The 115,343-nt window shown below is 31.8% G+C and carries 104 protein-coding genes and 1 pseudogene (2 of these 105 running past the window's edge); 10 read left to right on the top strand and 95 right to left on the bottom strand.

Annotated features, from left to right (window positions below):
• The 4 genes in view from C1I91_RS08505 to C1I91_RS08490 are tightly spaced (at most 13 nt apart) and all read right to left on the bottom strand, a layout consistent with a single transcriptional unit that may run on beyond the window.
• Positions 1 to 73, bottom strand: the start of a protein-coding gene (locus C1I91_RS08505; RefSeq protein ID WP_128212497.1) for a flagellar basal body-associated FliL family protein. Its footprint begins 416 nt before the window's first position; the window shows 73 of its 489 coding nt (coding positions 1–73); the start codon lies at positions 71 to 73; its stop codon lies beyond the left edge, outside the window.
• Positions 73 to 777: an OmpA family protein gene (locus C1I91_RS08500; protein ID WP_128212496.1), complete on the bottom strand. Its 705-nt coding sequence runs from the start codon at positions 775 to 777 to the stop codon at positions 73 to 75. Before C1I91_RS08500 ends, C1I91_RS08505 begins: the two co-directional genes overlap by 1 nt.
• A complete protein-coding gene (locus tag C1I91_RS08495; RefSeq protein ID WP_128212495.1) occupies positions 753 to 1,580 on the bottom strand; it encodes a motility protein A in 828 nt (275 codons plus the stop codon). Before C1I91_RS08495 ends, C1I91_RS08500 begins: the two co-directional genes overlap by 25 nt.
• 13 nt (positions 1,581 to 1,593) lie before the next feature.
• Positions 1,594 to 1,782 (bottom strand): flagellar FlbD family protein, encoded by a 189-nt coding sequence (locus C1I91_RS08490; protein WP_128212494.1) that lies wholly within the window; start codon positions 1,780 to 1,782, stop codon positions 1,594 to 1,596.
• A gap of 122 nt (positions 1,783 to 1,904) precedes the next feature.
• On the opposite strand from C1I91_RS08490, the pseudogene C1I91_RS29720 reads away from it, so the two are divergent.
• Positions 1,905 to 3,530: pseudogene (locus C1I91_RS29720) on the top strand (IS1182 family transposase).
• Positions 3,531 to 3,718: 188 nt separating this feature from the next.
• On the opposite strand, the gene C1I91_RS29715 reads toward C1I91_RS29720, so the two are convergent.
• From C1I91_RS29715 to C1I91_RS28090, 15 genes are all read right to left on the bottom strand, one after another.
• Complete coding sequence (locus tag C1I91_RS29715) at positions 3,719 to 6,430, bottom strand: flagellar hook-basal body complex protein (protein WP_128212493.1); 2,712 nt, start codon at positions 6,428 to 6,430, stop codon at positions 3,719 to 3,721.
• 91 nt (positions 6,431 to 6,521) lie between these two features.
• Positions 6,522 to 6,911: a TIGR02530 family flagellar biosynthesis protein gene (locus C1I91_RS08475; protein ID WP_128212492.1), complete on the bottom strand. Its 390-nt coding sequence runs from the start codon at positions 6,909 to 6,911 to the stop codon at positions 6,522 to 6,524.
• A 10-nt stretch (positions 6,912 to 6,921) separates the two neighbouring features.
• Positions 6,922 to 7,608 carry a flagellar hook assembly protein FlgD gene (locus tag C1I91_RS08470; RefSeq protein ID WP_128212491.1) on the bottom strand — a complete coding sequence of 229 codons (687 nt, stop codon included), beginning with the start codon at positions 7,606 to 7,608 and terminating at the stop codon, positions 6,922 to 6,924.
• 11 nt (positions 7,609 to 7,619) lie between these two features.
• Positions 7,620 to 9,299: a flagellar hook-length control protein FliK gene (locus tag C1I91_RS08465; RefSeq protein ID WP_238476027.1), complete on the bottom strand. Its 1,680-nt coding sequence runs from the start codon at positions 9,297 to 9,299 to the stop codon at positions 7,620 to 7,622.
• 11 nt (positions 9,300 to 9,310) lie between these two features.
• Positions 9,311 to 9,751, bottom strand: a complete 441-nt coding sequence (gene fliJ / locus C1I91_RS08460; protein WP_128212489.1) for a flagellar export protein FliJ — start codon at positions 9,749 to 9,751, stop codon at positions 9,311 to 9,313.
• A gap of 6 nt (positions 9,752 to 9,757) precedes the next feature.
• The gene (fliI, locus tag C1I91_RS08455) at positions 9,758 to 11,068 is read right to left on the bottom strand and encodes a flagellar protein export ATPase FliI (RefSeq protein WP_128212488.1); all 1,311 of its coding nucleotides are present in this window, start codon (positions 11,066 to 11,068) and stop codon (positions 9,758 to 9,760) included.
• 13 nt (positions 11,069 to 11,081) lie between these two features.
• Positions 11,082 to 11,831, bottom strand: a complete 750-nt coding sequence (locus C1I91_RS08450; RefSeq protein ID WP_128212487.1) for a FliH/SctL family protein — start codon at positions 11,829 to 11,831, stop codon at positions 11,082 to 11,084.
• Positions 11,815 to 12,831 carry a flagellar motor switch protein FliG gene (gene fliG, locus C1I91_RS08445; RefSeq protein WP_128212486.1) on the bottom strand — a complete coding sequence of 339 codons (1,017 nt, stop codon included), beginning with the start codon at positions 12,829 to 12,831 and terminating at the stop codon, positions 11,815 to 11,817. The genes C1I91_RS08450 and fliG overlap by 17 nt, the downstream gene beginning before the upstream one ends.
• Positions 12,832 to 12,833: 2 nt before the next feature.
• Positions 12,834 to 14,411 (bottom strand): flagellar basal-body MS-ring/collar protein FliF, encoded by a 1,578-nt coding sequence (gene fliF, locus C1I91_RS08440; protein WP_128212485.1) that lies wholly within the window; start codon positions 14,409 to 14,411, stop codon positions 12,834 to 12,836.
• Between the two features lie 18 nt (positions 14,412 to 14,429).
• Positions 14,430 to 14,735 carry a flagellar hook-basal body complex protein FliE gene (gene fliE, locus C1I91_RS08435; protein ID WP_128212484.1) on the bottom strand — a complete coding sequence of 102 codons (306 nt, stop codon included), beginning with the start codon at positions 14,733 to 14,735 and terminating at the stop codon, positions 14,430 to 14,432.
• Between the two features lie 12 nt (positions 14,736 to 14,747).
• The gene (gene flgC / locus C1I91_RS08430; protein ID WP_128212483.1) at positions 14,748 to 15,155 is read right to left on the bottom strand and encodes a flagellar basal body rod protein FlgC; all 408 of its coding nucleotides are present in this window, start codon (positions 15,153 to 15,155) and stop codon (positions 14,748 to 14,750) included.
• 6 nt (positions 15,156 to 15,161) lie between these two features.
• Positions 15,162 to 15,560 carry a flagellar basal body rod protein FlgB gene (gene flgB, locus C1I91_RS08425; RefSeq protein ID WP_128212482.1) on the bottom strand — a complete coding sequence of 133 codons (399 nt, stop codon included), beginning with the start codon at positions 15,558 to 15,560 and terminating at the stop codon, positions 15,162 to 15,164.
• A gap of 432 nt (positions 15,561 to 15,992) precedes the next feature.
• A complete protein-coding gene (locus tag C1I91_RS08420) occupies positions 15,993 to 16,853 on the bottom strand; it encodes a flagellin N-terminal helical domain-containing protein (protein WP_128212481.1) in 861 nt (286 codons plus the stop codon).
• Between the two features lie 57 nt (positions 16,854 to 16,910).
• Positions 16,911 to 17,543, bottom strand: coding sequence for an acetyltransferase (locus tag C1I91_RS08415; RefSeq protein WP_128212480.1), 633 nt, complete (start codon positions 17,541 to 17,543; stop codon positions 16,911 to 16,913).
• Positions 17,544 to 17,711: 168 nt separating this feature from the next.
• Positions 17,712 to 17,858 (bottom strand): hypothetical protein, encoded by a 147-nt coding sequence (locus tag C1I91_RS28090; protein ID WP_164880486.1) that lies wholly within the window; start codon positions 17,856 to 17,858, stop codon positions 17,712 to 17,714.
• A 201-nt stretch (positions 17,859 to 18,059) separates the two neighbouring features.
• Here C1I91_RS28090 and C1I91_RS08410 point away from each other — a divergent pair, with 201 nt between their 5' ends.
• Positions 18,060 to 19,283, top strand: a complete 1,224-nt coding sequence (locus C1I91_RS08410) for a glycosyltransferase (RefSeq protein WP_128212479.1) — start codon at positions 18,060 to 18,062, stop codon at positions 19,281 to 19,283.
• 91 nt (positions 19,284 to 19,374) lie between these two features.
• On the opposite strand, the gene C1I91_RS08405 is transcribed toward C1I91_RS08410, so the two are convergent.
• The 15 genes from C1I91_RS08405 to C1I91_RS08335 all read right to left on the bottom strand — a co-directional run bounded on the left by C1I91_RS08405 (position 19,375) and on the right by C1I91_RS08335 (position 34,990).
• The gene (locus tag C1I91_RS08405; protein WP_128212478.1) at positions 19,375 to 20,040 is read right to left on the bottom strand and encodes a PIG-L deacetylase family protein; all 666 of its coding nucleotides are present in this window, start codon (positions 20,038 to 20,040) and stop codon (positions 19,375 to 19,377) included.
• Between the two features lie 28 nt (positions 20,041 to 20,068).
• Entirely contained in the window at positions 20,069 to 21,220 is a 1,152-nt protein-coding gene (gene neuC / locus C1I91_RS08400; RefSeq protein ID WP_128212477.1) for a UDP-N-acetylglucosamine 2-epimerase, read from the bottom strand.
• A gap of 22 nt (positions 21,221 to 21,242) precedes the next feature.
• Complete coding sequence (locus C1I91_RS08395) at positions 21,243 to 22,166, bottom strand: ATP-grasp domain-containing protein (RefSeq protein WP_128212476.1); 924 nt, start codon at positions 22,164 to 22,166, stop codon at positions 21,243 to 21,245.
• Positions 22,167 to 22,307: 141 nt separating this feature from the next.
• Positions 22,308 to 22,877, bottom strand: coding sequence for a D-glycero-alpha-D-manno-heptose-1,7-bisphosphate 7-phosphatase (locus C1I91_RS08390; protein WP_164880485.1), 570 nt, complete (start codon positions 22,875 to 22,877; stop codon positions 22,308 to 22,310).
• Between the two features lie 5 nt (positions 22,878 to 22,882).
• Entirely contained in the window at positions 22,883 to 23,908 is a 1,026-nt protein-coding gene (gene neuB, locus C1I91_RS08385) for an N-acetylneuraminate synthase (RefSeq protein ID WP_128212474.1), read from the bottom strand.
• Positions 23,892 to 24,617: an acylneuraminate cytidylyltransferase family protein gene (locus C1I91_RS08380; protein ID WP_128212473.1), complete on the bottom strand. Its 726-nt coding sequence runs from the start codon at positions 24,615 to 24,617 to the stop codon at positions 23,892 to 23,894. The genes neuB and C1I91_RS08380 overlap by 17 nt, the downstream gene beginning before the upstream one ends.
• 48 nt (positions 24,618 to 24,665) lie before the next feature.
• Positions 24,666 to 25,718, bottom strand: coding sequence for a nucleotidyltransferase family protein (locus C1I91_RS08375; protein ID WP_128212472.1), 1,053 nt, complete (start codon positions 25,716 to 25,718; stop codon positions 24,666 to 24,668).
• Between the two features lie 16 nt (positions 25,719 to 25,734).
• On the bottom strand, positions 25,735 to 26,901 hold the full coding sequence (locus C1I91_RS08370) for a LegC family aminotransferase (protein ID WP_128212471.1): 1,167 nt from the start codon (positions 26,899 to 26,901) through the stop codon (positions 25,735 to 25,737).
• 37 nt (positions 26,902 to 26,938) lie between these two features.
• On the bottom strand, positions 26,939 to 27,922 hold the full coding sequence (locus C1I91_RS08365; protein WP_128212470.1) for an NAD-dependent 4,6-dehydratase LegB: 984 nt from the start codon (positions 27,920 to 27,922) through the stop codon (positions 26,939 to 26,941).
• 67 nt (positions 27,923 to 27,989) lie between these two features.
• The gene (locus C1I91_RS08360; RefSeq protein WP_128212469.1) at positions 27,990 to 28,361 is read right to left on the bottom strand and encodes a DUF8042 domain-containing protein; all 372 of its coding nucleotides are present in this window, start codon (positions 28,359 to 28,361) and stop codon (positions 27,990 to 27,992) included.
• Entirely contained in the window at positions 28,354 to 30,063 is a 1,710-nt protein-coding gene (locus C1I91_RS08355; RefSeq protein WP_128212468.1) for a motility associated factor glycosyltransferase family protein, read from the bottom strand. Before C1I91_RS08355 ends, C1I91_RS08360 begins: the two co-directional genes overlap by 8 nt.
• A gap of 690 nt (positions 30,064 to 30,753) precedes the next feature.
• Complete coding sequence (hag, locus tag C1I91_RS08350; RefSeq protein ID WP_128212467.1) at positions 30,754 to 31,569, bottom strand: flagellin Hag; 816 nt, start codon at positions 31,567 to 31,569, stop codon at positions 30,754 to 30,756.
• 358 nt (positions 31,570 to 31,927) lie between these two features.
• A complete protein-coding gene (locus tag C1I91_RS08345; protein WP_128212466.1) occupies positions 31,928 to 32,743 on the bottom strand; it encodes a flagellin N-terminal helical domain-containing protein in 816 nt (271 codons plus the stop codon).
• Positions 32,744 to 33,090: 347 nt separating this feature from the next.
• Complete coding sequence (locus C1I91_RS08340; protein ID WP_128212465.1) at positions 33,091 to 33,906, bottom strand: flagellin N-terminal helical domain-containing protein; 816 nt, start codon at positions 33,904 to 33,906, stop codon at positions 33,091 to 33,093.
• 268 nt (positions 33,907 to 34,174) lie between these two features.
• A complete protein-coding gene (locus tag C1I91_RS08335) occupies positions 34,175 to 34,990 on the bottom strand; it encodes a flagellin N-terminal helical domain-containing protein (protein WP_128212464.1) in 816 nt (271 codons plus the stop codon).
• Positions 34,991 to 35,586: 596 nt separating this feature from the next.
• On the opposite strand from C1I91_RS08335, the gene C1I91_RS08330 reads away from it, so the two are divergent.
• On the top strand, positions 35,587 to 36,900 hold the full coding sequence (locus tag C1I91_RS08330; protein WP_128212463.1) for an IS4 family transposase: 1,314 nt from the start codon (positions 35,587 to 35,589) through the stop codon (positions 36,898 to 36,900).
• Positions 36,901 to 37,084: 184 nt separating this feature from the next.
• Here C1I91_RS08330 and C1I91_RS08325 read toward each other — a convergent pair whose 3' ends face one another.
• From C1I91_RS08325 to C1I91_RS08175, 34 genes are all read right to left on the bottom strand, one after another.
• Positions 37,085 to 37,900: a flagellin N-terminal helical domain-containing protein gene (locus tag C1I91_RS08325; RefSeq protein WP_128212462.1), complete on the bottom strand. Its 816-nt coding sequence runs from the start codon at positions 37,898 to 37,900 to the stop codon at positions 37,085 to 37,087.
• A 104-nt stretch (positions 37,901 to 38,004) separates the two neighbouring features.
• Positions 38,005 to 38,820, bottom strand: a complete 816-nt coding sequence (locus tag C1I91_RS08320) for a flagellin N-terminal helical domain-containing protein (protein ID WP_128212461.1) — start codon at positions 38,818 to 38,820, stop codon at positions 38,005 to 38,007.
• Between the two features lie 551 nt (positions 38,821 to 39,371).
• Positions 39,372 to 39,869 (bottom strand): hypothetical protein, encoded by a 498-nt coding sequence (locus C1I91_RS28540; protein WP_205694292.1) that lies wholly within the window; start codon positions 39,867 to 39,869, stop codon positions 39,372 to 39,374.
• Positions 39,870 to 39,985: 116 nt separating this feature from the next.
• Positions 39,986 to 40,165, bottom strand: a complete 180-nt coding sequence (locus C1I91_RS28535) for a hypothetical protein (protein WP_205694291.1) — start codon at positions 40,163 to 40,165, stop codon at positions 39,986 to 39,988.
• A gap of 90 nt (positions 40,166 to 40,255) precedes the next feature.
• Positions 40,256 to 40,492 (bottom strand): hypothetical protein, encoded by a 237-nt coding sequence (locus C1I91_RS28530; RefSeq protein ID WP_205694290.1) that lies wholly within the window; start codon positions 40,490 to 40,492, stop codon positions 40,256 to 40,258.
• Between the two features lie 9 nt (positions 40,493 to 40,501).
• Positions 40,502 to 40,750: a hypothetical protein gene (locus C1I91_RS28525; protein ID WP_205694289.1), complete on the bottom strand. Its 249-nt coding sequence runs from the start codon at positions 40,748 to 40,750 to the stop codon at positions 40,502 to 40,504.
• Positions 40,751 to 41,123: 373 nt separating this feature from the next.
• Positions 41,124 to 41,939: a flagellin N-terminal helical domain-containing protein gene (locus C1I91_RS08310; RefSeq protein WP_128212460.1), complete on the bottom strand. Its 816-nt coding sequence runs from the start codon at positions 41,937 to 41,939 to the stop codon at positions 41,124 to 41,126.
• Positions 41,940 to 42,058: 119 nt separating this feature from the next.
• A complete protein-coding gene (gene fliD / locus C1I91_RS08305) occupies positions 42,059 to 43,945 on the bottom strand; it encodes a flagellar filament capping protein FliD (RefSeq protein WP_128212459.1) in 1,887 nt (628 codons plus the stop codon).
• 14 nt (positions 43,946 to 43,959) lie between these two features.
• Complete coding sequence (gene fliT / locus C1I91_RS08300; RefSeq protein WP_128212458.1) at positions 43,960 to 44,298, bottom strand: flagellar protein FliT; 339 nt, start codon at positions 44,296 to 44,298, stop codon at positions 43,960 to 43,962.
• 1 nt (position 44,299) lies between these two features.
• Positions 44,300 to 44,683 (bottom strand): flagellar export chaperone FliS, encoded by a 384-nt coding sequence (fliS, locus tag C1I91_RS08295; RefSeq protein ID WP_128212457.1) that lies wholly within the window; start codon positions 44,681 to 44,683, stop codon positions 44,300 to 44,302.
• A gap of 9 nt (positions 44,684 to 44,692) precedes the next feature.
• The gene (locus C1I91_RS08290) at positions 44,693 to 44,998 is read right to left on the bottom strand and encodes a hypothetical protein (protein ID WP_128212456.1); all 306 of its coding nucleotides are present in this window, start codon (positions 44,996 to 44,998) and stop codon (positions 44,693 to 44,695) included.
• Positions 44,999 to 45,034: 36 nt separating this feature from the next.
• Positions 45,035 to 45,388 carry a flagellar protein FlaG gene (locus tag C1I91_RS08285; protein WP_128212455.1) on the bottom strand — a complete coding sequence of 118 codons (354 nt, stop codon included), beginning with the start codon at positions 45,386 to 45,388 and terminating at the stop codon, positions 45,035 to 45,037.
• Between the two features lie 13 nt (positions 45,389 to 45,401).
• Positions 45,402 to 45,617: a carbon storage regulator CsrA gene (csrA, locus tag C1I91_RS08280; protein ID WP_128212454.1), complete on the bottom strand. Its 216-nt coding sequence runs from the start codon at positions 45,615 to 45,617 to the stop codon at positions 45,402 to 45,404.
• A gap of 1 nt (position 45,618) precedes the next feature.
• Complete coding sequence (gene fliW / locus C1I91_RS08275) at positions 45,619 to 46,047, bottom strand: flagellar assembly protein FliW (protein WP_128212453.1); 429 nt, start codon at positions 46,045 to 46,047, stop codon at positions 45,619 to 45,621.
• Between the two features lie 19 nt (positions 46,048 to 46,066).
• Positions 46,067 to 47,062: a flagellar hook-associated protein FlgL gene (flgL, locus tag C1I91_RS08270; RefSeq protein ID WP_128212452.1), complete on the bottom strand. Its 996-nt coding sequence runs from the start codon at positions 47,060 to 47,062 to the stop codon at positions 46,067 to 46,069.
• 15 nt (positions 47,063 to 47,077) lie between these two features.
• A complete protein-coding gene (gene flgK, locus C1I91_RS08265) occupies positions 47,078 to 48,898 on the bottom strand; it encodes a flagellar hook-associated protein FlgK (protein WP_128212451.1) in 1,821 nt (606 codons plus the stop codon).
• Positions 48,899 to 48,912: 14 nt separating this feature from the next.
• Positions 48,913 to 49,323: a flagellar protein FlgN gene (locus C1I91_RS08260; RefSeq protein WP_128212450.1), complete on the bottom strand. Its 411-nt coding sequence runs from the start codon at positions 49,321 to 49,323 to the stop codon at positions 48,913 to 48,915.
• A gap of 1 nt (position 49,324) precedes the next feature.
• On the bottom strand, positions 49,325 to 49,603 hold the full coding sequence (flgM, locus tag C1I91_RS08255; RefSeq protein WP_128212449.1) for a flagellar biosynthesis anti-sigma factor FlgM: 279 nt from the start codon (positions 49,601 to 49,603) through the stop codon (positions 49,325 to 49,327).
• Between the two features lie 503 nt (positions 49,604 to 50,106).
• The gene (gene fliY / locus C1I91_RS08250) at positions 50,107 to 51,273 is read right to left on the bottom strand and encodes a flagellar motor switch phosphatase FliY (RefSeq protein WP_128212448.1); all 1,167 of its coding nucleotides are present in this window, start codon (positions 51,271 to 51,273) and stop codon (positions 50,107 to 50,109) included.
• On the bottom strand, positions 51,266 to 52,261 hold the full coding sequence (fliM, locus tag C1I91_RS08245; RefSeq protein ID WP_128212447.1) for a flagellar motor switch protein FliM: 996 nt from the start codon (positions 52,259 to 52,261) through the stop codon (positions 51,266 to 51,268). Before fliM ends, fliY begins: the two co-directional genes overlap by 8 nt.
• Before the next feature lie 21 nt (positions 52,262 to 52,282).
• Positions 52,283 to 52,684: a chemotaxis protein CheW gene (locus C1I91_RS08240; RefSeq protein ID WP_128212446.1), complete on the bottom strand. Its 402-nt coding sequence runs from the start codon at positions 52,682 to 52,684 to the stop codon at positions 52,283 to 52,285.
• A 16-nt stretch (positions 52,685 to 52,700) separates the two neighbouring features.
• Complete coding sequence (locus C1I91_RS08235) at positions 52,701 to 53,060, bottom strand: response regulator (protein WP_128212445.1); 360 nt, start codon at positions 53,058 to 53,060, stop codon at positions 52,701 to 52,703.
• Positions 53,061 to 53,075: 15 nt separating this feature from the next.
• Complete coding sequence (locus C1I91_RS08230) at positions 53,076 to 53,678, bottom strand: chemotaxis protein CheC (RefSeq protein ID WP_128212444.1); 603 nt, start codon at positions 53,676 to 53,678, stop codon at positions 53,076 to 53,078.
• 20 nt (positions 53,679 to 53,698) lie between these two features.
• The gene (locus C1I91_RS08225) at positions 53,699 to 55,741 is read right to left on the bottom strand and encodes a chemotaxis protein CheA (RefSeq protein WP_128212443.1); all 2,043 of its coding nucleotides are present in this window, start codon (positions 55,739 to 55,741) and stop codon (positions 53,699 to 53,701) included.
• Positions 55,742 to 56,277: 536 nt separating this feature from the next.
• Positions 56,278 to 57,042: a CheR family methyltransferase gene (locus C1I91_RS08220; protein ID WP_128212442.1), complete on the bottom strand. Its 765-nt coding sequence runs from the start codon at positions 57,040 to 57,042 to the stop codon at positions 56,278 to 56,280.
• Positions 57,043 to 57,052: 10 nt separating this feature from the next.
• On the bottom strand, positions 57,053 to 58,093 hold the full coding sequence (locus tag C1I91_RS08215; protein WP_128212441.1) for a protein-glutamate methylesterase/protein-glutamine glutaminase: 1,041 nt from the start codon (positions 58,091 to 58,093) through the stop codon (positions 57,053 to 57,055).
• A gap of 13 nt (positions 58,094 to 58,106) precedes the next feature.
• Complete coding sequence (locus tag C1I91_RS08210) at positions 58,107 to 58,595, bottom strand: chemotaxis protein CheD (protein WP_128212440.1); 489 nt, start codon at positions 58,593 to 58,595, stop codon at positions 58,107 to 58,109.
• Positions 58,596 to 58,604: 9 nt separating this feature from the next.
• A complete protein-coding gene (locus C1I91_RS08205; RefSeq protein ID WP_128212439.1) occupies positions 58,605 to 59,054 on the bottom strand; it encodes a chemotaxis protein CheW in 450 nt (149 codons plus the stop codon).
• A gap of 11 nt (positions 59,055 to 59,065) precedes the next feature.
• On the bottom strand, positions 59,066 to 60,970 hold the full coding sequence (locus C1I91_RS08200) for a flagellar assembly protein A (RefSeq protein ID WP_128212438.1): 1,905 nt from the start codon (positions 60,968 to 60,970) through the stop codon (positions 59,066 to 59,068).
• A 100-nt stretch (positions 60,971 to 61,070) separates the two neighbouring features.
• A complete protein-coding gene (locus C1I91_RS08195; protein WP_128212437.1) occupies positions 61,071 to 61,895 on the bottom strand; it encodes an aminotransferase class IV in 825 nt (274 codons plus the stop codon).
• Positions 61,896 to 62,417: 522 nt separating this feature from the next.
• Positions 62,418 to 62,804, bottom strand: coding sequence for a DUF1292 domain-containing protein (locus C1I91_RS08190; RefSeq protein ID WP_128212436.1), 387 nt, complete (start codon positions 62,802 to 62,804; stop codon positions 62,418 to 62,420).
• A gap of 368 nt (positions 62,805 to 63,172) precedes the next feature.
• On the bottom strand, positions 63,173 to 66,694 hold the full coding sequence (gene nifJ, locus C1I91_RS08185; RefSeq protein ID WP_128215942.1) for a pyruvate:ferredoxin (flavodoxin) oxidoreductase: 3,522 nt from the start codon (positions 66,692 to 66,694) through the stop codon (positions 63,173 to 63,175).
• 126 nt (positions 66,695 to 66,820) lie between these two features.
• Positions 66,821 to 67,246: a flavodoxin gene (locus C1I91_RS08180; protein WP_128212435.1), complete on the bottom strand. Its 426-nt coding sequence runs from the start codon at positions 67,244 to 67,246 to the stop codon at positions 66,821 to 66,823.
• A 364-nt stretch (positions 67,247 to 67,610) separates the two neighbouring features.
• Positions 67,611 to 68,696, bottom strand: coding sequence for an undecaprenyldiphospho-muramoylpentapeptide beta-N-acetylglucosaminyltransferase (locus tag C1I91_RS08175; RefSeq protein WP_164880484.1), 1,086 nt, complete (start codon positions 68,694 to 68,696; stop codon positions 67,611 to 67,613).
• A gap of 378 nt (positions 68,697 to 69,074) precedes the next feature.
• On the opposite strand from C1I91_RS08175, the gene C1I91_RS08170 reads away from it, so the two are divergent.
• The gene (locus C1I91_RS08170; protein ID WP_128212434.1) at positions 69,075 to 69,257 is read left to right on the top strand and encodes an alpha/beta-type small acid-soluble spore protein; all 183 of its coding nucleotides are present in this window, start codon (positions 69,075 to 69,077) and stop codon (positions 69,255 to 69,257) included.
• A gap of 493 nt (positions 69,258 to 69,750) precedes the next feature.
• Here the strand turns inward: C1I91_RS08170 and C1I91_RS29710 are convergent, their stop codons facing one another.
• From C1I91_RS29710 to C1I91_RS08130, 9 genes are all read right to left on the bottom strand, one after another.
• Entirely contained in the window at positions 69,751 to 70,224 is a 474-nt protein-coding gene (locus C1I91_RS29710) for a group II intron maturase-specific domain-containing protein (RefSeq protein WP_420808453.1), read from the bottom strand.
• Positions 70,221 to 71,162, bottom strand: coding sequence for a group II intron reverse transcriptase/maturase (gene ltrA, locus C1I91_RS08165; RefSeq protein WP_420808452.1), 942 nt, complete (start codon positions 71,160 to 71,162; stop codon positions 70,221 to 70,223). Before ltrA ends, C1I91_RS29710 begins: the two co-directional genes overlap by 4 nt.
• 471 nt (positions 71,163 to 71,633) lie before the next feature.
• Positions 71,634 to 73,409, bottom strand: a complete 1,776-nt coding sequence (gene recJ, locus C1I91_RS08160) for a single-stranded-DNA-specific exonuclease RecJ (RefSeq protein WP_128212433.1) — start codon at positions 73,407 to 73,409, stop codon at positions 71,634 to 71,636.
• An 11-nt stretch (positions 73,410 to 73,420) separates the two neighbouring features.
• Entirely contained in the window at positions 73,421 to 74,632 is a 1,212-nt protein-coding gene (locus C1I91_RS08155; RefSeq protein WP_128212432.1) for a M16 family metallopeptidase, read from the bottom strand.
• A gap of 124 nt (positions 74,633 to 74,756) precedes the next feature.
• The gene (locus C1I91_RS08150) at positions 74,757 to 75,323 is read right to left on the bottom strand and encodes a DJ-1 family glyoxalase III (RefSeq protein WP_128212431.1); all 567 of its coding nucleotides are present in this window, start codon (positions 75,321 to 75,323) and stop codon (positions 74,757 to 74,759) included.
• A gap of 10 nt (positions 75,324 to 75,333) precedes the next feature.
• Positions 75,334 to 78,264, bottom strand: a complete 2,931-nt coding sequence (locus C1I91_RS08145; RefSeq protein WP_128212430.1) for a DNA topoisomerase IV subunit A — start codon at positions 78,262 to 78,264, stop codon at positions 75,334 to 75,336.
• 17 nt (positions 78,265 to 78,281) lie between these two features.
• Positions 78,282 to 80,234 carry a DNA gyrase/topoisomerase IV subunit B gene (locus tag C1I91_RS08140; RefSeq protein WP_128212429.1) on the bottom strand — a complete coding sequence of 651 codons (1,953 nt, stop codon included), beginning with the start codon at positions 80,232 to 80,234 and terminating at the stop codon, positions 78,282 to 78,284.
• Positions 80,235 to 80,634: 400 nt separating this feature from the next.
• The gene (locus C1I91_RS08135; protein ID WP_128212428.1) at positions 80,635 to 82,014 is read right to left on the bottom strand and encodes a glycosyltransferase family 2 protein; all 1,380 of its coding nucleotides are present in this window, start codon (positions 82,012 to 82,014) and stop codon (positions 80,635 to 80,637) included.
• 255 nt (positions 82,015 to 82,269) lie between these two features.
• Positions 82,270 to 82,536, bottom strand: coding sequence for a DUF1294 domain-containing protein (locus C1I91_RS08130; RefSeq protein ID WP_238475944.1), 267 nt, complete (start codon positions 82,534 to 82,536; stop codon positions 82,270 to 82,272).
• A gap of 115 nt (positions 82,537 to 82,651) precedes the next feature.
• Here C1I91_RS08130 and C1I91_RS08125 point away from each other — a divergent pair, with 115 nt between their 5' ends.
• Together C1I91_RS08125 and C1I91_RS08120 are read left to right on the top strand one after the other, a co-directional pair.
• Complete coding sequence (locus tag C1I91_RS08125; RefSeq protein WP_128212426.1) at positions 82,652 to 83,944, top strand: hypothetical protein; 1,293 nt, start codon at positions 82,652 to 82,654, stop codon at positions 83,942 to 83,944.
• Between the two features lie 170 nt (positions 83,945 to 84,114).
• Positions 84,115 to 85,767 (top strand): hypothetical protein, encoded by a 1,653-nt coding sequence (locus C1I91_RS08120; RefSeq protein WP_128212425.1) that lies wholly within the window; start codon positions 84,115 to 84,117, stop codon positions 85,765 to 85,767.
• A gap of 276 nt (positions 85,768 to 86,043) precedes the next feature.
• On the opposite strand, the gene C1I91_RS08115 is transcribed toward C1I91_RS08120, so the two are convergent.
• Both C1I91_RS08115 and C1I91_RS08110 read right to left on the bottom strand, forming a co-directional pair.
• Positions 86,044 to 87,177: an aminotransferase class V-fold PLP-dependent enzyme gene (locus C1I91_RS08115; protein WP_128212424.1), complete on the bottom strand. Its 1,134-nt coding sequence runs from the start codon at positions 87,175 to 87,177 to the stop codon at positions 86,044 to 86,046.
• A 21-nt stretch (positions 87,178 to 87,198) separates the two neighbouring features.
• Positions 87,199 to 87,474: a putative Se/S carrier protein gene (locus C1I91_RS08110; RefSeq protein WP_128212423.1), complete on the bottom strand. Its 276-nt coding sequence runs from the start codon at positions 87,472 to 87,474 to the stop codon at positions 87,199 to 87,201.
• Between the two features lie 332 nt (positions 87,475 to 87,806).
• On the opposite strand from C1I91_RS08110, the gene C1I91_RS08105 reads away from it, so the two are divergent.
• A complete protein-coding gene (locus C1I91_RS08105; RefSeq protein ID WP_128212422.1) occupies positions 87,807 to 88,403 on the top strand; it encodes a hypothetical protein in 597 nt (198 codons plus the stop codon).
• Positions 88,404 to 88,831: 428 nt separating this feature from the next.
• Here the strand turns inward: C1I91_RS08105 and C1I91_RS08100 are convergent, their stop codons facing one another.
• Positions 88,832 to 89,683, bottom strand: a complete 852-nt coding sequence (locus C1I91_RS08100; protein ID WP_128212421.1) for a hypothetical protein — start codon at positions 89,681 to 89,683, stop codon at positions 88,832 to 88,834.
• Between the two features lie 532 nt (positions 89,684 to 90,215).
• The gene (gene msrA, locus C1I91_RS08095) at positions 90,216 to 90,689 is read right to left on the bottom strand and encodes a peptide-methionine (S)-S-oxide reductase MsrA (protein ID WP_128212420.1); all 474 of its coding nucleotides are present in this window, start codon (positions 90,687 to 90,689) and stop codon (positions 90,216 to 90,218) included.
• 446 nt (positions 90,690 to 91,135) lie between these two features.
• Here msrA and C1I91_RS08090 point away from each other — a divergent pair, with 446 nt between their 5' ends.
• Positions 91,136 to 91,990: a C1 family peptidase gene (locus C1I91_RS08090; protein WP_128212419.1), complete on the top strand. Its 855-nt coding sequence runs from the start codon at positions 91,136 to 91,138 to the stop codon at positions 91,988 to 91,990.
• A 97-nt stretch (positions 91,991 to 92,087) separates the two neighbouring features.
• Complete coding sequence (ytaF, locus tag C1I91_RS08085) at positions 92,088 to 92,711, top strand: sporulation membrane protein YtaF (RefSeq protein ID WP_128212418.1); 624 nt, start codon at positions 92,088 to 92,090, stop codon at positions 92,709 to 92,711.
• A 148-nt stretch (positions 92,712 to 92,859) separates the two neighbouring features.
• Here the strand turns inward: ytaF and C1I91_RS08080 are convergent, their stop codons facing one another.
• From C1I91_RS08080 to C1I91_RS08065, 4 genes are all read right to left on the bottom strand, one after another.
• A complete protein-coding gene (locus tag C1I91_RS08080; protein ID WP_128212417.1) occupies positions 92,860 to 93,822 on the bottom strand; it encodes a serine hydrolase in 963 nt (320 codons plus the stop codon).
• A 139-nt stretch (positions 93,823 to 93,961) separates the two neighbouring features.
• Positions 93,962 to 94,345, bottom strand: coding sequence for a YbgA family protein (locus C1I91_RS08075; protein WP_128212416.1), 384 nt, complete (start codon positions 94,343 to 94,345; stop codon positions 93,962 to 93,964).
• A 188-nt stretch (positions 94,346 to 94,533) separates the two neighbouring features.
• A complete protein-coding gene (locus C1I91_RS08070; RefSeq protein WP_128212415.1) occupies positions 94,534 to 96,213 on the bottom strand; it encodes a putative bifunctional diguanylate cyclase/phosphodiesterase in 1,680 nt (559 codons plus the stop codon).
• 333 nt (positions 96,214 to 96,546) lie between these two features.
• Entirely contained in the window at positions 96,547 to 99,180 is a 2,634-nt protein-coding gene (locus C1I91_RS08065) for an EAL domain-containing protein (RefSeq protein ID WP_164880483.1), read from the bottom strand.
• A 505-nt stretch (positions 99,181 to 99,685) separates the two neighbouring features.
• Between C1I91_RS08065 and C1I91_RS08060 the strand changes: the two genes are divergently transcribed.
• Positions 99,686 to 100,654, top strand: coding sequence for a polysaccharide deacetylase family protein (locus C1I91_RS08060; RefSeq protein ID WP_128212413.1), 969 nt, complete (start codon positions 99,686 to 99,688; stop codon positions 100,652 to 100,654).
• 73 nt (positions 100,655 to 100,727) lie between these two features.
• Here the strand turns inward: C1I91_RS08060 and C1I91_RS08055 are convergent, their stop codons facing one another.
• The 10 genes from C1I91_RS08055 to C1I91_RS08010 form a co-directional block, all read right to left on the bottom strand.
• On the bottom strand, positions 100,728 to 101,093 hold the full coding sequence (locus C1I91_RS08055; RefSeq protein ID WP_128212412.1) for a P-II family nitrogen regulator: 366 nt from the start codon (positions 101,091 to 101,093) through the stop codon (positions 100,728 to 100,730).
• 20 nt (positions 101,094 to 101,113) lie between these two features.
• Positions 101,114 to 102,346 (bottom strand): ammonium transporter, encoded by a 1,233-nt coding sequence (locus tag C1I91_RS08050; protein ID WP_128212411.1) that lies wholly within the window; start codon positions 102,344 to 102,346, stop codon positions 101,114 to 101,116.
• A 488-nt stretch (positions 102,347 to 102,834) separates the two neighbouring features.
• Positions 102,835 to 106,566, bottom strand: a complete 3,732-nt coding sequence (locus tag C1I91_RS08045; RefSeq protein ID WP_128212410.1) for an FMN-binding protein — start codon at positions 106,564 to 106,566, stop codon at positions 102,835 to 102,837.
• A 146-nt stretch (positions 106,567 to 106,712) separates the two neighbouring features.
• On the bottom strand, positions 106,713 to 107,678 hold the full coding sequence (locus C1I91_RS08040; protein ID WP_128212409.1) for an FAD:protein FMN transferase: 966 nt from the start codon (positions 107,676 to 107,678) through the stop codon (positions 106,713 to 106,715).
• Between the two features lie 445 nt (positions 107,679 to 108,123).
• Positions 108,124 to 110,370 carry a DNA helicase RecQ gene (gene recQ, locus C1I91_RS08035; protein WP_128215940.1) on the bottom strand — a complete coding sequence of 749 codons (2,247 nt, stop codon included), beginning with the start codon at positions 110,368 to 110,370 and terminating at the stop codon, positions 108,124 to 108,126.
• A 603-nt stretch (positions 110,371 to 110,973) separates the two neighbouring features.
• Positions 110,974 to 112,341 carry a hypothetical protein gene (locus C1I91_RS08030; RefSeq protein ID WP_128212408.1) on the bottom strand — a complete coding sequence of 456 codons (1,368 nt, stop codon included), beginning with the start codon at positions 112,339 to 112,341 and terminating at the stop codon, positions 110,974 to 110,976.
• A gap of 2 nt (positions 112,342 to 112,343) precedes the next feature.
• Positions 112,344 to 112,907 (bottom strand): sigma-70 family RNA polymerase sigma factor, encoded by a 564-nt coding sequence (locus C1I91_RS08025; protein ID WP_128212407.1) that lies wholly within the window; start codon positions 112,905 to 112,907, stop codon positions 112,344 to 112,346.
• Between the two features lie 166 nt (positions 112,908 to 113,073).
• Positions 113,074 to 114,219, bottom strand: a complete 1,146-nt coding sequence (locus C1I91_RS08020; RefSeq protein ID WP_128212406.1) for an RNA-guided endonuclease InsQ/TnpB family protein — start codon at positions 114,217 to 114,219, stop codon at positions 113,074 to 113,076.
• Positions 114,197 to 114,820, bottom strand: a complete 624-nt coding sequence (locus tag C1I91_RS08015) for an IS607 family transposase (RefSeq protein WP_128212405.1) — start codon at positions 114,818 to 114,820, stop codon at positions 114,197 to 114,199. The genes C1I91_RS08020 and C1I91_RS08015 overlap by 23 nt, the downstream gene beginning before the upstream one ends.
• Before the next feature lie 431 nt (positions 114,821 to 115,251).
• On the bottom strand, positions 115,252 to 115,343 hold the 3' end of the coding sequence (locus tag C1I91_RS08010) for an ABC transporter permease (protein WP_238475943.1). It continues 700 nt past the right edge of the window; 92 of the gene's 792 nt are visible here — the last part of the coding sequence; its start codon lies beyond the right edge, outside the window; its stop codon occupies positions 115,252 to 115,254.

Raw genomic sequence — 115,343 nt, 5'->3', positions numbered from 1 at the left:
TAACAATATTACTTTTCCCCCCAGGATTTTCTGACTTTTCTTTTTTTGCTTTTTTCTCTTTTTTCTCAGCCATTACTTCTTCTCCCTTTCCGTTGCCACTATCAAAATATTTATTCTTCTATTTTTAGCTCTATTTTCTGGTATGGAGTTATCTACTAAAGGTTTAGCATCACCGTAACCAGAAGCAGTTAATCTAGCAGCATTAATATTTCCTTGGTCAATAAAGAATTTAACAACATTTACTGCTCTAGAAGCAGAAAGATCCCAATTGCTTTGAAACCTATATGTATTTATGGGAGCATTATCAGTATGCCCCTCAACAACTATATTATTTGGAACTGACTTCAATAGCTTAGTTAACTTTTCCATAAGACCTTTACTTTCTGGAATAAGATCAGCTTTCCCAGTTTCAAAAAGAGTGCTATCTCTCAATTGAAGTAAAACTCCATTATCAGCTTTTAAAACCTCTACCGAAGCGCCCAACTTGTTTTCTTCTATAAAGTTACTTGAGCTTTCATACAAAGCATTAATGTTTACATTTGCAGATAAGCTTTCCTTAGTGTTTTCTGCAGTGGAAGTACTTTGATTATTAGCTGCAGTGCTTTTACCACTCAAAACTCCTTGAGAAGCTATTTGTATTTTTCCCTGATCCATAGTAGAGAATGTATATAGAATAACAAAGAATATTAGTAAAGCAGTTATAGTGCTAGAAAAAGTAGTAAACCACTGATTTTCTCTTACTTCTACCTTATTTAAATTTCTTCTCTTCCTAGCCATTGGTTAAAAGCTCCTTCTGAATTTAAATTTCCCTTTGAATACTCTAATTTTTCCTCCGGTGAAAGGTAGTTTATTAACTTTTGTTCTATTATTCTAGGATTAACTCCAGACTGGATAGCTAATATCCCCTCTAATATCATCTCTTTAGCGGAAATTTCTTTTTCATTTTTAACATTTAAGTTTGCTGCTATTGGATTAAGTATTGCATATGCTAATACCGCACCATAAAAGGTTGCCATAAGAGCCTTTGCCATTCCAGAAGCTAAAGTACTAGTATCACTTAAACTTCCTAGCATTTTTACAAGTCCAAGTAGCGTACCAATCATACCAAAGGCAGGTGCATAACCACCCCAAGTTTTAAATATATTAGCAGCTTTTATATGTCTTTCAGAAACCTCATCGATTTCTAAATCCATTATCTCTTTTATTGTTTCCGGTTCAATACCATCTATAACCATCCTAAGCCCATTTTTAAGAAATTCATCTTCCATAGTGCTTAACTCTTTTTCTAAAGATAATAGACCTTCTCTTCTAGCTTTTTTTGATATACTAGTAAAATGCTTTAAAAGTTTTATCTTTGAATATGACATTTCTCTAGTTGATGCCATAAATATTTTTCCTATTTTCTTTATTTCATCTATGGAATAGTTTATAAGTAGTGCACAGAAAGATCCGCCTATGGTTATCATTAGTGAAGGTAGATCAAAAAACATTTTAATTCCTGCACTGCTACTCATGCCCCAAATCAACATTATCAAGCCAAGAAACAGCCCTATTAAAGTAAGCGAATCTAACTTTTTCATGCCTTACCTCCTATTATTTTAGGGTAATTATCTTATTTTTATATCTTATAACTTTATCTACTACCTCTTCTACAGTTTCTAACACTATATACTTCTTTCCATTGGTAAGAGTTATTATAGTTTCTGGAACTTCTTCAATTTTTTCTATATGTTCAGCATTTAATACGAACTCTTTGTTGTTCATGCCAGTAACATTAATCATCAAAGCCTCCTATTTATTTGTATGGGGCTGTCGCACTAATTAATTAGTGCACAGCTCCGTTTTTTGCATAAAAAATAAATCCAGCATTCACAAGAGTGCTGGATTTATTGTAAAATTAATATATGACCAAACATATTAATTTACATAAAGATTATACTTTAAATAAAGGAAGTTATCAATTAAAACTTCCATTTAATATTGATTATATGGTCTCAGTTAATGATTCGGTGCGTTTGCTAAGTCAATTTGTAGAGGAGATGGATTTAACAGATTTATATTCGACTTATTCCCGAATTAGGGAAAATCAAGCTACGCCACGACAGATGCTGAAGATTGTACTCTATTCTTACATGAACCATATCTATTCTTCACGGGATATGGAAAAATATTGCCGACGTGATATTAACTTCATGTATCTTCTTGAAAATTCACCAATACCTGATCATTCAACATTTGCTAGATTTAGAAGCTTACACTTTGCGCCATGTGCAGAAAGAATCTTAGCTGAAATGACAGAATGTCTTCGTGCTACAGGAGAAATATCTGGAGATGCTATATTCATTGATGGTACTAAAATTGAGGCTTGTGCTAATAAATATACTTTTGTTTGGAAAAGGCAGTTACAAAGAATTTAGAAAAGCTTCTTGTTAAATTGGCTGATTTAGTAGCTAACTGTGAGGAACTATACGGAATTAAGATAATATACAATGACAAAGTGAAGATGAAACATATAAAAAGTTGCGAAAAAAGCTTTACGCTCTGAAATATGAGAGAAATATTGAATTTGTGCATGGATCAGGGAAAAGAAAAATGCCATTACAGCGATCTATTGAAACTCTTGAAGAGTATCTTGACAAGTTAAAAGAATACACGCAAAAGTTGCACATTTGCGGTAACCGTAATAGTTATTCAAAAACAGATAATGATTCAACATTTATGAGAATGAAAGAAGACGCTATGGGAAATGGTCAGTTAAAAGCTGGATACAATGTCCAACACGGTGTTGATTCGGAATATATTGTATGGCTCACCGTATGCGATCAGCCAACGGATACCCCTACACTTATTCCATTTCTTAAGAGCATGGAAGAATCTCTAAGTTTTAAATATCTAAAAATAGTTGCTGACGCTGGCTATGAAAGCGAAGAGAACTATTTATTTATTGAAGAAAATGGACAACTCTCTTTCATTAAACCAGCAAACTATGAGATATCTAAAACAAGGAAATACCAAAGGGATATTAGTAGAATTGATAATATGGACTATGATGAAATTGGAGATTACTATATCTGCAAGAATAATAAAAAGTTAATATTTAGTAAGACTATAAAAGAAAGAGTAAAACCGGATACATAAGCGAAAAAACAGTATATACTTGCGAAGATTGCAGTTCTTGTTCTTACAAAAGCAAATGTATAAAAGGAAATAACAGCAAGACACCTTTGGAAGAAAGAGCTAAAAATCTTGAAACCTCAAAGTTGTTTAATAAGCTTAGAAAAAAAGATTTAGAAAGAGTTGTAAGTGAAGAAGGCTGCCAACTTAGAATGAACCGAAGTATTCAAGCTGAAGGTTCTTTTGCAGAGATAAAACAAGATATGGGCTTCCGAAGATATCTCTCGAAGGGCAAACAGAATGTTTGGGCCGAAAGTATTCTTTTAGCAATGGCACATAATGTAAACAAACTACATAATAAAATCCAATCAGAGAGAACTGGAAAACACCTATTTTCATTAAAAAACAGTGCATAAATTTAAACTTTTAAAAACTAATTGTTTAAAAATAGCCTTAATAGAAAAGGCTTATTAAAGTGCGCAATTTTTTAGAATTTCAGAAAAAACATTCTAAAATATAGTTGTAATTCTTACAAATTTTTAGAAAATTAGGGCTGAGCATCAGCGGTTTTTAACCGCTAATGCGACAGCCCCATATATTTTTACTATCTCTTTAGGTTTATTATATCTTGAAGTATTTCATCACCAGTGTTGATCATCTTACTGCTTGCTTGGAAAGCTCTAGTTGCAGTAATCATATCTGTGAACTGTTCTGCAAGGTCAACGTTTGACATTTCAAGCATACCTTGAAGTGCATCTCCAAATCCCTTACTGTTATCATCATCTCTAGTGTTTGATCCACTCTTTATAGTAGCTTCACCAGAGTTTACTGATTGAGAATAAAGATTTCCCCCTTGCTTTGTAAGACCAGAAGCATTCTTAAATGCCGCCATAGCTACCTGACCAAGAGCTGCCACCTTACCATCTTCAAGTACTCCGTTTATAACTCCATTTTTATCTATTGTGTAGCTCTTTATTCTAAGTTCTGTATCTGTTCCAGGAATCTTAACCTTTTCTGGTATTCTTAAAGTCTTTAACGCTCCATCATAAGCTCTAACAGTTTTAGTTCCATCAACGTATGTAACATCTCCATTTGGATCTAAACTTTCAACTGGTGTACCTCCATCAGTAACATCTGAAGCTGACTGAGTTTGAGTTAAAGGTCTTATTGTTCCACTTACAACTAAAGTTTGATCTATTTGCGCATTTTCTAAAGCATTTTGAATCTCTCTGTTTATTCTATCAACAGTAACTCCTGGAGTTACGAAATCTCCATTAACGATTATCTTCTTATTTGTTGTATCCACAGATACAGATGGCTTTGTTCCTTGTGTTATAGTACCTATCTGAACTGAATAATTATTTAACGCTGCACCAGGACCTGCTGCAAGACTTAATCCTAATATATCTCCCTTAATTTGTGGTGCCTGTTTTTCAGATCCCCCAGATATATCATTTGATACTAAGCTTGTATAAGTCTTTCCTGTTCCACTTGCTACGGTTATTGCATAAGTTGAATCATAATTAGCAGCTGTAACTGTTGGGTCTGCTACATTTCCAGTTTGTATCGCAGGAGATGCTGCTATAACTGCAGTTCTTAGAGCTGTTTGTAATTGAGCGGAGCTCACTGCATTTGGTGTTAAAAAGTCTCCTGATACCCTTATTATCTTATTAGCAGTGTCTACATTTGCACTTACAGAACTAGCTGATACGTCTGCAATTTGGAAGGTATATCCATTGTATGTTGATCCAACTGGGAAAGAAACTCTTAGATTAGCAAGAGTCACATCTGTTGGCTTGCTGTCATCGCTACCATTGGCAATCTTACCTACAGCTGTAGAATCAGTTAAGATTGTACCTGTAATATTAGTTATTTGAGGAGCTGTGATATTGTTTTTATTTAACTCAGTATTAAATAATCCTTTAATGCTGCCAATGTTAGTAGCTGCAGTTGCCGCTGTAGTAAAATCACCATTTATAGTAATAACCATATTTGATTTATCTACAGTTACTGAAGGAGTTTTTCCAGCTGTAGTATCACCATACTTTATAGAATATCCATTTAACTTTCCACCATCAGAGAAGGTAAATCCTAATCCACCTATATCTGTCTTTGGATTACCTGCTCCATCAACAATATTTGGTACTGCCTTGTATGCTCCTAATTTATCAGTTGAAACATTACTTTGAGATAAAGTAGAAAGTGACCCTGTTATCTTGTCAACAGTTTGAGTAATCTTATTAGCTTGAAGCTGTTGATTTATAATATCTTTTAAATCATCTGTACTTACATTACCATTTACCATATCTGCATCTATTATTATCTTATTGGGACTTGTAGTGACATGAGCTCCAAGAGGAGTACCAGCACCTATCTTACCAAATTGAATCACAAATCCTTCTAGTTGCTTACCATTGCCAAATTGGAAGGTTAGTCCTCCGGTAGATACATTACCTGGTGCTGCATCATCAAGTCCTCCATTAGTTTTTTCAGAAGTAAGCTTTGGAATCAAGTCAACTTTTCCAGCTACTGACACAGTTTGAGCTATTCCTGCAGATGATAGAGCTTTATTTACCGCTGTCTCAACCTGTGCTGGAGTCAATGCTCCTGAAGTTGCGAAGTCTCCGCTTACAACTATTTGCTTATTATCCTTATCAACATTTGCTGAAGTTACCGTTTGTGGCCCAATTTCTCCTGCAACTACCTTATATCCATTCAATGCAGAACCTGGACCAAATTTAATGTCTAAACCATCTAAATTAACCTTATTTGGTGCAACTCCACTAGGTGATACTGAAGTATCATCATTAGTCAAAGCATACCCCATAACTCTATATCCATCTGCTGTTATTAGGTTTCCTTGCTCATCTAAGCTGAAAGCACCATCTCTTGTATACATAATCTGTGCACCAGAGCTTGTTAAAGATTGAGCTGTTATGTTATGTGCTCCTGATCTTTGGTTAACTTCTAATTGATTGTCACCAAATACTGCTGCACCTTTACTTACCATGAAGAAGCCATCGCCATCTATAGCCATATCTAAAGCTCTTCCTGTTGGTTGTAAATTACCTTGCTTCATTACTGAGTCTATACTTGCAAGCTTAACTCCTAAACCAACCTGAGCAGAGTTTATACCACCTTGATTTGCGTTTGGTGCCATTGAGTCCTTAACGCTTTGGCTAAGCATGTCCTGAAATCTTGCTGTTGAAGATTTAAAGCCTGTTGTTCCAACGTTGGCTATATTATTACCTATAACATCAAGCTTAGTTTGGTTAGCTTTCATTCCACTGATTCCTGAGTACATTGATCTTAACATATATATTGACCTCCCAAAATTTTTATAATTAATACCTTGCTTCTTTCCTTCCACAAGGTGAGGCCCCCTATTTTTAGGTCCAGCCTCTTGTTTATAAGATAACTACGCTATCTACATTAGTGAATACATTTTCCTTTGCTCTATCCTTCTCCACCGCAGTTATGATTGTCTTATTCTCTACACTGGCAATCAAAGCCACATCCTTGTATACCATAACCGTATTTTTTGCACCCTTATCCCTGGCTAAATCAAATCCTCTTTGAATTTCCATGTAATCTGCTTTAGAGAAATTTATACTTCTTAATCTTTCTGACGCATGATTGGATATTTTATATCCATAACTCTCAGAGTTTATCTTTTCATCAAGTATATCCTTAAAACTCTTCTTACTAGCATCAGTGACTACTCTTTTATTTTCTGAAGGTGCAGTTAGGTTGCCAACTAAATACGGCTTACCATTTACTATTCTGTAACTACTCACACCTACCACCCTATTCTACAGCATTTACTTTTGTTAGCTTATCATAAGTGAAGGTCTTTAGCGTATCTTGTCCATCAACCTTAACTGATAAGTTTATTACTCCATTTTCCTTTGATACACCTTTTACTATTCCCTTATATGCATTACCACTAGCATCTTTATCTGAGAACTCTGCCTGTTTACCAATTAGTGATGCTGCTGATAAGAAGGACATATTACCGTTGATATTTGTTATTGGAGCTATTGTACTGTCAGGTACATCTAAAACCGTATCTATATTACTCATCGGAAAATCTTTATATTCATTCTGTCCGTTAACACTTACTGCAACACTTATCGTAGTTTCACCATTCTTTGTAGCCACAGCTTTAATTACTCCAGTATAAGGCGTCCCTGAACTATCAGTATCCTTCATAGTTACACCCTTACCTACAAGTGAATTAGATGCGAATGAACTCATAGTAGTGTTAAGGTTGGCCATCTGTTCCATTGAAGTGAACTGAGCCATCTGCGATATGTACTGTGTACTATCCTTAGCATTGTCAGGATCTTGGTTAGAAAGTTCTGCTGATAAAATCTTTAAGAACGAGTTCTTATCCATGTCCTTACCTGGCTGTATTATTTTTGTACCTCTAGTGGTTGCCCTTGAACCATCATAACTTGTTACAACATTACTTGAGTTTATATCTGTTGCCATCATCACACCTCCTAAACTAAATGATTAAGATTATTATCTAGAATAGCTTGTCTAGAATTTTCAGCTATATTAATATCATCATCCTCTATTTTTCTACTATTGTCATTAGTGTTCTTCTGCCTATTTTCCTTTTGTTCACTGCCAAATCCAAAGTTCGACATTTGTGAATTTTGATTTCTATTATGATTGTTGTAGTTATCATTTCTTAGCTCTATAGATACTTCTGGTATCTTTATGTTACTAGCTTCTAAGCTTTTCCTTAAATCCTTAAGATTATCATTTAAGATACTATAGGCTTCTTTTGTATTGGCTGTAATTGTAGCCTTCATGTTAGAAGTATCTAAAGTAAGCTTAATAGTTATCTCGCCTAAAGTTCCTGGGTTAGTCTTCAAGGTCAATTCCTTAACATCTAACTTTTCCATATACTTTATAGACTTAACTATGTCACTAACCATAGTATTTCTACCTATAACAGGCTGCTCCTTTGGTGCTGCTACAGCTTGAGTGGTATTTTTAAGCTGATCCATCATCATGGAAAATTTACTCTGAACATTGCTGTCCTTATCTCCAATGATAGATTTAAGCACCTTATCACCATCGTTAGAAGAAGAATTCAAGTTTTTCGTTGAGCTATCTGTTAATGTGCTATTTTCAGAAGCTTTAAATTTATTAACTACAGATAATAAACTAGTAGAGTTAGAATTTTTAGCTTCTTTCCCTTTATTTAAGTCAGCTTCACTTTCTTTATTCTTGTTTTTTAAATCAACAAGTTCTAGAATTATCTGCTTAACATCAGACTTTGATGAATCTACTGCCTCAGACTTATTGTCAGATGCTGCTTCAATCATATTCTGTATGCTATCTTTAAGCTTATCTCCTAAACTTAATTCTTCATTTCCATCAACCTTATTTAACAGTGCCATTATTTCTTTCAGCATATTCTTTGATTCTGACTTTTCACCTAAAGACTGCTCAGCGCTTTGTTCCTTGAGGTCTAGCAAACTTTTAACAGCTAACTCCATAAGATTTGAATTCTGGAGCTTACCATTGGCTGTATTTACTGTTAAATTGTCTTGTGAAGCATTGTCTTTGCTACCTGTAGTCTCATTATTGGTTTGAGTATTATTACCAATTAATAGCATAGTCAAAATAGCAATAAGCTTGTCTGTGTCATCCGCTGAAGCCTTTTTGTCATCTTCATTATTTCCTTGGAAATCATCTTTTATACCAACTTCGTCTTTAGACAGATTAGATCCCCCTGATATATTAGCACTATTGTTATCTTCTGAAATTTCTTCAATAACTTTTTCTACAGAGTTAATGACTTGATCTATGCTTTCAGGTATCTCATCTGGAAATACTTTAGCAACTTGATCTTTTAAGCTTTCCTTATTCTTATCAAGATTCTGCTTGATCTGTTTTAACTTAGACATAGTGTCTCTTATATCGTCATCATTTGATTTATCCTTTATATCATCCTTTTTAGGAAGTGATTTCGATAAAACAGCTGAAAAGCTTGAACCACTACTATTGTTAGTTTTTGCTTTATTATTGCTATAATCTTGATTATATGAATTATTATTACTAACTGGTGTGACATCATAGCCACTATTAAGGCTGCTATTAATACTATTGATGGTATTGATAGCACTTTCTATGCTAGTATTTATACTGCTTAAGTTCATACTCATATTCACTTTATTCACCTCCTTTCAGTGTTTCTAAGGTGAGCGTATAAAGCAAATTCATCGTTAGCTATCTGCTCTTGTCTGTCTTGTTCTTTGATGAAAGCCTCATATCTCTTTTCCTTAAGTATCTCTACAGTTTTCTTATCAATCTGCTTTTGCTTAAGGTCTTCTCTTCTGTAATTTAACTCTCTATCTTTATTTTCGAGCTCTTTTTCCTTACTCTTTATCCCTGCACTTAAGGCATTTAAGTAGTTTCTCTTTATTTTTTGATAAGCTCCTGATTCACCACTTTTTATGCTTCTATACTGTTCAAAGCTTTCATTCATCTCATTAATCTTTTGCTCAATCATTGTCTTTTCTTTTTGGGTCTTTTGAAATAATATTTTGCTTTCTTCTTCTTTTTCAACTCTTATATCTAAAACCTTTTGAAGACTAAATTTAAATCCATTTGGCATAATATCCTATCCTTTAAACATTGAAATAAGTTTATTTTTACTTTCTTCATAGGTAGACTTCTCATCTATTCCTTGTTTTAAAAAGCTTATTATAAAATCATGATAATCTATTGCCATATCTATTTTTCTATTGCTGCCTTTTGCATAAGCACCAATATTTATTAAATCTTCAGATTCCTTATATGTAGCAAGAAGATCTCTTGCAAAAGAACTTACTTCTTTATGTACATCTTCTGCTATGGACGGCATAAGTCTTGATACTGAGTTCAATATGTCTATAGCTGGATAATGATTCTTATGAGCTAAGGCTCTAGATAAAACTATATGACCATCTAGTATACCTCTAACCGCATCCGCTATAGGTTCATTAAAATCATCACCGTCAACCAGAACTGTATAAAAAGCCGTTATAGAACCTTTTTCAGAGGTACCTGCCCTTTCCATCAATCTTGGTAGCATTGCGAAAACTGATGGGGTATAACCTTTAGTTGCAGGCGGTTCTCCAATAGCTAGTCCAACCTCTCTTTGAGCCATTGCAAATCTTGTAACCGAGTCCATCATAAGAATAACTTTTTTCCCTTTATCTCTGAAATACTCTGCTATTGCCGTAGCTGTAAGAGCTCCTTTTATTCTAACAAGTGCAGGTTGATCTGAAGTAGCACATACTACTACTGATCTTTTCATTCCCTCAGGTCCAAGGTCTTTTTCTATGAAGTCAAGAACTTCTCTTCCTCTTTCCCCTATAAGTGAGATGACATTGACATCAGCTTCGGCTTCTCTTGCAATCATACCTAGAGTTGTACTTTTACCAACTCCACTACCTGCAAAAATACCTATTCTTTGTCCATCTCCACAGGTTAGAAATCCATCTATTGCTCTTACACCTGTAGGAAGCACTTCCTTAATTCTTCTTCTTCTCATAGGGTCTGGTGGTGCATTGTCAAGTGGATAGTACTGACCTCCACTTATCTCCTTACCATCAAAGGGTATCCCTAGTCCATCTAACATCTTACCAAGTAGCTCATCACTACATTTTACACTTAGCGGTCTTCCCTCAGGTACTACCTTGCAGCCTAGAGAAATACCTATAAGTTCACCAAGTGGCATTAGTATAACACTATCGTCTTTAAAGCCAACCACTTCACATTTTATAGGTTTATTTTTTTCATTATATATAGTGCAAAGTTCTCCTACGAAAGCTCTTATGCCTTCAACTTCTATGGTAAGACCTATTACCTTTTTTACTCTTCCTTCATAGTGGTTGAAGTTTATTTCATCTATGTTATTTAGTATACCTTCAAAATCAATTGAAATCATAGCAAACCTCCTATTATGAAAGAGCCTCTAACAGCTTATTCATAGATATATCAATTCCCACTACCACTAAGCCGTTTTCTTTTTCAACAATAGCATTTCCTGGTTCTAGCGAAGAGTCTTCTATGACAAAGATCTCACCCTTTATAACAAATTTATTCTTCCATAACTCTAGCTGTGTCTTAATTGCTTCAACATGAATAACATTACATTTTATTATAAAAGTCTGGGTCCCTTTTGATTCTGCTATTACATTCTCAACTATAGAATTAAGTCCATTATCTGAACCAAGTCTTTCTCTTAGGATTTTTTCTGTCATCTCTACAGATAGCCTTATTATTTCTTCTTTCTTTGCTTCTAAATATTGTTCATATTCTTGCTTAGCCTGAAAAAGTATATTATTTGCATTGCTTATTATAGAATCAGCTTCATTTCTAGCTAATTCTATATTTTTATCATAAGCTTCTCTGTAACCATCTTCATATCCATTTTCAGTACCTTGCTTATAGCCTCTTTCATAAGCTTCTCTTTCGATATCCTGAGCTTGGACATAAGCAGCCTCTAGCATCTTTTCTTTTTGTCTTTGAGCGTTTCTTATAATGTTATCACCAATATTTTTATAACTCTCAACCATTCTAGCTGCTTCTTCAGGATCATTGTTTAACATATCCTCAATTAAGTCTCTTTGCTCATAGTCTGTGTTAATTTTTTTACTAGTTCCACTTGTTACACTATTACTCTTAATTACACTATAGGACGATTGCATCTTCTCCACCTCTTGCTAAGATGATTTCTCCAGCTTCATCTAATCTTCTGATGATAGCAACAATCTTCTGTTGTGCCTTTTCAACATCATTAAGTCTAACTGGCCCTAAGAATTCCATATCTTCCTTTAATGCAGCAGCTGCTCTCTTAGATTGGTTCTTAAATATAGAATTTGCAACTTCTTCTGAACAACCCTTAAGAGCAAGAGCCAATTCCTTAGCATCTGTTTCTCTAAGAATTCTCTGAATAGATATATCGTCAAGAGTAATGATATCTTCAAATACGAACATGCTACTCTTAATCTTTTCAGCAAGATCTGCATCTTCTCTTTCTAAGCTTTCAGTTATATTCTTTTCAGTAGTTCTATCAACTTGATTTAAGATATCAACTAAAGTATCTACACCACCTAATGAAGTTACTTCTGTCCTTACAATAGAAGATAGCTTGCTTTCTAGGACTTTTTCTATTTCTTTTATAACCATTGGAGATGTGTTGTTCATAGTTGCAATTCTGAACGCAACGTCACTTTGTAGTTCTTCTGGAAGTTCTGCTATAACTTGAGCTGACTTATCCGCTTGAAGATAACACAAAATCAATGCAATTGTTTGCGGATGCTCGTTTGAAATAACATTAAGCAATTGATGTGCATCAGCTTTTCTAGCTATAGAGAATGGTCTGTACTGCTGAGTTACCTCTGTAACTTTCTCTAGTATCTCAGCAGCTCTTTGCTGACCAAGTGCCTTTGCTAAAAGCACTCTAGCATAGTCCATACCACCTTCTACAATATAGTCTCTAGCTTTATTCATCTCAAGGAATTCATCAAGTATTTCTTCTCTCTGTTCTGAACTAACTGAAGTAATGTTAGCTATCTCATAAGTTATCTTTTGTATCTCACTCTCTGGTAGTTTCTTTATTATTCCTGCAGAAGCTTCAGGACCAAGAGTGATAAAAAGTATAGCTGCTTTTTGTATTCCAGTTAATTTTGTACCTTCTCTTGGCATTATTATCCCCTCTCATTCTCTGCTAACCAGGATTTAATTATCTCTGCTACTTGCTCTGGTTTATCCGTAGCATATTTCTTTATCTCATTTTCCATATGTGTCTTTTCATTTTTAACTTCAAAGTTTATAGGATCAAATCTTTCTATATCCTTTGGCTCAAGACTATCATTTACTATTACATCTAAGATATGTTCTCTTTCTTCTTCAGTATCTTTCTTTCTAAACTTTCTTATTATAAGTACTAGAGCTATAATAGCTACAATAGCTGCAATTCCTGCTACCCCTAAAGTCTTATATAGTGCCATCTTTTTCTCATTAGCAGCATCAGCATTCATCTGATCTATCTGCTTTTGAATTTCTGCTTTTTCTGTTGGATCAAAGCTCATGCCAAGAACACTTATTGCGTCGCCTCTATCTTGATTAAACCCAATAGCACTTGAAACTATATTCTTTATAGCATCTTGTGTTGCAGCATCCATCTTTCCATCTACTATAACTGATGCAGTTATTCTCTTAACTTCCCCTGGTGCACTTATAGACTTTTCTTCTGTACTTCCTACAGAATACTCAGTATTTTGTGATTCGTTAGTACTTAGATTTTGCGCTCCAGTAGTGGCAGCTATACTATTTGTAGCATTGTTATCAACTGGACTTTGGGATGTTGTCCCATTATCAGTCGTACTGCCATTTTGCTTTGAAGTCTGCTGCTTATTTATAACCTTATTAGGATCATAGGTTATTGTAGTCTTTTGCTTTGAATCTAAATCTAATGTTGCACTTACCTTAGCCTTAACCTTATCTTTTCCTATTACAGGCTCTAATAACTCAACTATGTTTTTCTCAAGGTTCTTCTCATACTCTGCTTGAAGACCTTGTCTCTTTTCAACGCTAGATGAATCAGCTTCTTGACCATTTTCATCAAATAACCCCTTTGATAAAAGATTCATCTTGTCATCAACCACTTCGATATTTTCTTTTGGAACATTGTCAACAGCTCCCGAAACTAGAGAAACTATCGACTTAACCTGGTCATTTGATATCTTTGTACCAGACTTAAGCTTTAGATAAACTGAAGCTTTTCCAGGTGTTTTATCCTTTACAAAAACCGAATCTGTAGCTGGTGTTATATGTACTCTTGCAGCCTCTACTGAACCAAAGCTCTTTATAGTCTTTTCAAGTTCTCCTTGCTGCATTCTTAATTTTTTTAACTTAAACTCCTCGTCAGTCATACCAAAGGAGCTACCAGTGTCCATTAGCTCGTATCCTTTACTTCCATCATTTAGCTGTGGCGCAAGTTCCAGTCTCAATTCATCAATTTGATCTTTCGGCACAAGAATACTGTTTCCCGATATTTTCATATCTACTTTATCTGCTTTTAACTTGTCAGTTACTGTTTTTGAGTCTTCAGCAGCTAAATTGTTGAAAAGTATTCCGTACTTATTGTTACTGGATATAAATGTATATGCTATAATTGCGATCACCACAGCTAAAAGAGAAATACCTAAAGCTATCTTTTTACCCTTACTCATAGCTTTAATTTTATCCCAAAACCCTCTTAGGCTCTCTAATAGCTTATTCATTAGTAGCACTCCTATCTATTACAACTGCATTCTATTTATTTCTTGGTAAGCATCTAGAAGTTTATTTCTAACTTGTACAGCTAATTCTAAACTCATTTTTGCTTCTTCTGTGGATAACATAACTTGATGTATATCTACATTATCACCTTTTACTAATTTGTCTGTTAGATCATTAGCTTCTATCTGTTTGTCATTGACCTCATTAAGCTTTTGTTTTAATGTATCTAAAAAGCTTACTCCACCATTACCAGTGTTGTCTTCTTTCTTTTGAGTTATATCTTTTTCAAAGATCTTGGTATCTGGTATAAAACTATTTATTCTCATAAATTATTCTCCTTATTTACCTATTTCTAATGCTTTCATAAACATCGTCTTTCCTGCGTTTAAAGTATCTACATTTGCTTCATAAGATCTTGATGCTGATATCATATCAGCCATTTCATTTAAAATATTTACATTTGGCATAGTTACATATCCGTCTTTATCAGCTTCTGGATTAGTAGGGTCATACTCTTTTCTTAATGGAGACTTATCTTCTTCAATCCCCACAGCCTTTACCCCGTTCATTCCTAATGCACCATTTAGATTTTCTTGAAACACTGCAACCTTTCTTACGTAAGGTTTACCGTTTTCTCCTCTTGTGGTATTTGCATTAGCTATATTAGAAGATATAGTATCTAATCTTAATCTTTCTGCTGACAATCCACTTGCGCTTATTCTTAATGCACCAAATAAACTTCCCATCAGTTATTACCTCCCACCACCAGTGATAACGTATCTTGTCATACTAATTTTATTATTAGCTTGAGTTATCAATGCATTGTACAGCATTGTATTCGCAGCTTGGTTTACTTTTTCTGATTCTAAATCTACATTGTTACCATCTGCTCTCATACTTGATGAAGTATCCTTACCAAGTTTAACTTGTCCAAAACTTCCTTCATCAACATTTGTATAACCTGTGTTTTCAATATCATTAGATGCGTCTTTAAGCGTATCTTCAAAAGAAACTGTATCTCTCTTATATCCCTTTGTATTTATGTTTGCTATGTTATTAGCGATAACCTTAGATCTAAGAGAAGATACATCTAAACCTCTTTTGACAAGGTTATAGGTATAGTTGTCAGAATCCAATCTACTAATTGCCACTATAATCCACCACCATTCGAATATTATTTAGTTTATTATATACATCGTTCTTGTTGAGTTTATTTTAATTCCTATTTTTTTACAAAAAAAATGTAATTTAATTCATTATTTTGTAATAAACTAAACTTTTTTGTAAAAATAAAACTTATGATTAAAATTATATATCAAGTTGTCGTTTTTTTAAAGATAGTTTTTTAATTAAATGTAAAAAATAATTAAATTTCTGCTTTCTAATTTTTACAGCGTACATCTCGTGAGAAGTTTTCTGAATATTCATATTTGTTCGAATTGTTTTTTGTCATGAATTGATTATATATAAAATATCGAATTTTGTCATTATATTTTTTTATATTTTTATTGAGTAATTTTGATTTTCTTACCAAAGTTTAATTTAATTAAATAAAAAAGTAGATACTACAATGTTCGTAGTATCTACTTCACCCTTGATAATATATTTAATACGTCTTGAGGGAACTTGTTTGTTTGAGCCATAAGCGCTGTCGCTGACTGTACTAGTATGCCATTCTTTGAAAGTTCCATCATTTCATTAGCCATATCAGTATCTCTTAGACTGCTGTCTGCTCTTTGTAAAACTTCACTGCTACTGCTTAAATTTTCTGAAGCTACTTCAAATCTATTTTGTAGTGCTCCATATTTACTTCTTATGCTATTTACTTGAGCAATTGAATCATCAATGACTTTGAGGTTAGTTGCAGATTTCGAAGCATCTGTAACATCAATTCCGCTTAGTGCATTACCTTTATCATCTTTTAACATATCAGTGCCTATGTTATACATTGGTATATCAATAGTATCTCCTACATTTGCTCCAGACATCATAGGTTGCATATAGGGTTGATCGTTATTAGTAACATACTGACTCTTCAAAAGTTTTAACCCATTAAACTCAGTATCACTACCTACAGAATCTATATGCTGTTTTAGCTGTTCTATTTCTTTCTGAACTATTTCCTTATCATGATCACTTAAAGTATCATTATTAGCTTGAACAGCGAGTTCCTTCATTCTTTGGAGAGCTTCATTGACTGATCCAAGTGCACCGTCTACAGTCTGCATCATGGACACCCCGTCCTGGACATTCTTTTGTGCAGCGTCAGATCCTCTTAACTGAAGTCTTATAAGCTCACTTTGCCCTATAGCATTTGGATTTTCTTTTGATGAATTTATTTTTACTCCGGAAGAAAGTCTTTCAATTGAATTACTTTGTCCTGCCAAATTCTTTTTATAGTTTCTAAACAAATCTAAAGAAGCTAAATTATGATATAATCTCATCCTCATCACTCCGTACTTATTTTTATGTTTTCTTTATCGTAACTTTATCAAATAACTTTAATTTTTTTTCTTAGCAGGAACTCCGAAAGCCAAAATATTATCAGAAAAATCATTAACTACTACTGATCCTGCACCAATTATGACATTATTACCTATAGTTACACCTTGTATTATTGTACTCCCTATCCCAATATGAGTATTATAACTAATTTTAACTCCACCACCTACTTTCACTCCAGGTGAAACATGAACATTATCACTAACTATACAATCATGCTCAATAATAGCCCCAGTATTTATAATGCAGTTTTCCCCTATTTGTGAATCTGGATTTATTATAACTCCAGCCATTACGCAAGTTCCTTCACCAATAGATACATTACTTGATATATAAGAATTTTTATGTATTAGTTTTGGAATTTTAAAACCTATTTTCTTTAGTTTATTATAAACCTTATTCCTTATATCAATGTTACCAAGAGCTCCAATACATACGAAAGCATTGCTTATCCCTTTATCATATAACTCTTCCAATATATTATCATTGCCTAGTACAGGTACACTTAGCACATCCTTTAAATTTTGATTATTATCAACAATACCTATAACGTTATATTCTTTTCTACTTTCTATTATATCAATAATAACTTTACAATGTCCTCCTCCACCTACAAGAACTATGTCTTTCAATATTATTCCCCCCACCTATAAGAAATTTTTTAGTCAAACCAAACATCAGCTTAAGTTTATATCAATTTTACAACTTAATTATTTAACACTTTAGACGCATTACTCTAATTTATAGATAAATCAGTTCAAAATAAAACGTATAGTTGGTGATGTTATTACGATTATCGGTTAACAGAAGTATCTCCTAGTTTTATTAGATAGAACTGGGATATCTATAGAATCTGTATTTATAAGTTCTTCAACAAAATCCGAGCGTAGCCTTCTTTGACATTTTTCAGATTTAAGTCTCATATCTTTAATGATAGTTCTTTCCACTATAAAATGTCCATAAAAACTTTCTACATCTACTACTGCCTAACACTTGAAGTAAAATTATTGAATTTATTACATTTTCAATGTATACTACTACTGTTGCTCAGCTTTAGATACTTTTACGAATTGACATACTTCAGATTTTATTAACATCTATAGCTGCTTTATAAAACATTAATAGAATAGAAGAGGTGAGCTAGAATTATGAAAATATTACATATTACTTATTCATGGAAACCGGGTCGTAGTGGTATATTAAATTATGTAGACAATATTACTAAAGATCAAAAAAAAGATAACGATGTCTACATAATGTATTTTTATCCTGACAACAATACAAACAGATCCACCTACGTTGAGGATGGTATAACTTTTATTGTACCAGAGATAATAGAATCTCCTTTATTCAAAGATCAACCGCATAAACACTACAACAACCCGAATTTAGAAGAAAAAATATTAGATGAGGTAAGAAAAATCTCTCCTGATATAGTACACATACAAACATGTTACGGAATTTCTACCAACATAATTCCCTTAATTGAAGAAAGTGGTTTCAAAACTATAGTACATATACACGATTATTTTTGCTTTTGTCCTAAGCAAGTGCTATTTATTGAAGAGACAAACTCCTATTGCAATGAACCAGGCAAACATTGTTCTCAATGTCTAAATTCCAAAGCATCTAACTCAGAATTTATAAAGCGCCTACACAAAAACATCGAGAACTATAACAAGGCAACTAAAATAATCGCTGTTTCTAATTTCACTAAAAACATAGCAGTAAATCTAGGTTTAGAAAGTAATAAGATATCAGTTGTAATAAATGGAGTTAGCAAATCCTTACTGGAAAGAGGTAAAAGAAGTTCATTAAAAAATCATTCTAGTGATAAAAAGCTAACATTTCTGCATATTTCACCTTGTTCTCCTATGAAAGGCGTTGTTAATATAGTGCAAGCTTTTAGCGATATTAAAGAAGTGGAAGATGGAAATATTGAACTTCACATACATGGAGCAAAAAGCATAATGACTGAAAAACTAACAAAACTTTCTAAAGAAATGGATAGCATAAAAATAAATCCACCTTACACATATGATGAACTTGATGCAATTTTAGGCTCTGCGGATATAGCCATTCTCCCTTCTCTTTGGTGGGACACGTTCCCACTTACTGTTTTTGAATGTATGGCTTATGGAATGCCAGTAATCGGCACAAAGGAAAGCGGTATGTCAGAAGCAATAGTTGATGGCGTTGATGGTTTCCTTATCAACCCTCACGATTTAGATGAAATAAAAGATGTTGTTACCAAATTATATTATGATAATAATTTATTAGATGAATTGAAAAATAATTTAAGGAACTCAACTTTAAGAACATTCGATTCTGTTTCTAGAGATGTGTTAAGAATATATCATGAAATAGTATAATGCATAATTAACACGTAAAAATAGGCTGAATTATAACAATCCAGCCTATTTTTCATTATCTAAATTATTTATAATTCAACCTAGTAATATATCAAAATCTTTCTCTAACAAGCATGAAAGCTTCAGCGTATTCAACACCACATGAAGCTCCTCTATATCTTGCTAGAGCCTTAATGTTATCTAAACTTCTCGGTAATGGAGGTTTTTGAACTTCAGACTTAAAAATGCTCATTATTTCTAACTTCTTATCAATAAAGTCTGTTATATCGCTAAAAACATTATGTATAAAAATATTTTCTGGTAAACTTGGTGATATTTCAGTTTCAGAAATACATTCATACATCATAACTTTTTTTATGAAAGGATACCTAAAACTCTTCGTACAGCTCATAATTGCTTTAGCTGCTATCTGATGATCTGTATGTATATCAGACCTATTAATCATGTAAACAACTTCAGGTTTTACTTCATTGATCACATTTGAAATTGCATTTATTAGTTCACCGAAATCTATTAAGTGTAGCCTTGTTGTATCAAACCCAAGTTCATATACTTTTTTAAAGCCGTAACTGTCAGCAACAAGTTTAATTTCCTTATTTCTAGACTCTATAAATGCATTACTAAATCCCAGCTGCTCATTAGCTTTAGTTATTATTAACCAAAACAACTCATCTCCATTTATTCCATGTTTTAATAAAGTTCCACCACAGCCCAGTGTTTCATCATCTGGATGAACGGAAATTGCTAATACTTTCATCATATCACCCTTAACTATTATTTATTTGCTAATATGTAATTTGTTTATTTAATAATCTTTGATTTATCTCTGTATTGAAAAGTGTATCCACTATTCTCTTTGCACTATATCCGTCCCCATATGGATTACTGCAATTTTGACAAACGCTAATAAATTCCTCATCTCTTATAGCAGTTTCTATAGCTTTCTTTATTTGTTCTTTATCATGTGTCACAAAAATTATATTCTCCGAATGCTGTCTTTGTTTTTGTCTATTACCAACATTTACAACAGGAAGTTTTAAAAATGGAGCTTCAAGTAATCCAGAGCTAGAATTACCTAATAGTAAAGCCGCTTTTCTTTGAAGATTGGTAAATAAATCTTTTGGTATAGTTTTAAACGCATTAATAAAATCGTATTTTTGAACAAATTCGTTAATAACACCTATCATTTCAAATCCACCGGCATCAGAATTAGGATATGTTATCACTGTTTCATATCCTAATTCTGAAACTGCTTCTAATGTAACTCTCATCTGTTCTGCCGCTTCGCTAATTTCTGAACTCAAAGGGTGCTTTATCAACAGTATAAACGGTTCATCTTCTTTAATATTTATTCCTAGCTTATTATTTATGTATTCATACGATAAATCTGGTTGTTTTCTTATCGAATCTAAAGAAGGATTTCCTACAACATTAACTCTCCATGGTTCTTCACCCATTTTTAAAATCCTTTCACCATTCTCTTCTGTGGTTGGAAAATGTAAATGAGCAAGTTTTGTTACTGCGTGTCTTATTGAATCGTCTATATTTCCAACTACTCTGTCTCCTCCACAAACATGGGCCACAGGTATATTTAAGTAAGTTCCAACAGTTGCTGTCGATATGCTTTCTTCTCTATCCCCTAAAACTAAAAGCCAATCTGGTTTTTCCCTTACAACTATATCTGTTAGTCCCATCATCTGTATTCCTATAGACTTACATCTACCTTCTAAAGAGTCAGATGACAGTAAAGACTCAAGTTTTATAATGTTGAATCCATCATTTTCTATTATCTTATATGTATTTCCATGAACTGCAGAAAGATGTGTACCTGTAACTATAAGTTTTAATTCTACATTTTCCCTTGATTGCACTTCCTCAAGAATTGGTTGAAGAATAAAGTATTCAGATCTAATACCTGTAATAGCTAAAACTTTCATATATTTTTCTCTCCATATTTATTTACTTATTGCCTACTAAATCCTGTTCATTTACTATAACATCCTCATAATATCTAAACATATAATTATTGTAGGTTATACTCTTAGCAGAATATCCTTCACCTTTATAAAAGCATTCAATCGCCTTAAACCAATTATCTGATGATGAAAAAGATAAAGAACTTCCCCCTGCGAGCCTTGGATTTATTTCGATATAATTTATATTGTCTCCTTCTTTAAAACATTGAATATTTATAATACCTATTGGCTTTAATTTAGATATAATTTGCCTTGTTGATTCAATTATCTGCTCATCGTATATAGTCATGCCTTTTGTAGATACACCTGATTCCGTCTCTACCCTTTTTCTCGGAATTATATATATAGGATTTGACTCTAAATCACATAAAACATCAATTGTGTACTCTTGTCCTTTAACAATTTCCTGTGATATATAATTTTCTAAATTCAGATTTTCAGGTGCATCTTCTTTTTTATATATACCAAAACTTCCTCTACCTACTCTTGGCTTTAATAAACCATAAATATTATCTAATGAAGTTTTCGGTGTATTTATTTTATTTTCACTGAAGAACTTATAAGTTTGCCACTTGTCTGTACATATTTTAATAATACTTTCATCAGAAATGACTATATTTGTATTATATTTTTCTTTAAAATATTTCTTTCTTTTACTCCACTCCAATAAGCCTTCATTAATGGTGCAAAATACTAAATCTATATTTTCTTTCTTAATTATTTCTTCTATTACATCAAAACAAGTTTCATCAGAATATTTAGGAACTATATATGGCTTTACGCCTTTATATATTCCAAATGATTTATCTGTTATATCAATTCCTACCAGATCCCAATTCATCTCTTGGTAATATTTTAGTTGTGTACCAAAAACCATACTACCAATACCTTCTACTAAAACCTTCATGATTATCTACCTCTTAAACTTTTAATAAGTATTTTAAATTAATTTTTGACTATTTCACCTTACCTGTTAAGGGTTATATGTAAACTAAATCAGGTATATTTTTTTAATTAACATACTAGTTTTGTGTAAAACTTGTACTTTCTATTCTTTTAATATAAATTTAACTGCTTCATAAATATCTTTCATTCTATAATCCGGAACTACTTTATATTTTTCATCCATTCCTCCTAATCCTGTTTCAACAAGCACGGTTTTCATTTTGCAGTTAGAGCCTGTTTTTACATCTATAGAAGTATCCCCAATAAGGAATGATTCTGAAAGGTCAATATTATATTTTAATGCAGCTTGTTCTATCATTCCTGTTTCAGGCTTTCTACAATTACATTTAATTTTAAATTCCACATTTTCGTCTGGAAATCCTTTTTCAGGATGATGCGGACAAATAAAGATATCGTCTAAATACGCATCTCTTTTAATTAATAGATCCTTTAACCTCTCATTAATCTCCCAAGCAGTATCTAAACTACATAGGTTTTTAGCTACACCGGGTTGATTAGAGACTACTATGCATAAGTATTCACTTTCATTTATAATACGTATAGCTTCAGCAGCTCCATTAATTAATTCAATATCCTCTGGTTTACTAATTAAACCTTTATATTTGTTGATTGTTCCATCTCTATCTAAGAATATACATTTATTTTTTTTCACACATCTCACCTAATATTATTAAATTCAATTAATTCATCTTTACATATATCTATTATAGCTTTCTTTCCAACAACTAATTCTACCATACTTGGTGGCAATCCTTTTTCAGGTCTCTTAAAATCTAGCATTTCTAATGTAATAGTTTCTCCTAGTTTTATATCTCTTTTAGCCACTATACTCTTTCTTGATACAAGTTTACTTTTTTTCTCATCTTCTCCACATTCTTTTATTCCATTACCGAATGAAACTTCCACATTCCTTATACTTTGAACCATATTTTTAAGTTCTTGAGGTTCCAAAGAAACCTTATGATCCGGTCCCTCCATTTTCTTATCTAAAGTAAAATGTTTTTCAATCACCACTGCTCCCATTACAACAGCCGCAATTGGCACCTCCATTCCAACTGTATGATCAGAGTATCCAACCGGTAACTTAAATGCATTTTTTAATGTATTCATAGCATTTAAATTAACTTCTTCATATTTCGTAGGATAATTCGAAGTACAATGCAATAGAATAATATCTTGATTTCCACAGCTCTTTATAGCATTTACAGCCTGCTCAACTTCACTTAAATTAGCCATGCCTGTAGAAACTATCATTGTTTTATTTAGCTTAGCAATGTATTTTAGCATTGGAGTATTAGTTAGATCTCCTGAACTAATTTTATAAAAAGGTATATCAATCTTTTCGAGTAAGTCTACACTTTCTAAATCAAATGGAGTTGATAAAAATAAAATATTCTTCTGCTCACAGTACTTCTTTAATTCTATATGATCTTCTAATGACAATTCTAGCTTTTTTAACATCTCCATCTGTGTACCATCACCAGTTGTCTCTAACTGGTAGTTTGCCTTTGGAGCACTTTTAGTAACTAAATTTTCTGATTTAAAAGTCTGGAACTTTATTGCATCTACACTTGCATCCACTGCTACATCAACAAGCATCTTTGCTATTGCTATATCACCGTTATGATTTACTCCAGCCTCTGCTATTATAAAGCTTCTGTTTTCTTTAAATGATATCTTCATCTTTAAAGTTCTCCTTATGGTTTAATAAAAATTCAGCAAACTTAAAATCAATCAAGTCATCTATATCTATTGAAGAAACTCTGTCCATAATAAATGAAAGAGTATTTTCAGTATACCAGTTTCTATTTTTAAGAAGTAATTCTGTCTTTGCTATATATATGGCACCATTTAATGTATAAACTTCAGGCGCATCTTGTCTTCTCGCATAAAAAGTACTATCCTCAATAAAATCTACTAATTTATCATCTACTATTTTCTTCATCCAAAATGGGCTAATCTCACTTTCAGTTACACTTACTAGTGAATCATTGTTTGAATTTACTATCTTTTCTATAGCTTCATCAATTTGAACTGAAGTTCTTAAAGGTGTAGTACACTGTAAACATATAATATATTGAACATCATATTTCTCTACTTCTCTTAAATATTCGATGCAATGGATAATCGGCTCAATTCCAGGAGTGTTATCTCTCGCAAGTGCATCAGGTCTCATAAAAGGAATTTCAGCACCAAAAGACTTAGAAATATTTGCAATCTCTAAGTCTTCTGTAGAAACTATAACTCGATCTATATATTTACTCTTTAAGGCTTCTTCAATTGAATATGCAATTAAAGGCTTTTTATTTAGTTCTTTTATATTCTTTCTCGGAATCCCTTTAGATCCACCTCTTGCAGGTATTATCGCAACAATCTTATTATTTCCTATCAATCTTTATTACCCCTTTCGCATATAAAAAAATACTAATATAAAGGGCTACTAATCTACACCTAACTTTTTCATCATTTCATTCATTTCATCAATTTGCCCCATATCCATCCATGAACCCTCACTAATAGGATAAACTCCAACCTTTTCTCCATTTTTCATATAATATTCATACAAATCTGGAAGATTATAAAATTGGTTTTCAGGTATATCGTTTAAAGTTTCTGGCTCCATTATGTACAAACCTGTATTTACTAAATATGTGTGTTCTGGCTTTTCTTCTATTTTATTTACAGTTTCATCCCGATTCAAATGTATCACTCCGTAAGGAACTCTAAAACATTTTAATGAAGTTACCATAGTTATCTTATTTCCCCTTTTCTTATGGAACTTTAGGATATCTGAATAATTAGCTTCAACTAAAATATCACAATTAGAAACAAAAAAAGTTTTATCTAAAGTATCTTTTAGCAAATAAAGACTTCCTCCAGTACCCAATGGTTTGTCTTCTTCAACAAAAATAACATTATATTCTTTATTTAAATCATTAAAATATGATTTAATCATATTTTTCTTGTAGTTAACAGTAAGATAAAAATCACTACAGCCAAAATCGTTAAATTTATTTATTATTCTTTCAACTATAGGTGTTTCACCAATTGGTATAAGTGGCTTAGGTAAAATTTTTGTATACGGATATAATCTAGTTCCCTTACCACCAGCCATTATTACAACAGGAGTATCAAGTTTAGTAAAGAAATTTAACTTTTCGTCATTTTCGTCATTCCAAAATATTAATGACTGAAGATTATCATTATCATCCACTAAAGGAATTGCTTCTATGAAATGTTCTCTCATTAATTCTTTAGCTTTTTCTTTATCTCTAGTATTTAGAAAAATAGGATTCACGTTCATTATTTCCTTAATTGGATATTGCAAGTCGCCATTCTTTAAAATCCATCTTCTTATATCACCATCAGTTAGCACAGCTTTAAGCTTAGTTCCATCAACGATGAGCAGTATTTTCTTAGCACTTACATCTAATCTTCTAATCGCTTCTCGTATAGTTATCTCTTCATCAACTATTAATTCTGTCAAGCTCATGAGATTTTCACCGTCCTTACTTCACTTGTTTTATAAATTCTATAACTGTAATAACATCCTCTCTTGTTAAGCTACTACTACAAGGTATATTTAAAATGTGTTCTATATAATATTTACTGAGTTCTAATTTATAAGTTTGAGATTCAGAGTATGGTTTTTGATCGCTTATCAGCCCCCAAATCGGCCTAGTCTGTATTCCATTGTCTTCAAGATGTTTTAGCAATTGATCTCTATTTAATGGATATACCTTAGAATCAATTAATAAAGAATAAAACCAATAGTTTGGCCTTATACCTGGCCTAAAATCCATAATACTTAATCCTGATATAGCTTCTATCTCAGCTTTATACAGTTTATAATTTTCCTTCTTTATTTGTATAAATTCTTCTAGTCTTTCAAGCTGAGCTACACCCATCGCAGCTTGAAGATTAGTCATTCTATAATTGAAGCCTATTTCATCATGTATATAATATAATCCATCACTTTTAGCTTGAGTTGAGAGGTGCTTTGCTCTATCCGCATCTTTTGCATCTTTAGCTACGAGCATACCACCTCCTCCTGTAGTTATTATCTTATTGCCATTAAATGAATAAGCACCAAAATCTCCTATTGTTCCAGCAAACTTACCTTTAAAACAACCTTCAGTATAGTATGTACCTAGTGCTTCTGTGGAATCTTCTATAACCTTTAGATTATAATCATTAGCAATTTTCATTATTTTTTCCATGTCAGCTAAGTTTCCGAAAACATGTACTAATACTATAGCTTTTACAGCATTTCCAGTTTCTTTATTAATTAATATTCCATTTTTAATATTACATTTTTCTTTGCAAAATTCTTCTAGCTTATTAGGGTCCATTGTAAGAGTATCATCACAATCCATAAAAATAGGATTTGCACCAATATATTTTACTGGGTTTACTGCAGCGATAAAAGTTAGAGTTGGCACTATTACTTCATCACTATGCTTTACACCTGATAATATTAATGCTAGATGCAGAGCTGCAGTTCCACTTTGACAAGCAACTGCTTTTTCAACATTAAGGTATTCAGCCATATTATTCTCAAATTTATTAATAAACTCTCCCCCTGTAGAAACCCATTCATCTTCTACAGCTTTTGTTACATATTCAAGTTCTTTACCTTTCAAATTTGGCACTGAAAGTGGAATAAATTTACCCATATCTATTGCTCCTTTAACTACAAACTCAATATATTCTCTATACGTTATAAATGTCTACTTTATATCTATCTAAGTTCTTCTTAATCCATTCAATAGTTTCTGCCAATCCTTGCTCAAATGTATAATCTGGCTTCCAGCTTGTTAATTCCATTATCTTTTTATTAGACCCAAGTAGTCTTTCTACTTCACTTTTTGCTGGTCTTATTCTTTCCTGGTCACAAACTATCTTAGCATTAGGATTTATTTGGTTTATAAGCTCTTGTGCTAAATCTCCTATTGAAATCTCTCTTTGTGTAGCTATGTTTATTTCTTCTCCAACAGTTTTATCAGACTTTGCTATTTCTATAAAACCTTTTGCTGTATCTTTTACATAGTTAAAATCTCTTGTTGGAGTTAAAGAACCTAAATTAATTTCTTCTTTTCCAGCAAGTAGCTGAGTTATTATTGTAGGGATTATTGCTCTAGCAGATTGTCTAGGTCCGTATGTATTAAATGGTCTCACTATTGTTACCGGTGTATTAAAACTTCTATAAAATGATTCTGCTAATCTATCTGCACCTATTTTAGTAGCAGAATATGGAGATTGTCCTTGGAACGGATGATTTTCATCTATCGGTACATATCTTGCTGTTCCATAAACTTCTGAAGTTGAAGTAACAAGTACTCTTTTAACTCCTAAATCTCTAGATGCTTGTAACACGTTAAGTGTTCCTTTTATATTGGTATCTACATATGAATCTGGTGAATGATAACTAAATGGAATTGCAATCAATGCTGCTAAGTGATAGACTTCATCTATATCTTTCATAGCATTTCTAACTCCATTAGGATCCCTTATATCCCCTGCAAACACATCTATTTCACTTAGTTTATTTTTATCTAATGTATCTAACCAACCCCAAGAGTTAAATGAGTTATAATATGTAAAAGCTCTAACCTCATAACCTGATTCTAATAGCATTTCTGTGAGATGGCTTCCTATAAATCCATCCGCTCCTGTTACTAAAACTTTTTTAGTCATCACTTAATCTCCTTTTATAAAACAAATTTTAATAAAACTTTTCAAAGTACAAGTAGGTCAATATAAGTTATTGTTTAGTGTTTTGTAATCTCATTATTGTTTCTGAAAGAAGGTTATACGCCATTTCAACTTCAGGCATCATTTCATACTCAATTATATCACTTAGTAATAATAAATCTAAATTATTATAAGCTTCATTGTATTCACTTATTTTTTTCTGAGTAATAGCCAAATCAATATTTTCTTTATGTAAATCTCTTAATAAGATGATTACTTCCATAACCCAATTAAACCCAGATAATATATTTTTAAAGTATACTTCTAAGTCATCTAAATTTCTATCATTAATATTGTTAACTAAACTTCCCATTCCACTATATAGCTTTTCACAATATTCATGTGCTTCAATTGCAATTTCTAAACTTTCATAATTATTCACTTATAATACCCTCCAATGCTTTTATTGCATCATTTATATATGGCGCCGCAAAATCTATGCATTCTTCTACATTGTTATAAAGCGACTTACCTTTTTCAGCAATAAATTTTACATGTTCTAATTCACTCTCATAATTGCCAACCTTTTCATCATAGAATTGTACATCTATTTCTTTAATTATCGGCGCAAATAGCGAATTTATTAAAAGGAACTGATCTTTTTTTTCTTTATATAGATTATCTATATAATCTAATCTTTCAAGCCCTTTTTTAAATCTTTTATTATTAGTAGAATAATTATGAACTAAGTTATCATTTTCTAAGATAGCTTCTTTTGCAAATCTCTTAAGCTTTAATAATTCCTTGAAATTATTTTTCAATTCATTTAGCATTATTTCTGTATTAATATCCGGTCTATCATATGTATATATACAACTTTTGTCTATTGTACTGTTGCTTTCATCTATAACTTCCTTAAGAGTTTTTATCAAAGTTCCTTCTATATTAGCCCCACCTTCTGTGGCATTTATATAAGTTCTTTCATTGTAACATTTGATAAAATCCTCAAAGTTTTTTCTAAAGCTATCTAGTGAATATGTAGTAGGTACATCATTACCATATATATCTTTAACGTAAAAATCAAAATTGTCAGCTTTTAATTGCTCTCCCTTGATTGTAGCATTTTTAGAGTGAATTTGATTGTTTGTATAAGCTAAGTCTTGCCCTATAAAAACTATAGGATCGCAATCAAAATACTCAGCTATAGCAAGACAGGAATGAGCTACTGAACCTCCTTGATAAACTAGGTCCGTACTGAAATTGCCTAGTTTAATATTTAAATCTATATAGTTTGGAGAAGTAAAGTACAACTTTTTACCTTTATATTCACGCATTATTTTATAATTTGCGGATTCAGAGAAAAACAATGGAGTTTCTTCATTTAACGCATCTTTTGAGACGTTATACATCGCTTCTGATCCATCAATTACACATGCAAAATCTGCTTTTATTCCTTCCTTTTTTAAAGTGCTTAGTGTTCTAATACCAGTAATAATAATAAACTTATCTTCATTTCCTTTAAGTAATTGTACGTTCTTTTCAAGTGAAGGTCCTGCAGAAACTATTATAGCTGGTTTTTTACTGAAAATTGATTTGTATTTATCCAACCTCTCGCTTCTAGTTACAACCGGCAGATTTTTCAAGTAATTTTTAAACCAATCCTTAGAAAAGACCACTTTTGTATTTTCATTTATAGTCTTATCTGTTATATCATCTTTGATACCATTTTTAAGATCGTACCCTTCCTTAGGGAAAATTAAATCATAGTTTGAGAACACTAAAAATTGGACAAATCTTTTATTAATAGCTTTCTTCAAATCAGTTTGAAAGTTATCACTTTCTAAAGAAATGACTTGTATATTATTAAATTCAGATATATTTTTACTTAATTGCTCTTTCAGCTCATCAAGTGGCTCAACAAAAAGAACTTCTCGCTCTTTAAATTCTTCCTGCACCTCACTAATCCAAGTTCCTCCAGCCGCTCCAAATACAATAACTTGATAATGTTTGTTTATTTGACTTAAAGCATTCTTAAATTTCTCCACTTCTCTTGTCATATTGTATTTACTTCCCAAGTAAACTTTTCTACTACCAATCTCTAACTTTATGATCTCTTTATTATCAAAGCTTTTTTCGATTATCATATTTACACCTTTCTTTTAAAAAAAGAGTCAAGAAGCTCTTGACTCTTTATAACATTTATTATTATCTTAAAAGTTGAAGAACCACTTGCAATTATACTTTACTTATATACTTTACTTAAATAATCATATTTTCACTGAATATATTAGACTATAAATCTCCTTGCCTTACTCTAAAGTTTACGCTATACAACTCAAATCTTCATATTATTTTGACTAGTTTTATTTTTCTTCACCTTTCAGTGTATATATAACTGTTCTTGATAAAATTTGTATTGCTAAAACTTCCTCTTCTATCCTAGACTAACTCTGTAAATAGTTTATAGCTTTATCTGGTAAGGCTACGGGAAATATCTCGATTATAGTATTAACCTTTAGTAGATATGTATTCATTGTTAACATTTATATTATGTATAGACAACTTTCAAATTCATAAAGCTACTACATTTATAATTATGAAAACCATGAAACTATTATAGCACTTGTTTTTTACCTATATTAATTAAAAATTTTATAACATAAAATCATTTATTATCTATAGTTAATAATCGGTATATTCTCTCATTACTTTACTATTTTTTATTTATAAAAACATTTTTTTCTACTTTCTGAAAAATAATCATTGTAATAAAATACCCAAAACTATATTTTAGAAAATAAAAAAGTCGAGAAACTCTCGACTTTTTACTGATATTATCTTAGAAGCTGAAGAACTCCCTGTGGCTGTTGGTTAGCTTGTGCAAGCATCGCTTGAGCAGCTTGTTGTAGTATATTATTCTTTGAGTAGTTCATCATTTCCTTAGCCATATCAACATCTCTTACTCTGCTTTCTGCTGATTGCAAGTTTTCTGATGATGTATCTAAGTTAGCTATTGTGTGCTCTAATCTATTTTGATATGATCCCAATTTAGCTCTTTCGCTTGAAACTTTATCAATTGCTGTTTGTATAGTATTTATTTGTGTTGTAATTCCAGCCGCACTGGTTGTAACGTCTATACTACTTACCCCTAAAGCCGAAGTATTCATAGCTCCAATTGATAATTTTATTGTTTGTCCACTATTTGCACCAACTTGAAAAGTTACTCCTGCTGCTGTTCCATCAAGTAATTTCTTTGTATTGAATTCTGTTTGATTTGCTATTCTATTTACTTCATTCTTTAATTGTGACACCTCTAGTTGTATTTGACTTCTGTCTGCTGTTACATTTGTATCGTTCGAAGCTTGTACACCTAATTCTCTCATTCTTTGAAGAATGCTGTGTGTTTCATTTAATGCACCTTCTGCTGTTTGGATTAATGATATACCATCTTGTGCATTTCTTGATGCTTGATCAAGTCCTCTGATTTGACCTCTCATCTTTTCTGATATTGCTAACCCTGCAGCGTCATCTCCAGCTCTGTTTATTCTTAAACCTGAGCTTAGTTTTTCCATCGATTTTCCTGCTGCACCTGTGTTAATTGCCATATTTCTATGTGCATTCATTGCATTGAGATTGTGATTGATTATCATATTTGTTCCCTCCTTGATTTTAAAGTACACTTCCTTGTGTACTACTCTTATAATTAGTCCTATAAAACTTATTATTAATTACCTATACTTAATAATCGATATTTTTTCTTGTTACTTAAGAGCTCTAAGATATAAAAACTGAATTTTACGAAAATTCTTTATAAACAAAACATTATTTATAATTTTGCCTTTAAGATTCTGAATTTTATATAAAAATAATAATGACTTATTTAGTAGATGCTATTATGCAGCTAAAATTAAAGGACCAATTTCTTTTACAAAGAAATTGGTCCTTTATCATGATTGAAGTTAATCTTATGTGAAATGCTATAAGATTTTCAATTAAAGAAAGTTATTACTATCTTAATAATTGAAGAACTCCTTGTGGTTGTTGGTTAGCTTGTGCAAGCATTGCTTGAGCTGCTTGTTGTAGTATGTTGTTCTTTGAGTAGTTCATCATTTCCTTAGCCATATCAACGTCTCTTACTCTGCTTTCTGCTGATTGTAAGTTTTCTGATGATGTATCTAGGTTAGCTATTGTGTGCTCTAATCTATTTTGGTATGATCCAAGTTTAGCTCTTTCACTTGATACCTTATCGATTGCTGTTTGTATTGTATCAATTTGCCCAGTGATTGATTGTGCAGATTTCATTACATTAATAGATTTTACATTTAACGCAGAAGCGTCCATAGCTTTAATCGTAAGCTTTATAGTTTGTCCACTATTAGCTCCAACTTGGAAAGTTACTCCATTTGCTGATCCATTTATTAATTTTTTAGTATTGAACTCAGTTTGGCTAGCTATTCTGTTTATTTCATTTTTTAATTGTGATACTTCTAATTGTATTTGGCTTCTGTCTGCTGATACATTTGTATCATTTGAAGCTTGTACACTTAGTTCTCTCATTCTTTGAAGAATGCTCTGTGTTTCATTTAATGCACCTTCTGCTGTTTGGATTAATGATATACCATCTTGTGCATTTCTTGATGCTTGATCAAGTCCTCTGATTTGACCTCTCATCTTTTCTGATATTGCTAGTCCTGCAGCGTCATCTCCAGCTCTGTTTATTCTTAAACCTGAGCTTAATTTTTCCATTGATTTTCCTGCTGCACCTGTGTTGATTGCCATATTTCTATGTGCATTCATAGCATTAAGATTGTGATTAATTATCATTGATAGTCCCTCCTTGATTTTTAAAGTGCACTTCCTTGTGCACTAATTTATAGATAAACCTTATTAGGCTTATACTCAAATTTAATTTGTCATACTTAATAATCGTGTTATTTATCTGCTACTTAACTACTCTAGAAAAATAAATATAAAATTAAGAACATTTTACGTTTAAATTTATAATACTTAAAATTCATTAAGTATCACATCAATCGAACTCTTTACAATCAGTAATCGTTTACCAAAGTTTTAAAAAGTGTATTTCTGGAATATACTACAAAAGGAGTAATCTTAATACAAGTTTAAGATTACTCCTTTAACCTGGGAATCCCCTTAAGAAAAATTAATAATTATCTTAATAATTGAAGAACCCCTTGTGGTTGTTGGTTAGCTTGTGCAAGCATTGCTTGAGCTGCTTGTTGTAGTATGTTATTCTTTGAGTAGTTCATCATTTCCTTAGCCATATCAACGTCTCTTACTCTGCTTTCTGCTGATTGTAAGTTTTCTGATGATGTATCTAAGTTAGCTATTGTGTGCTCTAATCTGTTTTGGTATGATCCTAGCTTAGCTCTTTCACTTGATACCTTATCGATTGCTGATTGTATTGTGTCAATTTGTGGTGTAATTCCTGCTGCACCTGTTGTAACATCAATACCATTAACACCTAAAGCTGAAGTATTCATTGTTGCTATCTTTAATGTTACTGTTTGGTTTTGGTTAGCTCCTACTTGGAATACTACATTTGCAGCACTTCCATTAATCAACTTCTTAGTGTTGAATTCTGTTTGGTTAGCTATTCTGTTTATTTCATTCTTTAATTGTGATACTTCTAATTGTATTTGGCTTCTATCACCTGCTACATTTGTATCATTTGAAGCTTGTACACCTAATTCTCTCATTCTTTGAAGAATGCTGTGTGTTTCATTTAATGCACCTTCTGCTGTTTGGATTAATGATATACCATCTTGTGCATTTCTTGATGCTTGATCAAGTCCTCTGATTTGACCTCTCATCTTTTCTGATATTGCTAGTCCTGCAGCGTCATCTCCAGCTCTGTTTATTCTTAAACCTGAGCTTAATTTTTCCATTGATTTTCCCGCTGCACCTGTGTTGATTGCCATATTTCTATGTGCATTCATAGCATTAAGATTGTGATTAATTATCATTGATAGTCCCTCCTTGATTTTTAAAGTGCACTTCCCTGTGCACTACTTTATATTTAAGTCTTTTTGACTTATACGCATTTTTTATTACGTATACTTTATAATCGACATATTTTTTTATTACTTTAATATTTTTCTTAATTTTTTTATATTTTTTATTACATTAAGAAATCAGTTGCACCTTACTTTCAATCTCTATACACTTACACATTCTCCTCTTATCTCTGTTATAAAAATAAAAAGCCGAGAATTTCTCGACTTTTCACTTTTATTATCTTAGAAGCTGAAGAACTCCCTGAGGTTGTTGGTTAGCTTGCGCAAGCATTGCTTGAGCTGCTTGTTGTAGTATGTTGTTCTTTGAATAGTTCATCATTTCCTTAGCCATATCAACGTCTCTTACTCTGCTTTCTGCTGATTGTAAGTTTTCTGATGATGTATCTAAGTTAGCTATTGTGTGCTCTAATCTGTTTTGGTATGATCCTAGCTTAGCTCTTTCACTTGATACCTTATCGATTGCTTTTTGTATTGTGTCAATTTGTGGTGTAATTCCAGCTGCAGCTGTTGTAACATCAATATTATTAACGCTTAATGATGCAGCATCCATATTTCCTATCTTTAAAGCTACAGTTTGTCCACTATTAGCCCCAACTTGGAACACTACATTTGAAGCATCTCCATTGATAAGCTTTTTAGTATTGAATTCTGTTTGGCTAGCTATTCTGTTTATTTCATTCTTTAATTGTGATACTTCTAATTGTATTTGGCTTCTGTCTGCTGATACGTTTGTATCATTAGTAGCTTGTACACTTAGTTCTCTCATTCTTTGAAGAATGCTGTGTGTTTCATTTAATGCACCTTCTGCTGTTTGTATTAATGATATACCGTCTTGTGCATTTCTTGATGCTTGATCAAGTCCTCTGATTTGACCTCTCATCTTTTCTGATATTGCTAGTCCTGCAGCGTCATCTCCAGCTCTATTTATTCTTAGACCTGAGCTTAGCTTTTCCATTGACTTTCCTGCTGCACCTGTGTTGATTGCCATATTTCTATGTGCATTCATAGCATTAAGATTGTGATTGATTATCATGAAAACTACCTCCTTGATTTTAAAGTGCACTTCCCTGTGCACTATTTTAAATAATTAAGTCATACAGGCTAAAATCATTTAATGACCTATATATATTTAATCGAATTTTTTATTTTCTACTTTATATTTTTTTATAATTTTTTATATAAAAATCTTATTAAAATATTATACTATATATCCTAAATATTCTATTGTATAAAAACTTACTAATCTGACCTTCTTTGGCGGTTATCCAATTCAATCTATCTATCGAAATTCATATAGTAGACCTGATATGTGAATAGGTTATATTTTTAACTTCATGTGTTTGGGAATTTATATATTTATAATTTTTTAAATTCTGAGGATTAGTTGAGTTAAAAATCTTATATTTTCTTAATCAAAAATAAAAAGCCGAGAAAATCTCAATGTCATTAAGTTAAGAAATAAATATTATAGTTATGGAACAGAGTATGTTTACAAATACATACCTGTTCTTTTTTTGTATAACAATTTACATATACTAATTTTTATCAAAATATTAGAAAAAGCTTGACAAATAGTTAGAAAAATGTGGCGAAGCCCCTTAAATATAATGTTTTTTAGGAGGTTCGCTCATGAACGAATATGCAGATTTTATAAAGAATAAATTAGATACGGTATTAAAGGAAATGCATGAATACTCATGGTTATTTGTCAACGACCCCGATAAGGATTTCACTAGAAATAGAAAGTTGAATTTTAAAGAGATGCTAAATATTTTACTTTCTATTGGAGGCAGTAGCTTAAACCTTGAGCTTCTAAAATACTTTTCATATGATACTGAATCAGCCACTTGCTCCGCGTTCGTTCAGCAGCGCAAAAAGATTCTCCCTGAAGCACTTAATTATCTTTTTAGTAAGTTTACATCATTAGCAGTAAGCCCTAAATATTATAATGGCTATCGATTATTGGCAGTTGATGGTTCAGATTTATGTATTGCACATAATCCTAAAGATGAAAAAAATCATTTTCAAGCTACTGAAAATTCAAAAGGATATAACCTTCTTCACTTAAATGCTATGTATGATTTATGTAGTAGAACATATATGGATGCAGTTATTCAATCAGGTAGAGAAGAAAATGAATTTCAGGCATTAATTGACATGGTAGATCGCTCTAATATTAATGATAAAACTATAATAATAGCCGACCGTGGATACGAAAGTTATAATGTCTTTGAACATATCATAAAGAAAAATTGGAATTATGTTATAAGAGTTAAAGATATACATAGTAATGGAATAGTATCAGGAATATCTATACCTAATGATGAAACATTTGATATAGAGCATAGTATTTTGCTGACTAGACGTCAAACTAATGATATAAAGGCACATCCTGAAAAATATAAGTTTATGCCTGCTAATCAAAGGTTTGATTATCTTCCAGTTAAAGATAAAGGAACTTATCCGGTAAACTTTAGAGTTGTTCGATTTCCAATATCAGACAACACTTACGAAGTTATTATTACTAATCTTAGCAAAGAAGAGTTTTCAATAGAGAATCTTAAAGAAATATACCACATGCGTTGGGGAATTGAGACATCATTTAGAGAATTAAAGTATGCCATTGGGTTAACAAGTTTTCATTCTAAAAAGGCGGACTACATCATACAAGAGATATTTGCAAGACTCACCATGTATAACTTTTGTGAAATAATAACAACACAGGTAGTTGTACAACAGAAAAACAGAAAATACAGCTATCAAGTTAATTTCACTATGGCCATAGCAGTTTGTATGCAATATTTCAGATGTAGTAATGTAGCTTCACCTCCTAATGTTGAAGCACTAATTAAAAGAAATATATTACCTGTTCGAAATGGCAGAAAAGACCCTCGCAAAGTCAAAACCAAATCGGCAGTTAGCTTCATATATAGAGTAGCATAAATTTATGCTAATATAAATTTTTTTTTTACAGAGATTTTACTCTGTCTTATTTGCATGCAAAAAAATATACAATACAAAAGAAAAAAGCCAGTTGAAAGCATATACACTTTCAATTGACTTTAATTTTGCTGTGGCAAAACATTAACTTAATGACATTGGAGAAAATCTCGGCTTTTTTGTTTTATTATCTTAGAAGTTGAAGAACTCCTTGTGGCTGTTGGTTAGCTTGTGCAAGCATTGCTTGAGCTGCTTGTTGTAGTATGTTGTTCTTTGAGTAATTCATCATTTCCTTAGCCATATCAACGTCTCTTACTCTGCTTTCTGCTGATTGTAAGTTTTCTGATGATGTATCTAAGTTAGCTATTGTGTGCTCTAATCTGTTTTGGTATGATCCTAGCTTAGCTCTTTCACTTGATACCTTATCGATTGCTTTTTGTATTGTATCAATTTGTGGTGTAATTCCTGCAGCACCAGTTGTAACATCTATAGCATTAACACTTAATGCTGTAGTATCCATCTTTCCTATCTTTAATGTTACAGTTTGGTTTTTATTTGCACCAACTTGGAATACTACATTTGAAGCACTACCATTGATCAGCTTCTTAGTATTGAATTCTGTTTGGCTAGCTATTCTGTTTATTTCATTCTTTAATTGTGATACTTCTAATTGTATTTGGCTTCTATCACCTGCTACGTTTGTATCATTAGTAGCTTGTACACTTAGTTCTCTCATTCTTTGAAGAATGCTGTGTGTTTCATTTAATGCACCTTCTGCTGTTTGGATTAATGATATACCATCTTGTGCATTTCTTGATGCTTGATCAAGTCCTCTGATTTGACCTCTCATCTTTTCTGATATTGCTAGTCCTGCAGCGTCATCTCCAGCTCTGTTTATTCTTAAACCTGAGCTTAATTTTTCCATTGATTTTCCTGCTGCACCTGTGTTGATTGCCATATTTCTATGTGCATTCATAGCATTAAGATTGTGATTAATTATCATTGATAGTCCCTCCTTGATTTTTAAAGTGCACTTCCTTGTACACTATATATATATACTATAAAATATTAACTATAGATCCTTTAGTTAAACATTACTTACAGAGTTTATCTTAGAAGCTGAAGAACTCCTTGAGGTTGTTGGTTAGCTTGTGCAAGCATTGCTTGAGCTGCTTGTTGTAGTATGTTGTTCTTTGAATAGTTCATCATTTCCTTAGCCATATCAACGTCTCTTACTCTGCTTTCTGCTGATTGTAGGTTTTCTGAAGATGTATCTAAGTTAGCTATTGTGTGCTCTAATCTGTTTTGGTATGATCCTAGCTTAGCTCTTTCACTTGATACTTTATCAATTGCTGTTTGTATTGTGTCAATTTGTGGCGTAATCAAAGATGCTGATTTCATCATATTTATTGATTTTACACCTAACGCAGAAGCATCCATAGCTTTAATTGCAAGTTTTATAGTTTGTCCACTATTTGCTCCAACTTGGAATACTACATTTGAAGCCTTACCATTTATAAGTTTCTTAGTATTGAATTCAGTTTGGCTAGCTATTCTGTTTATTTCATTCTTTAATTGTGATACTTCTAATTGTATTTGGCTTCTATCACCTGCTACATTTGTATCATTTGAAGCTTGTACACTTAGTTCTCTCATTCTTTGAAGAATGCTGTGTGTTTCATTTAATGCACCTTCTGCTGTTTGGATTAATGATATACCATCTTGTGCATTTCTTGATGCTTGATCAAGTCCTCTGATTTGACCTCTCATCTTTTCTGATATTGCTAGTCCTGCAGCATCATCTCCAGCTCTGTTTATTCTCAAACCTGAGCTTAATTTTTCCATTGATTTTCCTGCTGCACCTGTGTTGATTGCCATATTTCTATGTGCATTCATTGCGCTAAGATTGTGATTAATTATCATTGATAGTCCCTCCTTGATTTTTAAAGTGCACTTCCATGTACACTATCTAAAAATGTATGTTCGCTCCAAAATTAGTTTCTAAACCTCTCATTAGTATTGATCATAGAATTTAAAAACATGAATTTTGTTATGAAACAATACATTCATATACTATAAAAATTTTAATTTATAGTCATTTATGTATTTTATAGAATAACCTGGTCTTCCTCAAAAATATTAATTATTATAACTCTCTTATCCATAAACTATAATAGATACATAAGTATTAACACTAGCAGGTAATATATCCATATGTAAGAACCAAGCTCTTGTATTATAGCACATATTATCTTATTATGGCAATATATGTTATCAGTATCAACGATTAAATTAATTTATGTTTAGAAAATCTTCTTAAATTGATTTTTTCTTTTTCAGAAAATTAAGAAAATATCTTTATTACGATAATTTTAAAAATAATATCTTAGGTTGCTTTGCAACCAATAAAATTTTTTTTATTTTTTTGTTCCATAGTCTTTCTTTTTATCATCACCTTTGTTAAAATTGTATTGTTATAGGTCGCGTATTTTTATATGTTGATTTAATCGTGATATATCTTCAGATATTAGAGTGTCTCGACGAAAAGATTCTAATATTCTTGAAGATATTTCTTTTATACCAACTTTTAATTCTCTTATTGCTACGCTACCGTTTTCTAAAAGTTGTCTTAATATGTCTGAGATCTGTATCAATAAATAGTGGTTTTTCATAGCTTGATAATTTAAACAACAAGCATGTTCTATATCATATCTTATATTCTTTTGGTTATTAAAACCTTCATTTTCAATTTTCCACCTACTTCTACCAGCAGATACAATTTTGAACGCATTTATTTTGGTAATCTGTATATTCGTAACAAAAACAAAGTTTTTGGACGTTTTTTCACGGCTGTCTTTATCTTTAGATTTCTTGAAAATTGTCTCAGTAAAGTCTACTGTATTAATAAATATATTTTTGTATGAGACTTCATTAATATAAGTTGCATCCCAAATAACCTCTTGTTCTGCCAAAACAAATTTAGAATTAAGTTCGTTGTTTTCAAAACCCTTTATAACCTGAATTTCTTCCCAGAGTTTTTGGGCTCTACCTTCTTTAAATCTAAAGATAAATTTCCAATTATACTCATCTACAATTGATATATTGGTTCACAAGCATATAGACTATCCCCTAGAAGACAGATATTTAGCTTTCTAAACTTGTATTTTAATTTTTTCATTAGCCTTTTAGCTGCATTTATTTCACAATCCTGTTTGCTGACGCTCTCGGTCTCATTTTCAACAAATTCAGTTAATATACTAAACACCATATCTCCTAAGACTAACTTTGCTTCTAAAACCGTATGATAGTATACAGTTTTTTCTACTTCTCCAGTTTCTTTATTTTTATATTCTTTTTTTTAAGCGTGATCACAATGCTTTTCGTTAAAAGAAAATAGTTGTGAACCATCAATGGCTATACACCAGTATTTATCCATCAATCTATATTTCTCTAAGGATCTTTTTTTAAAAAGTTCTCTTATCATGTAGTCTCTAATTTTTTCTAATTCACTTACTTCTAACTCTTTTAGAAAGTTATTAATTGTATCATAATGTGGTATTTCTTCTAAAGACTCATATCCTAATGACGGCCGCAATATTTTCTATTACGGCGTCATTATTAAAATCTTTGTCATTTTGTTCATGCTTACTATGCCTGAAACATTTTTCATTATTACCGTAAATAGTATTATTTCTGGAGTATAAGTAACATAACTCTGCTTTCTTTTGTCTTTTACAATAGCTAATTTTTTATTTAAATCTTTAAAAAAGTGGTTTTTAATTTTCGAAAATTCTCCGAAATAATTTATTTCTTTCTCTTTTTCTCTCTTTTGTTTTCTTGTTATTTTATCCATATTTAATCCCCGCAAACGTAGTAAATTAGGTGCTTTACCTTATTATATTATACCATATTTTATTGCATTTTTGGGGAATTTTAACTCGAAATATATTTACTCTTTAATGCTGATATGTTATATATTCTCACTTATATACACTTCTTGAAGTTTATATGATATCTTGAAAAGCTTAAATTCATATAAGGAAACTGTAATTTTAATAATTTTCGGTTTTAGTATATCTCTAAAAAGCTTTAATAACTTCCTATAAATATTAGTAAAATCTTATAATTATATATGCAAAAAAAGACTGACACAACTTTTCGTATGTATCAGTCTCTTAAATTAAATATTAATCAAGTTAATTGTAAATCAGCTTACGTAGATATTACTATCTTAGTAATTGAAGAACTCCTTGAGGTTGTTGGTTAGCTTGTGCAAGCATTGCTTGAGCTGCTTGTTGTAGTATGTTGTTCTTTGAGTAGTTCATCATTTCCTTAGCCATATCAACGTCTCTTACTCTGCTTTCTGCTGATTGTAAGTTTTCTGATGATGTATCTAAGTTAGCTATTGTGTGCTCTAATCTGTTTTGGTATGATCCTAGCTTAGCTCTTTCACTTGATACCTTATCGATTGCTTTTTGTATTGTATCGATTTGTGGTGTAATTCCTGCTGCAGATGTTTCTACATTAATGTTATTTACACTTAATGCTGTAGTATCCATTTTACCTATTGCTAATGTTACAGTTTGGTTCTTATTTGCACCAACTTGGAATACTACATTTGAAGCGCTACCATTGATTAACTTCTTAGTATTGAATTCTGTTTGGCTTGATATTCTGTTTATTTCATTCTTTAATTGTGATACTTCTAATTGTATTTGGCTTCTATCACCTGCTACGTTTGTATCATTAGTAGCTTGTACACTTAGTTCTCTCATTCTTTGAAGAATGCTGTGTGTTTCATTTAATGCACCTTCTGCTGTTTGAATTAATGATATACCATCTTGTGCATTTCTTGATGCTTGATCAAGTCCTCTGATTTGACCTCTCATCTTTTCTGATATTGCTAGTCCTGCAGCGTCATCTCCAGCTCTGTTTATTCTTAAACCTGAGCTTAATTTTTCCATTGACTTTCCTGCTGCACCTGTGTTGATTGCCATATTTCTATGTGCATTCATAGCATTAATATTGTGATTAATTATCATTGATAGTCCCTCCTTGATTTTTAAAGTGCACTTCCTTGTGCATTTTTATTGAATTAATATAGTTAAGTCTTCCGACTATACTTTATTATCGTTACCTATTTAATTTACTTTAGCTTTTTTTACATAGCTCCTAATTGAGAAGATAACCAGTTACTTTGTGAATTTAGTTTATTCATGTTTGATTCCAAAGTAGCGTACATTGAATATAATCTTTGTTGTTTTTGAGTAAACATCTCTTTCAAATCATTTAATCTAGTATTTTTTTGAACAAGTGTCTTAGATAATTCATTTTGGCTTACCCACTTTGTGTTAATATAACCAGCTTTTTTAATTAAAGAACCATCATTTCCTACATTCTTATCAAGTATGTCTTGGAATCTTCTAAAAATCCCTTTATTTCCAGAACTATCAGGGATTTGAGTAAATAGCTTCTGAACAAGGTCTCCTCTATCTTGAAGAGCTGTTTTTAGCTTAGTCTCATCTATTGTAAGCTTTCCTCCATCATAATAGTTTGATGTGGTTGTAATTCCAACTTCAGTTATACTAATTCCTGCTCCAGTAACAGTATTATAAATAGCTTGTCTCATCTGAGTTAAAATACCAGAAAGATAGCTATCTCTTCTAAGAATACCTTCCTTCGCCTTAGTCTCCCAATTAGTTATCTGATCAGTAGTCATAGAAGCCTTCTGAGCATCAGTTAAAGGTTTATAATTATAATCCTTTTTTTCAGTTACCTTTGTATTAATTTTGTCTATTAAGGTATTATAAGCATCAACAAATTTTTTAAACTTTTCAACTTGTGCTGAAGCATCAGATTTGACATTAAGATTTATCGCATCACCACCAGTAGTAGCAACTAAATTATAAGTAACCCCATCTATAGAAAAATTATTGGAGTTTTTAGTAACACTTACAAAATCAGTTTCTCCAGGTGCCTTAATTGAAAGATTAGCATCAACACCTATATAAGTACCAGCTATACCTAGCATCTTAGAAGATGTTGAACTTGATATTACAACATTATTATTAGAACCAGTATTTTTAGTTTGTATTGTCAGCTTATTTGTTAAATCACTAAAATTAATATCAAGATACGAACTTAATGATACATCTCCAACCTTTGTATTTCTTAAGTCATCCACAAACTGGGATACTGTTTTATTAGGATTAGTTGTAAGATCAATATTAACAGTAAACGGAGATCCTCCATTAACTGCAATAGTAAAACTATCTGTACCAGTTAAGCCTAAATCACTTAGCTTTGAACTTGAGTTAAAAGTATTGCCAAAATTTCTACCTATGTAGTCGCTGAACCCTTGTGCAGTAGTTGCACTATCTATAGACATAATATCATTTGAAAGAGCAGTAAACATAACCTTTCCGCCAACATTTCCAACACTCATCTTTGATGTTAATAATGTCGTATCGATTGCATTCATCTTAGCTTTAATATCATTTACAACGTCATTTGCAGTACTTGAACTTGAATAGTTAGTATCTAAAGTTATTTTGTATGTAGATGTTCCTATTTTAAATGATATATCTTTCCCATTGAGATTCGTCAAATTGCTAGGAAGATTAAATCCTAAACTTCCTAAGTCAGTTTGATCCTTAGCCCCTTCTGCAAGCTGATCTACTTTTACCTGATAAGTTCCTTTTATGGCTCCCGGAAGAGTAGTAGCTGTTAAATAGTTATCAGCAGCCACCCCGCTAGCCAAGGTACTTGTTGCAACTGTACCTGTAAAATTTGTGGAACTCATCATATTATCTGATTGTAGTATATCGAAATTTTTTCCGAAGTCCTTTAGTGTATTTATAAAATCAACATATGCTTCTTGTTGCCATTGTACGTACTGAATATCTTGCTTAGCTTGATCTATTTTTGTTTGATCCGCCGACATAGCTTGTTTTACTAATCCATCAGTATCCATCCCTGTAGCTAGTCCTGTAAGCCTCCCGTAATCAGTACTACTACTGCTACTACTTGAAGTACTTGAAATATTCAATGTTACCACCTCATTTAAATCTTTTTGTTAATTAGGTTATATCCGTTAAAGTTTCTATTATATGCTGTTAATGCATTAGATTTATCTTTTGATTCCTTTATCTCTTGTTGAATAGATTTCTTTTTTTCTCCAATTAATTTAATTAAAGTTTGATCTTGTTCTAAAAGCTTAAGTTCACTCGAAACTTTTTTAAACTCATCAGATTCATAATTACTAGCATCTATTAAATTTATTAAAGCCTGCTTTTGTATTAAGAGTTTAACAAACGCTTCCTCATGCTCTTCCTTTACAGAAGCAATTATTTGTTCAGTTATTTCCTTATACTGAATTAACTTATCTTTTAAATCATCCATTTTATCTAGCTACCTTTGCTAGTTTTTCTGCTTCATACCACGTATCTCTTACATTTTCAATTATTGGTATTACAGAATTCATAATTTCAACATCTTTTTTAATGTTAGCTTGCATTAACTGATATTTTATAAATTCATATACTGCAAATAGCTGTTTTGCCCAATCTCCAGCGTTTGTATCCAAACTTACCATAAGCTCTGTAAATATATCTTCTGTTCTTGTTATATTATCGTGCGCTTTTTTAGTATCTTTATCTAAAATAGCTTGTCTACCTATTTTAGAATATTTAACAGCTCCATCAACTAGCATTAGTAATAATTGTTCCTTGGATGCATAATTTACACTATTATTTTTATATACATTGTATCCATTGTTTCCGTACATAATATCCTCCTATTTTTTAACATCTATAAATATTCCTCTGTAGTTTTCCTTTGAATCCTTCTCTTTTGTTACTTCAACTTCTAAAGTTTCCGACTTATATCCATCTACAGTTACTACCTTTTGCTCTTTGATTATCTCTTCAAAGGATTCTTTGTGCTTGTCTTTTTTCTTTTTTTGATTCTTCTCTCTATATTTATAGCTATCACTTTGAGTTTCAATCTTTATTCCATCCTTAGAGTGTACCTTACCATCCCTAGTTTGTTCTTCAAGCTTATGTCTCAGGTCGGTATCTATCTTGTTTAATTTAAATTCCATATAGATTCCTCCTGTTCTTATATTTACTCAAAATATCTATACTTTTTTATCAAATATAACTCCAACCAACTCGCACATCTTAGCAACCATGTCCAAAATCTTTTTAGGAGGCACTTCCATCAGTACCTCTTTAGTTCTGTTATCTATAATCTTTATCATTATATCACTTTTAAATTTGTCATGAACTTCATAAACAGCATGAGCATTATCACCTTCTAAAAACCTATTAAGTTTTTCAACAGCTTTCTTTATCTCACGCTCATTATTCTTATTCTTTATATCTAGATTTTTTTTATCATCCACTGTTGATGTATTAGTTGTTTCTATTGGTTTGGTTTGATTTGTTGAATCTATAGCAGCCTGAGTCCCTTGATTTCCCCTAATCTCCATATTTCATACCCCTTTATTTATTGAGATTCTTAAGAACGTCTATATTTATAAGAGTAGCATTCTTATTTTCATCTTCAACTTCCTGAACAAGCTCTTTTCTAAGTATACTTAATTCTCTTGGAGCTTTTATAGCAAGTTTCACGCTACCATCGTCCAATTTAATAACCGAAATCTCTATATCATCACCTATTAGCAATGATTGACCCTTTTTTCTAGTTAAGACTAACATATTACTCACTCCTCAATACAGGATGCTTAATCATATATTTTTCATTATCTATGATTATTTGTTCCCCAAGCTTTGATTTTATATTAATTATTATAGGAGCTTTTAAATTCGTAGTAATCTCTTCGGCTTTAGAACTTAAGGTCACAGTATTTAATACTAAAACTTCACTTGAGTCTGTTATTTTAAGCTTTTCAATTACATAATCCTTCAGTTCAAATTCATATTCATTCACAACATCAAAGGGGGAAACTGCAACCAAACCTATTTCCTTATTTTCTATAGAATGAAGTATCTTAAAAACCGGATTTCCTTCGAAATCAATAAGTATAAACTTTTTTAGTTCTTGAAGTCCAGGTAACCCTTTAGTAAATGTAATTACATCCTCTTCGTCATAATTTAATATACCATGGTATTTAGTCTCTAGTTTCATAAAATCCCCTCCAATATTCCTATCTCAAGTAATCCATGAGAGAAGGTTGAATTATTTTTGCACTTGTCTGAAGTGATGCCATATATACCGTCTGCATTGTGCTGTATTCCATTGTTTTTTGAGTTATATCAATATCCTCAGTATTAGATAATACTTCAGTTAAATTATAATTTTCTTGATCATTTTTATCTTTAGCAGAATCCATTCTGTTCTGTTTAGCTCCAACTTCTGCCCTGATTTTTAGTATATTGCTTGCAGCAGCAGTTAAGTCATCTAGATTTTCACCTGTAAGCCTACTTTGTGCATCAGCTGATGATGAATCTAGGTTAGTAATTATATTATTTAACAAATTGCTAACATTTATTTGTTTTCCTTTTTCACTTGTGAAATTTAACACATCATACGCACTTACATTGTAATCCATTGTTACACCTTGTGATACTTCTACCGGCAATTTGCCTTTTATCATATCCATTTGGCTTGACATTGTTATATCAGTAGAATTTACAGAAAGCTCTTCTCCTTCTTTTCCTGCGAAGAATAAGCCCTTATTTCCGCTTGCATCAAAATCCTTTACTCCTAATGGTTTTGAAGTTACCTTACTCCCACCAAAAACATACTTTCCGTCAAAGTTAGAATTCAATATTTGTGCTATTTCTGATACCTTTTGATTCAACTCATCTTTTATAGCTCTTCTTTCATCCGATCCATATGCAGCATTCCCTGAAGATATTGTAAGTTCTCTAATTCTTTGGAAAGTTTGAGTTACTTGGTCTAAAGAAGTATCTGTTGCATCTAACCAGTTTATAGTATCACTTATATTTTCATTGTACTGTTTATTAGCAGAAATATCTGTGTTAAGTTGCATCGCTCTAGCAACTTTAAAAGGATCATCTGAAGGTCTTCTTATCTCTTTACCTGATGATAATTGAGATTGAAGTGTCTTCATATTGTTAAGATTTGTCCTCATATCACTTAAGAAGTTATTTGACAACATTCTATTAGTTACTCTCATTTAAATACTCCTTTACTATCTCTTTAATCCATTTACTACTACATCAAGAAGCTCGTCCACTGTAGAAATAACCTTTGCATTTGCACTGTATGCATGTTGAAATTGCACTAAGTTAGCCATTTCTTCATCAAGAGACACTCCTGATACACTATCTTTAGTCTGATTAAGTGAATCCAAAAGCTGCTGTTGGTTAGTTACCATTCTTGACGCTTCTTGAGCTTGTACACCTAATTTATCTATCGAATCTTTAAAGTACGCTTCTAAAGTAGTTCCATTATTATTATTTTCGATTGTTAACCCATTATCCTTTAGTACTGCTTTACCTTTTGTTAAATCAAAAAGATCTGCTCTTGATTTAACAGTAGCTCCTACATCTTGTATAGCAATTAAATTATTCTTAAGCTGTGCTATAGCTAGCGCTCTAGCTCCATCACCTTCACCATCTACGGTGTTTTGTGAAGCATAGGCAAAATCCGAATCTCTTGTTTTTGTCTTTAATTTCATAACATCACTAAGAATTTCTTTATTTACCGTTATGTTCTCAGCTGTAATTTCTGATTCATTTTTTAATGTATCATCAAGATTTATCATCTGACCATTTACACTATATTTAGCTACTGATTTATTTACGAATAAAGGCATATAATCCTTATCAGGAAATCCATTTGTAGTTGTGCTTGACATACCACTATGTATAGCATTAACTGTAAATGCAATAGATTTAGCTAATTTATTTACTTGATCTATATAGCTATCTATATCTTTTTGTATTGTTATATTTCCTTTAACTTCTCCTGATGCTGGTGAAAATAATTTAAGTTCTTGTACATCCACTACTGATCCATCTTTTAACGGATAGCCATCAGCTTTAGTTGCAACTCCATCACTATTGGCCCAAATAACTCTTGTCTCTTCTATCTCTTTTGCTTGATCCGGACTAACATTGGTTAAAGTAATTGTTTGCTTATTACTTTCATTGTCCATACTTCCAAGCTTATAATAGGTTATCTTATAAGTAGTTCCTGTATCATCTGTTGGATCTTTTTCCATACTACTTATATATGAAAATCTTGCAACATCACTGTCTCCGTCAGCTTTAACAAGTTCCGGTGCTTTCATCCCATTAACATCCGCTGGTCTAAGATTAATTCCTTCAAAAGCTTTCTTGTCTATATTTAAGTTAAATTTGCTAGATAATTGGTCAATAAGTAAATCTCTTTTATCCATTAAGTCGTTAGGTGTGTCTCCAGCATTTTTAACGCTTATTATCTCTTTATTTAATTCACCAATCTGGTTTAAGGTACTGTTCATATCAGTAACTGTGTTTTTTATAAGACTTTGAGCATTATTTTTCAAATCTTTAAGTTGTGTATATGTATGATTTAATGAATCTGTAAGAGCTAAGGTTTGCTGAACAACTACAGTTCTTGCATTTGAGCTCTGAGGTTGCTTGGACAATTGTTGCCATGCATCAAAGAATTTCCCCATCAACGAAGATATACCAGTATCAGATGGTTCACTAAAAACATCTTCAATCTGGCTTAAGAAACTACTCCTAGTATTAAATTGTCCAGATATACTTGTTTCATTTCTTACTTGATAATCTAAAAAAGTATCTCTTATTCTCTCAACTGTGGAAACCTGTGCTCCTGTTCCAAGTTGTCCTGCTTCCATACCACCTAAAGATTGAGGTCTAGTAGTTTCTATGTTTGCTCTTTGTCTAGAGTATCCAGCCGTATTAGCATTTGCTATATTATGTGAAGTTACGTCAATAGATTTTTGCTGAACCGACATACCGCTTTTTGCTATATTAAATGTAGAAAATAAACCTGACATATTTCCTCCCCCTACTACCTTGACATTTTTCCGTATGAGTTATAAGTTTTCATTTCTCTGTTCGGATTTATATAATTTAACATTTGGTTAGTATATGAAAGCTGCTGCTTTAAGAGTAAATCATTTGTATCCTTTTGAAGTCTCACCGCCTCTAAAAGTTTCAAAATATCTCTATAACTTTCTTCCAGTTTTTCGTTTCCTGAAGAAAATACAACTTCTTTCATCGAATTGCCTCCAACAAGCTTTCTTCTTTTAACTTCTTCTTCAGCTATTTCTTTATTACAAGCTTGAATTTTGTTTGCAACATCATCTAATCCAAATACATCTTTCTTTAATATATATGAATATTGATTATCTAGTAACGAAAGAAGCTTATTAAGCGCTTCTTTTTCACTAAGTATTACATTAATAAGCTCTTCGTACATTTTAAACCCTTCCTTCACTTATAGAATTAATCATTGCTTGAGCTATCTTCTCATTGTTTGGTTTATATGTTCCATTTGCAACTTGCATTCTTAACGCTTCTACCTTTTCACTTCTAGGCATTACATCATCTCCTAAAGAAAAGTTACTTAAAGCTCTAGCTGCTCCTGATATTTCTAAACTATCTTTTTTCACGCTTTCAGCTTTCTGAGTTGCTTTTACTTTATTAACATTATATATATCAATTACATTTCTAGTTGGTCCTACTCCTTTGATATTCATAACTTACCTCCACTGTACTGTATTCACTACTTATATTATCGTGCAATGAATAAATTAGTTTATACTTAGTTTTTGTATTTGTAAAAATTTCCTAATTATTAAAACTCATTTTAAGTGCCATTTTTGACATCTTATACCTTATTATGTACCTGTTAGAAAAAAACATGTTTTATTAACAAAATATTAACAATTATATTGTTTCCATAACTTCTAAAGTTTATTTAATTTTTTACTTAAACTTATTTCTAACAGGTTTAAAGAGTTCCTATATCGAAACTTAATTTATACTTGTTTAATAATCACGGCTTCTGGTGATTATATCAGGCATGTATAAATTAATAGTTGAGTTAGGAACTCTACAATATAAGTTTAATTCTTTAATTTAAGTTATTTATCCAGTTAAAACATATATTAATACTCATCAATATTATCGGCTATAATTAACAATACCTTTAAAATAATAAAAAGCACTTTCCTGCTTAATTCAGGAACAGTGCTTTTTATCATCTCAAAGACTTTATTCTCTCTGCGTTGCTTACGATACTTGTGATTCTAACTCCAAAGTTTTCATCCACTACCACAACCTCACCAAAAGCTACTCTTTTGCCATTAACTAAAATCTCTACAGGTTCATCAGCAACTTTATCTAGTTCAATTAATGATCCATTACTAAGAGATAAAATATCTTTAATACTTTTCTTAGTTCTACCAAGAACCACAGATATTTCTAATGGAACATCTAATATTAAATCTATATTTTTATGTGCTGGTCCAGATGGACTTGAAGTTAAGTTATCAAAAGATGCTTGATGAACTTCCACAGGAGTTCTTTGCTCTTGATATATTGGTTTTTCTTGTACAAAGTGATTATAGTCATTGTGACTTTCTTGGGCATGATATGTATTAGATGGTTCAGGATTACTAGCTACTCGAACTTCCTGTTGTGGTGCTCTTTCTTGCACTTTAGGCTGTTCATTAGCTGGTTCTGCTTGCTGCTCTTCTCCCATCATTATAGAAACAATCTTTTTAGCAGTTTTCAAAGGTAGTAACTGCATTATATTACTATCTACTAAATCACCTATAGTTAACTTAAATGATACTTTTACTAGAGGATCATCTTCTCCAATACCTTCTGAAACCGGTTCGTTTTCTTCATCCCAAGTTTTAGAAATAGGTGGAGATATATTTACTTCTCTAGCAAACATAGTAGCCATTGAAGTTGCTGCTGATCCAATCATTTGATTCATAGCTTCTTGAACTGCACTAAGCTCTATCTCTGACAGCTCTGTAGTACTTACAGTACCATCTCCGCCCATCATTAAATTTGCTATTACTGCAGCATCGTTAATTTGCATTATTAATATATTCTTTCCTAATATACCTGAAGTATATTCAACTTCAAGAACTATATTAGGTATATGGAACTGTTCTTTTAGCTCTCCCAATGTAGTTGTACTTACCACTGGTGTAGTAATATTAACAGATTGATTAATTATTTGGGATAGAGCTGTAGAGGCTGACCCCATTGAAATATTTCCTATCTCACCTAACAGATCTTTATCAATATCTGTTATACCCTCTTCAGTGTTACCTGTTGTGGACTCCGCTGGTGTTGATGGACCATTCAACAAAGAATCTATTTCTTCTTGTGTAAGAAATCCATTACTCATAATCTTCCACATCCTTACCTATAACGTCTAGTATGGCTATTCCCATATTCTTGCCTACAATACCTGGTTTAGCCAGGTAACATTCTTCATCTTCAACAATTACTTTTACAGGGCTATTATATTTATTATCAAGCTTAATGACATCGCCTTTTACTAGTCTTAAGAATTCATCTACACTAACTTCTGTACTACCAAGCTCAACCATAAGATTAACGTCTACAGAATCTAATCTCTTCTTCAAGTCTTCTCTTGTATGCTCTCTATCTTCATCAGCATCTGGCTGGAACCAGTTTTGCATAACTAACTTATCAAGTAATTTCTCTATACTTAGGTAAGGAATACAAAGGTTTATAAAAGTATTGCTTTTACCCATTTCTACAGAGAAAGTTATAAGCGCAACTGGTTCATTTGGAGCCAGAGTTTGATTAAGAGCAGGATTAGTTTCTAAGCTTTCTACTTCGATATCCACTTCTAAAATATCTTCCCAAGCAAGCTTTAAATTGGACAGTAACCCTGTAGCTACTTGTATTATGATATTTTTGTCTATATCCGTGAATTCTTTACTTACATGTCTTCGCTCTCCAGTTCCTCCAAGTAATATATCAATTACCTGAAAGGAGAAACTTGGATTCATCTCAAAGAGAATTGAACCATTTAATGGTGGCATCTTAAACAAAAGTAACGTAGTAGGATTAGATACACTATGAATAAATTCTTCATAGGTTACCTGCTCAATATTTTCTATATTAACCTTTGTATTTTTTCTCACCTGAGCAGTAAGAAAATTAGATATTATTCTTGCAAAATTATCATGTATAAGCTCAAGAGTCCTTATATGTTCTTTAGAAAACTTCTGAGGACTTCTAAAGTCATACACCTTAACTTTTTGCTTTTCTTCATCTTTTTGCAATTCCTCTGGCTCAAGTTCTCCAGCAGACAAGGCAGACAATAGGGCGTCTATTTCACTTTGTGATAATACATCTGCCATACTCTTACCTCACTTCACTAATTAAAATTTTAGTATTTTATTTATATCTACTAATGTAACTAGTTTATCATCAAAATTCACTATACCTTTTACATAGCTTTGATATCTTTCATTTTCAAGTTTTTGAAGTAGCTTTTCATCTATTTCTAAAACTTCTTCCACTTCATCTACTGATATACCAACTTGCTCATCATCAACATTTAATATTATTATATTACTTTGATCCTTTAGAGACTTTGGTATGTTTAATAGTAGATTTATGTCTAATAGCGGTATTATGCTACCTCTAAGATTTATTAGTCCTCTTATATGGACTGGGGCTTTAGGAACTTTTGTTACCTCGGTCATATCAGTAATACTCAGAACCTTTGCTGTTTCTACTGCAAAAAGTTCATCACTAATCTTAAATACAACAACTTGCATTTTCATGCCCCCTCATTTAGCCGATTGCCTTTTTTATTGCTTCCAGTACTCTGTCTGCTTGGAATGGCTTTACAATAAAGTCTTTTGCGCCTGCTCTTATAGCATCCATAACCATACCTTGTTGACCCATTGCACTACACATTATTACCTTTGCTGCTGGATCAAATGCTTTTATGTTCTTAACTGCTTCAATACCATCCATATCAGGCATTGTTATATCCATAGTTACAACATCTGGTTTTTCCTTTTTGTAAAGTTCAACAGCCTTAATTCCATTGCTTGCTTCACCTACAACTTCAAATCCATTCTTTTCAAGTATATCCTTTATCATCATTCTCATAAATGCTGCGTCATCAACAATTAATACTCTAGCCATTTAGAATCCCCCTATCTATATTACACCTATTGAATTTAATATTTTTTCTAAAGATCCAGGATTAGGAACAAAATAAAAATGTCCACCTATATTTTCTGCATCTTCACCTAATAGCATTGTTTCAATTTCTAATACATTATCTGAATACTGAGCTGACTCTACAAATGTAGCACTTAAAATTGCACTGAGCATATCAAAGGCCACAGCTGGTACTGATGGCATGATACTCAAATTTGTAAGTCTTGCAATAGCATTCATATATGCTGCAGAGATAATGTTACCTATCTCACATAAGACAGAACTTCCCATTTCACTAAAATCGTCTTCTTTCATTCCAGTCAACACTTCTATTATATTAGAAGCTGTCGATTTTTCAAATACAAATAATATATTTCCTGGCGTATCTCCTAGAACTTTGACTAATACTGCAGCCACAAGTTCTTCTTCGGAAACAAAGTTATAAATATCCATAAAATCTATTACTTTAACATTTGGAACTGTCATGTCAATTTTTCTATTTAGCAATTGAGAAAGAGCTGTGGCAGCATTTCCTGCACCAATATTGCTTACTTCCCTAAGGGCATCCAGCTGAAGTGCACTTAATTGCGTATAATCCATCACAATCCTCCTTCTAGGCTCTAAATTAAAGCACCTACATCAAGTATAAGTGTAACAAGACCATTACCAAGTATGGTTGCTCCTATATACTCTTTTAGTCCTTCAAGAGTCTTTCCTAAAGGTTTTATTACTATTTCCTGTTGACCTAGTAATGAATCAACTAAAAGACCAACCACTTTATCTCCGACCTTAACTATTATAATAAAATTCTTATCCTTTTTGCTAGTGTCAATTTGTAAAGTTTCATTAAGTCTTATTAGAGGTATTACATTATCTCTATAAACTATAACTTCTCTTCCATTAGTTTTCTTAATATTCTCTTCTTTATAATCGATAACTCTGTCTATAAATCCAAGAGATATAGCAAGTGTTTCTTCTCCAACCTTAACAAGCAATGCTTGAATTATTTGAAGTGTCAACGGTAATCTTATTATGAAGCTCGAACCTTTACCTATTTCACTTACTACATCAACGGTTCCTCCAAGTGCAGATATTTTTGTTTTAACAACATCCATACCTACGCCTCTTCCTGATATATCAGTAACAACTTCATTAGTACTAAAGCCTTGAGAGAAAATTAAGTTCTTTATATCATTTTCAGTCATTCCCTCAGTGTTTATACCTATTTTTTCAGCTTTACGTCTAACTTTTTCTACATCTATACCAGCACCATCGTCTTCAACTCTAATTACTGCCTTTGTTCCTTCTTGATATGCAGAAAGTTTGACAGTTCCCATAAGATCTTTTCCTGATTTAGCTCTGTCTTCTTTATTTTCTATACCATGATCAGCAGCATTTCTAAGTAGATGGATTAACGGTTCTCCAATTTCATCAATTACAGTTCTATCAAGCTCTGTATCTTGACCTTCTACTATGAAGTTAATGTCTTTGTTAAGTTCTACAGATAAATCTCTTATCATTCTTGGGAATCTATTGAACACAACTTCTAGAGGAAGCATTCTGATTTTCATTACAAGATCCTGTAAATCAGAAGTAGTTCTAGCAACTTGTTCTAGAGTTTCATTCAATTCTGGCGCTCTATAACTTGTGCTGATCTGCTCTAGTCTGGTTCTGTGAATAACTAACTCTGAAACCATGTTCATTAGCTTATCTAATCTCTCTAAGTCAACTCTTACTGATTGATGAACCTTCTTTTGAGGAGCAGCATTTCCACTCTTCTTTTCTTCAGCTTTTGGTTTATTTGTAACTATAGGCTTAGGAGCCACTGTGTTTGACGTTTCATCTACTTTAACTGTGTTAACTTCTTCTTTAGTTACTGCAACTTCATTTACCTTATCTATTTTTAATTCGACTTCTTCTACGGAAACTTTATCCACTTCTGAAATATTTTCTACAATTTTTTCAATTTCACTAGTTTCTAAGGTTGTAATTACAATAAGTTCTATAGTAAAATCAAAATTTTCATTTTCTATATCTTCTGTAGAAGGATAGGATTTTATTACTTCTCCATGCTCTTCTAGTTCTTTAAATATTAAGAAAGCTCTAGCTGACTTAAGTAAAGTATTTTCACTAAGCGCTATAAATACCCTTATAGCTTTATAACCCTTTTCATGAGCTTGCTTAATTACATTAACATCATATTCATTAATGTCTATTATGTAATTTGAAGAATCTGTATTCTGAACAGCTACTTCTTCTACTACTGAAGGAGCTGCTTCTTGCTCATTAGAACTTATATCATGCAAATCCTTCATTATCTTTTCTATGTCAACCTTTTCCTCTATACCTTCAGAGATATTATTGACCATTCTTTCAAGAGTATCTAAGCAATCGAAAAGAACAGTAACAACATTTTGAGTAACCTTAAGTTCCCCTTCTCTAAACTTTGAGAGTACATCTTCCATTTTATGTGTAAGTTCTGCAATATCACTAAATCCCATAGTTGCAGCCATACCTTTTATAGTATGCGCTACTCTAAATATTTCATTTAACTTATCAATATCATCTGGCTTTTGTTCCAAGTCAAGTAGAGATTCATTTAGAGTCTGTAAATTGTCCATGGACTCTTCTAAGAACATTGAAAGATATTGAGATGTGTCCATAATTATCCCTCCTGTATTCCTTATTAGCACACAACAATTATTAATTGTTGCGCCTCCTGTTATTCTCCGAAGCACACAACAATTATCAATTGTTGTGCCTCCTGTATTCCTTATTAGCACATAACAATTATTAATTGTTATGCCTCCTGTATTCCTTATTAGCACGTAACAATTATCAATTGTTACGCCTCCTGTTATTCTCCGAAGCACGTAACAAGTATATTTGTTGTGGCTTCTGCACTCCTGTGAAAGCATACTTAAGTTACTGTGTTATAATCATCTAGGTTCACAGATTGTTGCTTAAAAAGAAGTATTTCTAATTAACTTTTTATTTTCATAAAACTTATTATCTTAATTAAAATATGAATGTTATTGATTATGTACACTTTAATAATCGTATAAAAGGTTGCATTTCTTTATAGTAAATAATTCTATTAATTATTGTATATAATTTATCATCATATTTAAAGCTATTTTAGTTATAATCCTACAAATTTCTACCTATTTATTAGTATTACTATAATTATGTTGATATATTATAGCTTCCTATAGATAAAAGTAGAAGCTTTTTCAAAACCAAAGTCCTTATAGTTATATATACTTTCTGTAGCTCCTACGAATAGTAATCCGCCCTTTTTAAGTGAGGCTGCAAATCTTTTATATATATCATTTTTCACATCCACATTGAAGTAAATAACAACATTTCTGCAAACAATTAAATCAAAATTGTTCTCGTAGCTATCAAGTATAAGATCATGTTTCTTAAAAGTAATCATATTCTTAACGCTTTGATCTATATGATATTTATCTTTTACTTTTTTGAAATATTTATCTAGTTCTTTTTGCTTTACATTTTTCATTTCGTTGTCAGTATACTCACCAAGCTTAGCTTTTGTAAGTATTGTATTGTCTATATCAGTGGCAATTATCTTATGTCTACCAGTTGGACTAATATTATTCAAAATCATAGAAATAGAATAAGGTTCACATCCTATAGAACAAGCAGCACTCCATATCTTAAGACTGTTATTAGACGCTACTTCCTTTTTTAAAATACCTTCAAGCTCTTCAAAAAGCTCTGGATTTCTAAAAAACTCTGTAACATTTATAGTTATGAAGTCTAAAAACTTTTGTCTGTGGTCTTTATCAGTTTTTATGAGCTTTGTATATTCATCTAAAGATTTAACGCCTAATCTTGTCATTAAGCTTTCAATTCTTCTATTTAACTGAGTTGGTTTATATGCTGACAAATTTATTCCAAGTTCTTTATGTACCCACTGATGAAACTGATTGAAATCCATAACTCACCTATTATCCTTTCACTAATGTAGCTATTTTTTTTGCTATATATCCTAAAGGCAATACTTCATCTACTTTTCCTGTTTCAAAGGTAGCTTTAGGCATACCATATATAGTACAAGTTGATTCATCCTCAGAAATAGTATGTCCACCTGCATTTTTTATGGATACTGTGCCTTGAGCTCCATCTTTTCCCATTCCTGTCAGCACTACAGACAATTGATTTTTTCCATATACAGTAGCTGAACTATGGAATAATTTATCTACAGCTGGTCTTACTCCCCAGATGCTAGGTTCTTGATTCAAAGATATCTTTTTATCTTTTGAAATCTCCATATGAAATCCACCTGGTGCTATATATATTACATTTCTCTCGATATTCATATTATTTTCAGCCTCAACCACCTTAAGGTTGCAGAGATTGTTTAATCTTTCTGCGAAAGTCTTTGTGAACCCTGCTGGCATATGCTGTACTACTAATACCGGAACCCCTAAATCTCCAGGAAGTTCTGTGAGCACAGTTTGTAAAGCTCTTGGTCCTCCAGTTGAGGCACCAATTACTACAGCTTCAATCTTACCTGTTGCTCTACTATTTGTTACATACCTTGCTGGTTCTTTCTTTTCTACTTTAAAATCAAATAATGATTTTTTTATTGATGCCACTGCTCTTATTTTATGTACAAGTTCTAATTTAACTTTATTTATGTCCAATGATATGGAGCCTGATGGCTTAGAAACAAAGTCAGCTGCACCAGCATCTAAACAATCTAATGTAGTTCTTGAGGAACTAGTTGTTAAACTGCTAAGCATTATAACCTTTGCATTTCTGTTAGTGAGCTTAAGCTTTTTCAATGCAGTTATACCATCCATCTTTGGCATTTCTACATCTAAGGTAATTACATCTGGATTATAACCTCCTACCTTCTCAACGAACTCCTCACCATTTCTTGCTGTAGCTATAACTTCCATATCTGTCTCTTCATTTATCATGTCAGAAATTATCTTTCTCATAAGTGCAGAATCGTCTACTACCATAACTTTTATTTTATTCAAGATTATCACTCCATTAAAGTTCTATAATACCTTGTCCTACAATCTTTATTATTACCTTACCATTTTTTGAATCTAAAACCATTGTTCTTCCTTTATTGCCGCCTAAGTGCGAAGCTACCGCAGAAAGCTGTATAGCTTTAAGTGCTTTTTCTACTGCTTCTCCATTTCTTTTTCCAATATCACTTATCATGCTTTTATCAGAAAAATTAAACATTGATGCTCCACCAGCGATCTTAACAATCAAATTTCTCCTTTGACACCCTAACTTCTCCATCTTATCAATTAGAATAGGTATTGCTAAATCTGCAAATTTGTAAGGATTTTTTACATCCTTAAACTGAGTAGAATCGGGAAGCATAATATGTGATAGCCCACCAATTTGTTTGACCTTATCATATACTGCTATACCTACGCAAGACCCAAGTCCGATAGTCATTATCTTATCTGGATATTTTACTGTATTTAAATCAGCAATACCTACTTTGATTTCTGCATCTATCATAGAACCACCTTATAGCAATTTGCTTTTTTCTTCCTCTGTTAAGATTTTAGATAAATCTAACAGGATTACTATGTTATCTTTTAACCTTATCAGTCCTTTTATATATCTTCTAGAAATATTTGATGCTATCGCTGGTGGGTTTTCTATTAAATCGACCTCAACATCTTTTACTTCATATACGTTATCTACTATAATACCTATCTTAGATCCACTTTCCTTAACTACTATAATCTTTGTTTCAGCTAGATTAAGCTTTGTAGCAAAACCAAACTTCTTAGATAGATTTACTATAGGAAGAATACTATCCTCATAGTTAATAACCCCATCCACAAAACTTGGTGCATCTGGAAGTCCTGTAGGTGCTTCATAACCTAATATTCTTTCTACATCCATTATGTTTGTTGCATAATGTTCTCCATTCAAACTGAAAATTAATAATTTAATTTCTTTGTTAGCCATTGTAATCCCCCTTATAAACGAAGCTTATCTATTATTATATCTCCAAGGTCATCCATGTATACATGAAGATTCCTTGAAGGTTCGTCTAAAATTATTTCTCTTTCTCCTATTACAAAAATCGTATTATGATATGCAATATCTGCATATATATGTCCTCCTTTTGCTACAGAAGCTTTGGTTTTAACACCACCAGTGCTACCAATAGTCTTACATCTTATCTCTGATTCAGCTTTAAGATATCCACCTCTAGATACACTTCCATTTTGAGTGAAAATTATACTTCCACTACATGTTAAGTGTGATATGTACTGACCTTTACCATTTATGTATATACTCCCAGATGAACTTAATGTAGAGTCTTGGCAGTAGTTAATAATTATATCCGCTGGTACATTCACACTACCTTCAAGGCCTTTAATCAAGTTATCTGATAAAACCACTAGTTTGTCCAACTCACTATAGTGCTTTATAGTAGTTGGCCCTAGGCCTATAAGCATCTGCCTAACCAACCTACTTAAGGTTTTAGAAGCCTCATCACCCTTAGAAAAAAGTCTTATTATATTCAGCGAATTGGTGATAATATTCTTAAATTTATTTTCTATTAAAACCTTTATTATTTCACCATCGGTTCTACCTGCTCCTAATAGATTATGCTCTTTTATCTCTAACACAGTGCTAGAAAGGTTTACTATTGATATTTTAAGCTCATTTAAAGCTTCAATTTGCTGTTGTACTAAAAAGTCTTTTCCACCAGCCTCAATAGTAGAACCAATTATATTTCCATTAATTACTGTTGAGTCGTTAGAAATAATATGAGATCCATCCACAGCCCCATCAATGCTAATTGATTTTCCTGCCTTAATAGTCATACCTTGGCTTACACTTGCTCCAATATGTATATCTCCTGTAAAGGTCAAATTACCACTAGCCATATTTACGTCTGAGGTTGCTTCATATATTCTATTAACAGTAATAATATTGTTCTTGAACTCTGGTCTTCCATCAATACAAGCAACAACATTACTTCCATCTAGTTTACAGCCATCACCTATAGTTAATTTTAGTTCCTTATATGGTTCAACTTTAATAATCTTACCATAAATATCTATGCCAGGTTTACCTTCTTCACCTTTTTTTATAACTGCTATAATCTCATTTTCTGCTACATTAGGAGTATAGTTCATATTTCTAAAGTCGACCTTTTCATTGTCATCAACTGTTTTGATACCTTTGCCTTTGAATAGCAAGCTTATTTCATCTTGAATCGTTTCTTTTGCCTTTTTTCCTTCTGCCACTAATACTTCATTTTCAGTATTACCAGAACATAGTTGTTTTAGATTATCAAGAATCAGACCACTTACAATTCCTCTTTCAGCCAAAATCTTTTTCATTTCGATTTCTGTATACTTAGGAGGATATTCTTCATATTCCAGTTCAAGTTTAAGTTCTAAAACATTTGTATTATCCGAATCAGATATCATATATATTCTTTTAGGTATATATTTTATAGAAGCCACTGCAGTCATATCATCATTAGATGTTACTATATTAACCTCTCTTTTAGCTTCTTGATTTATAATATCATACCTTATAACATTATTTTCGGATATATTACAAAAATCTTCAACTTTTTTATCATCAATATAAAGATTAATATTATCTGAAACATATATTTTAGCAAGCGCGCCTTGATTTTTGGGATCAACTACTTTAAAAACCCCATTTTTGATAGAGACAACTCCATCGTTCTCACCATCTTTTTCATGAGGAAAAACCTTAATTTTATATTTTCTCTTAAGCATTCCTTTCTTCTCGACGACTTCATAATCAAACTCGTCAGAAGATATATCAAGATCATCTTCAGCTAGCCGTATACATTCTTCAATTGTGAAAGCTTCATATAAATATTCCTTCATTTATAACTCCCCCAATCATTAATTGTTGCTTTTAGTATACCATATTAAGGTTTAATTGTAATTTAATTTTTTAATAGAAATTATAATTTAACTAAACTTCCTATTTATATTTTCTTATATAATCATCAATCTTTTTATTATATAGATCAATTAGTTCTAAAACAATTTCATTTTCTGACGAATTTAAAATTATTCTATCAACATTTGAAATAGGAAGTATTTTAGGAGAAGTCCCTGTAATAAACATCCCATCAAAAAATACAATATCCTTATATGATACTTTTTCCTCCTTAATAGAAAAGTTATTATCTTTACATATGTCTATAATAGAGCCCCTTGTAACTCCTGGTAAAACATCTTCTAATGGCGAAGTTAATATTTCTTTTCCTCTTACCATAAAGATGTTAGATTTACTTCCCTCAGTTATAAAACCATCTCTATCAACAAGTATAGCCTCATATGCATCAGCTTTTTCTATTTGTTTATTTACTTGTTCTCTAAAATTAGTGTTAACTATTTTTGCATTTGGATTTTCTCTTTCACCAAAGAATAGTGTAGTACTAACGCCAGCTTTGTATTGCTCCACTGTAGGATAAGAATGTTTAACAAAGTAAACTAGAAGATTTTTCTCCATACTTTCAGAATCTATTAATAGCTTTACATTGCCGTTCAATATATTTACTTCTTTTATTAGTGACATTATTTGTTCTTTAATCTCTTCTTTAGTATGCTTTATCTCTTTACCTATCAAAGAAAAAGATCTATTCATTCTTTCAAGATGCTTCTCAAGAAAAAGTGGCACTCCATCTATAACTCTTATAACTTCATAGACTATTCCTTTTCTCTTTAATATATTATCGTCAAACTTTTCTATATCTCTAGATGTTCCATTTAAAATAAATTTATTTGAATAACATTCACTCATTTTTTACTCTCCTCTATATAATAAATATACTTGAAGTTTTCTGCCTAATTACTGTGTGAAATAAATAAAACCTTCAAGGTTTTTCATATTAAAGCAATAACTCCTATATATATTATATATTAATAAACAATTACCATACAATTATGTGATAATAAAAAAGTAGCTGAAGCGAACTTTCTTCAGCTACTTTTTTTGCGCATCTGCCTTTTCTGAACGTACGTGAAGAAATTCTGGCAGGCGAATAAGTTTTATTTTTTACTGTTTACCCTAAACAGCTGTTATAAACCCTTAATATTACTAGGTTTAGCTAGCAATAAAATTATACTGCTCTAAACAGTAAAATAGTAGCCGAAGCGATCTTATTCAGCTACTTTTTTTGCGCATCTGCCTTTTCTCAACGTACGTGAAGAAATTCTGACAGGCGAATAAGTTTTATTTTTTACTACATACAATTTTAAAGCTTTGATTTCATTAGAAATTATTGGGCAATAAAAAAAGGCGGTATAAACCACCTTTTTATTCCTATTGAGCTAATTCAGATTCGTAATACTTAGTAACTTCTTCAAATTCTTCATCATCAGGAATAGCAAGTTCGCCTTCTTCGCCTTCTGATTTGAATAAGTATACTGATCCGTCATTAGGATTTTGAACTAGAACATATTCTTTTTCTTTATACTCAAAAGCATCTATAACTTCACAACTAACTACGTTGCCATTTTCATCTTCTAAGTCTACAACAAAGCTTTCATGCTCGTGATCATGGTCATGACCACATCCACAGCCTTCATCTTCACAGCCACAATCTTCGTCGCCGCAACCACATGTATTTTCTTCTTTTACTAATTCTAAATTATTATCTTCTTCGCAGCCACAGCCACATCCGCAAGTATTCTTTTCTTTATCTGACATATGTGATTCACACAATCTAAGCGATGTGTGAAATTCACCTCCTTTAATAAAATAGTATGTTTTAATTTTACCCTAATATTACGATTAATAAAAGCTTTTTTTACTCAATAATAAATATTATTATTTTCAACCTACACAATCCACCTAAATACTGGATATCTCCATATTAATTCTTTGCATAAGCGTCAAAGGGCTAATATATTAATTTCTACAAAATAATTTTAATAACACCTGAAATCTTAGCCTTATTTTCTTAAATAGTTTTAGCAAACTGATATTTTTAATTCAATCAATCTATATTTTTTGCGCATCCTCATTTTAAAAAAATAAAAGGACCAGTTAGACTGATCCTTTTATATCTTTAAAAACTATTCTTGAGTAGCAAGTCTCTTGTAGTTTTCTAATCTTTCCATTGCATCTTGGTAAGTCTTTTCAAATAAAGCATCTGCAGCTTCTGGGAATGCCTTAGCAAGTGAAGCATATCTTACTTCGCCCATTAAGAATGACTTAAAGTCAGCAGTTGGTTCCTTAGAATCAAGTGAGAATGCCTTCTTTCCTTGTTCCTTAAGAGCTGGGTTAAATCTGTACATAGCCCAGTATCCTGACTCAACAGCTTTCTTAGCTTCTAATTGGCTGTTACCCATACCAGCTTTTAATCCATGGTTGATACATGGAGCATAAGCTATTATTAATGATGGACCTGGATAAGCTTCAGCTTCTGCTATAGCTTTAAGAGTTTGGTTCTTATCTGCACCCATAGAAATCTGAGCAACATATACATAACCATAGCTCATAGCCATCATTCCAAGATCTTTCTTCTTAGTTCTCTTACCGCTAGCAGCAAACTTAGCTATTGCAGCAGCTGGAGTTGACTTAGATGATTGTCCACCAGTATTTGAGTAAACTTCTGTATCAAATACAAGAACATTTATATCTTCTCCTGATGCAAGAACGTGGTCTAATCCACCGAAGCCGATATCGTAAGCCCAACCGTCTCCACCGAAGATCCATTGTGATCTCTTAACTAAGAAATCTTTTTCTTTTAATATTTCTTTTGCTATTTCAGCAGTTTCAGTTTCTAAAGCAGCGATAACATTGTTAGCTCTGTCTCTAGTAGCTTCACCGTTGTTCATGTTTTCTAACCAGTCAGCTAAAGCAGCCTTAGTTGTTTCACTTAAATCAGCTTCTAAAGCAGATTTAACTGTTACAGCTAATCTTTCTCTTATAGCAGCAACTCCAAGATACATACCCATTCCAAATTCAGCATTGTCTTCGAATAATGAGTTTGCCCATGCTGGACCATGTCCATTGTGGTTCTTAGTGTATGGAGTTGAAGGAGCAGATCCTCCCCAAATTGATGAACATCCAGTAGCATTAGCTACCATCATTCTATCACCAAATAATTGAGTTACAAGCTTAGCATATGGAGTTTCTCCACAACCAGCACAAGCACCTGAGAACTCAAGTAATGGTTGTTCAAATTGGCTTCCCTTTAATGTGTTCTTGTTCATTGGGTTAGCTTTTGGAGCAACCTTTTCAGTAGCATATTCCCAAGTTGGTATTTCAACGTGTTGTGATTCTTGTGGCTTCATGATTAGAGCCTTTTCTGGTGCTGGACAAACCTGAGCACAGTTTCCACAACCTGAACAATCAAGTGGGCTTATAGCCATTGTGAATGACATTGGTTCAGCAGTCTTAAGAGCCTTAGCTGGAACTATCTTCATTCCTTCTGGAGCATTGTTCTTTTCAGTTTCACTTAATAAGAATGGTCTGATTACAGCATGTGGACATACATATGAACATTGGTTACATTGTATACACTTATCTGCTTGCCATTCTGGTACGTTTATAGCTATACCTCTCTTTTCGTAAGCAGCTGTACCATTTTCGAAAGTACCATCTTCCATTCCACCTAAGAATGCTGAAACTGGAAGTGAATCTCCTTCTTGTCTGTTCATTGGTTCAACTATTTTAGTTACGAATTCTGGCTTAACCTTTGCATCTGCAACTTCTGCATCAACAGCATTAGCCCAGCTAGCAGGTACTTCTATAGCAACAATTGAGTCAACACCCTTGTCTATAGCAGCGTTATTCATATCTACAACGTTTTGTCCCTTTTTACCATATGAAGAAACAACTGCGTCCTTTAAGTACTTAATTGCATCTTCTACAGGGATTATATCAGCTAGTTTGAAGAATGCTGATTGCATTATCATGTTTATTCTTCCACCAAGACCGATTTCTTGAGCTATCTTAACTGCATTTAAAGTATAGAACTTAATGTTGTTAGTAGCTATATATCTCTTGTAGCTTGCTGGTAACTTTTCTTCTAATTCTTCTGGTGACCAGATAGTGCTAAGTAAGAATGTTCCATTCTTCTTTAATCCATCTAATACATTGTACTTGTACACATATGATTGGTTATGACAAGCAACGAAATCAGCCTTGTTTATTAAGTAAGGTGATTTTATAGCCTTCTTACCAAATCTTAAGTGAGATACAGTTATACCACCAGATTTCTTTGAATCATAAGCAAAGTAACCTTGAGCATACATGTCTGTATGGTCTCCGATTATCTTTATAGCACTCTTGTTAGCACCAACAGTACCGTCTGATCCAAGTCCCCAGAACTTACATGCTTTAGTTCCTTCTGGAGTAGTATCTATATCATTGCTTACAGCATCTAATGATGTATTAGTAACATCATCAACTATAGCAACTGTGAATCCATCTTTAGGCTCGTTCTTAGCTAAGTTTTCATAAACTGCAACTATGTGAGCTGGAACAGTATCCTTTGAACCTAAACCATATCTTCCTCCAACTATAACTGGAGCATTTTCTTTTCCGTAGAAAGCATTCTTAACTTCTAGGAATAATGGTTCTGCAGCTGATCCTGGTTCCTTAGTTCTATCTAAAACAGCTATCTTCTTAACTGTTGAAGGTATAACCTTTAACATTCTTTCAACTGAGAATGGTCTGAATAATCTAACCTTTACTAGACCAACTTTGTTTCCATTAGCATTTAAGTAATCTATAGTTTCTTCTACAAGGTCAGTAACTGATCCCATAGCAACTATAATTCTGTCAGCATCTGGTGCTCCATAGTAATCGAAGCAATGATACTCTCTACCAGTTAATTTAGTCATTTCAGCCATGTAGCCTTCAACCATTTCTGGTACTGCATCATAGAATTTATTAACAACTTCTCTTTCTTGGAAGTATACATCTGGATTTTGTGCTGTTCCTCTTGTTACTGGATGATCTGGATTTAAAGCTCTTCTTCTGAATGCTTCTACAGCTTCAGTATCAAGAAGTTTAGCAAGTTCATCATACTCTAAAACTTCTATCTTTTGTATTTCATGTGATGTTCTGAATCCATCAAAGAAATTAACAAATGGTATTCTTGATTTTATAGCTGTAAGGTGAGCAACAGCTGATAAATCCATAACTTCTTGTACTGAACCTTCAGCTAACATTGCAAAACCAGTTTGTCTTGCAGCCATAACATCTTGATGGTCACCGAATATATTTAATGAATTTGCAGCTAAAGCTCTAGCTGAAACATGGAATACTCCTGGTAATAACTCACCAGCAATCTTATACATATTTGGTATCATTAATAATAAACCTTGAGAAGCTGTAAATGTAGTAGTTAAAGCTCCTGCTTGTAATGAACCGTGAACTGCACCAGCAGCACCTGCTTCTGATTGCATCTCCATTACCTTAACTGTTTGTCCAAATATGTTCTTTCTTCCTTGAGCGACCCATTCATCAACATGTTCTGCCATTGGTGATGATGGAGTGATTGGATAGATAGCTGCTACGTCTGTAAATGCATATGCTATGTGAGCTGCAGCAGTATTACCATCCATAGTTTTCATCTTTCTAATTGCCATCGCGCTGACCCCTCTTTCTTAAATTGTTTTATGATATTTGTTTTGTATGATGAGATATTCTAAAAAATTAATTTTTAGAAAAATAAGATTGACTGTTATTTTTGATTATTAGTGAAAGTTTTATTTTGCAAGTTGTTCTCCTAGCATCTTCGCCTTTTCAATCTGAGCATCACTAGGTGATTCTTTAACTGCAAGAATATCAATTACATCAAACCCATAATCTTTCATTCTATCTGACCAATCGATTATGAATTGACCTTCATCCCAACCGTATGATCCAAATAAAACTAGTTTTTTGCCGTTGTTAGGCAACAACTTGAATTGGTTTATGTAAGGTTCCATCTCCTGTTGTTCAATTCTATTATTGTCCATTGATGGACTTCCAAAAGCAACGGAATCAGCATTCATAACATCTTCAACAGTAGCATCAGTTACATGCTTTATGGTAACTTGCGCTCCATTTTCAGTAGCACTAGCTGCTATTGCATCTGCTAAGACTTCTACATTTCCCCCGTTACTCCAGTAAATTATTGATACTTTCTTCATCGTAACAGCACCTCATTTGCTTGTTAAATTCTTAACAACTTCTTGTGGCTACAAATCTGCCCTTTGTCCACATAAATATTATACAGTATGGAAAATTTTTTTCAAGTTTCATATTCTAATATATTTACGAAAATAATTCTTAAACAGCAGAAACTTGCCTAATACCGTCTATTTTCATTATAAAATCCCTTGATTGCTTGTTAATGCTATTTATTCTGAAAAATCATTTTTTTGTTTAAATTTTCTCTCAATTCCGCATTTTTAGAAATATTATTCTCCAAAGTACAAAGAAATCTCCTTAATACTTAAACAAAGCCCGTATATAACATAAATTTGAAACAATAAAAAAATTTACGAGCCTATACTAATTGCTCTTTTTCCCATTTACTGCTTCTAATATTACAGATACTATATTAGAAACGCCATTTTTACCATGACTTTCTCTCATATTTTTTATAAATTTATTTTTATCCTTTGCTAATATGTCTAGTTGTTCAATAAGTTTTTCCTTAGTTAGTTCTTCATCTTGGATAACTAAGCTATATCCATTCTGTTTAAAGGAGTCTGCATTCAACACCTGATCTCCTCTACTAACTTTAGCGGATAAAGGTACAAGTATGTTTGGTTTCTTTAGCGCCAATACTTCCCATATCACATTAGCTCCGGCTCTTGAAATAATATAATCAGCAGCATTCATTAAATCTGGAAGCTCTTCTGAAACATATTCAAATTGAACATATCCCTTTAAATCCTTATACTTTGAATCTAAGTTTCCTTTTCCACAGATATGAATAATATTATATTTTTTTAGCAGCTCATCTAAAGAGCTTCTTATAGCTTCATTTATAGCTCTTGAGCCAAGACTTCCACCTATTATGAATAAAATCGGTTTATCATCAGTAAAGCCGCAGACTTTTTTCCCCTTTAACCTGCTTCCGTCAAAGAGTTCTTTTCTTATAGGTGTACCAGTGTATACCCCTTTATTATCCTTTATGTATTTTAGACTTTCCGGAAAAGTCACACATAATTTATCACAAAAAGGAGCTGCAATTTTATTTGCAAGCCCTGGAGTCATGTCAGATTCATGAGTCACAACAGGTATTTTTTTTATAGATGCGGCTATAACAACAGGAACAGTAACAAAGCCTCCCTTAGAAAAAACTACATCAGGCTTTTCTTTTGCTATTATCTTATAAGCTTCTAGCATTCCCTTCAGCACTTTGAATGGGTCCGAAAAGTTCTTTAAATCAAAATATCTTCTGAGTTTACCACTAGATATGCCAAAGTACTCTATATTGGCTTTTTTGATTATATCTTTTTCCATTCCGTCTTTACTACCAATATACTTTATATCAAAATTTTCTTTTAAAAGCTCTGGAACTAAAGCTAAATTAGGAGTAACATGCCCAGCTGTTCCTCCTCCAGTCATAATAATTTTATATTTCTTCAAAAAATCATCCCCTTAAAACTTTGCACTATTTCAATTATAACCATCTATATTATATTAAAATCCTTATAAAAGATGAACTTATTTTTTTATTTAATTTTGTGACTGTTGAAATTAAGTGGTCATTCATCGGATTCATTAACGATATTGGACAAGTAACTAATATGATTTTTTATTTCTAAAGAAGTATATGTGTAAACTAGAAAAAAGTAAAAACCCATACACCAATTGCTAAACCAATATTATACAAGTACGAGCATATAATCTTTACTTTCAGCAATACTATTAAAGAGTTCTTATTATTGATATATAAATTTTAATTGATACTCCAAAAATAATAATTACTATAGGAATCAAATTAATAAAAAGGAGTGATTAATAATGCCAGGAAAGATATTAATACCAGATAACAAAAATGGATTAGCTAAATTTAAATATGAAATAGCAAGGGAGCTTGGTGTTCCAGTTTCAGAAGCTGATGGTCATGTTTCTGCAAACCAATGTGGTAAAGTTGGAGGAGCCATGGTTAAAAAGATGATCGAAGACTACGAAAAGAGTCTATAAACTTTATTTTAGGCTCTGTTAAAGTACTGTGTTGAAATTAAGTGGTCAGTCATCCGATGATAACCATTTAACTTCAATATCATTAAATGCATACCAAATTTATTACTTTATAAAAACTTATATTTTTATATTTATAACTTCTTATATTTATAACTTCTTAAGAATTTATAGTAAAAATGGGGGTTGAGGCTTATTTATGGTTATACAACTTCATAATGAAATTTATATTATCAATTTTTAATTTTCAAAACTAAAGACGTTTTAAAGATAGAGTTCAGGTTAAAGTGGTATATCATTACATATAAGATGCCAAAAAGTATGTGGCATTGCTTGATTTTCTCAAATCAGAAATAGCGCGAATACAAATCTATTGAATCCAGCACCCCTGCGAATGCTGGATTTATTTTTATGTAATCGAGTAGGAGCTGAATAATTATTTTATTCAGCGTCCTCTCACACCACCGTGCGTACCGGTCTGGTACACGGCGGTTCCTTAAGTTGATTGAATTTTAATATATTGACGCACTAGGCTTTTCAATCCTATGTCCGAGAAGAATTGATTTGTAAGAGTTGTGTTTAAAATCGCACTATTTGCTACTCGCCAGTATCCTTTACGGGTATTGGCAAACTTTATAGCTTGATAGTGTTCAAGTCCCAGCTTCTTAAGGTTTTTATATCTAGTTCTAACTTTCTTCCACTGTTTCCATATACACATTCTTAATCTTTGCCTTATCCAAATATCTATGTGTTCTACTATTCCTTTGCATTTGGCTATTCCATAATAGTTAATCCACCCAACATTAATTAAGTTAAGCTTCTCTATTCTTTGTTCCAAAGTCATCGGTTTTGACCTAGATAGTATCTCTTTGATTTTATCTTTATGTCGACTCAGTGATTGCTTTGATATAGATGCATATGCTTTTCCATACATTAGGTTTAATGTAAATCCTAGAAATTTTCTTCTCAAGGTCTATCTACTGCACTCTTCTGTCTATTTACTTTAAGTTTGAGCTTGCCTTCAATAAAAGCAGTTATGTTCTCCATGACTCTTTTACCTGCTCTCTCACTTTTAACATAGATATTACAGTCGTCCGCGTAGCGACAGAATTTATGACCTCTCATTTCTAACTCTTTATCTAGTTCATCTAGCATTATGTTAGATAACAATGGACTCAACGGTCCTCCTTGTGGAGTTCCTTCTTCATTTCTTACCACTACACCATTTATCATTATTCCTGACTGAAGGTATTTCCTTATTAGGGATAATACTCTCTTATCCTTAATGCTTCTTGATAATTTATACATTAAGATATCATGGTTAACCTTATCAAAGAATTTCTCTAAGTCCATATCAACAACCCACCTATAGCCATCATTGATATATTGCTCTGCTTTCTTAATTGCGTCTTTAGCACTTTCTCTTTGAGGGCGGAAACCAAAGCTACTTTCAGAAAATCTTCTATCATAGATACTATTTAATTCTTGAGCAATAGCTTGTTGGATAAGTCTATCCAAAACTGTAGGTATACCTAAGAGTCTAGTACCACCATTAGGTTTTGGTATTTCTACTCTTCTAACTGGCATTGGTCTATACTCACCATTAAGAATACTCTCTCTAATAGATACCCAGTTTGTTTTCAGAAATTGTTTAAGTTCATAAACTGTCATTCCGTCCACGCCATGGCTACCTTTATTAGATATTACTCTTTTAAGAGCCAAGTTCATATTATCCTTGTATAATATCCTTTCTAGTGAGCCATATTCAAATCCACTGATTTTCTCCTTTGGAGTTGCCGAGAATTCTCTATGCACTCTTTGCTTATCTTCGAGTTCCACTCTATCTTGGGCACTAGAGCCTAAGTATTTAGTTTTCTGCAATCTTTGAGTACTCTGCGAAACTTTCAAACTTGAAAACCTCCTTAAAGTTCAGTCCTTCATCCGCTATCGCGATTAGCGGAGTTACTATGACTTCTGCTGACTTCTGATAGTTCAATTACATATCACTATGTAGGTTATCGCTTTAGAAATTCATCTTATCAGCAATGTATCTATCAGACCTCCCCAGGTAAGAACAACAACCTTCATCTCATATATCTGCTACATTTACTCCTAGAAATTTGGGATAGTGTAGGACTTTGTTTTGTTTTGCAAACTCGTCCGTCCCTAGTAAGCCTTATATGTAGTTCGTATCCCTCAGACCGAGATTTTGCCTTAGGCTTCCTTCAGATTCCACCTCACGATGGACACCCTTGCCCTTAGCTAGTGGTTCCCACTACCAAGCCCACAGCGGACTTTCACCGCCAAGTTGTTGCCCATGCTGGGCACACAAAAAGGAGCTGTGCACTAATCAATTAGTTCGACAGCTCCTAAAAGCAACTACAGCCTTATACTCTTTATTATAACTTGAAGACTCTTGTTACCATTGTATTCATTAACAGAAGGGTAGAAAAGAAAATCCATCTTGAAGTTACAGAAGGAGCTATCTAAGATATTTAAAAAGGCCTCTTCACCGTACTTATTAATAAACTGCTCTTTGAATTCTTCATACTTATTAAAGCATATACCATCCATACTATAATTACTGCCTAATATCTTGAATCTAAATTTTAATATATTCTTTTCTTTCCCTATGGTCCAAAGCCTTAATACTTCAACGTTTTTCTCTCCAAATATAGGAGTAGTATTTCCTTTACCAAAAGGCTCTAACTCTTCAAGTTCATTGACTACTTGCTCGTTAATGTATGATAAGGGAAGCTTTAGATCTATTCTTATCTTAGGAACAATATCTTCATCCTTTAACCTACAGGTCTTTAACAATTTTTCTCTTAGCTTTGGTATATTATCAAGTTCTATAGACAACCCTGCCGCCATAGGATGCCCACCAAACTTATCTAAGTACTCCTTGCAGTTTGAAAGTTCTTCAAACATATTATATTCTTCTATCGACCTTCCAGAGCCTTTTGCCATCTCTTTTCCCTTGGTCAAAACTATAGCTGGAACATTATACTTTTCTCTTATTCTTCCTGCCACTATACCAGCTATACTTTCATGTATCCTATCATTATATACCACTAAGACCTTATCTTTTGTCATATTATTTTGTTCTATCTGATGCTCTATAAGTTCTACACTTTCTGTAGTCATATCTTGTCTTCTTTGATTAAGCTCATGAAGCTCTTTAGCCAATTCATTTGCTCTCTCAGTATCTGTTGTAAGCAAAAGCTCAACAGATAGATCAGCAGTTTCAAGTCTTCCTGTAGCATTTACGCAAGGTCCTATTATAAATCCTAAATGATAGGCACTTATAGTCTTATCATCTAAATTAGTTTGTTTCATCAAAGCCTTAAGCCCTAAGTTTTCACTTTTATTTATTCTTTTAAGACCTTCTTTTACTATTATCCTATTTTCATCAACCAAATCTACTACGTCACACACCGTAGCTATAGCTGCAAATTCCAAAAGGTCATAAGACCTTTCCTTAGGTATCCCTAAAGCTTCATAAAGACATTGTACAAACTTAAGAGCTACACCTGCACCACAAAGTTTTTTAAATGGATACTGACAGTCAGGGCGCTTTGGATTGACAACAGCATCGGCCTCTGGAAATTTTTCTATCACTGTTCCATCAGCTTCTTTAAAAATTGGTATGTCATGATGATCTGTTATTATAACACCCATACCTAATTCTTTTGCTAATTCCACTTGTTCAAAGGCTGCGATACCATTGTCACAGGTTATAATAAGTTCATAACCTTCCTCTTTAAGCTTTTTTATTCTATTGCTATTCATACCATAGCCTTCATCCTCACGATTAGGTATATAGTAGCTAAAATTAGCCTTGCAGACTCTTAATGCATTATTGAAAATTACAGTACTATTTACTCCATCACAATCGTAATCTCCATAAATCACCATTTTACTATTGTTATGGATAGCATTCTTTACTATAGCTACCGCTTTATCCATATCCTTCATTAAGTGACCATCATGCAAGTCTTCAATATTTCCAAACAAGAACTTCCTTGCTTGCTTCAAGTCACTTATTTCTCTATTTACCAATAGTCTAGAAGTAAATTGACTTATATTCAATTCACTAACTAATCTATTAGCCTCTGCTATTCCTTTGTTTATTAAAAGCCAATTTTCACTCATACATCTCTCCATCACCATAGTACTTGCTTTGAACCTTTAGCAAGCACCTTTGTTATAACTTCTATTATATCTTTAACTTCTAATTTGTATTTAAATTTTAATTCAGCATTAACTAAATCTCCATCACCGTACATGATTTCATAGATAGTCAATCTATTAGCTAGAACTATACTTCTTTCGAGTTCTAAGGATCTTTTCAGTTTAAGCCTCTTTATTAAAAAGGCCATATCTTTTTCACTTAGTTTTTCAAAGTTTTTAGCAGCTGTATTGATGAGGTCATCTATTATATTGATGGTCTTTTCTACATTAACTTTTGAAGTGCTGCAGTTTATAGAAAACAGCTTTATTCCTTTTTCATTTTTTATCAAGCTAGAAACTTCATATGCTAATCCATTTTTAGTTCTAACCTCATCAAAAAGTCTAGAGCTTACGCCTTCACCAAACCAAGTATTAAATACTCTAAGAGCCTCAACTTCTTTATGATTAAGCATGCTTATGTCAAATATATATTGAAGCTTAGCTCCTTCAAAGCCATCTATCTCTTTATAGTACGTTCCTTCCTTTATATCTTCATTATCAAATATAACCTCAGTATAAGTACCTTTAAATTCTTTAAATCTAGCTTCTACTACATCAATAATTTCTTTTAAAGGAATATTTGATACCACTGAAATCACACAATTTTTCGGAACGTAATATTTATTATAAAACCTTTTGAGCTCAGCTAGAGTAATGTTCCTTATGGACTCCTCGGTACCTATTATTATTTCTTTAACTCTTTTTCTTCCATAAGAATTGAATAGTATCTCATCCTCACAATACTGTTCAAAGTCTTCCTTCCATTCCTTGCATTCCTGAAGTATTACATCCATCTCTTCTTTAAATCCAACTTCACTTAATGCTGGATTTATTATTATATCTGAGTATAAAGAAAAGGCTTCTACAAAATCTTCATTTGCGGTGGTTCCATAGTATATACAGTATGGAAAATTTGTCATTGCGTTGTTAAAACCGAATAATCTATCGCTTCTTAAATTAATTTCATCTTCAGTTAACTCTGATGTTCCTTTAAAAAGCATATGTTCAAGAGCATGAGCGGTTCCTAGATTAAATCCTTGCTCCATATTTGCTCCCGCTTCAAAGCCAATACAAAATGAAGTGATATCAGCACTTCTATATTCATATAGAAGTCTAACACCATTATCTAAAACTATTTTCTCCATAAAAACCTCCAAGAGAGAATTTAAAAGTTCCTAGAGGATCTCCCCTAGGAACAAAAATATTTATGTTTTAAAGACCCTATTAAAATGACATAACCTTTAATACTTATTTAGCTGAAAGAAAATTCTATAATTTGCTATCCATCAAAAAGTTGTACATCATACCTTCTCTTAAGTCCTCTACCTCTGTGTCACAACCTAATTTCTCAAGTAATTTATAGGAAAAAGGTAATGCAGTTGCAGGTCCTCTGCTAGTTATAATATTACCATCAACCACAACTAGCTCATCTTTATAAATACAATGCTCTAATTGTTTATCAAAGGAAGGATATGAAGTTACAAGCTTACCGTCAATTATTCCTGCCTTAGCTAAAACTATTGGTGCAGCACAGATTGCAGCAACTATTCTTCCTGAAGCGTAATAATCCTTAACAAGTTCTACCACTCTTATGTTTTCTCTCAAATTAGCTGCCCCAGGCATTCCTCCTGGAAGCACAATGGCATCATAGCTATTTAGCTCTTCATTGTCCAAAGTAATATCTGCTTGAACCACAATATCATGAGAGCCTGAAACTTCTCTCTCTTTAATACTACAGGTATCACATTGAACATTAGCTCTTCTAAGTACATCAACTACAGTTAGCGCTTCAATCTCTTCAAAGCCCTCTGCAAGTAATAATAAAACCTTTTTCATAGAATACCTCCTATTTAAGCTGTACCTCTTTTATATACTCATTAGGTACTACAGAAAATACGCAGTTACCTCTGCCAGCTCTGTTTTGTATTTTAATATCATTAAGCATAAGTTCTTTTTTCTCACCAATACTCGAAAATAATATAACTTTTTCTGCATAAGTTACTTCTACAGCAACTTCATTATACCCCTTGTTATTTTTACTTTCAATAACAGACTTTAAAACTGTTCCAAAAACCAGCTGATCATCTTCTTTTAAGCTTATACCAGTAACTCCTGAAGCTACCCTTCCCATTGGAGATACATTCTCTTCAGCAAATCTTATCAACATTCCTTTTTTAGTAACCATCAATATATCTATACCGGTTATATTATCATAAACTTTTACAGAAGCTAGTTCATCCTTGTCAGTCTTCAACTTGTATGCCACTAAAGAATTGGCGTTGCCTTCGAACTCTTTCATTAATGTCTTTTTTACAAGACCATTTTTACTAAAGAATATGACAGATTTTTTATCATTAAAGTCCTTTTCTGAGTAGACGCTGATTACCTCTTCACTGTCTTCAAAGCCATCCACTAATAAGCTTATATTAATTTCTTCCGACAGGTTTTGTATCATATAACTAGGTATCTTATAAACATTTCCCTTCGAGGTAAATATCATAATTTGTTCATTTGAAACCGTAGCGGTCTTCATGAATGCATCCCTTGCTGCTTTTTGGTAAACCTTCAAGTTGCCTTTTTTATTTACTCCCACAACAAAATCAGCAAAATCATATTCATTGACATACTCTACTAAAGAAACCTCATCTTCTTGACTTATTGTACTTAGCTGTACACCCATTATATTTCTGTCTACTGCATCTACAATAGGCTCTTCAACCTTAAAATCTAATCCTAGTTTAGTCTTTATATGAATAACTTTTTCTTCTTCATTAGCATCTACTAAGCTTACATGAACAAGCTTCTCATTGTCCTTAAGCCTTATTGCTAAAAGCTTCGAATAAGCAGTAATAAATTTGTCCATAGAAGTTTTCTTTATAACAGCCTTGGAAGTAATAAACTTAAATAGCTTACTTGGACTAAAGTTATCAACTGAAAGTGCCATAACAACACTTTCTTCTTCTAAGGATAATCCTCTTATTATGTCATCTACCCTTTCACCTTTATCTTTCCACTTATATTCAGGTATAAGATTACATTTTACCTGATACATATTTCCTTTATCCGTAAAGAAAATCAAACTCTCCTTTGTATTTGAAGTAAATATATACTTAAGGTAATCGCCTTCTCTATACTCTATATCTTCTGGGTTAGAGTTAGACCTATTATAAGATTTTAGTGGAACTCTTTTTATAAATCCGTCGTTTGAAAGGGTTACCATAACATCTTCTTCTATGATAAGCTCTTCTATATCTATCTTAGCCTCACTGTCATCTTCTATAATGGCGGTTCTTCTAGGACTAGCAAACTTATCAGTAACTTCTTTAAGTTCTTCCTTAACTACTTTTAGCAGCTCGCCTTCGTCACTTAATATCTTTCTTAAAGCTTTTATTAGCTTTTCTAATTCTCTATGTTCTTTTTGGAACTCCTTTATTTCAAGACCAGTCAATCTATAAAGCATAAGCTCCAATATTGCTTCAGCCTGAATTTCAGTAAATCCAAATCTATCTATCAAGTTTATAGAAGCATCTTTTTTTGACTTTGATGCCCTTATAGTCTCTATGATTTGATCCATTATATCTATGGCTTTTATGAAGCCCTCAACTATATGGAATCTCTTTTCTGCTACTTCTAATTCCCTTATAGTTCTTCTTCTAACAATATCCTTCTGATGATTCACATAATGCCCAATTATAGTTTTTAAGCCCATAGTCTCCGGCTTACCATCTGCCAAGGCAACCATGTTAAAACTAATATTGCATTGAAGATCTGTCTTTTTAAATAGATACTTAAGCACCTTATCTGCAACAGTTTCATCTGCATTTTTTCTAAGTTCTATAACTGCTCTTATACCAGTTCTATCAGACTCATCTCTTATATCCGTAATAGCTTCCAAAGCCTTAGAATGTCTCTTATCTCCAGTCATTTCTGAGATAAGCTGAAGCAACTTGGCCTTATTTCTTCTATATGGGAATTCAGTAATAATTATACCTATTCTGCCATTGTCAAGCTTTTCTATGGATGTTTTAGCTCTCAAAGAAACTTTTCCCTCACCAGTTTCATAGGCTGAAAGCATAGAGTTTTTCCCTATAAGTATACCGCCTGTAGGAAGGTCAGGTCCCTTAACAAACTGCATCAATTCTTTTGTAGTTATCTCTGGATTTTCAATATAAGCAAAAACTCCATCAGAAACTTCTTTAAGATTGTGAGGAGGTATATTAGTAGCAAGACCAACAGCTATACCAAAGGCACCGTTAACTAAAAGATTAGGATATCTACTAGGTAAAACCTTAGGCTCCCAATCTGTATCTGAGTAGTTAGGAACCATATCTACTATGCCTTTATCTATATCCTTAATCATCTCCATAGCAATAGGAGAAAGCCTTGCCTCAGTGTATCTCATAGCAGCAGCGCTATCACCATCAATAGAGCCCCAGTTTCCATGTCCGTCTATTAAAGGCTCTCTAGTTGTGAAGTTTTGAGCAAGTATTACCATAGCCTCGTAAACTGATGAGTCACCATGAGGATGGAACTTACCTAATATATCTCCTACTATTCTAGCAGATTTATAGTAAGGCTTATCTGGAAATGCTCTTAGAAGATATGCTCCGTAAAGAATTCTTCTATGAACAGGTTTAAGTCCATCTCTTACGTCTGGTAGTGCTCTATCCTTAGCCACCTCTACTGCATATGGCAGATAGTTGTCAGGCATCGCCTCTTCTATAGCTATTGGAATTATATTATTGTCCTTTGGAATTGCCTCATTCTTTTTTGCCATAAAGTTATTCCCCCCGTCTAAAACTCAGCATACTTATACAAATAGTTTTTTCTTGGTTCAACCACGTCTCCCATCAATAAAGAAACCATTTTTTCAGCCTTTGCTGCATCATCTATATTGACTTGATAAAGTGTTCTTGTTTCTGGGTTTAAGGTTGTATCCCATAACTGCTCAGGATTCATCTCTCCTAATCCCTTATACCTCTGTATCAGAGCACCTTTTCCAACCTTCTTCTTTGCTTTTTCAAGTTCTTCGTCGCTATAAGCGTATTGAAAAACCTCTCCACTTTTTGTATTCTTATAGACCTTATATAGTGGAGGCTGTGCCAAGTAAAGATGACCATTTGCAATAAGTGGTCTCATATATCTATAAATGTATGTCATCCATAAGGTTCTAATATGATAACCATCAACATCGGCATCACTCATTATTATGATTTTATCATATTTTAAATCCTTCTCTTTGTAATTGTCCAGCGTACCAGTGCCTATGGCAGCATTAAAAATCTTTAACTCTTCACTGGCAAGAACATTTTCTAACTTCTGCTTTTCTGTATTCATTATCTTACCTTTAGAAGGCATTATAGTCTGAAATCTTCTATCTCTTGCCTGCTTAGCAGATCCACCAGCGGAATCTCCCTCAACTACTATGAACTCAGTATGTGTATTATCTTTTAGTGTACATACAGCTATCTTACCAGCCAGAGGTGCTGTACCTTTACCTATCTTTTTCTTCTCAGCCTCATTTATCTTCTTTATCTTTTCTCTTCTGGCTGCTGCATCAAGGGCATTATTGATTATAGCTGTAGCAGTTTCTTTGTTATCTTCGATCCACTCTGAAAATCGTATGTAAGCAAGCTCATTCATCATAGTATAAGCTTCGTTATTGCCCAGCTTTGTTTTGGTCTGACCTTCAAACATAGGATTAGATATCTTTATTCTTACTATGGCAGTCATACCTTCTCTAAGGTCGTCTCCTTCGAACTCTTTATCCTTTTCTTTAACTAGTCCCAGTTTTTTAGCCCATTCTTTAAAAGATCTAGTCATACCAGTTTTAAAACCAGTTTCATGAGTTCCAGCTTCAGTGGTAGGAATATTATTTACATAACTAGCTATATACTCAGTAGAAGAGTCTGTAAATTGTATACATGCTTCTCCATACATCTTCAATCCATCTATTTCTTTCTCCCCTTCAAATAGTATAGGTGCTGGATGAATAGGTGTTTTACTCTCATTCAAGTAGTCTATAAAGTCTAATAGACCTCTTTCTGAGTAGTATTCTTTTTCCACTCTTTCTTCTTTTCTATCATCTATAAACTGAAGACGTATTCCCTTATTCTGAAAAGCTAATTCCTTAAGTCTTTCATCTATAACATCAAATTTGAAATCTGTACTGGAAAACACTTCATCGTCTGGCATAAAAGTAACCTTAGTACCAGTCTTTTCAGTATCGCCTATTACCTCTAACTTAGTTACAGGTGTCCCAGGCATAAGCTTCTTTAATTGCTTATCCATGGCATACTCAAATCTTTGTTTGTATATCTTTCCATTTTGATAAACTTCCACTTCAAGCCATTTTGATAATGCATTTACTACTGCTGCCCCTACACCATGAAGACCTCCAGAAGTTTTATAGTTTTTATTATTAAACTTTCCTCCAGTATGGAGTTCAGTATATACCATTTCAACACCAGACTTTTTCTTTATAGGATGTATTCCTGTAGGAACCCCCCTACCATTGTCTAGAACAGTTACACTCTTATCTTTATTCAAGATAACCACTGCTTTATCTCCAAAACCATTTGTTATTTCATCTATAGCATTGTCCAAGACTTCCCATACACAGTGATGAAGTCCCTTGCTTCCAGTAGAACCAATATACATACCTGGTCTTATTCTTACTGGCTCAAGTTTTTCAAGTGAAGTTAAGTCTGTAACATCATAACTGCTATTCAAAATTTCTTTCTCCATATTTAACCTCCAAAGTGATTTATACCTATATATAACATCTTATATACTAATTTTCGTATCCACCGCTTAAACCCTTAAATCTTATTAAACTTTGCTTCCTCATTAAGAAAGTATAAATAATTTCTCCCTCTATGTCAAACGTTTGTTCGCATTCATTACAAAGATAGAATTTAATCTCAATCAATTTTTTAAGAACAAAAAATATATACTACATTCTGTAATTGTAATTAATATTGTACTCATTATCAAGATAATTGTAATATTTTTGCAATTACTTCTTCATTATTATTTAAAACTTCTCCTCATATCTATTTGAAACTTAATCTAAAGTCTAAATTACTATCAATAAAGAATAAAATACCCAATGCCATTGCATTGGGTATTTTATTGCTACACTTTCTTATACGTCATATATTCCAATTTGTCTCACATGCTTAGTATGTGACCACTCTTTATTATTTCTATTCAATATTCCTTGTACAGTAATAGGTACCCAGGTTAAAGTATATATACTATATAACAGATATCTAAAGAAAGCCCAGGCTGAATCTTTTCCCATAGTAACCAATGTAAGAAGTATACATGCTACATTAAATAAAAGATACATACCAGCAATAATCAAATACTGCTTTTCACCAAAAGCATTTATTACTAATGGCATTATAATTACATTAGTGGAATATAAAACAAGTATAGCAAAAAACTTCTTAGTAAATTTCTTATCTTGTATAAGTAAAAATGGAGTTAATAAAAACTGGAACATACCGAATACTTGTATAAATCCAAAGTGAAAACTTTCAGATGCATTTTGGAAACTTTGCAGTGTTGTAATACAAAGTGATATAGCTAAAAGCAACGTCATAAATGGTTGTGCCACATATAAGGCACAGTCAAAAGCTACGAAATTTCTATCCTTAACTGCTTTCTTAATAAGCTTAACAAAGAATCTTGAAGCTACATCTGAAAAACCTTGCATCCATCTTTTTCTTTGATTCCAAGAGTCTTTTAAAGTAAGAGGCTTTTCATCAAAAACAACTGCATCGTGTGCCCAGCCTACTTTTTCACCGTTTAAAACAAGCTTACAGGTAAATTCTAAATCCTCTGTAAGACAAGTAGCTCCCCAACCTAAGGTTTTAAGAACTTCTACATCCACAGCAAATCCAGTACCTCCTATTTGGTTTGATAAACCTAAGTTTGCTCTTGCCAGTTGGAACGCTCTATTTGAAGACCAAAATGATACCGAATAGCTTTGAGTTATCCAAGAATCTCCTGGGTTCTTACTATCCAAATATCCTTGTACAACTTTATATCCATCACACATTTTTGAATTCATTTCTTTTATAAAATTAGGTGAAACTAAATTATCTGCATCAAATATGGCAACTGCATCATACTTCTTGTCCATTTTGAATATCTTATCGAACATCCACTCTAAGGCATAACCTTTACCTCTTTTTTCCTTATTGTTTCTTTCGAAAACTTTAGCACCATGCTTTGCTGCAATCTCTGCTGTTTTATCGGTACAATTGTCTGCAATTACAAAAATATCATATAATTCTTTAGGATAATCCTGATGCTGCAGACTTTCTATTAGATTTGCAATAACCACTTCTTCATTATGAGCCGCAACTATCATAGCAAACTTTTTGCTTGGAACATAGTTTTTATTCTCTTTTCTTCTATAAAGTCCAAACAAGCTCAATATTAAATAATATAAAGTAAGTGTATAGACTAAGCTCTGAAATACTTTGGTTACATAATAAATAAATAAATTCCCCATGTAATTCACTCCCGTTTTTTATTAGTACCAATATACTAGAATTTATATTTTACAACAATAAACATGAAAATTCTTAGTTTAATACAGTTGAAAATCCTTATATACTATATTTCAATACCTAAAAAAAATCAAGTCTGCTGGTATGTAGGTTTTTATATTTTCCTATTTTAATAACACTGTTTATTTATATATAAAAAATGTAATCGTTTAGCTGTTGATATTTTTATCTTTTTTTTTATTTTAAATGCCAAATTCTTATTTTCTTAAAATATTTTCCCCAAAAATTAATAATATTATTTGTAAACAAAATAAAAATGGTAGTCCATATTTGAAATACCAACGTTTAGTCTTGTGTCTAAATAAATTCATCCCGATAATCTCACCTAAACTTCCACCTATTATTCCAATTAAAAACAAGTTTTTTTCAGAAATTCTCCATTTTCTTTCTATAGCTTTTCTTTTATCGATATACATTATAAAGAATCCAATTATATTTATAATCACAAAGTAGCATAGTACCATATTTATTCTCCTATCATTATTAATAAGCATTCAGTGCTAAATCTTATAATTTAATCATAATTTGATATTGGGACAAGTTTAAGTCTTGTACTAAATAGTAATGGGTGGTGATTTTATGAATAGTAAAAAACTTTATGTCATTAATAGTAATGGAGAAGTATTCTACATAACCTCTAAGAACTCAGAACTAGAGCTATTCAACTCTAACTTTCATAAAACTCTTCACCAAAACGTGAAAGCCTTTGAAGTAAAATATGACACTACTTCTATCTTCATACTATTTCATACCTTTGCTTCAAAACTAGGGTTAATAAAAATTAATCTATCACAGATGAATGAACTTAATATTACTTGGATCGAAGCAAATAACTTTTCCTTTGAAAACATAAATTGCTTGTCCATGGAAATCTTGGACAACCTAATCCACTTTTTCTATAGCAAAGCTAATTTAAATGATACTATAACATATATTTACCATGGAATTGTGTCAAACAGTTGTCAAATATATGAACTTTGCAAAATTAATTGTTATAAGTATGTTCGTCAATTCTATACTGCAATTTTAGATAACAAAGTAATTATGCTAATTTGCGAAGACAATAAGGAAAGTCTATACTCTCTGAGAATCATTGATGAAAGCTTTTTTGCTGCAATAAGATACTTTAACCTTCCAGGTGCTTTTTCTTTAAATGTCATTACTTCTGAGGATCAAATTGAGTTGTTTTATAATAAGATAGTTGAAAGAGATATTTTTCTTTTTCATAAGTCTATAAATATAATTAGGGACAAGTTTCTTTTTTCAGAAGAGTCACTAATAAAGCTCAAAGAAACTGTTCAGAAACCCTTAATTTCTTTTTATAAAAATAAGTTTTATATATGTTGGAACAGAAAAGATAGAGTTTATATCACTAATTCCGAAGATTTAAGAAATTGGCCAGCTACTTTTAGCTTCGATATAAAGCATAATATCCCAGGGGTAATACTAATAAACAACACTTCTATGGAGGTTTTTACTTGCTTCTTATGTAAAAGACTTTCAACTAAAGCTTCAATAAATGAACTTCCCAAAGTTAAGGAAGTACCCGTTAAAGAAGTAGAAGTTATAAAAGGTATGAAAAAAAATGATAGACTGATAAACTATTTGTTATCCACCATAAACACACTTTCATTAAAGTATATTAAATTACTACATGAAAAAAATTTTGAAATAGACAACCTTAAAGCTACTCTTTCAGAAAACAATAAGAAATTTGAACGAAAAATAACTTCCCTTATGAATTTTAATAATAGAACTGTACGGTACTACGAAGGATTAATAGCTAATCTTCTTAATATAACCCTAGAGAAAGATTCTATAATAGAAGATTTGCAAAAACTAAATAATAAGAATAATGAAGACTTCAAGTAATATAGATGCCTTATGAAAGCATATTCTATACTATGACTGCTTATATTATTAAACTAAAGCTTCTATGCTTTTTTTGCATTTATCTTTATGTGCTTTATTTTAAGACTATATTTTAAAAAGTACAGTACTTTAAAACACTCTAATTTTATTAAGCAGGTTTAATTAATTTTATGGAGGATGTTATTGTAATGCTAGCAAATAAATATAAAGAATACGCTCTGGAGATAGACGATTCTATTTGGTATCTTTATCAAAATGAATTGCAAGTGTGTCTCAGGATCTTTAATAATAACTCTTTTAATGAAGAAAAAGTCATAGTAGATCAGTGTAGATTTCTGCTTAGCGTTATACTTACAAAAGACAACACAATATATATATTCGTCCAATCTATTGATAATAGCATAATAATGTATTGCCTCACAAAAGATACTTTAACAAGTTCTATAATAACAACCAATTATATTTCTAATGATTACATAGAGATAATATCCCTAAACAACTGTCTTAACGTAATATACTCAAAAACCTCAGACAACTCAACTTTTTTATATCATAGGACTATTAAGTCAGATTTAAAACTTACCTCTCCACTAATGTTAGACTTGATTGATAATTCACTTCCCTATTCATTTATAGCCACATCGCAGGGTAATAATATCTATATATGCTATAATAAAAAAATGAAAAACAGCTGTTTGGGCTTTAGGCAGTATGATGCCACAAAAAATCTCTGGGGGAACTTCATCATATTGGATAGTTCCTATCTCCCTATAGAAGACTATTCTTTTATAGTCGGTGAAGGTGGGGTACTAGCTTATTCTTATAAAGTTAATAGCCAGAGAAGAGGACAACTAAAATATGGCTATGGCACTGCTACTAATATAGTAAGAAACACCATAAATGTAAACTCAAAACTATTAGCTTGCTCTGTAGCTTTCTTTCATGGTAAATTCTTTTTCACTTCCGTAAGTGAAAATAGCTTATCAACTAAAACAGTAGATCTATTAAAAGGTATATGTGGTTCTAAAGATATTGATTTGAACCCTAACTCTGTTACTTTTAAAGTCCATTATCAAAGCAATAATCCTATAATACTCAACACTATATTTTTCTCTAAAGATGATGAAGGTAGTTTAATCACAGATAGCTCCTACTACTATAGCCTTGCTCTAGGAGATCATGAAGGTATAGAAGCAAAGGAGTTTTCCAATTCCTCCGACTCCTTGAAAGAAACAGCTAATAAGTTGATAGAATATGAAAAACAACTCTTTGATAAACAACAGCTAATAAATAGTTTAGAAGCTACTATAAAGGATTTAAGATATAAATCTGTTGTAAATGAGGATAAGTTAAAAAATCTATCCAAAACAACAACAATTAATGATGAGGAAAACTTAAAACTCAAATCAACCCTGTCATCCCTATATGCAAATATGTTAAGTAAAGAGAATAAAATAACTGAATTAGAAAAGAATTTAACGGAAAAGTATAACGTAGTTTCTACCTACAAGAATAAGATTGAGGAGCTAAACAAAGTAATTTTCGACTTAGAAAACCAAGTAAGCAGCTATAAATCAGCTTCCAGTATAGCTCAAGCCTCACTGTCAAAAGAAAAGGATACCTCTCATGTAGAAGAGTTAAATAGAACCATTGAAACTCTTAAAAACCAGCTTTCCCTTAAAGATAAAAATATCACTCAGATTACACAAAAGAATGCAGAACTAATCAATCAGATAAACGCTCTAAATGTTTCTATAGAAGAACTAACCTCTAAGCAAAAAAAATCCTCTTTCATTAAAAGAATCTTCAATGACGAGGAGTAAAGATAGCATTTTCTAAAGGTACTGTTCCAACGCAGTGAATTTACAATTCTAGCCAAAGATGTATCACTTCAATCATTAAACTATTTTCAAATCTCTGCTGGTTTCTGAGCAGAGATTTTGAAAATATAAAATCATTATGAAGTGATACATCGGTGGAATATGAAAAAATCATATTAATTCTTTGCGCAAGCTCGTTTAAGCATCGGATGACTGACCACTTAATTTCAACACAGTACTTTAACAGCGCCTATATCTAAAGCTGAATATTAAGTTTATCTATTTATATATATCTTTTATAGCCTCTATAAGACTCTCTACATCTTCTAATTTATTGAAATAACCAAAGCTTGCTCTAACTGTACCTAAGTTTGTAGTACCAATTATGGAGTGTATCTTTGGTGCACAGTGATACCCTGTTCTTAGATATATGTCTCTATAATTTAGCGCTTCTCCTACCTCTGAACTATCAAAGCCATCTATATTGAAAGATACCACTGGACACTTTTTATAACAATCTTCTTCCCCATATAACTTTACAAAAGATAACTTTTTAAGTTCTTCAGTAAGATATGCTGATAAGTTTTGATCATGCTTTCTTATATTGTTTATACCTATTCTATTAATAAAATCTACTCCCTCTCCAAGTCCAACTATACCAGGAGTGTTCAATGTACCACTTTCAAACTTATCTGGCAAAAAGTCCGGTTGATCCATAATATTAGAATTACTACCAGTACCACCTTCTTTAAAGGAGGTAACATTAACATCACTTGATATATACACCCCTCCTATTCCTTGAGGACCGTATAGAGATTTGTGTCCTGGAAACGCAAGTATATCTATATTCATGCCTTTTACATCAATATCAAGTATACCTGCAGTTTGTGCTCCATCAACTATAAAAAACAAGTTATTTTCTTTAGCAAACTTTCCTATAGCTTCTATATTCTGAACAGTTCCTAAGACATTAGATCCATGGTTTATTATTACTGCTTTAGTATTCTTTTTTAAACTCTTTTTCAAAATTTGTTCTACAATATATCCGTTACCATCCACAGGGATCATTGATATTTCCAATCCTTTATTTTTCAAGCTGTTTAGAGGCCTATAAACAGAATTATGCTCTATATAACTTGTAATTACATGATCTCCATTACCTAACAAGCCTTTTATAGCAATATTCAGCCCCTCAGTTGTATTGTTTGTAAAAACAACATTCATCATATTATCTATATTAAAAAATCTGCTTATTTTCTCTCTGGCATCTAATATTTTCATCTCACACTCTAGTGACATTTTATGTGATCCTCTCCCAGGATTGGCGCAGTATCTCTTCATGCAATCTAACATAGAATTATATACAGCCTCAGGTTTGGGAAAGGACGTTGCAGCATTATCTAAATAAACCATCGTGACCTCCAAAAAACTTATTTAAAAACTTAATTCCTCATAGTAATACCTTCTTGTACTCTCACTTAAAGCTTTTCTAAATATTCCTCTAATTTCAATATTGTTAGTCTTTATTTCATTGATTATATTCTCTAAGTCATTTTCTTTAATCTCTATGGATCTTGCACATCCTGCTGAAATTGTACAAGGTGTTTGTATCATAACAACATTGTATCTTTTATTTTTTAATACCTTATAAAGATTGACGCTTTCACTGGTTGAAGGAAAAGCTATTATACATACATTTAAATCTTTCATACAACTCACCTGCTATAAAACAATTTAGTATAATATATTCTTTAATAATAAAAAATTACACCCTTTGTTAAAATTTAATTATTATATGTAAGTATTAAGTGCTACATATATAACTTTCGAAAACTTAAGAACTTATTTCTTAGTTTTATCATAATAATAATTATAATCGTTAAATATCCATCCTCTAAAATTCAACAAAAAGTCAAGTTAAATATTTAAATTCACTTTAATATAAATCTTTACATGCCTTGAAGCAACTCCATTAGTAACCAAAATCCGACAATCAACATAATATATAATAGAGATTTACATGAAAGGGAGGTTTTTAATCCATGGCTACACCTTTATCAATTCAAACAACACCAAGTTTTGCTTCACTTACTGGTACAGCACCTATAACAATACCAGTTCCAATTATTGCTGGTGGTTCTAACACAGCAACTATAGGCAGTATTGTTCTACCTGTAACTAATCCTGGTGGAAGAGTGTTTATAGAAGGCGTAATTCCTTTAGCACTTACATTAACTCTTCCAGCTGCTACTATAACAGGAGGGATAGATGTAATTTTATCAGTTTATAGAAGCGCTACAGCAACAACCCCTATTTATAATATAAGAAAGACAATATTCAATTCAATCGGATTAGTTGTAGCTGCAATTGCAACTACAGCAGTATATGATGTATTACCTTTCCAATTTGTTGAAACTCCAGGTGTTCCACTGTGTGCAAATACTTCATCATATTTCTTTACAGTTACTGTAGTTACAACAGGACTTACTCTTGCTGTTGGTTCAACTGTAACTATAAACGCTCCACTTGTTGCACCTCCAGTAACTCCAACATTGATTCCAGAAGTATTTAACATTGTAGCACAAGAAGTACCAGATCCAATAACTGTAACAACTACTACAACTACAGTGATATCATAATTTATCAGGGCTGCCTTAGGCAGTCCTCTTTTTACTGTCTAGAAAAGTACAATCTTTTTGCTAGTTAAACCTACTAAATTCAAGGCTTTACAACATATATTTGAGGTAAACAGTAAAAAAAAATCTTATTTACCTGACAGCTTTTCCTCATATCCATTATTAAAGACAGATGCGCAAAAAAAGTCACTGATGGTCGATTCAGTGTCTTTTTTATCGTAAGAAATTATACTCTTCTAACTAGTTAAAAGTAGTAACTTCAAGAATTCAAAATATATATTTTTGTGTATCTACTTTTTATGAACATTGATAAAGAAGTTATGACGAGCACTTAACTTTTACTTTTTTACTATGATATACCAGAAATATAATATATAATTATAATAAAAAAAGTGCCAACATCTCACATAATGAGAGTTGCACTTATCCCTTTATAAGGTTGTTGGTGGGTCAAAATCTTCGAATGGGAATGGTAAGCTATTAAAGAATTCGCATGGATCTCCAGTAATCGGTTCACATTCAGGTATATCGCAGTCACCACTTGAATTTACAGTAAGATTAACTATTCTATAAAGTTTGATTATTGTAAATAAGCCTATAACCACATCAGCATGGTATTCAACTGTTCCTGGAACACTTTCATAAACACCAATTATTGGTTGTTGTAATGGATTAGCTAAAGCTTGAACAAAAGCATATGGTGCATTGCCAACATTTACATATGTTGACGATGATCCAAATATAGTATCAGCTAATGTAATTGTCTGTTCGCTAGCTTCTCCACCAAATAATGATAGAACTTTTGTATAAGTTGTGTAAGCGCAAATATCAGTTATTGTAGTTGCTGGAGTTCCTGCTAAAGTTACTGGTATTGCAACTCCTACTCCATTTAGTAAATTAAGGGTATAAGTGAAAGTATATATTATTGTTACGTCATAAAATCCGTCTTGTCCAAAAGCACTTGGAGAAACTGTAGTTCTTATCTTAGAAACTTTAAATGAATTTGGTACTATTCTTACTGATGTTACAGTACTGTTAAATGCAATTATTTCTCCTGGAGCTATAGTTCCAACTAAAACTGCTCCAGATATAGCAGCTGCCTCTCCTAGTCTAGACGATGATATTTCAATTGCTCCTGGAGGTGGTGTTACTACTGAGCTATCAAATGGTCTTAAACAATCTTGTTGTCTGCATTTTCCATATACTTTTCTAGCAATTATACATTCATCACTAATTGGTGAAGGGCATGGAGCCATTCCTTTTACCTCAAAATTTTCTTGCATAATATATCCTCCTATTCCATTTTACGTTAGATACTTCAATAATATATTATGTTGCTAGCATAAAAGTGTTCTTATTACCTAATATTATATAAATAAATTACTGCTTATTTAAAAATAGAGTCTAAATATAGCTATATCTCCCGCCTCCATAAAAGTCTTGTTAAAACCAGTACCTATTTACTGAATTAATTGTATATTAGACTTAATAACACTTGGTATATACTATTCACTTATTCCATTATCTGCTATATATTTTTAATAAATTAGATTTAAATTTTTAAGAATGTTCCATTTAATTTTGAGCCTCTACCTTGCCCAATGAATATTAGAAAATCTAGCGGCTAAATAAGTTTTATTTTTTACTTCCTACCCTAACAAGTTGTTTTAACCTCTGATATTAATAGGTTTAGCTAATATAAAATTTTATACTATACTTTACAGTAAAAAAGCAGTATACTTTAAAGACTATTTATAATAAGTCCTAAAGTATACTGCTTTTTAACAACTGAACGTACCTTTGATTATATTTTTACTAATCTAATTTAATATGACAGTAGCCACCTGGATTTTTCTTTAAGTATTTTTGATGATATTCCTCTGCATCATAAAAGCACTTTAATGGTTCTATTTCAGTAACTATTGGTTTATCATAATTTTTCTGATTATTATCTCTGCTCTTTACAATAATTTCTTTATCTTCATCATTAATATAATAAATACCAGTTCTATATTGATGACCAATGTCATTCCCTTGCCTATTAAGAACCGTTGGTTCTACTATACTCCAATATTCTTCCAATACTTGGTCTAGAGTAACTACATTTGTATCATACTTTACATAGCAAGCTTCAGCATGACCAGTAGTACCTGTGCAAACTTCTTCATAAGATGGCTCTACCTTTTCACCATTTGCATACCCTACTTTTGTTTCAACAACCCCTTTTATTCTAGACATAAACTCTTCTACGCCCCAAAAACAACCACCTGCAAATACTATTTCTTTCATTATATTTCACCTCTAAAATTTTATTTTACTTATATTATATTGTGATTTAATCATTTCTTCTTTAATAAAAAAATATAGTTTCTTAAAACCAATTAGTCTCCAAAAAGTACTTATATCCAGCTACTATTTGAGATCAAATTTTTTAAATTCTTCTTAGCAACTATTCTTATTAAAATATAATTATTATCAACTAGTTATAACTATATTTTAACAAAAGAAAATTATAATTCAACATATTTATCTTTATTTGAGTTTTTTTGACTTATTTCTATTTCAATTTACTATTTACTTGCATATATGTATATAAGGGAAATACTCAAGGTGTAATATTCTAGTGAAAATTTATTTTATAAGCTATCACATACTATTATGCTTAACTTTAAATATAAAATTCTAAAAGTAGTACACCTAGACACAAACCACTTGTTTAAAGAGGAGGTATTATAATGCTGCAGCATAAATTAGGCTGGATTCCTGACTTTCATGACCTAAGAGACTTTACAGAAGAAACGCCTTTAATTAACTCTATTATAAATAATCTTAAAATATCTGAAGGGAAAACAAAAACATCACCTCCTAATTTAGTTGACCTAAGACATTGGTGCTCACCAGTACGGGATCAAGGATTATGGAATTCTTGTACTGCAGAAGCATTAGCTAGTTTAGTTGAATATTTTGATTATAAAATACTCAATAGGAATACTGATGGAGCTTCTTTATTTATCTATAAAAATTCTAGAAAATTATCTAATTTAAATGGAGATACTGGTGTTTCTATTAGATCTGCATTGAATTCATTAACCTTATTTGGAATGCCACCAGAAAGATATTACCCTAGTGATCCTGAAAACATTGACGAGGAGCCTAGTGCTTTCTGTTATGGCTTTAGAAAAAACTATGAAAACTTAAAATTTTTCAAGCTAGATAAAAATAACAAATCCCAAGAAGAACTTCTTAATAGAGTAAAATACTATTTAAACTTGGGACTTCCTTGTGTCTTTGGCTTTTCTGTTTATGATTGTATTGAGCACTCAGAAGAATCTGGTGAAATCACTATACCTTCAGTAGGAAACCATCTCTTAGGTGGTCAAACAGTTATGGCTGTAGGATATGATGATATGTATTGCACTATAAATAAGGCTTCCAACACCCAAGCTTCAGGTGCATTAATAATAAAAAATTCTTGGGGAAGTTCTTGGGGAGAAGATTGTTATGGTTATTTGCCATATGACTACATTATTAGCAAATTGGCAAGAGATTTTTGGTGCATCTTAAATGAAGAATGGTGCTTAAAAGTTTAGTGTTAATTAAATTATTTAGCTCATCCCTCTTCCAATTTATGTAACATATCCTTCCTAATCTAAATATACTGAAATTAAGTCACAAAGGAGGGATATGATGAGTTTGCTCGCTATAATGCTATTTGTTCTTACAAGTAGTATTGATAACTTTACTGTGGCCTTAGCATACGGGGTAAAAAATATAAAAATAAGCTTTTTTAGCAATTTGGTTATAAGTATAGTTTCTTCCTTAGGTACATTTATATCTATGTCTCTTGGTTTGTTCCTAGCAAAGCTGCTTATTCCTCAAACAGCTAATATTATTGGAAGTTCTATTTTATTATTGATTGGACTATGGTTTTTATATGATTATTACAAGGAGAAAAAAGATACCTCCTTGGAGATAAATTTGAATGGAAACCATAAAAAAGGCTGCATGAATTTGTTAGACAATCCTGAAGTTGCAGACTTTGACAATTCAGGAACAATAGATTTGAAGGAATCCTTTTCATTATCAATAGCATTGGCAATCAATAATGTAGGTTTAGGAATTGCAGGAAGTATTGCTGGTCTAAATATTGTATATACAACTATAGTTACTTTTATTTTTAGTATAATAGTTATTCCTATTGGCATGATCTTAGGGAGCAAGTTCTTAGCAAAAAGACTTGGTAACACAGCCCCTTTAATATCTGCTTTAATATTAATAATACTAAGCTTATTTGAATTTATTTTTAACTAATACACTGAGGTTCATCATATAAAACATTAGAATATTCTATTATATTTTATGAGCTCTATCCTAAGCTAATAGCCTTAGGATAGAGCTCATACTATAGATGTACCACTTCATAATAAAATTTATATTTTCGGATTTAATTGGTACATATTTATCTGTTATCGTATATAACCTTGGATATCTTAGCTATAATTTCATCACCAACATTGTTTATATCTTTAGTAAAAACAGTTAGTATATATGGCTTATCATCGTATACTATTGCTATATCATTTATGTAATTTTCATAATCTCCAATCTTGTGTGCAACAATATTCTGTGGTATGTATTTGTCAATTCTATCATGGTATATTGTATTTTTTAAATCCTTTATGATTAAATTATAATTATCATCATTATCATAGTTATAGTATAATCTCTTAAGTATCTCTAATGAATCTGATGGTGTTGTTTCATTAGCTGACCTATTAACAGGATGACTAACTGTTTGCTCTATAAAATCATATTTGTAATTTGATCCAATTGTTCTAAGTAGCATATTTACAGCAATATTATCAGAGTATATCAAGGAATAATCCACTAACTCACTTATTTTAATTGGATTGTTCAATCTACTAGATCCTTGAAGTATTCCAGCCCCATCCTCATAATCATCAGAAGTATAGCTAACTTGGTCATCCAGTTTAAGCTTGTTATTTTTTATAAGCTCTGCTGCAGCCATTGCTACTGGAACCTTTACTGTACTAGCAGCTTTGAAAATCTGATCTCCATTGATATTAAAGCCTAAAGACGAACTTACATCAAAATATGCTATACCTATATTATTCTTATTGTCTCCAATAATATCCTCTACTAGTTGCTTAAGATTTTCTATATTCTTTTTAGCTTGTTCCTTTTCTTTCTGAGATTCTAATAACTCAGCTTTCTTTTCCTCCTCTACCTCCTTATGCTCAGACATTAACTGTGCTGTACTTTCTGCTTTAGTATCTACTTTAACTTCAGAAACAGTTTTATCTGCTTCAACTGTCTTTGCTTGTCCATTTTTATTGTAAATTATAATAATTGCAGAAATTACTATAATTACAGTACTAAAATATATTAACTTTTTTCTCAAATATAGCACCTCTCATATCACAATATTACTTATCTTATTATAAGTTAAATCTTTATGATAACTGTGAGATACATATGTGAAATTATGTGTTTTTCAAATTAATTCACTATCAGATACAATTAGATTTGCTTAAAGCAATCTATTGATTATTAAAATAAAAGCTATCTAGCAAATATCGCACTTCATATTTTCCAGATAGCTTATAAAGCATATCTTTAACAGTAGTCAAAGTACATTTATCTTTTTCATACATCTCTAGTAAAGAAAAGAAACTTAACTTCTCTTTCTCATCGCAAATCTTCTTAAAGTAACCCCAAACGTGCTGCAAAGTATTTATAGCCTGACCTTTTGATATCTCTATCTCCAAAGCTTCACTTATTAATTTATTAAACTCGCTTTCGTTGACATCCCCAGTTGCAAAATACTTACTTATATTTTTATAATGACTATAAGACCTTTCCATTACACAATACTTATATTTAGCCCATAACTTTTGAGCTTCTTTCATATATTTTTCTTCCATAAAAACACCTCACTTAAATATTTTAATCTGATGTTTAAAATATTTAAAGCACACTTTAAGATTAATTACCTTAAGCTTCTTTCTCGTCTGTTATAAGAACTATTACCGTTGCTATTACTATAAGTATCGAAATTATGGTCATAATCACTTCTACATACTTACCAAACATTTTAATACTCCTTTCAATATTAGGTTGTAAAAAAGTTTTTTTCTATGTCATTAGCTGGTACTGGTTTACTATATAAGTAGCCTTGCCCCATATCACAAGCATTCTCTTTAAGGAATTCTTTCTGTTCTTCAGTCTCTATTCCCTCTGCAACTACCACCATGCCTAAGTTATGCATTAGTTCAATAATTGTTTTAACTATTATCTTATCTTTACTTTCTACCATACTTGATTTTATAAACTCCTTATCGATTTTTACTACATCAATAGGTAGGGAGCTAACATATGTAAGTGATGAATAACCTGATCCAAAATCATCTAAAGCTATTTTAAAACCTAATTTTTTTAGCCTAGTTAATAGATCAAAGGCAGTATCTAAGTTTCCTATCACAGAAGTCTCAGTTACCTCCAACTGTATCTCCTCTTTGTTTATATGAAATTTTTCAACCAAACTGCTGAGTTCCTCTATAATATTTAACTTTCCTAATCTTTCAGACGACAGATTTATGGACATTTTTATTGGTGGATACCCATAGCTTTGCCAGATACTTTTTTGTGTTATGGCTTCATAGAACACAAAACTTTCAATATCACTTATAAGTCCTATACTTTCAGCTATAGGTATAAAATCCATAGGAGAAATAAACCCTTTTTTAGGGTGAATCCATCTTATTAATACTTCCACACCTATTAATTTATTATTATCCAATCTAACTATGGGTTGATAATATAAGGTAAATTGTCTACTTTCAATAGCATGAATAATGTCATTTATCAAATTAATCTTTGCTATATTATTTTCTTCAATTTTCTTACTATAAAAAGTAATTTCATCTTTCTCTACTGACTTAGAATGAGAAAGAGCCATATTTGAATTCTTTAACAAATCATTAAAATTGTTAGCGTCTTTCGGATAAATAGAAACTCCTAAACTATAAGTCATAAAAAACTCCTGACTATCAACTTGCCAAGCTCTATTTAATTTACTTAGTATTTTGTTTATTTTTGATAAAATATAATCATTATTTGTTATGGAATTAATGATTATACCAAATTCATCTTCCTTTAGCCTACAAGCTCTAATATCCCTATCAGACATATGCTTTAGTATGTATCCTATGTTTTTTATAAACAAGTCTCCATAATGATGACCAAGAATATCATTTATATCTTTTAGATTATCTATTGTAAGGCAAATAAAAGCAAAGCTTCTATTTGAATGCCTTATGTCTATACTCTCAATTAGATTAGTTACCTGCTTTTTAAACAATATTTTGTTAGGAAGCTTTGTAAGTGAATCATAAAAAGCTAAAACATGGAGTTCTTGAAGTTGCCTTTCTATCTCATTTTCTAGCTTAATTAAAGTTTTATGTGATTTATTAAGTTCTTCGTAGTTATGATATATTTCCCCTATAGCCTTATCAAACAGCATTAAGCTATTCCTTATGGAAATATATATTACTATTGTAGTAAGTAGTACAAATATCCAACCTTTATAAGTCTGCATACTCTCATAAACATTGTCACGTTCTGTCCAAAAGTCTAATAATGTATCTGAAGTTATTATCCATACTACTCCAGCAACAGCATAGGCCAGTGCTACTTTTAAAGATTGCTTTTTAGGATCTATTCTATAGGATGCTTCTAAAAATTCATCTATATCCTTACTACTTATTTTGTAAATGCTACTTAATTTCTTCAAAAAAAGTCTCACCTCCTACACTTTTATAGTCTTTCCTAAATGGGATATAAAAAAATCACTAATGCGAATTTCATTAGTGATTTTTTTTGCGCATCTGCCTTTCCGAATGCATATGAGGAAAATCTGGCAGGCGACATAATTCTTATTTTTTTATTCTTTCTCCTATTTATGCATTTAACATATCCACGCATACTTACAAACTGCTTTATCTTAAATATAATTTGCTAAAGAATAAAAAATCACTAATGCGATCTTCATTAGTGATTTTTTTTGCGCATCTGCCTTTTCTGAACGTATGTGAAGAAATTCTGGCAGGCGATATATTCTATTTTTTTATTTAGCTAGCAAGTTCATTGCTTCTCTATGAGGTACTGGCTTACTAAAGTAGTAACCTTGTATCCTATCACATCTATGCTCATTTAAATAAGTCAGCTGTTCCTTTGTTTCTACCCCTTCTGCAACAACATTCAAATTCATCTTATGGCCTATATCAATTATATTTTCCACTAGAGATACTTTATTATCCTCCAATACATCATCTATAAAGGTTTTATCAATCTTTAGAGTACTTATAGGAAGTTGCTTTAAGTAGCTTAATGATGAATAGCCTTTTCCAAAATCATCTAAAGCTATTTTTATTCCTATTTCTCTAAGCTTATTAAGTTTTTCACTTATGCTTTCATAACTTTCAATAAATATAGATTCTGTGATTTCTAGTTCTATATAATTTGGATCTATAGTAATGTCCTTAACTATCTTTATGACGTTATCTACAAAATCACTTTGCATCAATTGAATTACAGAAACATTTATGGATATGTAACACTGGTTATAGCCATTAGTATGTACTTCCTTTATAAATTCACAGGCACTCTTAAGCACCCAGTTTCCGATATCTATTATTTTATGATTCTCTTCTGCTAAAGTTATAAATCTATCTGGAGGGACAAAGCCAAGCTCTGGGCTATTCCATCTTATCAAGGCTTCGAAACTACAAATAGCTCCACTTTCAGCATCTACTTGTGGCTGGTAATAAAGTATAAATTCATTTTTGTCTAAAGCACTTCTTAAATATCTCTCTATTTCCATCCTTTCTATTACTTTATCGTTCATTCCAGAGTGGAAGAAGGTATAATTATTCCTGCCTAATCCCTTTGATTTAAACATAGCAATATCAGATTTAGTTAAAAGTTCATCTATAACCTCACCATCATCTGGAAACATTGATATTCCTATGCTTGAAGTAACCTGTAAGAAATTATTATTAATATTGAAGGAAGAATCAAACGAACTTAATATGTTTTTAGAAAATGCTTCAACTTCTTGTCTATCATTAATGTTATTAACTAAAATAACAAATTCATCTCCACCTAATCTAATAAGGATATCACCTTGCTTCTTTATTCTATTGAGCCTATCAGAAATGGCACAGATTAAAAAGTCTCCAAAATTATGTCCTAAAGTATCATTTATGTATTTAAAATTATCTATATCAACAAATATTACAGCGCCCTTTTTGCCATTATTAGAATTATTTTTAGAAAAATAATCACTTGCAACCTTGTGCATATATTGTCTATTGGGCAAATCTGTTAGATAGTCATGATATGCTATGTATTCCAATCTATGCTGATATTCTTTTATTTCATTTATATTTTTATGTGAGCCTGCTAATCTATAAGGCTGTCCGTTAGCATCAAACAAAGTTTTTGCTATAGTTTGCATCCAAGTATATATTCCATTAACATCTTTTATCCTATAATCTACTGAAAAAACAGGCTCCCTCGTATCCCAACTAAGCTTTATAGTTTCTTTAATTCGCTCATAATCCTCTGAATCTATCAAGCTCGTCCAGTCTATGTCTTTGGTTTCATCTCTTGTATATCCTAAAATCTTATACCATCTATCCGAAAAGTACATTTTATCTTCTTTGATATGCCAATCCCATAAAGCATCATAGGATGCTTCGGTTATAAGCTTATACCACTCTTCGTTATTTCTAAGTTTTTCTTCATTTATTGATATCTCTGTATATTTTTCTCTTAGTTCTTGCTCTAAAGCAGTTATTTCCTCAAAGGAAGCTTCCAAGTCGTTATATTTTTCTCTTACTTCTTGTTCTAAGGCTGTAACTTCTTCATAGGAAGCCTCAAGTTCTTCGTAGCTGCTCACAAGTTGTTCTTCATATTCTTTTCTCTTATCAGCAGCTTTATTTAGAGCTATAGCCAAAGCACCAATTTCATCATTAGATTTCATAACGATTTTATGTTCTAAATCACCACTACTCAACGAATTGGAAAAGCTTAGTATTTTATCAATTTTTCCAGATAGTCTATAAGCTATAAAGTAACCTACTAAAACCGATATGAAAAAGCCCACTAATCCTATTGATATTGTCTCATTTACAGTTGTTTTATAAAGCTCCTGACTCTCTTCTACCTGTTTATTGGCCAAAAGTAAATTGAAAGTAATATAATTGTCTGTGTCTTTAACTATTTTATCGCTTACAACATTTAAATCGTTATATGCTTTTCTTGCATCAGCATAATTTGCTTGATATATGTATTGTAGTAACTTTTCTCGCTTCTCTCTATACTCACTTAACACAGATTTTAGCGAATCAAACTTTTTTCTATCTACAGTATCTATTATGTTCTTTTCATAATCCTCGAGGAACAAATCATCTTGCCGTCTCAAATTATCTATTTCACTTGTAAGATCCTCAACCTTATCAGCATTTTGCTCATCCATAACCTTATATATATCAAGATTAATTTGAATCAAATTGGTTTTAAACCTAGTAACATCTTCAATTACCCTAGAATTTCTTTCAAATATATACTTATTTTTATTGTTTACCTTCTTTATATTACTTACTGAAACCAAACCAATCCCTATTATAAAAATCGACATAATAGCAAAGGCCATTATAAGTTTAGCTCTCAATCTTAAGTTGTAAATAAATTTCATATTTAGTCCTCCAGGCTCTGTTATATATAAACACTTAAAGATTCCTATATTATAAAAATTATACATTATTAAGTATATATTTATCAATGCTGTACCAATCGTTAAATGGCTTTTTATTAGGATTTTTTTAATATCTTCCTTTTTTAGATGCCAGTGTAAAAACATTTTATATTATATTACTCGTATTAATATTAGTAATTCTTTAACAATCGTAAAATATATATTTTTAAGGTAATAGTTTTTAATGAGTAAAATATTTATCTCAAGAAAATAAATATTTACAAATAGAGTATATCACTTAATTCCTATATAGAGTTAGCTTATTTTATATAAATGTTAATTAATAAGATAATCTTTATTTATGTTAGTTAAAAAATTTCTATAAGTAGAAGAATTTCAAGTTACAATATTGTAATTTTATTCCATATTTCAATTATTACATCACTTGCATATTATATTATAGCTCCAAATTTATCACTTTTTATTACTGGAGGTAATATATAATATGCTTCTTTTAAAATTTATAAAAAAACATTTTACTAATTCTTTTAACTTAATAAAATCAATTGCTGCAGGTCTTTTCATATTAATATCTACAGTAGCACTTTCTATTTTTATAATGCTTAACTTTCAGTTTATAAAAAAACCTCTATATAAAAATATTAATTTAGCAACTACAGACAAGATTCATTGGGTCGACAAGACAAAAATTCCTTCTATAAATAGATCAGTATTAGATAGGATTGAGTACAATCACTCACATTTTATTTCGGAGTTAAATACAGTAATTACGGAAGATGCTAAAATAAAAAATTCTATTACAATAGAAAATGCCTTGATTAGAGATGGCAAAAAGATTGCTTATCTAACTTTTGATGATGGACCTTCAACTACAGTTACTCCTAAAATTCTTTCAACCTTAAAAAAATATAATATAAACGCAACCTTTTTCCTAATAGGCCAAAATATAAATCAAAACCCTCAAAGTAAAGAACTTGTAAATAATATATATAATGACGGAAACTCTATAGGAAATCATACTTATACACATAATTTAAAAAAGTTATACCCTAATAATAGAATAGATGTAGACTATTTCATGGGAGAAGTAGATAAAACCAACTATACCTTAAGAGAAGTCCTTGGCAACAATTTTAGGACTAGACTTTTACGTCTTCCTGGAGGATACATGAGTAGAAGTTATTATCATGATCCCAATCTTACAGAGCTTAATAAAAGGCTGAAGGAAGAAAATTTATTTTCTGTGGATTGGAATGCCTATGACTTTGATGCAGAAGGAAAAAAGAAGAATTCAAAAGAATTACTTCAAATGGTAAAAACATCTGTAGGAAACAATCCAAAAGTTATTATACTTATGCATGATACCTATGGAAAGGAAGAAACTGCAAATGCCTTACCTGATATAATCGAATACCTGCGCTCTAAAAATTATGAATTCAAAACCTTACAATAATTTAATAGATAGAAATAAAAGACCGAGAAAAGCATAAATACTCTCCTCGATCTTTTTATTTACACTATAAAACTTATTCCTTAGTATACTGAAGCGCATCTCTTCCTTCTTCACCAGTACTTATTCTTATAACGTTCTGCACATCATAAACAAATATCTTTCCATCCCCAATGTTTCCTGTATGAAGTATCTTCTTAGCTGTATCTACTACTAATTGTACTGGAACATCACAAACTACGATTTCAAGTTTTATCTTTGGTAGTAGATTCATTTCTACAGCTAAGCCTCTATAATATTCTTTATGGCCCTTTTGCATACCGCAGCCTAGTACGTTTGATACAGTCATACCTGTTATTCCTATAGCAGACAAAGCATCCTTAAGCTCATCAAATCTGCTAGGTGATACTATTATGTCTATCTTGCTAAGTTTTTCGCCCATTATTATAACCTCCCTTTATATTAGATAATTCCACCGTAAGCTTCTTCACCATGTTGTGACACATCAAGACCTGCTTGTTCGTCTTCTGATTTCACTCTTATTGGAGAAACAGCATTCATTACCTTTAATATTATAAATGTAATTATAACAGAATATGCAATGGTTGCTAGTATTGCAACTAATTGAGCACCTAAAAGCTTAATATTTCCATGGATTAGACCATCTGCACCAGCAGAGTTTATAGCTTTCGAAGCAAATATACCAGTTGCAATTCCTCCCCATATTCCTCCGATTCCATGACAACCAAAAGCATCTAAAGCATCATCATATCCAAATTTCTTTTTAAGCTCTGTAACAGCATAGAAACATATTGCTCCACCTATAAACCCTATTGCTATTGCTGAAAGTGGACTTACAAATCCAGCTCCAGGGGTTATTGCTACAAGTCCTGCAACAGCTCCACTTGCTACACCTAGTGAAGTTACCTTCTTTCTGTGTAGGTATTCACATAGTCCCCAGCCTATTGCCGACATTGCCGCAGATGTATTTGTTGTTATAAATGCATTTAGAGCAACATCATTTATAGCTAGTGCACTACCAGCATTAAATCCAAACCATCCAAACCATAGAACTCCTGCTCCTAAAACCGTCATAGGGATATTATGAGGAGTTATTGTTTCTAATCTCTTTCTCTTACCCAATAATATTGCTAATACCAAAGCTGAAACCCCGGAACTTATATGAACTACATTACCACCTGCGAAGTCTAATGCTCCAAGATTTCTGATCCATCCGCCTACGCCCCATACCCAGTGAGCTACTGGATCATAAACCAATGTAGTCCAAAGTAGAATAAATAATGCGAAAGATAAAAATTTCATTCTTTCAGCAGCTGCTCCAGAAATAAGTGCTGGAGTTATGATTGCGAACATAAGTTGGAAAAGCATAAATGCTTGATGAGGTATAGTACCTGCATAGTCAGCATTTGGTGCAAATGTAACACCATTTAATCCTAAGAAATTAAACTTACCTATAATTCCTGCAAAATCTGAACCAAAACATAGAGTGTATCCTATAAGTATCCATTGCACTGATACTATAACTACTGCTGCATAACTATGCATTGTAGTACTCAATACATTCTTTCTTCTTACCATTCCTCCATAGAATAATGCTAGACCAGGAGTCATAAGCATAACTAATGCTGTAGCAAAGATAACAAAGGTTGTATCTGCTCCGTTTACTCCATTCATAAATATTCTCCCCCTTTAATATTATTTTTTTAATTAGTAGCGTTATAAACTGTACCTTTATAATAATTAATTATTATTTATATACTAATTCTATACACTGAAAAAAGTGCTATCAATATTATGTTAACTTTATAGGTAAAATCAGCATATTTTTTATGAATCTTAGATTTTACTATCGTTTTCATAAATTGAATTCAATCAAAATTCAATTTATCCATATTTTTAAATCATAATACTTGCATTTTAAAATAATTCTATGTATAATATTACATTCAAAAAAGCTAGGACATAATATCCTAGCTTTTTACTATCACTTATCCCCTTATAATTGCATCTATTCAAATAGTTAGCATAATTTTAGGCTATGTCTAAGAATAATGTTGAATTAAGTGGTCATGAAGGAGATGCTATATGAGCGAGCAACTAGCGCAAGCTCATCTAAGCATCGGATGACTGACCACTTAATTTTAACTGTGCTTTACAGAGCCTTAGTTTAAAGTAGCGTCGTGGGCCTTTCTAAGTGCATCTTTTACTGCATCAATTATTCCATTACTTGATCTAGTTGCACCAGATATAGTATCAACTTTAGTAGATTGCTTCTCTAATATTGAACCTGAAACAGGTTTCCAAGCTTTTTCAAAATACTTTTGAGTCTCGTTGTTTTCTTTCAAATCAATACTTACTATCTTATTATCCTTTACTGTAACATCTAGATTTAAGCCATCCTTATATCCTTTTCCTATTCCTCTATAAGTACCATCTTTATAAGGAGCTACCGGATCTGCTGTAAGAGCTAACTTTGATTGTCTTAAAGCATCCTTCACTGCATTTATTATTCCAAGGCTTGATCTTGTTGCACCAGATACTGTATCAACAGAAGCTGATTGCTTGTCAATAATTGAATTAGGAACAACTGGCCATGCTTTAGAGAAATACTTTTGGGTTTCTTGGTTATCACCTAAATCTATCTTTATTATTTTATTGTCCTTTACAGTTACAGAAACATTGAGGTTTTCTTTATATCCTGTAGCAGTACCTTTATAAATCCCGTCTCTAAAAGGAGCAATTGTTTGTTCTTGTGATGGATAAGTGCTCACTTCACCCATAGATTGATCTTGAGCTAAAGCAGTCTTCACAGCATTTATCACACCATTGCTTGATCTTGTGGCTCCAGAAATTGTATCGACAAAAGTTGTTTGAGCCTTAATAATCTCATTTGGTATCACCGGCCATACCTTTTCAAAGTATTGTGGAGTTTCACCCTGAGATACTAGATCAATATTTGTAAGTTTGCCTTCCTTCACTGTAACATTGACATTTATTATATCTTTTCTATTATATCCTCTTGCAGCTCCTGCAAAAGTTCCATCTTTATATACTGCCTTGTCCAATGCATTATTAACTGCTTGTTTTATTCCATCACTTGTTTGTGTAGCTCCTGAAACTGCATCTACCTCTGTAGATTGTGCAGTAATTATTTTCTGAGCCATTGGATCCATAGCATTTTTAAAGTACTCTCTGTCTTCTCTATAATATATAGGATTTATATTTGTGATTTTATTATCTTTTATAGTTACATCAACTATAAGGTTAGATCTTCTTCCCTTACCTATACCAGTATATATTCCATCTTTATATAGATGAGCGTTCTTATTGATCTCTATTCCATTATTATTTTGATTTCCTGGTTCTGTAGTTCCGTTGCCACCTGGGTTAGTAGTTGTATTTCCAGGATTAGTGTTGTTTCCTTCTCCTGGAGTAGTTGTTCCACTACCTGTATTGTTACTTGAGCCACCGTTATTTTCATTATTATTTGAAGTTACTGTTGCATCCTTTAAAGCATTATTTACAGCTTCTATTATACCTTTACTTGACCTTGTAGCCCCAGATACAGTATCTACAGATGTACTTTGTTTTTCTATTATTTCCTTAGGTACTGTACTAAAAGCTTTTTCATAAAATCCTTCAGTTTCATCATGCTCTAATACTTTTACCTCAGCTATTTTTCCATCTTTAACTGTAACTAAAACCTTAAGATTAGGACTAAATCCTCTACCTACACCAGTATATTCACCGTCTTTATATAAAACTGAGCTATTTGTTGGGTTAGAGTTATTTGTAGCATTTGTGCTATTTGATGGTGTTGTGTTATTTCCACTTTGATTATTAGAATTACTACTATCTCCATTGCTTGGTGTAGTATTCTCAACAGGCGCTGAAGTTGCTGGCGTAGTATCCGCTGGCATTACACCGCTAACAACTGCATTACTTAGAGCATTTCTAACTGCAGCCATAACCCCTCTACTTGAGTATGTTGCTCCTGATACAGCATCTACATTTGTACTTTGCTTTTGTATTATTTCCTTTGGTACCATCTCAAATGGCTTTTCATAAAATCCTTTAGTCTCGTTATGGCTTAATATTGATATAGCAGCTATCTTTCCACCACTTACTGTAACTGACACCTTAAGATTTTTCCCAAAACCTTGTCCTATTCCTTCATAAACTCCATCTTTATACTTAAGATTAGTGTCATTAACTTTTGTACTATCTTCACTTGGGGTTGTGCTTGCTGCTGTATTAGTATTTGCTGAGGTACTTGAAGTAGCATTAGCATCTGCTGGTAGTTCACCGCTTACAATTGCTTTTTGTAGTGCATTCTTAACTGCTGCCATAACTCCTCTACTTGAGAAGGTTGCACCGGATACTGCATCAACGGAAGTTGATTGTGCTGCTATTATTTCCTTTGGCACTACTGCAAAAGCCTTTTCTTTGAAACCTGCTGTTTCATTGCTAGATACTATCTTTATATCAGTTATCTTTCCGTCCTTTATAGTTACTGATACTGTTAGTCCAGGCTGATACCCTGTGCCAACACCAGTATAAACTCCATCCTTGAACTTAACGTTTTTATCCATTGAAACATCAGTAGTTTGAGCAGTTTTGTTTTCTTCAGAACTTTGTTCTGTAGTTTCCTGAGCCTTATTTTCTGAAGTCTTACGCTTAGTTCCCTTCTTTCTAGCCTTATTAAGAGCATCACCTACTGCTGATTTTATACCATTACTTGACTTTGTAGCACCTGATACTGTATCAACTTCTACAGATTGGGCTGCTATTATTTCTTTTGGAACTATATCAAAAGCTTGCTCATAGTACCCCTTAGTCTCATCATGAGAAATCACCTTAATATCAGCTATCTTTCCTTTTAAAATCTTAACTTCTACCTTTAGGTTAGGTCTAAAGCCCTTTCCTATACCTGTATAAACACCATCAGTATATATATCTTCATCAGCTTCCGCTATCTGTGCTGTAGCTACTTTATTAGCAAATTTAGTTTCTGGCTTTACAAACTTCTTCCCCCAGAACATAAGCCCAAATATTAAAACTGCTGCTATTGCTGTAGCGTACCATCTAAAATTCAACTTACCAAAAGCTACAACCTGAGGGTTGCTTCTATGACATGTATCTACGCACTTAAAGCATGATATACATTCACCACTGTCAACAACCTCAACCTTTGATAAATTAATCCCCATTGGACAATTATGTGTACACATTGTACACTTACCACATTGGGCACTTGGCTTACTGATCTTCATTATCTTAAACTTTGAAGTTATAGCCAATACAGCTCCAAGAGGACAAAGATATCTACAGAAGAATCTTTCTATAAACATAGCACCAACAGCTATAAAAGCTAATACAATAAAAGCTATTGGAATTTGAGTAATCATAGTTTTAGCTTGAGGAATTTGAGCAAATGCATCCCATGGATTCATGTTACTTTGAGGTGATAAATTCATAAACCATATAAAAATAATAATACCTACTAGTATGATATACTTTAAGTACTTTAATCTTTTATCTAGTTTTTCCGATATCTTTAACTTTTTCTTAAATATCTTTCTACCTACAAAGTATAAGAAATCATTAAAGGTTCCAAATGCACACAGCCACCCACAGAATATCCTTCCAGCTAAAAATGATAAGACAACAACAGTTGCAAAAGCTGCGACAAAGGTAAAAGAATTCGCTAAACTAAAGTCTTCCTTTGTCATTCTCATAAGCGTACTCTTAAAGCCTGTAAAAGCTAGAGTGAAAAATCCAGAAAAGAAATATAAAAATATCAATTGTACAAAGAATCTAGTAATCTTCAATGGTGATGTTTTTCTCTTCAATTTATTTATCTTCTTCTTAAAATCTAAAGCTTTAGCGTTCAAAATAATCCCTCCATAAGATCGTAAAGTTCTAACATTAAATATTTTAGGCTAAATAATAAGGCACAAAATTCAATTAATGATTTTCATTATCATTGACTTCTTAAAAAATATAGCTATTACAAAAATAAATAGCATCCATTAAAATTCTATCTAATTATTACTTTAAATTGATCCATTCCTTCAAAAAATGTAAAGTCTTTTTCTAAACCCTTAGTAATATGAACTTCTTTATTCTTTGTGACAAAAATAGCTTCCATGCCTTTTAATTCTTTAACTACATTAATTCCCTCATCAAGTCCTAGTATAAATATGCCAGTAGATACCGCATCTGCACCAATTGATTGATCAGCTACAATTGTTGCACTAACAAGATTTGAGTCAGATGGATACCCTGTCCTTGGGTCTATAATATGATGATATTTCTTATTATCCTTTTCAAAAAATCTAACATAATCCCCTGAAGTAACCACAGTCTTATTAAATGCATTCACTGACCCTAAGCATACACCTCTTTCAAGAAAAGGATTCTGTATTCCTATTCTCCAAGGTGAATTATCTGGTTTATTCCCTAAAACCATTACATTACCACCTAGATTTACAAAAGCTGACTCTATACCATACTGCCTATATATATCCATAGCTCTATCAGCGGCATATCCCTTTGCTATAGCCCCTAGGTCTAGACTTTCACCCCTTTTCATAAGCCTTACTTCCCCTAGTCCGTTGTCAATACTTATATCTTTATAACTTACAACGCTAAGAGCTTGCTCAATTTCTTCCTTAGTTGGAATCCTAGCTTTATTAGTAAATATCCCCCAAAGCTTAGCTAAAGGTCCAACTGTAACATCAAAGGTTCCTTTGCAAATCTCCGAGAAATATTTTGCTCTATTTAAAACATATAAAACCTCGGCTCCAACCTCAACAGCATATTTTCCAGCTGATTTGTTTATTCTAGAAACTTCACTAGTTTCAGAGAAAAAGTTCATGATGTACTCTAGTCTCTTCATTTCTTCTTCAACCTTAATAGCTGCTATCTCTGAATTGATACCATATACTCTTTGACTTATTATTGTCCCCATGCATAATGTTTCAATTTCATAATAATTACTCATACTATTATCCCTTCATATGAAATTATCTTAACTTCACTATTGATACCGATTTTCATTGTCAAACATTTCACATTATAAAGCTTTTATTTACTAATTGCAATAACCTTTACCAAAGTTTTATGTTAATTTTTCTTTATCAAGATAAATTTTTAACTTATTCCTATCATCTCAAATAGAAAACACCATACAAAAAGAGGTAATACCCCTACTTTTATATGGTGTTTGTTATACTATATTTTATTATATTTACTTTTTTTACGTATTTTTGTTTATATTTTAATTTTTCATAGAAAGCACTTGTTAAAAATAGAACCAATCATAAATGTTAAAATCCTATCATCAAAATAGGACTTACAACTATATTTAGTATTTTCCTAAAGTAGATAATGTCATAAAAGAATCGGATGGCTATTCATTTAACTTCAAAATATCCCTTTAACCTTAGCTATACTATTAGTCTATTCTTCAAAAGAGCAACTTTTATTTCATCGTAGGATATTTCACCATCAATCTTTTCTTTTATAGGTTTTAATTTTTCATCTCCTACTTCTTTCACTGCTTCTAATATTAGATTTTCTCTATCCACGCTAAGTACATCTGTAAAATCAATTTGGAAATCTATTTCATTACCTTCTAAAACGTATTGCTCAAGATGACTGCAAATTGTGGAAATAGTAATTTCTCGTTCTTTAGCTATGCTTAATAAACTTAATTTATCCCTAAGCATTTCAATTGTTATCATATAGGATTTTTTCTTAACTTCTTTATTACTGCTATTTTCTTTTTGCTTCATTAATTTTTCCGAATGCGTTTCATCCGACTCCCTTGAGGCTGAAGTACTTCTAACGGACTTTTCCTTCTTTTTATATTCAAAAGATACTTCTAGCTGATTCTCTTCTAAATAGCTAGCTATAGTATTAACAAATCTTTCTCCATATTTATTTAATTTTAGTTCACCTACACCAGATATATCACCTAATTGTTCTAGGTTTTTAGGAAATCTAGAACTCATTTCTTTTAAGGTTGCATCTCCAAAGACTATGTAAGGTGGAACCTTTTCTTCTACAGCTATTTCTCTTCTCAGATTTCTTAGTATCTCAAATAAAGAATTATCCTCTACTATCTTCTTAGCCTTCTGTATTTCCTTAAACCAAACCTCTTCTTCGCCTCTAAGTACACTCATAGACCTTTCATTTAGCCTTACAACCGGATACTCCCCTTCATCATAAGCTAATATTCTATGAGACACTAAAGTGTTTATGAAATTTTTAAGATCATCTTTTGAATAATCCTTCATTATTCCATAAGTTGAAAGTTTATGGAAGCCTATATCTTTTATCTTTTTATTCTCTGAGCCTCTCAAGGTATCAATTAAAACCGTAACTCCATAAGGCCTTTTCATTCTATATACACAGGACAAAACCTTCTGAGCATCTAAGGTCTTATTGGTAAGTTCTCCTTCTACCTCACAATTGCTGCACTTGTTACATTTTTTATCGTACTCTTCTCCGAAGTAATTTAATATATACTTTCTATAACAATCGTTGCTATAAACTAAGTCAGTCATATTTTGAAGCTTTTTATACTCATTGACCTTTCTTATTTCATTACCAGTTCCGATATCAATTATATATTTTTGAGTATGTATATCTCCAGGTGAAAATAAGAGTATAGCCTGACTTTCTTCTCCATCTCTTCCCGCTCTACCTATCTCTTGATAATACCCTTCTATGTTTTTAGGCATGTTATAATGTATAACATATCGAATATTAGGTTTATCTATTCCCATACCAAAAGCGTTAGTAGCAATCATAACATTATATCTATCATAAACGAAATCCTCTTGATTTCTACTTCTTTCATCATCACTAAGTCCTGCATGATATCTAGTACAACTTATATTTTTAGAACTTAGATATTCATGAATACTATCCACTTCTTTTCTTGTTGCAGCATATATTATTCCAGCTGACTCTAGATTCTCTTTTATAAAATCCAAAATGAAATGCTTTTTATTTGCACCTTTTATTATGTTTATTTTTATATTTTCTCTATCAAAACCTGAGATAAAAACCTTAGGCTGTTGCAAGCCTAGAAGTTTTGCAATATCTTCTCTAACTTCACTTGTAGCTGTAGCAGTAAAAGCTGCCACAATAGGCCTCTTATTTAATATATTAATAAAACTTTTTATGAATCTATAGCTAGTTCTAAAATCATGTCCCCATTGAGATACGCAGTGAGCTTCATCGATTGCTACAAATCCAACCTCAATGGTGGAAACTAAGTTAAGGAATTGGGAAGTCTCTAACCTTTCAGGAGCAACATAAAGTATCTTTAGTTTTCCTGATAAAGCAGTTTCAAAAATTTCATCGATTTCTTTATTGCTTAAAGTACTATTTATGTAAGCTGACTCTATCCCAATATCTCTAATTGCGTCAACCTGATCCTTCATAAGAGATATCAAAGGGGAAACAACTATAGTCAAGCCTTCTATAATCATAGCTGGTACCTGATAGCATATAGACTTTCCTCCACCAGTAGGCATTATTGCTACAGTATCATTGCCCTTCAGTATCTCGTCTATTATTTCCTTCTGTCCAGGTCTAAAGGAGTTATATCCAAAATATTTGTTCAGAATCTCTAAGGCCTTATCATCAAACTCTTTAATATCATTATTTGCTTTTAGATCCATAAGTACGTTCTTCCTCCAATAATATTTATCCATATATCAATTATCAATTAGTTCAACTTCTATAGGGAACAAACTTCAACTATTAATTTATGCATGCCACAAAATCCCCAGAAGCCGGGATTTTATAACAAGTATAAATTAAGTTTTCATAATGGTTCCCTATTATAAATTCAATTAACTAAAATTATATATTTATATGATTATAAAAACATATAATCATATAAATATATAGTGTTAATGCGGCTTTATAGGATTTTATACCCATAAATAGAAGTATCCCATTTATGATTATATCCATTTTCATTATAGCATAACTAATAAATAATTTTTTTTAGATTTGATTCAAAGAATAATTTTAATACATTATGAAATACAGTTATATATCTTTAAACATCCGACTATTTTTAAAAATATTGTTTAAATTAAGTGGTAATGAAGGAGATGCTATATGAGCGAGCTACTAGCGCAAGCACATTTAAGCATCGGATGACTGACCACTTAATTTCAACACAGAACTTTAAGAAATCTAAATATAAAAACAGACCAATTTATAATATATTTTAATACTATAAATTGGTCTATCACATATAGGTATTTTATAGATTATTTATCTACTTTTATAACCCATGGGCCCTTGAGCGTAGCCCCTACTCTATCAAAAGTTAAGTCTACATTTTTTGTATTAGCATCTATCTCAAACTCGAACACCTGTATTCCATCAGTCTGAGTGTGCATGCTAGAAGCTTTAAATAGATTATCCTTAACGGATGCGTATGTTGGACTTTCAACCTCATTTCCACCATAAACTTTTAAATATACCGCTAAAGTTTCTTTATTTTCCTTTTTATATTTTGTTGCTTTAATTAACTTTCCCTTAAACTTTCCAAGGTTAATATCCTTGTTTATACTTTCTTCTTTGCTAGGTACATCCACTTGAACTTTTTGATTTATTTCATAATCTAAACCTACATTAGGTATTGTTAATGTATATGGGAACTTTCCTGTATTCTTAAAAGTTATATCATTTAATGCTTCATATGAATTGCCATACTTTATATCAACTTTCTTGCCCTCTGCATCAACCAAGGTATTAGTTCTTTCTCTAAGTTTTTCATCATAGCCAAAGCCGCCAATTCTCTTTTCTTTAACATCATCTCCAAAGTTTGGACTTATAAGAGTCAAAATAACATTACCATCAGCTTTAACTTTGGAGGCACCTATTGTAATTCCTTGATTTATTGATTTATTTGGAATATCTTCGAAAGGCACTTCTTCAGCTTTTTTCAAAGCAACATGAGAAATAAGATTGTTATTTGTATACAAATCAAACTCTTTTAGACTTTCCTCACTTCCCTCTAAAGTAAATTTTCCATGAAAATTATTATCGCCACCATCATCTCCCATACTGTAGTTCTTAGATTTGTATACTTTTCCACTTTTATCTTTGATATAAATCAAATTACTCTGATCTTCACTTATCTTTTCTCTTTCAGTTTTGGCGAAGTATTCTGGAGTAAAAAGTTTTTCTGAGGTTCCAGTAAAAGTTACTTCTAATTGAGATTTTGTAAGGGTAATTCCTTTGATAAAGATTGATTCTTTTCCATTCTTCCAACCTATAGGTTGAGGCAAAACATACTTTATGCTTTCATCTCCTCCAGTGCTTTTTTGTGCACCAATTCCAGGAATAAGGACTAGAGTCTCTTTGACCATTCCAAATACTTTGTTGCCAAAGGGTGATACAGAAAATACCACAATTAACGCCAAAGAAGCAGCTATAATATTTCTTCTCTTTAAGCTTTTAAGCCTCCCCCTTCCATTGTTAGCCTCTATTTTAGAAAATGTATTATTCATAATCCTTTGCTTTGTCACTTCATCTATATCATCTTTGAATTCAATATCAGTGTCTTTCAAAATTTCACCTAATTCTTCTTCAGTAAAACCATCTAATAAATCAATTTCTTTATTACTCATTACTAAAGCACCTCCATGTAATAGCCTTTAAGCATTTCCTTGATTTTCTTCTTTCCTCTATAAACTCTATTATCAAAAGCAGTTCTTGTAAGTTTTAAAGTTTCACATATAGAATCACTGCTTTCATAGAAAAAGTACTTTCTTATAAATATTTCTCTATCTACTTCGTTTAAATCCTTAATGGCAGTTATTAGCTTTTGCCTGTTTTCTTTGCTTATATAATCTACTTCCAGCTGGGTAATTGATTGTATGTCCACTTCATCTATATCGATCAATTTAGAATTTCTAGATAAATTTTTTCTTTTATTTAAGCTTTTGCTTCTGCATATTATCACAAGCCAGTTCTTGAAACTTCCTTTGCCTTCACTAAAACTACCTATATTGTCCCAGCAATAGATGAAGGAATCTTGCACACACTCCTCTATATCTTCCTTTGTGCCATAGCTACCTAGTATATTTAAACTAGCTCTATATAAAAGTCTCATATACTTTTCCATAATATATTTCAGTGCCTTAGGATTTTTATTTCTTAGTTCTAATAAAAAATTGTCATCACTAATCTTCAAGCTCAGTCCGTTACATAAAATCTACTAAAATCTAATATTTAGAGATTTATTCCTTATTCAACGCAACCTGTTTTGTCATAAGACTACTCCAGTTTGATATGTTGCTCCAAAGGCTTAAAATCCTGCGTAACGCACAGTACATATCAGCACTATCTTGTTAGTGATATTATGCTGATTTTTTATACCTTGAAAGATTTATTGACGCGTTTTTGTCCCTATCCATCCGAGTATTACATGATGGACAAACAAAAACTCTGTCCTTAAGTTTTAAATCTTTCTTTATTGCTCCACAACAAGAACAAGTTTTGCTTGAAGGATAAAACCTATCTGCTTTTACAAATTCAATGCCATTAAATTTACTCTTATATTCTAAGATACTAATAAACTTATGGAAACATTGTTCTTGTATAGCCTTTGATAAGTGTTTATTTTTAAGCATCCCCTTTACATTTAAATCTTCAACAACTATTCTGCTTGGCTTGGTTTTCACTATTGCAGTTGTTGTTTGATGAATATGATTTAAACGTATATTTGAAAGCCTTCTTTGAATAAGTTTTAATTCTCTTTCGAGTTTTTTAATATTATTAGTTTTAGTAAATTTATAACGGTTTTCACCTTCCTTTCCTATTGGAATTTTTCCATCTTCATATTTTCTTGAAACTTGTTTCTGCTTTCTTTTTAACTTCTTTTTTAGTCTTTTCACTTCTTTAGCTTTGTTAATATTTTTAAATGGCTTATCTATATTTGAAACTATTGCTAAATCTTTTAATCCCAAATCCACACCTATTGATATATCTGTATTTTCTGATATGGTTTCTTCTTTTTCTATGCCTATAGATATATACCAAAACTTACCGTCAAAACTTATTCTTGGATTAATATATTTAATATCTGTAGGTATTTGCTCTACTGTTTTAATCCAACCTACTTTTTCAATTAATACTAAATTTTCTTTAACCTTTAGTTTATCTGTATCATTATAGAATGAAGGTTTGCTTTTTCTTCTGCTCTTAAATCTTGGTTTATCAGCTAACCCTTTAAAGAAATTTTTATAAGCATTACAACCATCTTTTACAGCCTGTTTTGCTACATTATTAGATACTTCATTAAGCCAGTTAAGTTCTGATTTCTTTAAAATAGTTAATTCTTTTCTTAAATCTCCATCTTTTATAAACTTGCCACCATTTTTGTGATTTTCTTCTTGTATTGCAAGTGTCCAATTATAAATATATCTTGAAGTACCAACAGACTGCCATAATTTTTGTTCTTGCTCTATATTCGGAATAATTCTAACTTTCTTCGCCAGTATCATTCTCTAACAGCTCCTTAATCATTTCCTTTGCTTTATTGGCTCTTTTGCCTTGCAACCTACAACTAAAAACTGTAACAATTTGAATTAAATCCTCAACTAATTCCTGTTCTTCTGTTTTTTCAGTGTTATCTATGATTTCGATATCAGTCCCATACTTATTACATAGATTTTCTATTATTTCAAACCCAAATCTCAGCAACCTATCTTTATATAGAATTATTATCTTTTCAACTTCTGAATTGGTTATCATATCCACCAATTGATTTAATCCTTTTTTATTGTAATTTACTCCACTTCCTATATCAGTAATAACATCAAATGAGTACCCTTTAGCAATCATGTATGTTTTAACATTTTCAACTTGTCTTGCTAAATCATCTTTTTGTTTATTACTTGATACTCTACAATATCCAATTACTTTTTTAGTTCTCTTAACAAGTGGCACTTGCAAAACTTGATTAATTTGTTGTTCAGAATAATAACGGTGTCTACCTTCTGTTATATGATGTGGTTTTAACTTTCCTTCATTATCCCACAATCTTAAAGTTTGAATACTTTTTCCCACTAATTTTGAGAATTGACCAATTGTATAATACTTCATGCTATCACCTCTTTACACATATTATGACAACATAAAACTAACAATATTCCAATATATTTTAGTGGGTTTTAGTAGGTGTTTTAAAACTGCTGTATGCCTCCCTAAAACAATGCTTCAATCTAATTTTTATTTGTCATCAATTAACGTTAATTTCATAAATATATACAACCTAAATTGCTAAAATCTCTCATGATTTAATAATATTTTTTATTTTTGGCTATGTTTAATAACATTGTTCAAATTAAGTAATCATGAAGGAGATGCTATTAGGTTTTCGTAAAGGATGCCTTTATATAAAAGCGATACGCTCTTTTAATTATACTTTGTAAAAGTCCTCTTTTCCCAAAATATTTCTAAATAATAAAATAACCATACATACAAGGAACTTATCCTCTATATGTATGGCACTCTTTTTATTCAGCTATTTTTTATTAAAGCTTGTTTATTATTAAATTACCGGATTCATATTTTTTTAAACCTCTATAAAACGTAATGTAAGCGATAATTATCCATAATACTGTCA

This window comes from Clostridium manihotivorum (genome assembly GCF_004015185.1).
In the GTDB taxonomy this organism is placed as follows: Bacteria; Bacillota; Clostridia; order Clostridiales; family Clostridiaceae; genus Clostridium_AR; species Clostridium_AR manihotivorum.
The sequence above is the reverse complement of the archived record's forward strand: the minus strand, read 5'-3'. Positions and strand labels throughout refer to the sequence as shown.

What these genes read in the sequence shown, in the direction of transcription:
- C1I91_RS08500 (WP_128212496.1), bottom strand. Translation starts at nt 777, where the DNA reads ATGGCTAGGAAGAGAAGAAATTTAAATAAGGTAGAAGTAAGAGAAAAT.
- C1I91_RS08495 (WP_128212495.1), bottom strand. Translation starts at nt 1,580, where the DNA reads ATGAAAAAGTTAGATTCGCTTACTTTAATAGGGCTGTTTCTTGGCTTG.
- C1I91_RS08490 (WP_128212494.1), bottom strand. Translation starts at nt 1,782, where the DNA reads ATGATTAATGTTACTGGCATGAACAACAAAGAGTTCGTATTAAATGCT.
- C1I91_RS29715 (WP_128212493.1), bottom strand. Translation starts at nt 6,430, where the DNA reads ATGTTAAGATCAATGTACTCAGGAATCAGTGGAATGAAAGCTAACCAA.
- C1I91_RS08470 (WP_128212491.1), bottom strand. Translation starts at nt 7,608, where the DNA reads ATGGCAACAGATATAAACTCAAGTAATGTTGTAACAAGTTATGATGGT.
- C1I91_RS08465 (WP_238476027.1), bottom strand. Translation starts at nt 9,299, where the DNA reads ATGAGTATGAACTTAAGCAGTATAAATACTAGCATAGAAAGTGCTATC.
- fliJ (WP_128212489.1), bottom strand. Translation starts at nt 9,751, where the DNA reads ATGCCAAATGGATTTAAATTTAGTCTTCAAAAGGTTTTAGATATAAGA.
- fliI (WP_128212488.1), bottom strand. Translation starts at nt 11,068, where the DNA reads ATGATTTCAATTGATTTTGAAGGTATACTAAATAACATAGATGAAATA.
- C1I91_RS08450 (WP_128212487.1), bottom strand. Translation starts at nt 11,831, where the DNA reads ATGCAATCGTCCTATAGTGTAATTAAGAGTAATAGTGTAACAAGTGGA.
- fliG (WP_128212486.1), bottom strand. Translation starts at nt 12,831, where the DNA reads ATGCCAAGAGAAGGTACAAAATTAACTGGAATACAAAAAGCAGCTATA.
- fliF (WP_128212485.1), bottom strand. Translation starts at nt 14,411, where the DNA reads ATGAATAAGCTATTAGAGAGCCTAAGAGGGTTTTGGGATAAAATTAAA.
- fliE (WP_128212484.1), bottom strand. Translation starts at nt 14,735, where the DNA reads ATGAGAATAAATAGTTTTATACCAGATACCAAGATCTTTGAAAAAGAT.
- flgC (WP_128212483.1), bottom strand. Translation starts at nt 15,155, where the DNA reads ATGGGAAGTTTATTTGGTGCATTAAGAATAAGCGCAAGTGGATTGTCA.
- C1I91_RS08420 (WP_128212481.1), bottom strand. Translation starts at nt 16,853, where the DNA reads ATGAGATTATATCATAATTTAGCTTCTTTAGATTTGTTTAGAAACTAT.
- C1I91_RS08410 (WP_128212479.1), top strand. Translation starts at nt 18,060, where the DNA reads ATGAAAATATTACATATTACTTATTCATGGAAACCGGGTCGTAGTGGT.
- C1I91_RS08405 (WP_128212478.1), bottom strand. Translation starts at nt 20,040, where the DNA reads ATGAAAGTATTAGCAATTTCCGTTCATCCAGATGATGAAACACTGGGC.
- neuC (WP_128212477.1), bottom strand. Translation starts at nt 21,220, where the DNA reads ATGAAAGTTTTAGCTATTACAGGTATTAGATCTGAATACTTTATTCTT.
- C1I91_RS08395 (WP_128212476.1), bottom strand. Translation starts at nt 22,166, where the DNA reads ATGAAGGTTTTAGTAGAAGGTATTGGTAGTATGGTTTTTGGTACACAA.
- neuB (WP_128212474.1), bottom strand. Translation starts at nt 23,908, where the DNA reads ATGAAGATATCATTTAAAGAAAACAGAAGCTTTATAATAGCAGAGGCT.
- C1I91_RS08375 (WP_128212472.1), bottom strand. Translation starts at nt 25,718, where the DNA reads ATGAGCTTGACAGAATTAATAGTTGATGAAGAGATAACTATACGAGAA.
- C1I91_RS08370 (WP_128212471.1), bottom strand. Translation starts at nt 26,901, where the DNA reads ATGGGTAAATTTATTCCACTTTCAGTGCCAAATTTGAAAGGTAAAGAA.
- C1I91_RS08365 (WP_128212470.1), bottom strand. Translation starts at nt 27,922, where the DNA reads ATGACTAAAAAAGTTTTAGTAACAGGAGCGGATGGATTTATAGGAAGC.
- C1I91_RS08355 (WP_128212468.1), bottom strand. Translation starts at nt 30,063, where the DNA reads ATGATAATCGAAAAAAGCTTTGATAATAAAGAGATCATAAAGTTAGAG.
- hag (WP_128212467.1), bottom strand. Translation starts at nt 31,569, where the DNA reads ATGATAATCAATCACAATCTCAATGCAATGAATGCACATAGAAATATG.
- C1I91_RS08345 (WP_128212466.1), bottom strand. Translation starts at nt 32,743, where the DNA reads ATGATAATTAATCACAATCTTAATGCTATGAATGCACATAGAAATATG.
- C1I91_RS08340 (WP_128212465.1), bottom strand. Translation starts at nt 33,906, where the DNA reads ATGATAATTAATCACAATCTTAATGCTATGAATGCACATAGAAATATG.
- C1I91_RS08335 (WP_128212464.1), bottom strand. Translation starts at nt 34,990, where the DNA reads ATGATAATCAATCACAATCTTAATGCTATGAATGCACATAGAAATATG.
- C1I91_RS08330 (WP_128212463.1), top strand. Translation starts at nt 35,587, where the DNA reads ATGAACGAATATGCAGATTTTATAAAGAATAAATTAGATACGGTATTA.
- C1I91_RS08325 (WP_128212462.1), bottom strand. Translation starts at nt 37,900, where the DNA reads ATGATAATTAATCACAATCTTAATGCTATGAATGCACATAGAAATATG.
- C1I91_RS08320 (WP_128212461.1), bottom strand. Translation starts at nt 38,820, where the DNA reads ATGATAATTAATCACAATCTTAGCGCAATGAATGCACATAGAAATATG.
- C1I91_RS28535 (WP_205694291.1), bottom strand. Translation starts at nt 40,165, where the DNA reads ATGGTGTTTAGTATATTAACTGAATTTGTTGAAAATGAGACCGAGAGC.
- C1I91_RS28525 (WP_205694289.1), bottom strand. Translation starts at nt 40,750, where the DNA reads ATGGATAAAATAACAAGAAAACAAAAGAGAGAAAAAGAGAAAGAAATA.
- C1I91_RS08310 (WP_128212460.1), bottom strand. Translation starts at nt 41,939, where the DNA reads ATGATAATTAATCACAATATTAATGCTATGAATGCACATAGAAATATG.
- fliT (WP_128212458.1), bottom strand. Translation starts at nt 44,298, where the DNA reads ATGGATGATTTAAAAGATAAGTTAATTCAGTATAAGGAAATAACTGAA.
- fliS (WP_128212457.1), bottom strand. Translation starts at nt 44,683, where the DNA reads ATGTACGGAAACAATGGATACAATGTATATAAAAATAATAGTGTAAAT.
- C1I91_RS08290 (WP_128212456.1), bottom strand. Translation starts at nt 44,998, where the DNA reads ATGGAATTTAAATTAAACAAGATAGATACCGACCTGAGACATAAGCTT.
- C1I91_RS08285 (WP_128212455.1), bottom strand. Translation starts at nt 45,388, where the DNA reads ATGGAGATTAGGGGAAATCAAGGGACTCAGGCTGCTATAGATTCAACA.
- csrA (WP_128212454.1), bottom strand. Translation starts at nt 45,617, where the DNA reads ATGTTAGTCTTAACTAGAAAAAAGGGTCAATCATTGCTAATAGGTGAT.
- fliW (WP_128212453.1), bottom strand. Translation starts at nt 46,047, where the DNA reads ATGAAACTAGAGACTAAATACCATGGTATATTAAATTATGACGAAGAG.
- flgL (WP_128212452.1), bottom strand. Translation starts at nt 47,062, where the DNA reads ATGAGAGTAACTAATAGAATGTTGTCAAATAACTTCTTAAGTGATATG.
- flgK (WP_128212451.1), bottom strand. Translation starts at nt 48,898, where the DNA reads ATGTCAGGTTTATTTTCTACATTTAATATAGCAAAAAGCGGTATGTCG.
- C1I91_RS08260 (WP_128212450.1), bottom strand. Translation starts at nt 49,323, where the DNA reads ATGTACGAAGAGCTTATTAATGTAATACTTAGTGAAAAAGAAGCGCTT.
- flgM (WP_128212449.1), bottom strand. Translation starts at nt 49,603, where the DNA reads ATGAATATCAAAGGAGTAGGACCAACTAGAAATGTAATTGATATATAT.
- fliY (WP_128212448.1), bottom strand. Translation starts at nt 51,273, where the DNA reads ATGAGTAATGGATTTCTTACACAAGAAGAAATAGATTCTTTGTTGAAT.
- fliM (WP_128212447.1), bottom strand. Translation starts at nt 52,261, where the DNA reads ATGGCAGATGTATTATCACAAAGTGAAATAGACGCCCTATTGTCTGCC.
- C1I91_RS08240 (WP_128212446.1), bottom strand. Translation starts at nt 52,684, where the DNA reads ATGCAAGTTGTTGTATTTAAGATTAGTGATGAACTTTTTGCAGTAGAA.
- C1I91_RS08235 (WP_128212445.1), bottom strand. Translation starts at nt 53,060, where the DNA reads ATGGCTAGAGTATTAATTGTTGATGACGCAGCATTTATGAGAATGATG.
- C1I91_RS08230 (WP_128212444.1), bottom strand. Translation starts at nt 53,678, where the DNA reads ATGGATTATACGCAATTAAGTGCACTTCAGCTGGATGCCCTTAGGGAA.
- C1I91_RS08225 (WP_128212443.1), bottom strand. Translation starts at nt 55,741, where the DNA reads ATGGACACATCTCAATATCTTTCAATGTTCTTAGAAGAGTCCATGGAC.
- C1I91_RS08220 (WP_128212442.1), bottom strand. Translation starts at nt 57,042, where the DNA reads ATGGATTTCAATCAGTTTCATCAGTGGGTACATAAAGAACTTGGAATA.
- C1I91_RS08210 (WP_128212440.1), bottom strand. Translation starts at nt 58,595, where the DNA reads ATGATAGATGCAGAAATCAAAGTAGGTATTGCTGATTTAAATACAGTA.
- C1I91_RS08205 (WP_128212439.1), bottom strand. Translation starts at nt 59,054, where the DNA reads ATGGCTAACAAAGAAATTAAATTATTAATTTTCAGTTTGAATGGAGAA.
- C1I91_RS08200 (WP_128212438.1), bottom strand. Translation starts at nt 60,970, where the DNA reads ATGAAGGAATATTTATATGAAGCTTTCACAATTGAAGAATGTATACGG.
- C1I91_RS08195 (WP_128212437.1), bottom strand. Translation starts at nt 61,895, where the DNA reads ATGAGTGAATGTTATTCAAATAAATTTATTTTAAATGGAACATCTAGA.
- C1I91_RS08190 (WP_128212436.1), bottom strand. Translation starts at nt 62,804, where the DNA reads ATGTCAGATAAAGAAAAGAATACTTGCGGATGTGGCTGTGGCTGCGAA.
- C1I91_RS08180 (WP_128212435.1), bottom strand. Translation starts at nt 67,246, where the DNA reads ATGAAGAAAGTATCAATAATTTACTGGAGTAACGGGGGAAATGTAGAA.
- C1I91_RS08170 (WP_128212434.1), top strand. Translation starts at nt 69,075, where the DNA reads ATGCCAGGAAAGATATTAATACCAGATAACAAAAATGGATTAGCTAAA.
- recJ (WP_128212433.1), bottom strand. Translation starts at nt 73,409, where the DNA reads ATGAGTGAAAATTGGCTTTTAATAAACAAAGGAATAGCAGAGGCTAAT.
- C1I91_RS08155 (WP_128212432.1), bottom strand. Translation starts at nt 74,632, where the DNA reads ATGGAGAAAATAGTTTTAGATAATGGTGTTAGACTTCTATATGAATAT.
- C1I91_RS08150 (WP_128212431.1), bottom strand. Translation starts at nt 75,323, where the DNA reads ATGAAAAAGGTTTTATTATTACTTGCAGAGGGCTTTGAAGAGATTGAA.
- C1I91_RS08145 (WP_128212430.1), bottom strand. Translation starts at nt 78,264, where the DNA reads ATGGCAAAAAAGAATGAGGCAATTCCAAAGGACAATAATATAATTCCA.
- C1I91_RS08140 (WP_128212429.1), bottom strand. Translation starts at nt 80,234, where the DNA reads ATGGAGAAAGAAATTTTGAATAGCAGTTATGATGTTACAGACTTAACT.
- C1I91_RS08135 (WP_128212428.1), bottom strand. Translation starts at nt 82,014, where the DNA reads ATGGGGAATTTATTTATTTATTATGTAACCAAAGTATTTCAGAGCTTA.
- C1I91_RS08130 (WP_238475944.1), bottom strand. Translation starts at nt 82,536, where the DNA reads ATGGTACTATGCTACTTTGTGATTATAAATATAATTGGATTCTTTATA.
- C1I91_RS08125 (WP_128212426.1), top strand. Translation starts at nt 82,652, where the DNA reads ATGAATAGTAAAAAACTTTATGTCATTAATAGTAATGGAGAAGTATTC.
- C1I91_RS08120 (WP_128212425.1), top strand. Translation starts at nt 84,115, where the DNA reads ATGGAGGATGTTATTGTAATGCTAGCAAATAAATATAAAGAATACGCT.
- C1I91_RS08115 (WP_128212424.1), bottom strand. Translation starts at nt 87,177, where the DNA reads ATGGTTTATTTAGATAATGCTGCAACGTCCTTTCCCAAACCTGAGGCT.
- C1I91_RS08110 (WP_128212423.1), bottom strand. Translation starts at nt 87,474, where the DNA reads ATGAAAGATTTAAATGTATGTATAATAGCTTTTCCTTCAACCAGTGAA.
- C1I91_RS08105 (WP_128212422.1), top strand. Translation starts at nt 87,807, where the DNA reads ATGGCTACACCTTTATCAATTCAAACAACACCAAGTTTTGCTTCACTT.
- C1I91_RS08100 (WP_128212421.1), bottom strand. Translation starts at nt 89,683, where the DNA reads ATGCAAGAAAATTTTGAGGTAAAAGGAATGGCTCCATGCCCTTCACCA.
- msrA (WP_128212420.1), bottom strand. Translation starts at nt 90,689, where the DNA reads ATGAAAGAAATAGTATTTGCAGGTGGTTGTTTTTGGGGCGTAGAAGAG.
- C1I91_RS08090 (WP_128212419.1), top strand. Translation starts at nt 91,136, where the DNA reads ATGCTGCAGCATAAATTAGGCTGGATTCCTGACTTTCATGACCTAAGA.
- ytaF (WP_128212418.1), top strand. Translation starts at nt 92,088, where the DNA reads ATGAGTTTGCTCGCTATAATGCTATTTGTTCTTACAAGTAGTATTGAT.
- C1I91_RS08075 (WP_128212416.1), bottom strand. Translation starts at nt 94,345, where the DNA reads ATGGAAGAAAAATATATGAAAGAAGCTCAAAAGTTATGGGCTAAATAT.
- C1I91_RS08065 (WP_164880483.1), bottom strand. Translation starts at nt 99,180, where the DNA reads ATGAAATTTATTTACAACTTAAGATTGAGAGCTAAACTTATAATGGCC.
- C1I91_RS08060 (WP_128212413.1), top strand. Translation starts at nt 99,686, where the DNA reads ATGCTTCTTTTAAAATTTATAAAAAAACATTTTACTAATTCTTTTAAC.
- C1I91_RS08055 (WP_128212412.1), bottom strand. Translation starts at nt 101,093, where the DNA reads ATGGGCGAAAAACTTAGCAAGATAGACATAATAGTATCACCTAGCAGA.
- C1I91_RS08050 (WP_128212411.1), bottom strand. Translation starts at nt 102,346, where the DNA reads ATGAATGGAGTAAACGGAGCAGATACAACCTTTGTTATCTTTGCTACA.
- C1I91_RS08040 (WP_128212409.1), bottom strand. Translation starts at nt 107,678, where the DNA reads ATGAGTAATTATTATGAAATTGAAACATTATGCATGGGGACAATAATA.
- recQ (WP_128215940.1), bottom strand. Translation starts at nt 110,370, where the DNA reads ATGGATCTAAAAGCAAATAATGATATTAAAGAGTTTGATGATAAGGCC.
- C1I91_RS08030 (WP_128212408.1), bottom strand. Translation starts at nt 112,341, where the DNA reads ATGAGTAATAAAGAAATTGATTTATTAGATGGTTTTACTGAAGAAGAA.
- C1I91_RS08020 (WP_128212406.1), bottom strand. Translation starts at nt 114,219, where the DNA reads ATGATACTGGCGAAGAAAGTTAGAATTATTCCGAATATAGAGCAAGAA.
- C1I91_RS08015 (WP_128212405.1), bottom strand. Translation starts at nt 114,820, where the DNA reads ATGAAGTATTATACAATTGGTCAATTCTCAAAATTAGTGGGAAAAAGT.